At 55.2% G+C, this 115,343-nt stretch carries 101 protein-coding genes, 2 tRNA genes, 1 other RNA gene and 2 pseudogenes (2 of these 106 only partly in view); 34 read left to right on the plus strand and 72 right to left on the minus strand.

Annotated elements, in window-relative coordinates:
- The 7 genes from HBM95_12730 to yedF all read left to right on the plus strand — a co-directional run.
- On the plus strand, positions 1–59 hold the 3' end of the coding sequence (locus HBM95_12730; protein NIH43795.1) for an anthranilate synthase component 1. The gene continues 1,504 nt to the left of window position 1, outside the view; the window shows 59 of its 1,563 coding nt (coding positions 1,505–1,563); its start codon lies off the left edge, out of view; its stop codon occupies positions 57–59.
- Positions 59–1,654 (plus strand): bifunctional anthranilate synthase glutamate amidotransferase component TrpG/anthranilate phosphoribosyltransferase TrpD, encoded by a 1,596-nt coding sequence (trpD, locus tag HBM95_12735; GenBank protein ID NIH43796.1) that lies wholly within the window; start codon positions 59–61, stop codon positions 1,652–1,654. The genes HBM95_12730 and trpD overlap by 1 nt, the downstream gene beginning before the upstream one ends.
- A gap of 3 nt (positions 1,655–1,657) precedes the next feature.
- Entirely contained in the window at positions 1,658–3,016 is a 1,359-nt protein-coding gene (trpCF, locus tag HBM95_12740) for a bifunctional indole-3-glycerol-phosphate synthase TrpC/phosphoribosylanthranilate isomerase TrpF (GenBank protein ID NIH43797.1), read from the plus strand.
- Positions 3,017–3,026: 10 nt separating this feature from the next.
- Complete coding sequence (gene trpB, locus HBM95_12745; GenBank protein ID NIH43798.1) at positions 3,027–4,220, plus strand: tryptophan synthase subunit beta; 1,194 nt, start codon at positions 3,027–3,029, stop codon at positions 4,218–4,220.
- Positions 4,220–5,029 (plus strand): tryptophan synthase subunit alpha, encoded by an 810-nt coding sequence (gene trpA / locus HBM95_12750; protein NIH43799.1) that lies wholly within the window; start codon positions 4,220–4,222, stop codon positions 5,027–5,029. Before trpB ends, trpA begins: the two co-directional genes overlap by 1 nt.
- A gap of 181 nt (positions 5,030–5,210) precedes the next feature.
- Positions 5,211–6,422, plus strand: coding sequence for a selenium metabolism membrane protein YedE/FdhT (yedE, locus tag HBM95_12755; protein NIH43800.1), 1,212 nt, complete (start codon positions 5,211–5,213; stop codon positions 6,420–6,422).
- A complete protein-coding gene (gene yedF, locus HBM95_12760; GenBank protein ID NIH43801.1) occupies positions 6,419–6,652 on the plus strand; it encodes a sulfurtransferase-like selenium metabolism protein YedF in 234 nt (77 codons plus the stop codon). The genes yedE and yedF overlap by 4 nt, the downstream gene beginning before the upstream one ends.
- Before the next feature lie 43 nt (positions 6,653–6,695).
- On the opposite strand, the gene ompW is transcribed toward yedF, so the two are convergent.
- Entirely contained in the window at positions 6,696–7,328 is a 633-nt protein-coding gene (gene ompW, locus HBM95_12765) for an outer membrane protein OmpW (GenBank protein ID NIH43802.1), read from the minus strand.
- Positions 7,329–7,610: 282 nt separating this feature from the next.
- On the opposite strand from ompW, the gene HBM95_12770 reads away from it, so the two are divergent.
- The 4 genes from HBM95_12770 to yciA all read left to right on the plus strand — a co-directional run bounded on the left by HBM95_12770 (position 7,611) and on the right by yciA (position 9,880).
- On the plus strand, positions 7,611–8,015 hold the full coding sequence (locus HBM95_12770; GenBank protein ID NIH43803.1) for a YkgJ family cysteine cluster protein: 405 nt from the start codon (positions 7,611–7,613) through the stop codon (positions 8,013–8,015).
- Between the two features lie 25 nt (positions 8,016–8,040).
- Positions 8,041–8,784, plus strand: a complete 744-nt coding sequence (locus HBM95_12775; protein ID NIH43804.1) for a UPF0259 family protein — start codon at positions 8,041–8,043, stop codon at positions 8,782–8,784.
- A gap of 56 nt (positions 8,785–8,840) precedes the next feature.
- Positions 8,841–9,380, plus strand: a complete 540-nt coding sequence (locus HBM95_12780; GenBank protein NIH43805.1) for a septation protein A — start codon at positions 8,841–8,843, stop codon at positions 9,378–9,380.
- 104 nt (positions 9,381–9,484) lie between these two features.
- Positions 9,485–9,880 (plus strand): acyl-CoA thioester hydrolase YciA, encoded by a 396-nt coding sequence (gene yciA / locus HBM95_12785; GenBank protein ID NIH43806.1) that lies wholly within the window; start codon positions 9,485–9,487, stop codon positions 9,878–9,880.
- A 38-nt stretch (positions 9,881–9,918) separates the two neighbouring features.
- On the opposite strand, the gene tonB is transcribed toward yciA, so the two are convergent.
- On the minus strand, positions 9,919–10,641 hold the full coding sequence (gene tonB, locus HBM95_12790) for a TonB system transport protein TonB (protein ID NIH43807.1): 723 nt from the start codon (positions 10,639–10,641) through the stop codon (positions 9,919–9,921).
- 222 nt (positions 10,642–10,863) lie between these two features.
- Between tonB and HBM95_12795 the strand changes: the two genes are divergently transcribed.
- Complete coding sequence (locus tag HBM95_12795) at positions 10,864–11,160, plus strand: YciI family protein (GenBank protein ID NIH43808.1); 297 nt, start codon at positions 10,864–10,866, stop codon at positions 11,158–11,160.
- Between the two features lie 45 nt (positions 11,161–11,205).
- On the opposite strand, the gene HBM95_12800 is transcribed toward HBM95_12795, so the two are convergent.
- The 3 genes from HBM95_12800 to HBM95_12810 form a co-directional block, all read right to left on the minus strand.
- The gene (locus HBM95_12800) at positions 11,206–12,159 is read right to left on the minus strand and encodes a MarR family transcriptional regulator (protein ID NIH43809.1); all 954 of its coding nucleotides are present in this window, start codon (positions 12,157–12,159) and stop codon (positions 11,206–11,208) included.
- A gap of 92 nt (positions 12,160–12,251) precedes the next feature.
- Complete coding sequence (leuE, locus tag HBM95_12805; protein NIH43810.1) at positions 12,252–12,887, minus strand: leucine efflux protein LeuE; 636 nt, start codon at positions 12,885–12,887, stop codon at positions 12,252–12,254.
- 106 nt (positions 12,888–12,993) lie between these two features.
- Positions 12,994–13,167 carry a YciY family protein gene (locus HBM95_12810; protein NIH43811.1) on the minus strand — a complete coding sequence of 58 codons (174 nt, stop codon included), beginning with the start codon at positions 13,165–13,167 and terminating at the stop codon, positions 12,994–12,996.
- Between the two features lie 144 nt (positions 13,168–13,311).
- Between HBM95_12810 and cls the strand changes: the two genes are divergently transcribed.
- Positions 13,312–14,772 carry a cardiolipin synthase gene (gene cls, locus HBM95_12815; protein ID NIH43812.1) on the plus strand — a complete coding sequence of 487 codons (1,461 nt, stop codon included), beginning with the start codon at positions 13,312–13,314 and terminating at the stop codon, positions 14,770–14,772.
- A 33-nt stretch (positions 14,773–14,805) separates the two neighbouring features.
- Complete coding sequence (locus HBM95_12820) at positions 14,806–15,135, plus strand: YciU family protein (GenBank protein NIH43813.1); 330 nt, start codon at positions 14,806–14,808, stop codon at positions 15,133–15,135.
- A gap of 31 nt (positions 15,136–15,166) precedes the next feature.
- Here HBM95_12820 and HBM95_12825 read toward each other — a convergent pair whose 3' ends face one another.
- The 7 genes from HBM95_12825 to HBM95_12855 all read right to left on the minus strand — a co-directional run bounded on the left by HBM95_12825 (position 15,167) and on the right by HBM95_12855 (position 23,054).
- Positions 15,167–16,003, minus strand: a complete 837-nt coding sequence (locus tag HBM95_12825; protein NIH43814.1) for an ion transporter — start codon at positions 16,001–16,003, stop codon at positions 15,167–15,169.
- Positions 16,004–16,050: 47 nt separating this feature from the next.
- Positions 16,051–17,055 (minus strand): murein tripeptide/oligopeptide ABC transporter ATP binding protein OppF, encoded by a 1,005-nt coding sequence (gene oppF / locus HBM95_12830; protein NIH43815.1) that lies wholly within the window; start codon positions 17,053–17,055, stop codon positions 16,051–16,053.
- Positions 17,052–18,065: an ABC transporter ATP-binding protein gene (locus HBM95_12835; GenBank protein NIH43816.1), complete on the minus strand. Its 1,014-nt coding sequence runs from the start codon at positions 18,063–18,065 to the stop codon at positions 17,052–17,054. The genes oppF and HBM95_12835 overlap by 4 nt, the downstream gene beginning before the upstream one ends.
- 11 nt (positions 18,066–18,076) lie before the next feature.
- Positions 18,077–18,985, minus strand: a complete 909-nt coding sequence (oppC, locus tag HBM95_12840; protein NIH43817.1) for an oligopeptide ABC transporter permease OppC — start codon at positions 18,983–18,985, stop codon at positions 18,077–18,079.
- A 14-nt stretch (positions 18,986–18,999) separates the two neighbouring features.
- A complete protein-coding gene (oppB, locus tag HBM95_12845) occupies positions 19,000–19,920 on the minus strand; it encodes an oligopeptide ABC transporter permease OppB (GenBank protein ID NIH43818.1) in 921 nt (306 codons plus the stop codon).
- An 83-nt stretch (positions 19,921–20,003) separates the two neighbouring features.
- Complete coding sequence (gene oppA / locus HBM95_12850) at positions 20,004–21,635, minus strand: oligopeptide ABC transporter substrate-binding protein OppA (GenBank protein NIH43819.1); 1,632 nt, start codon at positions 21,633–21,635, stop codon at positions 20,004–20,006.
- Between the two features lie 771 nt (positions 21,636–22,406).
- Entirely contained in the window at positions 22,407–23,054 is a 648-nt protein-coding gene (locus HBM95_12855; protein NIH43820.1) for a YchE family NAAT transporter, read from the minus strand.
- A gap of 478 nt (positions 23,055–23,532) precedes the next feature.
- Here HBM95_12855 and adhE point away from each other — a divergent pair, with 478 nt between their 5' ends.
- Positions 23,533–26,211: a bifunctional acetaldehyde-CoA/alcohol dehydrogenase gene (gene adhE, locus HBM95_12860; protein NIH43821.1), complete on the plus strand. Its 2,679-nt coding sequence runs from the start codon at positions 23,533–23,535 to the stop codon at positions 26,209–26,211.
- 65 nt (positions 26,212–26,276) lie between these two features.
- On the opposite strand, the gene tdk is transcribed toward adhE, so the two are convergent.
- Positions 26,277–26,891: a thymidine kinase gene (gene tdk, locus HBM95_12865; GenBank protein ID NIH43822.1), complete on the minus strand. Its 615-nt coding sequence runs from the start codon at positions 26,889–26,891 to the stop codon at positions 26,277–26,279.
- A 547-nt stretch (positions 26,892–27,438) separates the two neighbouring features.
- On the opposite strand from tdk, the gene hns reads away from it, so the two are divergent.
- On the plus strand, positions 27,439–27,852 hold the full coding sequence (gene hns / locus HBM95_12870; GenBank protein ID NIH43823.1) for a DNA-binding transcriptional regulator H-NS: 414 nt from the start codon (positions 27,439–27,441) through the stop codon (positions 27,850–27,852).
- 198 nt (positions 27,853–28,050) lie between these two features.
- Here hns and galU read toward each other — a convergent pair whose 3' ends face one another.
- The 3 genes from galU to rssA form a co-directional block, all read right to left on the minus strand.
- Positions 28,051–28,959, minus strand: a complete 909-nt coding sequence (gene galU / locus HBM95_12875) for a UTP--glucose-1-phosphate uridylyltransferase GalU (protein ID NIH43824.1) — start codon at positions 28,957–28,959, stop codon at positions 28,051–28,053.
- 200 nt (positions 28,960–29,159) lie between these two features.
- Positions 29,160–30,173, minus strand: a complete 1,014-nt coding sequence (gene rssB, locus HBM95_12880; protein NIH43825.1) for a two-component system response regulator RssB — start codon at positions 30,171–30,173, stop codon at positions 29,160–29,162.
- A gap of 91 nt (positions 30,174–30,264) precedes the next feature.
- Positions 30,265–31,167 (minus strand): patatin-like phospholipase RssA, encoded by a 903-nt coding sequence (gene rssA, locus HBM95_12885; GenBank protein NIH43826.1) that lies wholly within the window; start codon positions 31,165–31,167, stop codon positions 30,265–30,267.
- A 112-nt stretch (positions 31,168–31,279) separates the two neighbouring features.
- On the opposite strand from rssA, the gene HBM95_12890 reads away from it, so the two are divergent.
- The 5 genes from HBM95_12890 (at position 31,280) to HBM95_12910 (ending at position 33,154) form a co-directional block, all read left to right on the plus strand.
- Complete coding sequence (locus tag HBM95_12890; protein ID NIH43827.1) at positions 31,280–31,738, plus strand: YchJ family protein; 459 nt, start codon at positions 31,280–31,282, stop codon at positions 31,736–31,738.
- A gap of 46 nt (positions 31,739–31,784) precedes the next feature.
- The gene (gene purU / locus HBM95_12895; protein ID NIH43828.1) at positions 31,785–32,627 is read left to right on the plus strand and encodes a formyltetrahydrofolate deformylase; all 843 of its coding nucleotides are present in this window, start codon (positions 31,785–31,787) and stop codon (positions 32,625–32,627) included.
- 157 nt (positions 32,628–32,784) lie between these two features.
- A tRNA-Tyr gene (locus HBM95_12900) sits at positions 32,785–32,869 on the plus strand.
- Between the two features lie 35 nt (positions 32,870–32,904).
- Positions 32,905–32,989, plus strand: a tRNA-Tyr gene (locus HBM95_12905).
- A gap of 45 nt (positions 32,990–33,034) precedes the next feature.
- Positions 33,035–33,154, plus strand: a non-coding RNA gene (locus HBM95_12910) — RtT sRNA.
- A gap of 94 nt (positions 33,155–33,248) precedes the next feature.
- Here the strand turns inward: HBM95_12910 and HBM95_12915 are convergent.
- On the minus strand, positions 33,249–33,692 hold the full coding sequence (locus tag HBM95_12915; GenBank protein NIH43829.1) for an Lrp/AsnC family transcriptional regulator: 444 nt from the start codon (positions 33,690–33,692) through the stop codon (positions 33,249–33,251).
- 108 nt (positions 33,693–33,800) lie between these two features.
- Here HBM95_12915 and HBM95_12920 point away from each other — a divergent pair, with 108 nt between their 5' ends.
- Positions 33,801–34,697 carry a DMT family transporter gene (locus HBM95_12920; protein ID NIH43830.1) on the plus strand — a complete coding sequence of 299 codons (897 nt, stop codon included), beginning with the start codon at positions 33,801–33,803 and terminating at the stop codon, positions 34,695–34,697.
- Here HBM95_12920 and narI read toward each other — a convergent pair.
- From narI to HBM95_12945, 5 genes are all read right to left on the minus strand, one after another.
- Positions 34,694–35,371 (minus strand): respiratory nitrate reductase subunit gamma, encoded by a 678-nt coding sequence (gene narI / locus HBM95_12925; protein ID NIH43831.1) that lies wholly within the window; start codon positions 35,369–35,371, stop codon positions 34,694–34,696. The two genes, HBM95_12920 and narI, sit on opposite strands and share 4 nt — an antisense overlap.
- Positions 35,371–36,081 carry a nitrate reductase molybdenum cofactor assembly chaperone gene (gene narJ / locus HBM95_12930; protein NIH43832.1) on the minus strand — a complete coding sequence of 237 codons (711 nt, stop codon included), beginning with the start codon at positions 36,079–36,081 and terminating at the stop codon, positions 35,371–35,373. The genes narI and narJ overlap by 1 nt, the downstream gene beginning before the upstream one ends.
- Positions 36,078–37,613 carry a nitrate reductase subunit beta gene (gene narH, locus HBM95_12935; protein NIH43833.1) on the minus strand — a complete coding sequence of 512 codons (1,536 nt, stop codon included), beginning with the start codon at positions 37,611–37,613 and terminating at the stop codon, positions 36,078–36,080. Before narH ends, narJ begins: the two co-directional genes overlap by 4 nt.
- On the minus strand, positions 37,610–41,353 hold the full coding sequence (locus tag HBM95_12940) for a nitrate reductase subunit alpha (protein ID NIH43834.1): 3,744 nt from the start codon (positions 41,351–41,353) through the stop codon (positions 37,610–37,612). The genes narH and HBM95_12940 overlap by 4 nt, the downstream gene beginning before the upstream one ends.
- A 381-nt stretch (positions 41,354–41,734) precedes the next feature.
- The gene (locus tag HBM95_12945; protein NIH43835.1) at positions 41,735–43,132 is read right to left on the minus strand and encodes a NarK family nitrate/nitrite MFS transporter; all 1,398 of its coding nucleotides are present in this window, start codon (positions 43,130–43,132) and stop codon (positions 41,735–41,737) included.
- A gap of 309 nt (positions 43,133–43,441) precedes the next feature.
- Between HBM95_12945 and narX the strand changes: the two genes are divergently transcribed.
- Positions 43,442–45,238 (plus strand): nitrate/nitrite two-component system sensor histidine kinase NarX, encoded by a 1,797-nt coding sequence (gene narX / locus HBM95_12950; protein NIH43836.1) that lies wholly within the window; start codon positions 43,442–43,444, stop codon positions 45,236–45,238.
- A complete protein-coding gene (narL, locus tag HBM95_12955; GenBank protein ID NIH43837.1) occupies positions 45,231–45,881 on the plus strand; it encodes a two-component system response regulator NarL in 651 nt (216 codons plus the stop codon). Before narX ends, narL begins: the two co-directional genes overlap by 8 nt.
- 3 nt (positions 45,882–45,884) lie before the next feature.
- Here the strand turns inward: narL and HBM95_12960 are convergent, their stop codons facing one another.
- The 7 genes from HBM95_12960 to HBM95_12990 all read right to left on the minus strand — a co-directional run bounded on the left by HBM95_12960 (position 45,885) and on the right by HBM95_12990 (position 58,200).
- Entirely contained in the window at positions 45,885–47,291 is a 1,407-nt protein-coding gene (locus HBM95_12960; protein ID NIH43838.1) for a YchO/YchP family invasin, read from the minus strand.
- Positions 47,292–47,366: 75 nt separating this feature from the next.
- Positions 47,367–49,865 carry a nitrate reductase gene (locus tag HBM95_12965; GenBank protein ID NIH43839.1) on the minus strand — a complete coding sequence of 833 codons (2,499 nt, stop codon included), beginning with the start codon at positions 49,863–49,865 and terminating at the stop codon, positions 47,367–47,369.
- Entirely contained in the window at positions 49,862–53,848 is a 3,987-nt protein-coding gene (gene nirD, locus HBM95_12970) for a nitrite reductase small subunit NirD (protein NIH43840.1), read from the minus strand. Before nirD ends, HBM95_12965 begins: the two co-directional genes overlap by 4 nt.
- Positions 53,849–53,861: 13 nt before the next feature.
- Positions 53,862–54,650, minus strand: a complete 789-nt coding sequence (locus HBM95_12975) for an ABC transporter ATP-binding protein (GenBank protein NIH43841.1) — start codon at positions 54,648–54,650, stop codon at positions 53,862–53,864.
- Positions 54,651–54,659: 9 nt separating this feature from the next.
- Positions 54,660–55,538 carry a nitrate ABC transporter permease gene (ntrB, locus tag HBM95_12980; GenBank protein ID NIH43842.1) on the minus strand — a complete coding sequence of 293 codons (879 nt, stop codon included), beginning with the start codon at positions 55,536–55,538 and terminating at the stop codon, positions 54,660–54,662.
- Positions 55,539–55,540: 2 nt separating this feature from the next.
- Positions 55,541–56,788 carry an ABC transporter substrate-binding protein gene (locus HBM95_12985; protein NIH43843.1) on the minus strand — a complete coding sequence of 416 codons (1,248 nt, stop codon included), beginning with the start codon at positions 56,786–56,788 and terminating at the stop codon, positions 55,541–55,543.
- A gap of 227 nt (positions 56,789–57,015) precedes the next feature.
- Positions 57,016–58,200, minus strand: a complete 1,185-nt coding sequence (locus HBM95_12990; protein NIH43844.1) for an ANTAR domain-containing protein — start codon at positions 58,198–58,200, stop codon at positions 57,016–57,018.
- A 72-nt stretch (positions 58,201–58,272) separates the two neighbouring features.
- Between HBM95_12990 and HBM95_12995 the strand changes: the two genes are divergently transcribed.
- The 3 genes from HBM95_12995 to HBM95_13005 all read left to right on the plus strand — a co-directional run bounded on the left by HBM95_12995 (position 58,273) and on the right by HBM95_13005 (position 60,952).
- Positions 58,273–58,626 (plus strand): hypothetical protein, encoded by a 354-nt coding sequence (locus tag HBM95_12995; GenBank protein NIH43845.1) that lies wholly within the window; start codon positions 58,273–58,275, stop codon positions 58,624–58,626.
- Between the two features lie 106 nt (positions 58,627–58,732).
- Positions 58,733–60,517, plus strand: a complete 1,785-nt coding sequence (locus tag HBM95_13000; protein ID NIH43846.1) for a HAMP domain-containing protein — start codon at positions 58,733–58,735, stop codon at positions 60,515–60,517.
- A 195-nt stretch (positions 60,518–60,712) separates the two neighbouring features.
- Positions 60,713–60,952, plus strand: a complete 240-nt coding sequence (locus tag HBM95_13005) for a DUF1883 domain-containing protein (GenBank protein ID NIH43847.1) — start codon at positions 60,713–60,715, stop codon at positions 60,950–60,952.
- Between the two features lie 29 nt (positions 60,953–60,981).
- On the opposite strand, the gene HBM95_13010 is transcribed toward HBM95_13005, so the two are convergent.
- Together HBM95_13010 and chaB are read right to left on the minus strand one after the other, a co-directional pair.
- Positions 60,982–61,677 carry a gamma-glutamylcyclotransferase gene (locus HBM95_13010; protein ID NIH43848.1) on the minus strand — a complete coding sequence of 232 codons (696 nt, stop codon included), beginning with the start codon at positions 61,675–61,677 and terminating at the stop codon, positions 60,982–60,984.
- A gap of 177 nt (positions 61,678–61,854) precedes the next feature.
- The gene (chaB, locus tag HBM95_13015) at positions 61,855–62,085 is read right to left on the minus strand and encodes a putative cation transport regulator ChaB (GenBank protein ID NIH43849.1); all 231 of its coding nucleotides are present in this window, start codon (positions 62,083–62,085) and stop codon (positions 61,855–61,857) included.
- 268 nt (positions 62,086–62,353) lie between these two features.
- Between chaB and chaA the strand changes: the two genes are divergently transcribed.
- The gene (gene chaA, locus HBM95_13020) at positions 62,354–63,454 is read left to right on the plus strand and encodes a sodium-potassium/proton antiporter ChaA (protein NIH43850.1); all 1,101 of its coding nucleotides are present in this window, start codon (positions 62,354–62,356) and stop codon (positions 63,452–63,454) included.
- Positions 63,455–63,568: 114 nt separating this feature from the next.
- Here chaA and kdsA read toward each other — a convergent pair whose 3' ends face one another.
- The 5 genes from kdsA to hemA all read right to left on the minus strand — a co-directional run bounded on the left by kdsA (position 63,569) and on the right by hemA (position 68,613).
- Positions 63,569–64,423 (minus strand): 3-deoxy-8-phosphooctulonate synthase, encoded by an 855-nt coding sequence (kdsA, locus tag HBM95_13025; GenBank protein NIH43851.1) that lies wholly within the window; start codon positions 64,421–64,423, stop codon positions 63,569–63,571.
- A 36-nt stretch (positions 64,424–64,459) separates the two neighbouring features.
- Complete coding sequence (locus tag HBM95_13030; GenBank protein NIH43852.1) at positions 64,460–65,269, minus strand: tetratricopeptide repeat-containing protein; 810 nt, start codon at positions 65,267–65,269, stop codon at positions 64,460–64,462.
- Between the two features lie 133 nt (positions 65,270–65,402).
- Positions 65,403–66,233 carry a peptide chain release factor N(5)-glutamine methyltransferase gene (gene prmC, locus HBM95_13035; protein ID NIH43853.1) on the minus strand — a complete coding sequence of 277 codons (831 nt, stop codon included), beginning with the start codon at positions 66,231–66,233 and terminating at the stop codon, positions 65,403–65,405.
- Positions 66,233–67,315 (minus strand): peptide chain release factor 1, encoded by a 1,083-nt coding sequence (gene prfA / locus HBM95_13040; GenBank protein NIH43854.1) that lies wholly within the window; start codon positions 67,313–67,315, stop codon positions 66,233–66,235. Before prfA ends, prmC begins: the two co-directional genes overlap by 1 nt.
- 41 nt (positions 67,316–67,356) lie before the next feature.
- On the minus strand, positions 67,357–68,613 hold the full coding sequence (gene hemA / locus HBM95_13045; protein ID NIH43855.1) for a glutamyl-tRNA reductase: 1,257 nt from the start codon (positions 68,611–68,613) through the stop codon (positions 67,357–67,359).
- A 201-nt stretch (positions 68,614–68,814) separates the two neighbouring features.
- Here hemA and lolB point away from each other — a divergent pair, with 201 nt between their 5' ends.
- From lolB to dauA, 4 genes are all read left to right on the plus strand, one after another.
- Positions 68,815–69,426, plus strand: coding sequence for a lipoprotein localization protein LolB (gene lolB, locus HBM95_13050; protein ID NIH43856.1), 612 nt, complete (start codon positions 68,815–68,817; stop codon positions 69,424–69,426).
- Positions 69,423–70,292 carry a 4-(cytidine 5'-diphospho)-2-C-methyl-D-erythritol kinase gene (gene ispE / locus HBM95_13055; protein ID NIH43857.1) on the plus strand — a complete coding sequence of 290 codons (870 nt, stop codon included), beginning with the start codon at positions 69,423–69,425 and terminating at the stop codon, positions 70,290–70,292. Before lolB ends, ispE begins: the two co-directional genes overlap by 4 nt.
- A gap of 125 nt (positions 70,293–70,417) precedes the next feature.
- Positions 70,418–71,365 (plus strand): ribose-phosphate diphosphokinase, encoded by a 948-nt coding sequence (prs, locus tag HBM95_13060; protein NIH43858.1) that lies wholly within the window; start codon positions 70,418–70,420, stop codon positions 71,363–71,365.
- A gap of 124 nt (positions 71,366–71,489) precedes the next feature.
- Positions 71,490–73,169: a C4-dicarboxylic acid transporter DauA gene (gene dauA, locus HBM95_13065; GenBank protein NIH43859.1), complete on the plus strand. Its 1,680-nt coding sequence runs from the start codon at positions 71,490–71,492 to the stop codon at positions 73,167–73,169.
- On the opposite strand, the gene HBM95_13070 is transcribed toward dauA, so the two are convergent.
- Together HBM95_13070 and ychH are read right to left on the minus strand one after the other, a co-directional pair.
- Complete coding sequence (locus tag HBM95_13070) at positions 73,155–74,213, minus strand: MerR family transcriptional regulator (protein NIH43860.1); 1,059 nt, start codon at positions 74,211–74,213, stop codon at positions 73,155–73,157. The two genes, dauA and HBM95_13070, sit on opposite strands and share 15 nt — an antisense overlap.
- 119 nt (positions 74,214–74,332) lie before the next feature.
- Positions 74,333–74,608: a stress-induced protein YchH gene (ychH, locus tag HBM95_13075; GenBank protein ID NIH43861.1), complete on the minus strand. Its 276-nt coding sequence runs from the start codon at positions 74,606–74,608 to the stop codon at positions 74,333–74,335.
- A gap of 274 nt (positions 74,609–74,882) precedes the next feature.
- Here ychH and pth point away from each other — a divergent pair, with 274 nt between their 5' ends.
- On the plus strand, positions 74,883–75,467 hold the full coding sequence (gene pth, locus HBM95_13080) for an aminoacyl-tRNA hydrolase (protein NIH43862.1): 585 nt from the start codon (positions 74,883–74,885) through the stop codon (positions 75,465–75,467).
- Between the two features lie 126 nt (positions 75,468–75,593).
- Entirely contained in the window at positions 75,594–76,688 is a 1,095-nt protein-coding gene (ychF, locus tag HBM95_13085; GenBank protein NIH43863.1) for a redox-regulated ATPase YchF, read from the plus strand.
- Between the two features lie 53 nt (positions 76,689–76,741).
- Here the strand turns inward: ychF and HBM95_13090 are convergent.
- The 34 genes and pseudogenes from HBM95_13090 to tssB form a co-directional block, all read right to left on the minus strand.
- Positions 76,742–77,034: pseudogene (locus HBM95_13090) on the minus strand (hypothetical protein).
- Between the two features lie 391 nt (positions 77,035–77,425).
- Positions 77,426–77,944 (minus strand): hypothetical protein, encoded by a 519-nt coding sequence (locus HBM95_13095; protein NIH43864.1) that lies wholly within the window; start codon positions 77,942–77,944, stop codon positions 77,426–77,428.
- Between the two features lie 410 nt (positions 77,945–78,354).
- Positions 78,355–78,846 (minus strand): annotated as a pseudogene (locus tag HBM95_13100) (type IV secretion protein Rhs).
- 993 nt (positions 78,847–79,839) lie between these two features.
- A complete protein-coding gene (locus tag HBM95_13105; GenBank protein NIH43865.1) occupies positions 79,840–80,310 on the minus strand; it encodes a hypothetical protein in 471 nt (156 codons plus the stop codon).
- A 358-nt stretch (positions 80,311–80,668) separates the two neighbouring features.
- A complete protein-coding gene (locus HBM95_13110) occupies positions 80,669–81,667 on the minus strand; it encodes a hypothetical protein (GenBank protein ID NIH43866.1) in 999 nt (332 codons plus the stop codon).
- Positions 81,667–86,055 (minus strand): type IV secretion protein Rhs, encoded by a 4,389-nt coding sequence (locus HBM95_13115; GenBank protein NIH43867.1) that lies wholly within the window; start codon positions 86,053–86,055, stop codon positions 81,667–81,669. Before HBM95_13115 ends, HBM95_13110 begins: the two co-directional genes overlap by 1 nt.
- Before the next feature lie 3 nt (positions 86,056–86,058).
- A complete protein-coding gene (locus HBM95_13120) occupies positions 86,059–86,499 on the minus strand; it encodes a DUF1795 domain-containing protein (GenBank protein ID NIH43868.1) in 441 nt (146 codons plus the stop codon).
- Between the two features lie 76 nt (positions 86,500–86,575).
- Positions 86,576–87,652: a hypothetical protein gene (locus HBM95_13125; protein NIH43869.1), complete on the minus strand. Its 1,077-nt coding sequence runs from the start codon at positions 87,650–87,652 to the stop codon at positions 86,576–86,578.
- A gap of 3 nt (positions 87,653–87,655) precedes the next feature.
- Positions 87,656–88,222: a hypothetical protein gene (locus HBM95_13130; protein NIH43870.1), complete on the minus strand. Its 567-nt coding sequence runs from the start codon at positions 88,220–88,222 to the stop codon at positions 87,656–87,658.
- 82 nt (positions 88,223–88,304) lie between these two features.
- On the minus strand, positions 88,305–88,823 hold the full coding sequence (locus HBM95_13135) for a hypothetical protein (protein ID NIH43871.1): 519 nt from the start codon (positions 88,821–88,823) through the stop codon (positions 88,305–88,307).
- Positions 88,813–91,398 (minus strand): type VI secretion system tip protein VgrG, encoded by a 2,586-nt coding sequence (locus tag HBM95_13140; GenBank protein ID NIH43872.1) that lies wholly within the window; start codon positions 91,396–91,398, stop codon positions 88,813–88,815. The genes HBM95_13135 and HBM95_13140 overlap by 11 nt, the downstream gene beginning before the upstream one ends.
- Positions 91,399–91,574: 176 nt before the next feature.
- Positions 91,575–92,648, minus strand: coding sequence for a hypothetical protein (locus HBM95_13145; protein ID NIH43873.1), 1,074 nt, complete (start codon positions 92,646–92,648; stop codon positions 91,575–91,577).
- A gap of 22 nt (positions 92,649–92,670) precedes the next feature.
- Complete coding sequence (locus HBM95_13150) at positions 92,671–93,120, minus strand: hypothetical protein (GenBank protein NIH43874.1); 450 nt, start codon at positions 93,118–93,120, stop codon at positions 92,671–92,673.
- Between the two features lie 9 nt (positions 93,121–93,129).
- Positions 93,130–94,185 (minus strand): flagellar biosynthesis protein FlgH, encoded by a 1,056-nt coding sequence (locus HBM95_13155; GenBank protein ID NIH43875.1) that lies wholly within the window; start codon positions 94,183–94,185, stop codon positions 93,130–93,132.
- A gap of 22 nt (positions 94,186–94,207) precedes the next feature.
- Positions 94,208–96,166, minus strand: a complete 1,959-nt coding sequence (tssI, locus tag HBM95_13160; GenBank protein NIH43876.1) for a type VI secretion system tip protein VgrG — start codon at positions 96,164–96,166, stop codon at positions 94,208–94,210.
- 71 nt (positions 96,167–96,237) lie between these two features.
- On the minus strand, positions 96,238–96,690 hold the full coding sequence (locus tag HBM95_13165; protein ID NIH43877.1) for a hypothetical protein: 453 nt from the start codon (positions 96,688–96,690) through the stop codon (positions 96,238–96,240).
- Complete coding sequence (locus HBM95_13170; protein ID NIH43878.1) at positions 96,674–97,477, minus strand: hypothetical protein; 804 nt, start codon at positions 97,475–97,477, stop codon at positions 96,674–96,676. Before HBM95_13170 ends, HBM95_13165 begins: the two co-directional genes overlap by 17 nt.
- A 20-nt stretch (positions 97,478–97,497) precedes the next feature.
- Positions 97,498–98,919 carry a protein kinase gene (locus tag HBM95_13175; protein NIH43879.1) on the minus strand — a complete coding sequence of 474 codons (1,422 nt, stop codon included), beginning with the start codon at positions 98,917–98,919 and terminating at the stop codon, positions 97,498–97,500.
- Positions 98,920–98,943: 24 nt separating this feature from the next.
- Complete coding sequence (gene tssH / locus HBM95_13180) at positions 98,944–101,559, minus strand: type VI secretion system ATPase TssH (GenBank protein NIH43880.1); 2,616 nt, start codon at positions 101,557–101,559, stop codon at positions 98,944–98,946.
- Positions 101,560–101,597: 38 nt separating this feature from the next.
- Positions 101,598–102,641, minus strand: a complete 1,044-nt coding sequence (gene tssG / locus HBM95_13185) for a type VI secretion system baseplate subunit TssG (protein NIH43881.1) — start codon at positions 102,639–102,641, stop codon at positions 101,598–101,600.
- Positions 102,638–104,509, minus strand: a complete 1,872-nt coding sequence (gene tssF / locus HBM95_13190) for a type VI secretion system baseplate subunit TssF (GenBank protein ID NIH43882.1) — start codon at positions 104,507–104,509, stop codon at positions 102,638–102,640. The genes tssG and tssF overlap by 4 nt, the downstream gene beginning before the upstream one ends.
- A gap of 2 nt (positions 104,510–104,511) precedes the next feature.
- A complete protein-coding gene (gene tssE / locus HBM95_13195) occupies positions 104,512–105,075 on the minus strand; it encodes a type VI secretion system baseplate subunit TssE (GenBank protein NIH43883.1) in 564 nt (187 codons plus the stop codon).
- Positions 105,068–105,880, minus strand: a complete 813-nt coding sequence (locus tag HBM95_13200; protein ID NIH43884.1) for a protein of avirulence locus ImpE — start codon at positions 105,878–105,880, stop codon at positions 105,068–105,070. Before HBM95_13200 ends, tssE begins: the two co-directional genes overlap by 8 nt.
- A gap of 9 nt (positions 105,881–105,889) precedes the next feature.
- A complete protein-coding gene (locus HBM95_13205) occupies positions 105,890–106,882 on the minus strand; it encodes a hypothetical protein (GenBank protein NIH43885.1) in 993 nt (330 codons plus the stop codon).
- Positions 106,883–106,898: 16 nt separating this feature from the next.
- Entirely contained in the window at positions 106,899–107,696 is a 798-nt protein-coding gene (locus HBM95_13210; GenBank protein NIH43886.1) for a serine/threonine-protein phosphatase, read from the minus strand.
- Positions 107,693–109,453: a type VI secretion system-associated FHA domain protein TagH gene (gene tagH / locus HBM95_13215; GenBank protein NIH43887.1), complete on the minus strand. Its 1,761-nt coding sequence runs from the start codon at positions 109,451–109,453 to the stop codon at positions 107,693–107,695. Before tagH ends, HBM95_13210 begins: the two co-directional genes overlap by 4 nt.
- 87 nt (positions 109,454–109,540) lie before the next feature.
- Entirely contained in the window at positions 109,541–109,957 is a 417-nt protein-coding gene (locus HBM95_13220; GenBank protein ID NIH43888.1) for a hypothetical protein, read from the minus strand.
- A complete protein-coding gene (locus HBM95_13225; GenBank protein NIH43889.1) occupies positions 109,951–110,940 on the minus strand; it encodes a hypothetical protein in 990 nt (329 codons plus the stop codon). The genes HBM95_13220 and HBM95_13225 overlap by 7 nt, the downstream gene beginning before the upstream one ends.
- A gap of 595 nt (positions 110,941–111,535) precedes the next feature.
- Positions 111,536–112,018, minus strand: coding sequence for a type VI secretion system tube protein Hcp (locus HBM95_13230; GenBank protein NIH43890.1), 483 nt, complete (start codon positions 112,016–112,018; stop codon positions 111,536–111,538).
- A 180-nt stretch (positions 112,019–112,198) separates the two neighbouring features.
- Positions 112,199–112,624 (minus strand): hypothetical protein, encoded by a 426-nt coding sequence (locus HBM95_13235; protein NIH43891.1) that lies wholly within the window; start codon positions 112,622–112,624, stop codon positions 112,199–112,201.
- 8 nt (positions 112,625–112,632) lie between these two features.
- Complete coding sequence (locus HBM95_13240; GenBank protein ID NIH43892.1) at positions 112,633–113,127, minus strand: hypothetical protein; 495 nt, start codon at positions 113,125–113,127, stop codon at positions 112,633–112,635.
- 3 nt (positions 113,128–113,130) lie between these two features.
- Positions 113,131–113,556 carry a hypothetical protein gene (locus HBM95_13245; protein NIH43893.1) on the minus strand — a complete coding sequence of 142 codons (426 nt, stop codon included), beginning with the start codon at positions 113,554–113,556 and terminating at the stop codon, positions 113,131–113,133.
- A gap of 79 nt (positions 113,557–113,635) precedes the next feature.
- Positions 113,636–115,135: a type VI secretion system contractile sheath large subunit gene (gene tssC / locus HBM95_13250; GenBank protein NIH43894.1), complete on the minus strand. Its 1,500-nt coding sequence runs from the start codon at positions 115,133–115,135 to the stop codon at positions 113,636–113,638.
- A 3-nt stretch (positions 115,136–115,138) separates the two neighbouring features.
- Positions 115,139–115,343, minus strand: the 3' portion of a protein-coding gene (gene tssB / locus HBM95_13255; protein NIH43895.1) for a type VI secretion system contractile sheath small subunit. 320 nt of this gene lie beyond the right edge of the window; the window shows 205 of its 525 coding nt (coding positions 321–525); the start codon falls outside the window, past its right edge — the gene reads right to left on this strand; it ends in the stop codon at positions 115,139–115,141.

The raw sequence follows: 115,343 nt of genomic DNA on the forward strand, positions 1-115,343 counted from the left end.
AAGCGCGCGCGGTATTGCGCGCCATCGCTACCGCACACCACGCACAGGAGATTTTCTGATGGCTGACATTCTGCTGCTCGATAATATCGACTCCTTTACCTATAACCTGGCAGATCAGCTGCGTGCAAATGGCCACAACGTCGTTATCTACCGTAACCACGTTCCGGCTCAGACCCTGATTGACCGTCTGGCGACCATGCAAAACCCGGTGCTGATGCTCTCCCCGGGGCCGGGCGCGCCGAGCGAAGCGGGCTGTATGCCCGAGCTGCTGACCCGCATGCGCGGCAAGCTGCCAATTATCGGTATCTGCCTGGGTCACCAGGCGATCGTGGAAGCCTACGGCGGCTACGTCGGCCAGGCGGGCGAGATCCTGCACGGTAAAGCCTCCAGCATTGAACATGACGGCCAGGCAATGTTTGCCGGGCTGCCGAATCCGCTCCCGGTCGCGCGCTACCATTCGCTGGTCGGCAGCAACATTCCGGCCGGGCTGACCATCAACGCCTCGTTCGAAGGGATGGTGATGGCGGTACGCCACGATGCGGATCGCGTCTGCGGCATGCAGTTCCACCCGGAATCTATTTTGACCTCCAATGGCGCACGCCTGCTGGAGCAGACCCTTGACTGGGCGTTACAGAAGCTGGAGCAGACCAACACCCTGCAGCCGATTCTGGAAAAACTATATCAGGCGCAGACCCTGAGCCAGCAGGAGAGCCACCAGCTCTTCTCCGCCGTGGTGCGCGGTGAGCTGAAGCCTGAACAACTGGCGGCAGCGCTGGTCAGCATGAAGGTGCGCGGCGAAAGCCCGCAGGAGATCGCCGGCGCGGCCACTGCCCTGCTGGAAAATGCCGCCCCGTTCCCGCGCCCTGACTATCAGTTTGCCGATATCGTCGGAACCGGTGGTGACGGCAGCAACAGTATTAACATCTCCACCGCCAGCGCGTTCGTGGCGGCGGCGTGTGGTTTGAAGGTAGCGAAACACGGTAACCGCAGCGTCTCCAGCCGTTCAGGCTCGTCCGATCTGCTGGCCGCTTTTGGCATCAACCTGGAGATGAATGCCGAGCGTTCACGCGAAGCGCTGGACGATCTGGGCGTTTGCTTCCTGTTTGCGCCGAAATATCACACCGGTTTCCGCCACGCCATGCCGGTTCGCCAGCAGCTTAAAACCCGCACGCTGTTTAACGTGCTCGGCCCGCTGATCAACCCAGCCCATCCGCCACTGGCACTAATTGGCGTTTACAGCCCTGAGCTGGTCCTGCCGATTGCCGAAACGCTGCGCGTGCTGGGTTACAAACGCGCCGCCGTGGTGCACAGCGGCGGAATGGATGAAGTTTCGCTGCATGCGCCGACGCTGGTGGCCGAGCTTAACGATGGCGAAGTGCTCAGCTATCAGCTTGAGGCGTCTGATTTCGGCTTAACGCCGTACCATCAGGAAGCGCTGGCAGGCGGTACGCCGGAAGAAAACCGTGACATTCTGACGCGCTTACTACAAGGTAAAGGTGAGGCCGCTCATGAGGCCGCCGTGGCTGCCAACGTCGCCATGCTGATGCGTTTGCACGGTGAGGAAGACCTGAAGGCCAATGCTCAAAAAGTTCTGGATGTACTGCGCTCCGGTGCAGCTTACGATCGCGTTACCGCACTTGCGGCAAGAGGGTAAAGAATGCAGACCGTTTTAGCGAAAATCGTTGCCGATAAGGCCATCTGGGTGGAAGCCCGCAAAGCAGAGCAGCCGCTTGCCAGTTTCCAGAATGACGTCGTCCCAAGCAGCCGTCGTTTCTATGACGCCCTGCAGGGGGCACGCACCGCCTTTATTCTGGAGTGCAAAAAGGCGTCTCCCTCAAAAGGCGTTATTCGTGACGATTTTGACCCGGCGCGTATCGCCGGTATTTATAAGCATCATGCGTCGGCTATCTCCGTGCTGACGGATGAGAAATATTTCCAGGGCAGCTTCGATTTTCTGCCGATCGTCAGCGGCATCGCGCCGCAGCCGATCCTGTGCAAAGACTTTATTATCGATCCGTATCAGATCTGGTTGGCGCGTTTCTACCAGGCCGATGCCTGCCTGCTGATGCTCTCGGTACTGGACGACGAACAGTATCGCCAGCTTGCTGCCGTGGCGCACAGCCTGAAAATGGGCGTGCTGACCGAAGTGAGTAACGAAGAAGAGCTCGAGCGTGCCATTGCGCTGGAAGCCAAAGTGGTCGGCATCAACAACCGCGATCTTCGCGACCTGTCGATTGACCTGAACCGCACGCGCCAGCTGGCTCCGCGTCTGGGTTCTGGCGTCACGGTGATCAGCGAATCCGGCATTAACAGCTACGCCCAAGTGCGCGAGCTGAGCCACTTCGCCAACGGTTTCCTGATTGGCTCCGCCATGATGGAGCATGACGATCTCAACGCGGCGGTGCGTCGCGTGCTGCTGGGTGAAAACAAAGTCTGCGGCTTAACCCGTGAACAGGATGCACTGGCCGCGTATGAGGCTGGGGCAATCTATGGCGGTTTGATCTTCGTTGATGCTTCTCCTCGCACAGTCAATGAGGAACAGGCCCGCAAGGTTATCGCAGCGGCCCCGCTGAGCTATGTTGGCGTATTCCGCAATGCGGATATCGCGGACGTTGTGGCAAAAGCCGCGACGTTATCCCTGAGTGCCGTTCAGCTCCATGGCGAAGAAGACCAGGCGTATATCAATGCCCTGCGCGATGCGCTGGCACCGCAGGTTCAGATTTGGAAAGCGCAAAGCGTGGGCAGCACCCTGCCCGCACGTAATCTTAACCACGTTGACAAATACGTGCTCGATAACGGCCAGGGCGGCACCGGACAGCGTTTTGACTGGTCGCTGCTGAACGGCGAAAAGCTGGACAACGTCCTGCTGGCGGGCGGATTAAGTCCGGATAACTGTGTGGAAGCCGCGAAAACCGGCTGTGCAGGCCTCGATTTCAATTCAGGCGTAGAGTCGCAACCGGGTATAAAAGATGCCAGCAAGCTGGCCTCAGTGTTTAAAACTCTGCGTGCATATTAAGGAAGAGAAGATGACGACATTACTTAACCCGTATTTTGGTGAGTTCGGCGGGATGTACGTTCCGCAAATCCTGATGCCCGCGCTGCGCCAGCTGGAAGAAGCGTTCGTGAGCGCGCAGAAAGATCCGGCGTTTCAGGCGGAGTTTACCGACCTGCTGAAAAACTATGCCGGCCGTCCAACCGCGCTGACCAAATGCCGCAACCTGACCGAAGGCACCAAAACCACGCTTTATCTTAAGCGTGAAGATCTGCTGCACGGCGGCGCGCATAAAACTAACCAGGTGCTGGGCCAGGCGCTGCTCGCAAAGCGTATGGGTAAAACCGAAATCATCGCCGAAACCGGCGCGGGACAGCACGGCGTGGCTTCTGCGCTCGCCAGCGCCCTGCTCGGCCTGAAGTGCCGCATCTACATGGGCGCGAAAGACGTTGAGCGTCAGTCGCCGAACGTGTTCCGTATGCGCCTGATGGGTGCGGAAGTGATCCCGGTGCACAGCGGCTCCGCGACGCTGAAAGATGCCTGTAACGAAGCGCTGCGCGACTGGTCAGGCAGCTACGAAACCGCGCACTATATGCTCGGTACCGCGGCGGGCCCGCACCCGTTCCCGACCATTGTGCGCGAATTCCAGCGCATGATCGGTGAAGAGACCAAAGCGCAAATCCTTGAAAAAGAGGGGCGTCTGCCGGATGCGGTGATTGCCTGCGTTGGCGGCGGATCTAACGCCATCGGCATGTTTGCCGATTTTATCGACGAAACCCGCGTAGGGTTGATTGGCGTCGAGCCTGCCGGTCACGGGATTGAAACCGGCGAGCACGGCGCGCCGCTGAAGCATGGCCGCGTGGGGATTTACTTCGGCATGAAAGCCCCGATGATGCAGACCGATGAAGGGCAGATTGAAGAGTCTTACTCGATTTCTGCCGGACTGGATTTCCCGTCCGTTGGGCCACAGCACGCGTTCCTGAACAGCACGGGGCGCGCGGATTATGTCTCCATTACCGATGATGAAGCGCTGGAAGCCTTCAAAACGCTGTGCCGCAGCGAAGGTATCATCCCGGCACTTGAGTCTTCACACGCGCTGGCGCACGCGCTGAAAATGATGAAAGAGAACCCGGAAAAAGAGCAGCTGCTGGTCGTTAACCTTTCCGGTCGCGGTGACAAAGATATCTTCACCGTTCACGATATTCTGAAAGCACGAGGGGAAATCTGATGGAACGCTACGATAATGCATTTGCTGAACTGAAATCCCGCCAGGAAGGCGCGTTCGTTCCCTTCGTTACCCTGGGCGACCCTGGCCCGGAGCAGTCTCTGAAGATTATCGACGCCCTGATCGAAGCCGGTGCCGACGCGCTGGAGCTGGGCATTCCATTCTCCGATCCGCTGGCGGATGGCCCGACCATCCAGAACGCCACCCTGCGCGCGTTTGCCGCAGGCGTAACCCCAACCCAGTGCTTTGAGATGCTGACGGCGATCCGCCAGAAGCACCCGACCATTCCGATTGGCCTGCTGATGTACGCCAACCTGGTGTTTAACCGTGGTGTTGACGAGTTCTACGCCGAGTGCGCGCGCGTGGGTGTTGACTCGGTGCTGGTAGCAGACGTGCCCGTTGAAGAGTCTGCGCCGTTCCGCCAGGCGGCAATGCGCCATAATGTCGCCCCGATTTTCATCTGCCCACCAAACGCTGATGACGAACTGCTGCGCCAGATTGCCTCTTACGGACGCGGATATACCTACCTGCTCTCCCGCGCAGGCGTGACCGGTGCCGAGAATAAAGCCGCACTGCCGCTGCATCATCTGGTGGAGAAGCTGGCCGAATACCATGCCGCGCCTCCGCTGCAGGGCTTCGGGATTTCCTCTCCGGATCAGGTCACTGCGGCAATTGAGGCGAAGGCGGCTGGCGCCATCTCCGGCTCCGCGATAGTGAAGATCATCGAGAAGAACGTGGACAAGCCCGAGCAGATGCTGAACGAATTGAAAGCGTTCGTGACCGCAATGAAAGCGGCGACGCGGAAAGCATAATCCCTCCACCGTCTGGCATCTCTGCCAGACGGTTACGCCTCCTTCACCATCCACTACAAAGGATCACGTCAAAATTGATCCCTTCGATATTTTCGGTGTGAATAGCTTCCCATTCTTGCCTGCAGGCGTATGATCTGGACTCTTTTTTATCTTTAATCCTTCTGAGTTCAGAGGCTTATTCATGTCATGGCAATACTTCAAGCAAACTTACCTGGTTAAGTTCTGGTCACCAGTTCCGGCCGTCATCGCGGCAGGCATTCTTTCTACTTATTATTTCGGCATTACCGGCACCTTCTGGGCCGTCACCGGCGAGTTCACCCGCTGGGGTGGTCAGCTGCTGCAACTTGCAGGCGTGCATACCGAAGAGTGGGGCTACTTCAAACTGATTCACCTGGAAGGCACACCGCTTACCCGCATCGACGGGATGATGATTGTCGGCATGTTTGGCGGCTGCTTCGCCGCGGCGCTGTGGGCAAACAACGTTAAGCTGCGCATGCCCAAAAGCCGTATTCGCATTCTGCAGGCGGTAGCAGGGGGTATAATTGCCGGGTTTGGTGCCCGCCTGGCGATGGGCTGCAACCTGGCCGCATTCTTTACGGGGATTCCGCAGTTCTCGCTTCATGCCTGGTTTTTTGCTGTCGCCACGGCAATCGGCTCTTACTTTGGGGCAAAATTCACCCTGCTGCCGCTGTTCCGCATCCCGGTGAAAATAACAAAAGTCAGCGCGGCGTCCCCGCTAACCCAGAAGCCGGACCAGGCAAAGCGTCGTTTCCGCCTGGGTATGCTGGTCTTTTTTGCCATGATCGCGTGGGCCATTTGCACAGCGATGAATCAGCCGAAGCTTGGCCTGGCGATGTTGTTCGGCGTCGGCTTTGGCCTGCTGATCGAACGCGCGCAGATCTGCTTTACCTCCGCGTTTCGCGATATGTGGATCACCGGACGGACGATGATGGCGAAGGCAATCATTGCCGGTATGGCGGTGAGCGCCATCGGCATCTTCAGCTACGTTCAGTTAGGCGTGGAACCGAAAATCATGTGGGCTGGCCCAAACGCGGTGATTGGCGGCCTGTTGTTTGGCTTCGGGATTGTGCTGGCGGGCGGGTGTGAAACCGGCTGGATGTATCGCGCGGTAGAGGGACAGGTGCACTACTGGTGGGTCGGGCTGGGTAACGTCATCGGCTCAACCATTCTGGCGTACTACTGGGACGACGTCTCTCCGGTACTTGCAACGAACTGGGACAAGGTCAACCTGCTGAGCACCTTCGGTCCCCTTGGCGGTCTGCTGGTCACCTATGCCCTGCTGCTGGTCGCTTTTTTACTGGTTGTTGCGCAGGAGAAACGTTTCTTCCGCCGCGCCACCGTTAAAACTGAAACGCAGGAGAACGCTGCATGAAAGAGATCGTCCCCAATTATCGACTGGATATGGTCGGTGAACCCTGCCCGTATCCGGCGGTTGCCACGCTTGAGGCGCTACCGCAGCTCAAAAAAGGTGAAATTCTGGAGGTGGTCAGCGATTGTCCGCAGTCCATCAACAACATTCCGCTGGATGCGAAAAACCACGGTTATACGGTGCTGGATATCCAGCAGGACGGGCCAACCATTCGCTATTTGATTCAGAAGTAATATACGAAATGCGCCCCTTCGGGGGCGCATCGAACAGCCTGAATTAGAAACGATAACCCGCAGAGAACATAAACACCCACGGATCCAGACGCGTATTGATGCTTTGCTGCTCACCGCCCGCCTTGAAGCGCACGTCCGTATCAATGTCCATGTACCAGACCGAGGCGTTGATCAGCCAGTCGCGGTTAATCAGATAGTCCAGACCAACCTGCCCCGCCATGCCCCACGAGTCTTTCAGGCTGAGATCGGAGAGACCTGCCTCTTTCCCGGTATCGTTGAATTTCTCATCGAAGAAGGTGGTGTAGTTGACACCTGCGCCAATATACGGACGCACCTTGCTGCTGGCATCGCCAAAGTACCATTGCGCCATCAGCGTTGGCGGCAAATGGTGAACCGTGGCGATATCACCGGTTGCCCCAAGACCGACCCGGTGACGGAACGGCGTTGCCGCCAGAAGCTCAACGCCAACGTTATCCGTCGCCATATAGGTGAACGTTAACCCCAACTGGGTGTTGTTACTGACGTTAAAACCGCCCATCCCCAGCACGTTATCCGAACCTTCAGTTGGGCGAACCGTGGCCGAACCGGCACGAATAAAGAACTCGCCTGCTTCATGCGCGTACGCGCCGCCAGAGAGACTGCTTAATACAAGGGCTGCCACCGCTAATTTTTTCATATCCGCTCCATCGTTGTGGTTTTAATCGCGGATGAGAATATACTCACAAAAGAGTAATAAGTGATCTGCCACAGATCACATTAAAACCAGTAAGTTAACATTCATTGATCTGGGTTAATTTTTTGTGGCGCCCTGAAAAGCAATAAGTTGTTTCTATGTCAATTTTTAGCATTTCACAGTTACAAAATTTTCTCTTTTCTCCCTCTTGCTCTTCCTCTGGCGGCTGGATAATTTATCGTTCTCACAAGTTGATTTGATGCGTTCTTCTTTTGCAGGTGTGCCATGAGTGAAGTTAACCCGTGCATGACGTGCGGAGCCTGTTGTGCGTATTTTCGAGTCTCTTTCTACTGGGCCGAAGCCAGCGATGGCGGCGGTACCGTTCCGGTTCATCTCACTGAGCCAGTCACTCCTTTTCTGCGGTGTATGCGCGGCACAAACCAAAAGCAGAGCCGCTGCGCGGCCTTACAGGGGGAGCCGGGCATCTCTACCCGGTGCGCTATCTATGAAGATCGCCCCAGCCCGTGCCGGGAATTTGCCATGTCCGGCGAAGATGGGCAGGTCAATGAAGCCTGTAATCGTGCCCGGGCACGCTTTGGATTACCGCCGTTTTACAAAGATATGCTTTTCCATACAAGCCTTGATGCTGCCACAGCAGGTGCATCCGGTGTACAATTGCCGGCTAATTAACACCTGCAATACTCAAGGAGAGTGCATGTCTATCACGGCGAAGTCTGTCTACCGTGACACGGGAAATTTTTTCCGCAATCAGTTCATTACCTTTTTACTGATCGCGTTGCTTTGCGCCTTTATCACTGTGGTGCTGGGTCATGCGTTCTCACCGAGTCAAGAACAGATTGCCAGCCTGAGCCAGGGCGACCATCTGGCAGGAAGCGTGGGGCTGTTTGAACTGGTGCAAAACATGACGCCGGAGCAGCAACAGATTCTGCTGCGGGCTTCTGCCGCATCCACTTTCTCCGGGCTCATTGGTAATGCGATTCTGGCAGGTGGCGTTCTGCTGATGATTCAGCTGGTGTCGGCGGGCCACCGGGTCAGCGCCTTACGGGCGATTGGAGCCAGCGCGCCGGTCTTACCTAAGCTGTTTATCCTGATCTTTTTAACCACCATGCTGGTGCAGATGGGGATTATGCTGGTCGTGGTGCCGGGTGTGTTACTCGCTATCGTGCTTGCTTTTGCTCCCGTGATGGTCGTGCAGGATAAAATGGGGATTTTTACCGCGATGCGCAGCAGCATCAGGCTGGCATGGGCGAACATGCGTCTGGTAGCGCCCGCCGTGATCGGCTGGCTGCTGGCAAAAACGCTCCTGCTCCTGTTTGCACCCAATTTTGCGGTATTAACCCCGAATGTTGGCGCGGTGGTCGCGAATACGCTGAGCAACCTGATTTCAGCGGTACTGCTGGTCTATCTGTTCCGCCTGTATATGTTAATTCGTCAGTAATCCTGATGCCGGGAGGATGATCTTTCCCGGCTCAACAGAGAAGATGGAATCACAGAATGAAGCAGTTTCTTGATTTTTTACCGCTGGTTGTCTTTTTCGCATTTTATAAGCTGTATGACATTTATGCTGCGACCACGGCGCTGATTATTGCGACTGCGGTTGTGCTGATCTACAGCTGGGTGCGCTACCGTAAAGTTGAAAAAATGGCGCTGGTGACGTTCGTCCTGGTCGCCGTATTCGGTGGACTAACCCTTTTCTTCCACAATGATGAATTCATTAAGTGGAAAGTTACGGTGATCTATGCGCTGTTTGCGGGTGCCTTACTGATCAGCCAGTGGGTGATGAAAAAACCTCTGATTCAGCGCATGCTCGGCAAAGAGCTGACGCTGCCTCAGGAGGTCTGGTCTCGCCTGAATATCGCCTGGGCGGTGTTCTTTATCCTTTGCGGTCTTGCCAATATCTATATTGCCTTCTGGCTGCCGCAAAACATTTGGGTCAACTTTAAGGTCTTCGGCCTGACGGCCCTGACGCTGATTTTCACCCTGCTAAGCGGCGTTTATATTTATCGCCACATGCCGCAGGACGATAAGCACTGATTGCTGACTGACCAGAACGTGTTCGACAGGCGTTCTGGTCTATTCTCTCCGCTGTGAAATCATAGTAGCATCCCGCCTGAAGTCTTCCGTTATGAGTTAAAACAATGACAACAAATAACGCCCCTCAGGGCGAACTGGTTTTACGCACACTGGCAATGCCCGCTGACACCAATGCCAATGGCGATATTTTTGGCGGCTGGCTGATGTCGCAGATGGATATGGGCGGCGCAATTCTGGCAAAAGAGATTGCTCATGGGCGCGTGGTGACCGTGCGGGTGGATGGAATGACCTTCCTGCGCCCGGTTGCGGTAGGTGATGTGGTTTGCTGTTACGCCCGTTGCGTAAAACGCGGCAATACCTCCATCTCCATCAACATTGAAGTCTGGGTGAAGAAAGTCTCTTCTGAACCGATTGGACAGCGCTATAAAGCAACTGAAGCGCTGTTTATTTATGTAGCTGTCGATAGCGAGGGTAAACCTCGTCAGCTTCCGCCAGCCTGAACGACAGGCAAAAAAAAGCCTCCTTCCGGAGGCTTTTCTTATTCCATCTGCGCCCCGCCATTAAGGCGGAAAACAATGTTCACGATCAGTCCACTACCCGGTTTACCGGGTTCGTAGCGCCATCTGCGCATCGCCGATTTCACTTCGCGCTCGAACATATTTGAAGGTTGAGCAGACAGGATTTCCACGTTATCAACGCGGCCATCCGCAGTGACGTCAAATTTCACCCGTACGCGGCCTTCAATGCGTAAGGCCTGAGCTCGCGCCGGGTACTGAGGCTGATTACGGCTCAACGCACGTGGGCCTGCCGGTGCGGCAACCGTCGGCTTCGCGGCCGGCGCGCTGTTATTCATAACCGGACGCGAAGGCGCCGTATTCTCGACCGGCTGGGTCGCGCGAGGTTCAACCGGGCGTTCTTCATGTTTTGGACGCTCTTCAATCTTCTTAACCGGCTTTGGCTTCGGCTTAGGTTTTGGCTTTGGTTCAGGTTTATGGATCACCACCGGTGCTTCCTTCGGTGGTTCCGGGACCGGCTCGGGTTCCGGCTCAGGCTCAGCAACAGGCTGTGGCGGGGGCGGCGCAACCTGCGGCGGTTCGAGATCCGCTGGCGAGACCATGGTCACCGAGATCGGCTGGGCGGGTGCGGGCATTTCAATAACCTGATGAACCGAAGTGTAGAGCAAACCCGCCACGACGGCACCGTGAATCACGACGGACAGCAGCGTCGGCCAGGGAAAGCGGCGAGGTAAATCAAGGGTCATCGAAGTCATAATCATCAACGTTAAAAAACCGAACTCCGATTTTAAATGCAAATAGCAATCATATTCAATAAGACACTTTGTTCTGGCGCAATTTAAGCGCTGGAGTGGTCAAAAAAGGGGCACTCAGATCGGGGGATTAACGTTGCTTTTATCTTTACATTGCAGTTAATTGCCCTTTCACATAACGTAACTGACACTTTATTACGCTTAAGGAGCTTCACCGTGCTTTACGTGATCTACTCTGAAGATGTCGCTGATTCCCTCGAAAAACGTCTCTCGGTTCGCCCTGCCCATCTGGCTCGCCTGCAGTTGCTCCAGGACGAAGGCCGTTTGTTGACCGCAGGTCCAATGCCTGCTGTTGACAGCAATGACCCTGGAGCCGCCGGTTTTTCTGGCTCCACGGTCATTGCGGAGTTTGAGTCTCAGGAAGCGGCGCAGGCCTGGGCTGACGCAGACCCATACGTTGCGGCGGGTGTGTATGCGAAAGTGACGGTGCGGCCATATAAGAAAGTGTTCTGATGTAAAAAGGCTCCGGGAGGAGCCTTTTATTGATCGCCAGTCAGTTCAGACATCTTTACGCCAGGTAAATTGCTGTTCTGTAATAAGGCTTCCCCATTGGTCACCTTCCCACTCTTTGGCTAACCTGAAACCAAGCGATTCATACAGACTTCTTGCGGCCGTCAGTTTATTGAATGTCCACAGATGTACGGCAGAAAAACCTGCGCTATCGCAAAAGCGCATCGCTTCGGTCAGAAGTTTTTTACCAACACCATATCCACGACAGCCGTCATCAAGAATAAACCAGCGAAGGTGAGCTTCCCCTGGCTTTAAATCTTCACCATCAATTGCCACCGAGCCGACAATTTTGTCGTTCAGTATTGCCAGCCAGACCTGGTTACAGGGCTTCTCCAGTCGCTCACTAAACTCGGCCAGCCCTGAGGCCACTTTCGCTTCGAAGAAGCGACCGAAATTATGCTCCCGGGAATAATAACTGCCATGCATCTCCACGATTCTACCAATCATTCCAGGCAGATAGCCCGACACAATTTTCAACGCGTCGGGTTGAACATTATCTGGCGTTTCACGGCCAGCCAGCAGCGCTCTGGCATAAAGTGAAAGACCCTGAGAGATCGTTTTCTGTTGCAACGGATCCAGTGTCTTTATGGCGTTCAACACGCGATCGCTGCTGTAGGTATTAATTTGTCTGACTGTTTCCTGACCTTTTGCCGTCAGTCGCAGGCGCTTCGTTCTGGCATCTTCGCTGGAAATGACTTCTTCAAGTTCACCTGCTGCAATCAGGCGCGCCAGCATCCGGCTGACGCTGGATTTTTCCAGACCTAACAATTGCACCAGTTGGCCAGCGGTCATTTCTTTCTGCAAATCAAGTTCGACAAGGGTATGAACAGCCGAGGGGGAATAATTCGTTGAGGCCAGCGTCGAGGCCATAAAGCCTAATTCGCGCACCATCAAACGTGAGGCGCTACGGATATCGCTGACAAGAGGGGTTTCGATGGGCATGTTATTATCTCCGCTATTTAGTTGTACTATACAACTAAATAGCGGAGAGTTGTCAAACATAAAAAAGGCTCCCTCAGGAGCCTATTGTCACATCAATGCAGCGACGCTAACCGCGCCGCAAATCCGACAAACAGCAGCCCTATCAGCCCGTTTCCCAACTTTGCCAGCTTCTTTTTGGTTTTCAGATAACGCGTGACAAACGCCCCGGAGAAGATCAGGAAGCTCATGTACATAAAGCTAATCAGCTCAAGCGTGGTGGCAAGGATCAGGAAAGAGGTCCCGGTATTTTGCGCATTCACGTCGATAAACTGCACAAAGAACGAAACGTAGAACAGAATCGCTTTTGGATTGGTCAGGCTCAGGACGAGGGAGCGTTTCATGATCGTGCTGGCCGGCTCGGTTCCGCTCTCTGGAGCGTTATTCTGACGGGTAATTACCGACCAGATCATTTTGCCCCCCAGCCACAGCAGATAGAAGGCCCCAAGATAGCGCACGATATTAAAGAGTACTGGGGTCGTCTGGATCAATGCCGCAACACCCGCCCAGGCCAGAAACATCAATACCGCATCACCGATAAACACACCGGTCGCGGCAAGATACCCTTTTTTCACTCCGTGACCAATCCCGGTTTTCAGCACAAACAGGGTGTTTGGCCCGGGAACCAGCACGATAAAAAATGCGCCAACGACATACGTCCAGAAATTCAGTACACCAAACTCCGCAAACACCTCTCCCTCCTTTTGCTAAAAATAACCGGAATATCGACGCAATAACGATATTCGCAAAATCAGACACTATAAAATCAGCGGGCACCTTGCGGTGCCCTCATGGGTTTCAGATATCCTGGACTGCGAACAGCAACGCATTGCGGTGCCGGGTCAATCCACATTTTCTGATGGCGTGGATACGCATATTGCGGCGGGATTGTGCTTCCAGCCAACGAGCCTTACGACGACTCACCTGTCGCAACATGCGCCAGCGCCCTACTTCTGTTCTACTGCGCTTCATGTCTACAACTCTTTCTCAAACAGAGTCGCCATTATAAACCCAACCCGGCAGCAAACCAGCGCTTTTACCTGGCGTTTTTATTTGCCAGATGAATCCTGATGCGTACACTCATAACAATACGCTTTCAAAAGGATTTTTTTAACTATGACAACCTTCTACACCGTGGTGAGTTGGCTGGTCATTCTGGGATACTGGCTGTTAATCGCGGGTGTGACGTTACGCATCCTGATGAAGCGCAGAGCCGTACCCTCTGCCATGGCCTGGCTTCTGATCATTTATATCCTCCCACTGGTGGGAATTATTGCCTATCTCTCTTTCGGTGAGCTTCATTTGGGTAAACGCCGGGCCGAGCGGGCGCGTGCCATGTGGCCTTCCACCGCGAAATGGCTTAACGATCTCAAAGCCTGCAAGCATATCTTTGCCGAGGAGAACAGTAGCGTCGCCTCCTCGCTGTTTAAGCTCTGCGAGCGCCGCCAGGGGATTGGCGGCGTGAAGGGCAATCAGCTCCAGCTACTGACGTCGTCCGATGATGTCATGCAGGCGTTGATTCGCGATATTCAACTGGCTCGCCATAATATTGAGATGGTGTTTTATATCTGGCAGCCCGGCGGCATGGCTGACCAGGTCGCTGAGTCGCTGATGGCGGCCGCACGCCGGGGGATCCACTGCCGTCTGATGCTGGACTCCGCGGGCAGCGTGGCATTTTTCCGTAGCCCCTGGGCGGGCATGATGCGTAACGCCGGTATCGAGGTGGTTGAGGCGCTGAAGGTTAATCTCCTGCGCGTGTTTCTGCGCCGGATGGACCTTCGCCAGCACCGTAAAATGGTCATGATCGATAACTATATTGCCTACACAGGCAGTATGAACATGGTTGACCCGCGCTTCTTTAAACAGGATTCCGGCGTCGGGCAATGGGTGGATCTGATGGCGCGAATGGAGGGGCCGATTGCCACCTCGATGGGCATCGTGTACTCCTGCGACTGGGAAATAGAGACCGGCAAGCGTATCCTGCCGCCGCCGCCGGATGGCAATATCATGCCGTTTGAAGAGGCCAGCGGCCATACAATTCATACCATCGCCTCCGGACCAGGCTTCCCGGAGGACTTGATTCATCAGGCGCTGCTGACGGCAACCTACTCCGCGCGTGAATATCTGATCATGACGACGCCCTACTTTGTCCCCAGCGATGACCTGCTGCACGCGATTTGTACCGCAGCGCAGCGCGGTGTCGATGTGAGTATCATTCTGCCGCGCAAAAATGACTCCCTTCTGGTGGGCTGGGCCAGCCGTGCCTTCTTTAGCGAACTGCTGGCTGCCGGGGTGAAAATTTATCAGTTTGAAGGCGGGCTATTGCACACCAAGAGCGTGCTGGTCGACGGCGAGTTAAGCCTGGTGGGCACGGTTAACCTTGATATGCGCAGCCTGTGGCTAAACTTTGAAATCACCCTGGTGATTGATGACGCTGGCTTTGGCGGTGACCTGGCGGCAGTTCAGGATGACTATATCTCCCGCTCGCGACTGCTGGATGCCAGGCTGTGGGTAAAACGTCCGCTATGGCAGCGAATAGCTGAACGACTGTTTTACTTCTTTAGTCCGTTGCTGTAAAACGTGCCCAACGATGTTAAACAGGTAGTCATCATGGAAATGGATCTGAACAATCGCCTGACCGAAGACGAAACGCTCGAGCAGGCCTATGACATTTTTCTCGAACTGGCGGTTGATAACCTCGATCCCGCAGACGTGATCCTCTTTAATCTGCAGTTCGAAGAGCGCGGCGGTGCCGAATTGTTCGACCCTTCAGAGGACTGGGCCGAACATGTGGATTTCGACCTGAATCCTGACTTCTTTGCCGAAGTGGTAATTGGGCTGGCTGACGAAGATGGAGGGGAAATTAACGACATCTTCGCCCGCGTCCTGCTGTGTCGCGAGAAAGACCACAAGCTGTGCCATATACTCTGGCGCGAATAATAAAAAAGGCTGCGATGGCAGCCTTTTTTATTTAATCCGGTAACGCACTTCCACAGCGGTTGCAAAACCGCGCGCTGTGTTCATGATCGGCCTGGTGGCAGTTCGGACATTTGCGCCGCTGTTTATGGTTCTGAAACGCGCTGCTCATGTGCGTGGTGATAAGCCCCGTCGGGATGGCAATAACCGAGTACCCAATCAGAATCAGCACGGATGCCACTATCCGCCCCAGCGGCGTATGGGGCGTGATATCGCCATACCCCACGGTCGTAACGGTCACTATCGCCCAGTAGACGGACGCATTGAGCGTCGCGAAGCCATATTTCGGCCCTTCTATCAAATACATCAGCGCGCCGAAAACAATCATGACGATGGCAATAAACGAATAGAAAAGAATAAGCTGGTGTCGTGCGCTGACGATCGCGCTCCAGAATACCCGCAGCGACGGCATAAAGCGCAGCAACTTCAGGATACGTAATACCCGAATAACGCGCATCGCTCGCCAGGCGAAAACATAGTTGAGGCTGATCTCCGGCCACAACCACATCACATAGAGCGGCAGGATAGTGGCTAAATCAATGAAGCCCCAGAAGCTGAAGACGTACTTTGCCGGGTTGGGCCAACAAACTACCCGCAAAATATACTCAGCGGTAAAGACCAGGGTGATAATCAATTCCAGCCAGACAAAGGCATGCCATTCCTCAAATGTCAGGTGATACTGCGTACCAACACCCGATTCAATAAATATGACCACTACGCTGAGTAGCGCAAAGAGCGCGCAGAGACCTTCAAAACGGCGTCCCGATACCGTTTCAGGATCGAATAAAAGATGATAGAGCCGACGACGGGCTGAGGTGAATAAACGCGACACAATAACCTCGCAAAAAATAAGGGCTGACATCATGTCAGCCCTTACGATTATAACGGGTCTACTTTCAGGCAGGAAACCGCATGTCGGAAACTGCCTTCCAGAACCGGTCGCGTTTTCGCACATTCCGGCCCCGCCATCGGGCATCGCGTGCGGAACACGCAGCCCGACGGCGGGTTAATTGGCGACGGCAATTCCCCTTCCAGAAGCTGAATCGTTTTATTCTTTTCCAGATCGGGGTCGGGGATCGGCACCGCCGACATCAGCGCTCTGGTGTAAGGGTGCAGCGGGTTGTGGTACACCTCATCGTAGGTACCTAACTCCACGGCATGGCCCAGATACATCACCAGCACGCGGTCTGAGATGTGTTTTACCACCGCCAGGTCGTGCGCGATAAAGATCAGCGACAGCCCCATTTCTCGTTGCAGCTTCTGAAGCAGGTTCACCACCTGCGCCTGAATAGACACGTCCAGCGCGGAAACCGGCTCATCACAGATTATCAGCTTAGGTTCGAGGATCAGCGCACGAGCAATACCAATACGCTGGCACTGGCCGCCGGAGAATTCGTGCGGATAACGGTTGATGAGGTTAGGCAACAGGCCGACTTTCAGCATCATCGCCTTCACGCGGTCGCGCACTTCCTGACGCGACATCTTAGGATGATAGGTGCGCAGCGGCTCGGCGATAATCTCACCGATGGTCATGCGCGGGTTTAATGACGCCAGCGGATCCTGGAAAATCATCTGGATATCGCTGCGCACGTCGCGCCACTCGTCGGGCTTCATGCCCAGCAGATCTTTACCCAGCCAGGCTACTTTGCCGCCGGTGGCTTTCACCAGTCCGATAATCGCACGCGCAAAGGTGGATTTACCGCAGCCAGACTCTCCCACCACACCCAGGGTCTCCCCTTCGTACAGGCGCAGCGTGACGCCATCCACCGCTTTCAGGGTCTTCGGCGGCTGCCAGAACCACTGTTTGCCGTCTTTGATGTCGAAATGCACCTTGAGGTCAGCGATTTCGAGAAGCACGTTGCGTTTTTCATCTACTGCGTTCATACCAGCTCCTCCTGCGGCTTAAAGCAGGCGCGCAGACGGCCTGGGGCAAATTCTTCCAGCGGCGGCGCGCTGTTGCAGATTTCCATTGCGTGCGGGCAGCGCGGCTGGAATGGACAGCCTTTCGGCAGACGCAGCAGGTTTGGCGGGTTGCCAGGAATGGTGAGCAGGGATTCCCCTTCCGCATCAAGACGCGGCACCGCGTTCAGCAGGCCAATGGAGTAAGGATGGGCAGGCTGATAGAACACGTCACGCGCTTTGCCGTATTCCATGGTGCGCCCGGCATACATCACCAGCACTTTGTCACAGATACCTGCCACGACACCAAGATCGTGGGTGATCATGATAATCGCCGTGTTGAACTCACGCTTAAGCTCGTTCAACAGGGTCATGATTTGCGCCTGAACGGTCACGTCCAGCGCGGTAGTCGGTTCATCGGCAATCAGCAGCTTCGGCCGACACAGCAGCGCCATCGCAATCATCACGCGCTGACGCATACCGCCGGAAAACTCGTGCGGGAACATGCGCATGCGCTTGCGCGCTTCCGGCATTTTCACCGCATCCAGCATTTTCACGGATTCCTCAAAGGCTTCCGCTTTGCCCAGGCCTTTGTGCAGCATCAGGACTTCCATAAGCTGCTCGCCGACGCGCATATACGGGTTCAGCGAAGTCATCGGATCCTGGAAAATCATTGAGATTTGTTCGGCGCGAAGCTTGTTCAGCTCGTGCTCCGGTAAGTTGAGGATTTCACGGCCGTTGAATTTTGCCGAACCGCCAATCACGCCGTTCGCGGCCAGCAGGCCCATCAGCGCAAAAGCGGTCTGGGATTTTCCGGAACCGGATTCCCCCACGATCCCCAGCGTTTCACCTTTGCTCAGGTTAAAGTTGAGATCGTTGACTGCGGTCACATCCCCGTCCGGCGTTTTAAAGGTCACGCGGAGGTCTTTCACATCCAGCAGAAGGTTGCTCTGCTGTTGCGCCTGAGGCGCGGTGGCCGTTTCAATTATTGTCATGACGGCGCTCCTTAACGGTCTTTCGGGTCGAGGGCATCACGCAGGCCATCGCCGATAAAGTTAAAACAAAACAGGGTGACGACCAGGAAACCCGCCGGATAAAGCAACAGCCACGGTGAAACTTCCATCGAGTTTGCGCCGTCGCTCAGCAGCGCGCCCCAGCTGCTCAGTGGCTCCTGCGTACCCAGCCCCAGGAAGCTGAGGAAGGATTCAAACAGGATCATGCTTGGCACCAGCAGTGATGCATAGACCACCACCACGCCCAGCACGTTAGGCACGATATGACGAACCACGATATTACTGGTTGATACGCCCCCTACCTGCGCCGCTTCGATAAACTCTTTGCGTTTGAGGCTCAGCGTCTGGCCGCGCACGATACGCGCCATATCCAGCCAGGAAACCATCCCGATAGCCACGAAGATCAACAGGATGTTCTGGCCAAAGAAGGTCACCAGCAAAATAACGAAGAACATAAACGGGAAGGAGTTCAGGATTTCCAGCAAACGCATCATCACTGAGTCTACTTTGCCGCCAAGGTAGCCGGAGAGCGCGCCGTAAAGCGTCCCCACAATCACCGCCACCAGCGCAGCGGCGATACCGACCATCAGGGAAATACGACCACCAATCGCCACGCGCACCAGCAAATCACGGCCGGATGAATCGGTACCGAAATAGTGGCCAGACTCCATATCCGGCGCGCTGGACATCATGCCCCAGTCCGTATCGAAATAGGTAAATTGCGACAGCATAGGTGCCAGGGTCACAAAAAGCGCGATGATCACCAGAACCACCAGGCTGGCGACCGCGGCACGGTTGTGCATAAAGCGACGGCGCGCGTCCTGCCAGAGGCTACGACCTTCTACTTCCAGTTTTTCACTGAAGTTTTCCAGCACCTCGCTGTTTTTCTTACTCAACATCATGGCGTGCTCCAGCGTTAGTAACGGATTTTCGGGTCGATAACGGCATACAGCACATCGACAACGGCGTTAAAGAGAATGGTCAGCGCGCCCACAAGGATCGTGAGGCTCAGAACGAGCGAGTAGTCACGGTTAAGCGCCCCGTTAACGAACAGCTGACCAATGCCCGGCAGGCCATAGATCGTTTCGATAACCATTGAACCCGTAATGATGCCGACGAATGCCGGTCCCATATAGGAAAGCACTGGCAGCAGCGCCGGCTTGAGCGCGTGGCGGAAGATGATCCGGCGCATCGGCAGCCCTTTCGCGCGTGCGGTACGGATGAAGTTTGAGTGCAGCACTTCGATCATAGAACCACGGGTGATACGCGCAATACTGGCGATGTATGCCAGCGATAATGCCACCATCGGTAAAATCATGAACTTCAAAGCCCCGCCGTTCCAGCCGCCCCCGGGCAGCCATTTCAGCGTGATGGCAAATATCATCACCAGCAATGGCGCGACAACGAAACTGGGTATCACTACCCCGGTCATTGCCACCCCCATTACGGCATAATCCCATTTGGTATTTTGTCTGAGCGCGGCGATAACGCCTGCGGTGACTCCGAGAACGACGGCCAGAATGAATGCTGCAGCACCCAGTTTTGCCGACACCGGGAAGCTGGAGGCCACCAGGTCGTTAACGGAATAGTCTTTATATTTAAATGACGGTCCAAAATCACCGTGCGCCAGCTGCTTCAGATAGTTGAAGTATTGGGTGGTGATGGGATCGTTTAAGTGATACTTCGCCTCGATGTTCGCCATAACTTCCGGCGGCAGCGTGCGTTCACCGGTAAATGGACTTCCCGGCGCGAGACGCATCATAAAGAAGGAAATCGTAATTAGAATAAATAGCGTTGGTATCGCTTCTAAGCAGCGACGCAGGATAAATTTCAACATTGCCCGTACCTTCTGGCGTGTGCCTGATGAATGTTACAAAGTAGACACAGTGGGGCAAGCCAGGCTCGCCCCACGTATTGCCATTAATGCTTGATAATATAGAGATTCTTAACGGAAATATTATCCAACGGGTCTTTACCGGTATAACCCCCTACCCACGGTTTCACCAGACGGGCGTTAACGTAGTAGTAAACCGGTACAATTGCAGAGTCTTTATCGAGCTGCTCTTCTGATTTCGCGTACAGCTCTGCGCGCTGCGCATCGTCAGACACTTTCAGCGTTTCGGCGATGATCTTGTCGAACGCCGGGCTCTTATAGTGCGCCGTGTTGTTGGAACTGTCGCTGAGCATGGTGTTCAGGAATGAGGTTGGTTCGTTATAGTCCGCACACCAGCCCGCACGCGCCACGTCGAAGGTCCCCTGATGACGCGTATCGAGGAAGGTTTTCCACTCCTGGTTTTCCAGCTTAACGTTCACGCCCAGGTTTTTCTTCCAGATAGACGCCACCGCAATCGCCAGTTTCTTATGCAGATCTGATGTGTTGTACAGCAGGTTAAACGTCAGCGGTTTATCTGCGGTGTATCCTGCTTCAGCCAGCAGTTTTTTCGCCTCTTCGTTTCGTTTTTCCTGTGACCACTTGAACCACTCAGGCTCAACCAGCTTCATCCCATCGGTATACGGAGGTGTGTAGCTGTACGCTGGCAGATCGCCCTGGTTTTTCACTTTGTTCACGATAATATCGCGATCCAGTGCCAGCTTCAGCGCAGTACGAACGCGCACGTCGGTGAACGGTGCTTTCTGGTTGTTGATTTCGTAGTAATAGGTGCACAGATACGGATCGACGTGAACTTCTTTCGGGATCTCTTTCTTCAGCTTCTGGAACAGTTCAATCGGCATGTTGTTATAGGTCATGTCGATTTCGCCGCTGCGGTAGCGGTTAACGTCGGTCACTTCGGAAGAGATTGGCAGGTAGGTGACCTGATTAATAACGGTCTTAGCGTTATCCCAGTACTGCGGGTTACGCTCCAGCACCATACGTTCGTTGACCACCCAGTCTTTGAGCTTATAGGCACCGTTGGTCACGATATTGGCAGGCTGTGTCCATTTTTCACCAAATTTTTCGACAGCGGATTTTGGTACAGGCGATACGGACGGGTGAACCAGCAGCTTATAGAAGTACGGAACAGGTTCGCTCAACGTCACTTCAAAGGTATTAGCATCAATCGCCTTCACGCCCAGGTCGGTGACCGGCTTTTTACCAGCGATGATGTCATCGATATTGGCGATGTGGCCATACTGCAGATAGCTCGCATACGGAGAAGCGGTGTTTGGATTCGCCAGACGCTGCCAGCTATACACGAAATCTTCGGCGGTAACCGGTGTACCGTCGGACCATTTGGCATCTTTACGCAGATGGAAGGTCCAGACTTTGAAATCTTTGTTTTCCCACTTTTCTGCCACACCCGGTGCCGGGTGGCCGTCTACGTCAGTCACCAGCAAGCCTTCGAAAAGGTCGCGGTTAACGTTCGACTCAGGAACGCCTTCAATTTTGTGCGGGTCGAGAGACTGCACTTCCGCACCGTTGTTACGAACCAGCGTCTGTTTCTCCGCCAGTTGAACACCTGCAGGAACGTCCGCAGCCATTGCAGCGTTGCCCGCGATTAGCGCAGTTAAAATCCCCGCCGCTACCAGATTTTTTTTTGTGATGATGGACATTGTGTTGGTACTCCACTCATTATAATTACTGGCTTTCGCCAGCTGTTTAATCCCCTGTTGGGGCCTGTACAGCGCAGGAGTTTTTTTTGCTGCTGTCAGGTTCTTTTTTTACTTCTTGCTATCACCGACTTTTTTATTACTGACCGCTCGTATGGCCGTCTTGCGTCGATTCTTGCCAGGCCTCCCCTGTTTGAGACCTGTGCCGGATATCTGAGAAGAGGACTATATGAAAATAATTCTCATCTGGTTGTTTTATGCTGCAAAATATTAGGCCGGAAAGTATCAAATGGCGTAAACACGCGCCAATACATTTTGCAAATTTGTTAAGCAATTCTCTTTTACAGTGAGTGCCGTATCTTTGGTGGCGGCCCTGCCAGACGTTGAACATTAAGAAAAACCAATAATATTCAAAATGATAGAGAAAGTTTTCTCTACAAGCGCGTCGCTGCGCTATCGTCGCGTGATTTTGTACAAAAATTTAACAACTGGTTATTATTTAGCACATTCATCTACATGAATGTTGAAATTACTAATATCATTTCGGTTATCACTCAGCAAGCCCCAGACTATCGTGTGAGTAAAATAACAGAGCGTTCGAAGATTTTCTGCGCAGGTGGACTGGAGGGGAATTCATAACTCTATGAAATACAAGCAATGAACATTATTAGTAGAATTTATTATGATATGTGAGCATTTCAACTTTATTTATATGATTTGCTGATAATTACATAAAAAAATCGGCGCCGCAGCGCCGTTCTTTCATATGAAATATCAATGCAACAAGCCGGGGAAAATGCTTTTAATACCCGTTACAATGAACTCGATCCCGAGTGCCATCAACAGCAGCCCCATGATACGCGTAATAACGTTAATGCCCGTCTGCCCCAGCAAGCGCACCAGCCACGGCGCCATGCGGAATACACCCCAGCAACAGAGCGCGAAAACGGCAATTGCGACGGAAAAGCCAATCAGGTGCATGAGACTATGGTAACGCGTGCCCCAGACAATCGTCGAACTGATGGCACCCGGCCCGGCCATCAGGGGTAACGCCAGCGGAACCACGCCGATACTTTCGCGAATGGCGGTTTCTGACTTTTCCTGCTTGTTCTGCTTATCCTCACCCAGCTTACCGCTGATCATGGACATGGCAATGGTCACCACCAGGATCCCGCCCGCAATGCGGAAGGAGTCAATCGAGATGCCAAAGATCTGGAGAATGGCATCTCCCAGGAAAAGCGAGGTGAGCAAAATGATCGCCACAGACAGGTTAGCGGTGAGATTGGTTTTGTTCCGGGCCGCCGCCGTCTGGTAACTGGTCATACTAATGAAGACAGGAATGATCCCCACCGGGTTGACCAGGGCAAACAAACCAATAAAAAATTTGAAATACGTAGGAAAATCAAAGAGCGTTTGGATCACGTTTTGCTCCGCTTTTGCGCATGCCCGGGACTGGTACGTTGTCATGAAAAATCGCGCTGAAGATACGCTTTTTATTAGCATACTTCACCAGAAATCTGTGCCAAAACGTTAGCATTTCAGAATGTTAAACATATGTTGAGACAATGATAGCGCCACTTCCAATAGTTACTTAATTAATTAACAGTGGAAATATATCCATTAAATAACCCTGCTGAAAGGTATCAGCTTAGTGGAAAATTGACGCAGATCATGATTTCTGTACTCAGAAGTGAGTAATCTTGATTACGCCCCCAGGGAGGTCACCTGACAAAAAGGGATGATGCTAAGGTAAGGCTCTTTTAGTAAATTAGTGTACTGGAGCATAAAGTAACCCTTTGTTTTACTTTATGTAACGCAAGTCGTATTGGCACTGTCTATACTGTCTGACGTATCGAGCGCTGGTTTACTAAAAGAGTTTAAACATTATCAGGAGAGCATTATGGCTGTTACTAATATCGCTGAACTGAACGCCCTCGTCGAGCGCGTTAAAAAAGCCCAGCGTGAATATGCCAATTTCACCCAAGAACAGGTTGATAAAATCTTCCGCGCGGCCGCTCTGGCTGCTGCAGATGCTCGAATCCCTCTCGCTAAAATGGCCGTTGCCGAATCTGGCATGGGTATCGTTGAAGATAAAGTGATCAAAAACCACTTTGCTTCTGAGTATATCTACAACGCCTATAAAGATGAGAAAACCTGTGGCGTTCTGTCTGAAGACGACACCTTCGGGACGATCACAATCGCCGAACCTATCGGTATCATTTGCGGTATTGTTCCAACCACTAACCCAACTTCAACGGCTATCTTCAAATCACTGATCAGCCTGAAGACCCGTAACGCAATCATCTTCTCTCCACATCCACGTGCGAAAGACGCGACAAATAAAGCAGCAGACATCGTTCTGCAGGCTGCAATTGCCGCTGGCGCACCAAAAGATCTGATTGGCTGGATCGACCAACCTTCTGTTGAGCTGTCCAACGCGCTGATGCATCACCCGGACATTAACCTGATTCTGGCGACCGGTGGTCCTGGCATGGTTAAAGCGGCATATAGCTCCGGTAAACCAGCTATCGGTGTGGGTGCAGGTAACACCCCAGTTGTTATCGATGAAACCGCTGACATCAAACGTGCTGTGGCGTCTGTTCTGATGTCTAAAACCTTCGATAACGGCGTTATCTGTGCATCTGAACAGTCTGTTGTTGTTGTCGATTCCGTGTACGACGCAGTACGCGAACGTTTCGCCAGCCACGGTGGCTACCTGCTGCAGGGTAAAGAGCTGAAAGCGGTTCAGGACATTATCCTGAAAAATGGCGCGCTCAACGCCGCTATCGTGGGTCAGCCAGCCTATAAGATCGCTGAACTCGCAGGCTTTACCGTTCCGGCAACCACCAAAATCCTGATCGGTGAAGTTAAAGTTGTCGACGAAAGCGAGCCGTTTGCTCACGAAAAACTGTCTCCAACGCTTGCTATGTACCGTGCGAAAGATTTCGAAGACGCGGTAGAGAAAGCCGAGAAGCTGGTTGCCATGGGCGGTATCGGTCATACCTCATGTCTGTACACCGACCAGGATAACCAGCCAGAGCGTGTTGCCCACTTCGGTCAGATGATGAAAACAGCCCGTATCCTGATTAACACCCCTGCTTCTCAGGGTGGTATTGGCGACCTGTATAACTTTAAACTCGCACCTTCCCTGACTCTGGGTTGTGGTTCCTGGGGTGGTAACTCCATCTCTGAAAACGTTGGTCCAAAACACCTGATCAACAAGAAAACCGTTGCTAAGCGAGCTGAAAACATGTTGTGGCACAAACTTCCGAAATCTATCTACTTCCGCCGTGGCTCTCTGCCAATCGCGCTGGATGAAGTGATTACTGATGGCCACAAACGTGCGCTCATCGTGACTGACCGTTTCCTGTTCAACAACGGCTACGCTGACCAGATCACCTCTGTACTGAAAGCGGCTGGCGTCGAAACTGAAGTGTTCTTCGAAGTTGAAGCTGACCCGACCCTGAGCGTTGTACGCAAAGGTGCTGAGCTGGCGAATTCATTCAAACCAGATGTGATTATCGCACTGGGTGGTGGTTCCCCAATGGACGCCGCGAAAATCATGTGGGTTATGTACGAGCATCCGGAAACCCACTTCGAAGAACTGGCGCTGCGCTTTATGGACATCCGTAAACGTATCTACAAGTTCCCGAAAATGGGCGTGAAAGCGAAAATGATCGCCGTCACTACCACTTCCGGTACCGGTTCAGAAGTGACACCATTTGCGGTGGTAACGGATGACGCAACAGGTCAGAAATATCCACTGGCTGACTACGCGCTGACCCCAGATATGGCTATCGTTGATGCCAACCTGGTTATGGAGATGCCGAAATCTCTGTGTGCATTCGGTGGTCTGGATGCGGTCACTCACGCCCTGGAAGCCTACGTTTCTGTACTGGCGTCTGAGTTCTCTGACGGTCAGGCTCTGCAGGCTCTGAAACTGCTGAAAGAAAACCTGCCTGCGTCCTACAACGAAGGTTCTAAAAACCCAGTAGCACGTGAACGTGTCCACAGTGCAGCAACCATCGCCGGTATCGCGTTTGCGAACGCCTTCCTGGGTGTTTGCCACTCTATGGCGCACAAGCTGGGTTCACAGTTCCACATTCCTCACGGTCTGGCGAACGCCCTGTTGATAAGCAACGTTATCCGTTATAACGCTAACGACAACCCAACCAAGCAGACTGCTTTCAGCCAGTACGACCGTCCGCAAGCGCGTCGTCGTTATGCTGAAATCGCTGACCACCTTGGTCTGAGCGCACCGGGCGACCGTACTGCTGCGAAGATTGAGAAACTGCTGGCATGGCTGGAAAGCCTGAAAGCTGAACTGGGTATTCCTAAATCTATCCGTGAAGCAGGCGTTCAGGAAGCTGACTTCCTCGCTCACGTAGACAAGCTGTCTGAAGATGCCTTCGATGACCAGTGTACTGGTGCTAACCCGCGCTACCCCCTGATCTCCGAGCTGAAACAGATCCTGCTGGATACCTACTATGGTCGTGAGTTCAAGGAAGGTGACGTTGCTGCTGTGAAAACAGAAGCTCCTGTCATTAAAGCTGACAAGAAAGCGAAGAAAAGTGCTTAACTGACAGCCTGATGAAAAAACCCGCCTTCGTGGCGGGTTTTTTTATGTCTGAACAACAGCAGATATTATTTTCTGTTGTCGTGCTGGATCGCCGTGAGCGAGCCTACGGACAATGCTTCCTTATAATGCTTACGACAGACCGACACATAGCGTTCATTGCCGCCAATCACCACCTGCTCACCGTCCGCATAAGGTTTTCCGGCATGGTCGAGACGAAGCACCATGCTGGCCTTGCGTCCGCAGAAGCAGATAGTTTTCAGTTCAACCAGCTTATCTGACCAGGCAAGCAGATACTGGCTTCCGGCAAACAGTTCCCCGCGGAAGTCTGTACGCAGCCCGTAGCACAGGACGGGGATATCGAGCTCATCAACCACTTCAGAGAGCGCGTGCACCTGTTCACGCGTCAGGAACTGGCTTTCATCAACCAGAACGCAGTGAATAGGCTCTGACGCATGCGCAGCGCGGATATCCTCCAGCAGGTCAGTTTGCGGGTTAAAAAGCCTGGCTGGCGAAGAGAGGCCTATTCTGGAACTCACCTTCCCTGCACCGAAGCGATCGTCGATTTCAGCAGTATAAACAACGGTACGCATTCCTCGTTCCTGGTAATTGTATGAGGATTGGAGCAGCGCGGTGGATTTACCGGCATTCATTGCCGAATAGTAGAAATAAAGTTGTGCCATTGGCCGTCAAACCCTAATCAATGTGTAATATTCCCGATGATTCATTGTACCATATTTTGTCTGGTCATCAGCGACACGCCGCACAAACGATGCCGTGCTGAAAGGTGTAAAACACCTTCTTTTCGCAAAAATAATACGTTAAAACAGAGAGTAATGGAGCTCATGCTGATGAATAGGTTATATGGTTAGCCAAACATAACACTTCTTTTTATAGTGGAATCCGCGTTCATTAAAATTCACTATTTATTAACTATTCCTGCCTTAGCGCCGTAGCCTGGAACTAATACAAAAGGCTGATATTTATCCGCCGAAACTATAATTCCTGCGGTAAATGTCACAAAAAAAGATGCAAGCGGCGGGGTTAAGCAGGTTATCGTGATAACAAGCGAGACTGTCGAAGAGGAAATTTAAGTTAGCGTAATTAATAATAGCGGCTTTATTTAGTATTTTTTGAATTCCTTACATTCCTGGCTATTGCACATCTGAATTTATGGCTCTATTATTAGGTCAACAAACCACCCCCCATTATAAGTTTGAGATTACTACAATGAGCGAAGCACTTAAAATTCTGAACAACATCCGTACTCTTCGTGCGCAGGCAAGAGAATGTACCCTTGAAACGCTCGAAGAAATGCTGGAAAAATTAGAAGTTGTAGTTAATGAACGTCGCGAAGAAGAAAGCGCTGCTGCTGCTGAAATCGAAGAACGTACGCGTAAACTGCAGCAATATCGTGAAATGCTGATTGCTGATGGTATCGATCCAAATGAATTGCTGAACAGCATGGCTGCTGCAAAAACCGGTACCAAAGCAAAACGCGCTGCCCGTCCTGCTAAATATAGCTATGTTGATGAGAACGGCGAAACTAAAACCTGGACCGGCCAGGGCCGTACTCCTGCTGTAATCAAGAAAGCCATGGATGAGCAAGGTAAACAGCTGGATGACTTCCTGATCAAGGATTAATCACGCCGAATTCAGAAAAATCCCGCCTCTGGCGGGATTTTTTTTGCCCGCAATTTATCACAAACATCCTCTTACACTCCGTCATAAAGCGTTATTCGGCTATTTAGTTTTGCTTACAAACAGGCTCGTGATGGCGTTTTATGGGCATAAAAAAACCGGTGGGCAGCGCCACACCGGTTTCAGAGATTTACGCCCGGGTTATTTCTTAATACCCATACTCTCTTTGAGCCAGCCTTTAAATTCTTCACCCAGCGTATTATGGCGAATGCCATATTCAACGAACGCCTGCATATAACCGAGCTTATTACCGCAGTCATGGCTCTTACCTTTCATGTGGTAAGCCTCAACGGTCTCTTTCTCGATCAGCATATCAATGGCATCCGTCAGCTGGATTTCATCCCCTGCTCCTGGAGGCGTTTTCGCCAGCAGAGGCCAGATTTCAGCGCTCAGGACATAGCGACCCACCACCGCCAGATTAGACGGCGCTACGTCGGCTTTAGGCTTCTCTACGACACCAACCATTGGCACGCTTTCGCCTGGCTCAAGGTTCACACCCTTGCAGTCAACCACACCGTAAGCGGTCACATCTTCAACAGGCTCAACCATGATCTGGCTGCAGCCCGTTTCGTCGAAGCGATGGATCATCTCAGCCAGGTTATCCTGGGAAAGATCGGATTCGTATTCATCCAGAATAACGTCTGGCAGAATGACCGCGACAGGCTCATCACCCACAACCGGGTGTGCACACATAACCGCGTGGCCCAGACCTTTAGCCAGCCCCTGACGGACCTGCATGATGGTAACGTGCGGAGGGCAAATAGACTGAACTTCTTCTAACAGCTGACGCTTAACGCGTTTTTCCAGCATGGCTTCGAGTTCAAAACTTGTATCGAAGTGGTTTTCGATAGAGTTTTTAGATGAATGCGTAACCAGCACAATTTCAGTGATGCCGGCCGCGATACACTCATTAACGACATACTGGATTAATGGCTTATCAACCAGAGGCAGCATCTCTTTAGGAATCGCCTTAGTTGCTGGTAACATCCTGGTCCCCAATCCCGCTACCGGGATGACGGCCTTTCTGACTTTCGAATTTAGGGCAGCCATTCAAATTCTCCTGAGCTGTTCAAGTTTTGAACTTTTATGCAATAAATAACGCGTTGAGTATATCAGCCTCGCCCCGCAGTCCGGGTCTGAAAAGAACGCGTTGCCGATCAATTAGGACAAATACGCATGAATCTGGGCAGCGATAGTAGCACTCTCGAGAAAACACAGGTAAAGCAATCTTAAAATTAAGATCCAATTGCTTATTCCGTGGACAACATTAAGCGTAGCCTTCCCCCGGCACCCCAAATTTGGCACTGCCAGGAAGAACAGCGATGGCTAATTTGATTGAGATACGCCGTTCCCAGTGTTCCAAGCGGCACACCGTTACTCACCTGAATATGGTGCTCCCCGGTATTCAATGACGCGTTGAGACCTGCTGAAACGAGGATAAGATTCTTTAAACCGCTATGGTAATAACCAACCAGCAGCGGGAACTGTCCGGGTAAATTAGCCTGACGAAAAAGCTGGTTTACCTGTTTGAGTAAACTGCCTAACTCAGGGAGCCGTTGTCCCTGATGTGATAACTGTTCCTGCAATAATCCATTAAAGAGCGCACGAAGTAACAACGCAGCTAATACGCCATTATCCCCTGCCCGGGTTACGTCCAGAGAATAAAATGCGAGGTCGGAATCAGACAGAGGTGCAATATCCAGCACCAGCCCAGGCTGATCGGCCGCCACCAGCTGGCGATAATTTACGCGGCAGTGGGAAATAGTTTGCTGAACGGGAGGCTGAAGCTCTTGCAGCAATTTCGCCGCCGCTGGCGGATTACTCACCAGCGCGTCCCAGTCCTGAAAAAGGCGTTCCTCTTCCTCAACACGGGAATTAAACATATTCGGATAAAGGCACGCTAATACCGTTTCACGTAGCCGGCTCAGATCTTTGACGGGTTTAAGCAGAATATCCTGAACGCCAAGACGTAATGCTTTGGCAATATCCGCCATATTCTCAGTCGCGGAGATCACCAGAATGGGCATCTGGTCACCCTCGTTGCGCAAATGTTCAACCAGTTTCAATCCATTCATTCGCGGCATCGCGATGTCGCAAATCATCAGATCGGGCGTAATACCGGTCATTTTTTCCAGCGCGTCGACACCATCTTCGGCCAGTAAAGTGTTTGCTCCCAGCGAGGATAACCACGAATCCAGTAGCGATCGGAAAACGGGCTCGTCTTCAACAATCAAAATGTGTTTTCCGGCCAATGGCTGCGTCATGGTTCCTCCCCTGGCTGACAGTTACTAAATAGTGGCATGCTATCGGCACTATCGCCTGTCAGATTTTGCTGAAGTAGTCAAAAAAAGGTGCTTAACGTGCTGTTCGCACAAACGGCAGCAACTCGTCTATTTTCTTTTCGACGGCTAGCGAGCCCGCTGCGATGGCGGCCTCAGCCCGATGGAAATCAAGGGTAGAGATTTGCGGACAGTAAGGCTGAATAAGAATATCCGGTGGATCGCCGGCCATACGGTTACGTTTGAGGCGATTTTCAAGAACCTGAATTGAGGTGGTCATGATTTCCATGGCTGTCGGCGCGGCAACCGATCGCCGTGCGGCCATACGCCCGATTCTTCCGCGCAGGCGCTCATGCCAGGCAAGCTTTTCGACGTCGGCACTTTCGCCCTGGAGATTGACCGGCATAAGGTCTTGCTGCATCAGATGAGCATCGTGCTGCAAATCCACGGCGATGACGATGTCGGCCCCCATGGCACGCGTCAGAGAGATGGGAACCGGGTTCACGACGCCACCATCGACAAGCCAGTAGCCATTATGGGGCACAGGCGCCATAAGCCCTGGAATACTGCATGAAGCACGCACCGCAAGGTGAATATCCCCTTCGGTCAGCCAGAGTTCACGGCCTGTGCTGAGATTCGTCGCGACGGCGCCAAAAGGCATCCGGCAGTCAGTAAAATCTTCGAGAGGCATCACCCGGCGGAACTGGTTAAAGACGCGTTCACCGCGCAGCAGCCCACCGCGCTGCCAGGAGAGATCCATCAGACGCAGCACGTCCCAGTAACTGAAGGAGCGTACCCAGGTTTCGAGTTCAGGGAGTTTGCCGCACGCGTAAGCGGAGCCGACCAGCGATCCTATTGAACATCCTGCAACGATATCAACGTCAACACCCATTTTGTTTAAGGCATTAATCACGCCGATATGAGACCATCCGCGGGCTGCACCTGAGCCCAGCGCCAGTCCAATTTTAACCTTTCTCATTAGCCCTGTTTTACTTCCCCTGGATTCCTGACATAGCGTCAACGCAACTGCTCAGTTAACATAGTGCTACCCGAAGCGTTTTACGCCCTTATTTTTTTCCAGGAAGAGAATCGTGTCTCAACTCTGCCCTTGTGGTAGCGCTCTGGAGTATAGCCTATGTTGCCAGCGATATCTTTCTGGCAATCAGGTTGCACCGGACCCATCACACCTCATGCGTTCACGGTATACTGCTTTTGTGATCAAAGACGCAGACTACCTGATAAAAACCTGGCACCCGTCCTGCCACGCCGCCGATTTCAGACAGGAGATCGAAACCGGGTTCGCCAACACCCACTGGCTTGGGCTTACCGTGTTTGAATCGTCACCAGGCAGCCACGACGACGAAGGCTTTGTCAGCTTTGTTGCCCGTTTTACCGAGAACGCCAGGCCTGGCGCCATTATCGAGCGTTCCCGGTTCTTAAAGGAAAGCGGGCAATGGTATTATATTGACGGTACGCGCCCACAGTTTGGTCGTAACGATCCCTGCCCTTGTGGTTCAGGAAAAAAATTCAAAAAGTGTTGCGGGCAGTAACGCCTGACAACCCAGACTTCGCAAATACAAACAGGATTTCCCGGCGATGCAATCATTACAACGTAAAGTTCTGCGCACTATCTGTCCCGATCAAAAAGGGCTGATCGCACGAATTACCAACATTTGCTACAAGCATGAACTGAATATCGTGCAGAACAACGAGTTCGTTGACCACCGTACCGGTCGCTTCTTCATGCGCACCGAGCTGGAAGGCATTTTCAACGACACCACCCTGCTGGCCGATCTGGACAGCGCGCTGCCGGAAGGTTCCGTGCGTGAGCTGAATCCAGCGGGCCGTCGTCGCATTGTGATTCTGGTGACAAAAGAGGCTCACTGCCTGGGCGATCTATTGATGAAGGCCAATTACGGTGGTCTGGACGTGGAAATCGCCGCTGTTATCGGTAACCACGAAACCCTGCGCACGCTGGTTGAGCGTTTTGATATTCCGTTTGAGCTGGTGAGCCATGAAGGCCATACCCGTGAAGAACACGACAACCTGATGGCTGCTGCCATTGAAGCGCATAACCCAGACTACGTGGTGCTGGCGAAATATATGCGCGTGCTGACGCCTTCCTTCGTGGCGCGTTTCCCGAACAAGATTATCAACATCCACCACTCGTTCCTGCCGGCCTTCATTGGCGCCCGCCCATACCATCAGGCGTACGAGCGAGGCGTGAAGATCATCGGCGCCACCGCGCACTACGTGAATGACAACCTGGACGAAGGCCCAATCATCATGCAGGACGTGATTCACGTGGATCACACCTATACCGCGGAAGATATGATGCGTGCCGGACGTGACGTTGAGAAGAACGTGTTGAGTCGTGCCCTGTATCAGGTGCTGGCGCAGCGTGTCTTTGTCTACGGTAACAGAACCATCATTCTTTAATCTTTCGGAAAATGAATTGATTAGCTTTGCGCCTTTACGGATAAAAAGCAGGCAAACAACTTCATTTCCCTAAAGGAATGCTTTACAGGGGCGTCTCATTTGATATGATGCGCCCCGCTTCCAGCAGGAAGCAGGCCAGTTAAAAGCATTACCCCGTGGTGGGGTTCCCGAGCGGCCAAAGGGAGCAGACTGTAAATCTGCCGTCATCGACTTCGAAGGTTCGAATCCTTCCCCCACCACCATCTCTCAGCACGACCTCAAAATTTGAATTACCCCTGGTGGGGTTCCCGAGCGGCCAAAGGGAGCAGACTGTAAATCTGCCGTCATCGACTTCGAAGGTTCGAATCCTTCCCCCACCACCATCACTTCCAAATGACCTTAAATTTTCTATTCGCACTGCGCATCATGTATTCCCATAACGGGGAAGGATGAGAAGCTTCGATTCGAGCGTAGCGAGAAAGCGTTGCCGCAGGCAACGACCCGAAGGGCAAGGCGCAACGCGCCGAGTAATCCTTCCCCTACCACCATCGCTTTCAATAAAATCCAAACGTCATAACAAAACCGAACCGAATCAACCTTCGCAGGCCGGGTAAGGCGCAGCCGCCACCCGGCAACAGAAATCTACATCGGCGGCAACCGGCGCTTCACCGGCGAACTCTTCACAATCGACGTATTACACTGGGCATGCTCCGCCAGCCCGTCCAGCAGCGCATCCAGTTGCTCTATCGATCGCACCACCAGCCTAATCACAAAGCAGTCTTCCCCGGTCACCTTGTCGCTCTCAATACACTCCGGCATCGCCTGAATGTATTTATCCACCTTATGCAACAGCCCCGGCAGAGGCCGCACGCGCACCAGCGCCTGCAGCGTATACCCCAGCGCGGCCAGATTCACCCGCGCACCATATCCCTGAATCACGCCCCGCTCTTCCAGCCGCTTCAAACGCTCTGCCGTGCTGGGTGAGGTCAGACCGATGCGGCCACTGAGCACCTTCAAAGACATCCGCGCATCTTCAACCAGGCAGGATAAAATTTGCCGGTCGATATCATCAATAAGGTATTCCACTCGTTTCACCTAATTTTAAAAAGCAGTTAACACTTTCAACCTTATATCACCCCTGTAAAACCCGACAGCATTTTTCGACAATAGCGGCATTCAATCAGGAGGTGGATGATGCGCGATTTCCATAAAGGCGTCTGGCAAATGAGCCTGGCGATGTTAATTTCCGGCTCTATCGGGGCGTTTGTTTTGCTCAGCGGTCTGCCGGTAACGGAAGTGGTGTTCTGGCGCTGCCTTATTGGGGCAATGGCGCTTTTTATTTTTATCCGGGTAAGTCGAAAGCCCTTTAGTCCCCTTACCTGCACCACGCTGCTGCTGGCGATTCTCGGCGGTGTGGCTTTAGTAGTGAACTGGCTGCTGCTCTTCGCAGCCTATGAACGCATCTCTATTGGCCTCTCTACCGTGGTCTATAACACACAGCCGTTTATGCTGGTCCTGATGGGGATGTTTTTAGGCGAGCGCGTCAGCCTGGTGAAATGGGGCTGGTTGTTCCTCGCCTTTGGCGGTGTGGTGATACTGCTCTCCAGCGAGCTGACCGGCGCGCATGGCAGTGAATGGCTCACCGGTATCGGTCTGGCCATGGCCGCGGCCTTCTTCTACGCGCTGACGGCAATCATTGCGCGCAAACTGAAAACCATCGCACCGCAGCATATTGCCTTTATTCAGGTGCTGACGGGCGTCGTGATGCTTCTGCCGTTTGCCAGCCTGCCGACTTTTTCCGGTGATTTCCCCTGGCCGATCCTGCTTACGCTCGGCATCGTCCATACCGGCATAATGTACCAGCTGCTGTATAGCGCGATTCAGAAGCTGCCTACCCCCATAACCGGTTCCCTGTCGTTTATCTATCCGGTGGTGGCGATTGTTGTCGATAATCTGGTGTTCGGACACTCGCTGAACCTGACGCAGCTGGCGGGCGGCGCGTTGATCCTGTTTGCTGCGGCGGGCAACAACCTGGGCTGGGGCGAAAAAAAACCCCGCGAATGCGGGGTGAGTATCAAAACGCTGAATTAGCGGCGGGCACGCACAATCTGGTATTTGCGCGTCAGGTACTCCACCGGCGCGCTCCAGATGTGCACCAGGCGGGAGAACGGGAACAGCACAAACAGCGTCATCCCCAGCACCAGGTGAACGCGGAAGATAAACGCCACGCCGTCCAGGTGCTCAGACGCTCCGCCGTGGAAGGTCACCACGGACTGCGCCCAGCCCACCAGCTTCATCATCTCGCTGCCGTCCATATGCTGCGCCGAGAACGGAATGGTCAGCAGGCCCAGCGCGCACTGCACCATCAGCAGGGAGAGGATCAGGATGTCCGCTGCGGTAGTGGTCGCACGCACGCGCGGGCTGAACAGACGACGCTTCAGCAGCAGCAGGCCACCTACCAGGGTCATCACGCCGCAGGCACCGCCGGCGATCATCGCCATCTTCTGCTTCACCTCAATCGGCAGCCACGCTTCGTACATCCAGTGCGGCGTAAGCATCCCCAGGAAGTGACCGGCAAAAATCCCCAGGATCCCGATGTGGAACAGGTTAGACGCGACGTGCATCCCCTTACGATCCAGCATCTGGCTGGAGGCAGCACGCCAGGTGTACTGGCCGTAGTCATAACGCAGCCAGCTTCCCACCAGGAACACGGTGCCCGCGATATACGGGTAAATGTCAAAGAAGAACATATTCAGGAAGTGCATTAGTGCCGTCCTCCGTTAGAGATATTCAAATATTGCGGGGCAACCGCGCCGGCAAAACGACGCTGGTGAGCCGAGATTTCAGACTCCCCGCAGTTCTGGTCAGCAAAGAATTTCACCTGCTCTTCTTCCCAGACCGCATCCAGCGCCTGCGGGGTATCGTCGCGGGCTTCATCCGCGATTTTCTCCGCCACTTTTTCACTGTCTACAGAGGCGTTAGCCAGCTTCACCAGCAGGTCGAACAGTACCGCATAGCGGCTCTCGCGCTGCTGAAGACGCGCGCCGAGCAGCGCCAGAATCGGCGCGATGTCCTGCAGACCGCCCAGCGCCTCTTCTTTCGGCAGCTGTGCCAGATACTCAAGGTACAGCGGCAGATGATCCGGCAGCTCGCGGCTGTCGAGCTGCAGGCCGTGCTGCTCGTACTGGGCCATCAGGTCCACCATCGCCTGACCGCGGTCGCGGGATTCCCCGTGAACATGTTCAAACAGCAGCAGCGACGTCGCGCGCCCGCGGTCAAACAGCTGGCTATAGTCCGCCTGGGCATCCAGAAGGTCGCGCGCCAGCAGATCGCGGAGGAAAACGCCAAGCCGCTGGGCGTCCTCTTTGTCCAGGTTTTCAGATGACGCGAGTGCATCAAAGAGTTCCTGCTGATGCTGCGCAAGCGCAGCATCCGGGTACTCGAGCAGACGCGAAACAATGACGAGTTCAATCATTGGTGCGGCTCCGTTTTGCTGGTCACATCCATAGCGTCGATGCGGCGGCTGTTGAACAGGTTGAATTTGCTGTCAGACCCGTGGCAACCGTCACCGAAGGTAAAGCCACAGCCATTTTTCTCCGGGAAGGCCTCGCGGGCCAGCTCGCGGTGGCTGCTCGGCACCACGAAACGGTCTTCGTAGTTGGCAATTGCGAGGTAGCGGTACATCTCCTGCGCCTGCGCTTCAGTCAGGCCCACCTCTTCCAGCGCGCGAGTATCGTTAACGCCGTCAACGGTTTCCGCACGTTTGAAGTGACGCATCGCCAGCATACGTTTCAGCGCCAGCAGTACCGGCTGGGTATCCCCCGCGGTCAGCAGGTTAGCCAGGTACTGAACCGGGATACGCAGGCTTTCCACGTCCGGCAGAATGCCGTTGCTGCCCAGTTCGCCCGCGTCAGCGGCAGACTGAATCGGTGACAGCGGCGGCACATACCAGACCATCGGCAGGGTGCGGTATTCCGGGTGCAGCGGCAGGGCCAGCTTCCAGTCCATCGCCATTTTGTACACCGGAGACTGCTGCGCCGCATCAATCACGCTCTGCGGAATGCCGTCTTTCAGCGCCTGCTCAATCACCTTCGGATCGTTCGGATCGAGGAACACGTCCAGCTGACGCTGGTACAGATCTTTCTCGTTCTCGGTGCTCGCGGCATTTTCAATCGCGTCCGCGTCGTACAGCAGCACGCCGAGGTAGCGAATACGGCCCACGCAGCTCTCAGAGCAAACGGTCGGCATACCGGCTTCGATACGCGGGTAGCAGAAGATGCACTTCTCTGATTTACCACTCTTCCAGTTGAAGTAGATTTTTTTGTACGGGCAGCCGGTGATGCACATGCGCCAGCCGCGGCACTTGTCCTGGTCGATCAGCACGATGCCGTCTTCTTCACGCTTGTAGATGGCGCCGCTTGGGCAGGTCGCCACGCACGCCGGGTTGAGGCAGTGCTCGCACAGGCGCGGCAGATACATCATGAAGGTATTTTCGAACTGGCCGTACATCGCCTTCTGCATGTTCTCGAAGTTCTGGTCTTTGGCGCGTTTTTCGAACTCGCCGCCCAGAATTTCTTCCCAGTTAGGACCGCTGGTGATTTTGTCCAACCGCTTCCCGGTGATCAGCGAACGGGGACGGGCGATCGGCTGGTGTTTACTTTCCGGCGCGTTGTGCAGGTTCTGGTAGTCGTAATCAAACGGCTCGTAGTAATCCTCGATGCCCGGCAGGTGCGGGTTAGCGAAGATTTTACCCAGCAGCATCGCGCGGTTGCCCATGCGCGGCTGCAGCTTGCCGTTGATTTTACGGATCCAGCCGCCCTTCCACTTCTCCTGGTTTTCCCAGTCGGTCGGGAAGCCGGTGCCCGGCTTGCTTTCCACGTTGTTGAACCAGGCGTACTCCATACCTTCACGGCTGGTCCAGACGTTTTTACAGGTGACCGAGCAGGTGTGGCAGCCGATGCATTTATCCAGATTCAGCACCATGCCGACTTGTGAACGAATTTTCATTTTACGCTCTCCTGTACCTGGTCATTACCTTCGCCGTCTAACCAGTTAATATTCTTCATCTTACGTACCACCACGAACTCATCGCGGTTCGATCCTACGGTGCCGTAGTAGTTAAAGCCGTAGGCCAGCTGCGCATAGCCACCGATCATGTGGGTCGGCTTCGGCGTAATACGCGTCACGGAGTTGTGAATACCGCCGCGCTGCTCGGTGATCTCGGACCCCGGCAGGTTAACGATACGCTCCTGCGCGTGGTACATCATGGTCATCCCGGCCGGTACGCGCTGGCTCACCACCGCTCGCGCCGTCAGGGCGCCGTTGCTGTTGAACACTTCGATCCAGTCGTTATCTTCGATACCCAGATCTTTGGCGTCCGTTTCGCTCATCCAGACAATCGGACCGCCGCGAGAAAGGGTCAGCATCAGCAGGTTGTCGCTGTAGGTGGAGTGGATACCCCACTTCTGGTGCGGCGTCAGGAAGTTCAGCGCTTTCTCCGGGTTACCGTTGGATTTCGCGCCCATCACCGCTTTCACGGAGCGGGTGTCGATTGGCGGACGATACACCAGCAGGCTTTCGCCGAAGTCGCGCATCCACTGGTGATCCTGATACAGCGACTGACGGCCGGACAGGGTGCGCCACGGGATAAGCTCGTGAACGTTGGTGTAGCCCGCGTTATAGGACACATGCTCATCTTCCAGACCTGACCAGGTCGGGCTGGAGATAATCTTGCGCGGCTGCGCCTGAATATCGCGGAAGCGGATTTTCTCTTCCTCTTTATTCGTCGCCAGATGCGTATGGTCGCGGCCGGTGAACTCGCTCAGTGCCGCCCAGGCTTTCACCGCCACGTGGCCGTTGGTTTCCGGGGCCAGGGTCAGGATCATCTCTGCCGCATCAATCGCCGTGTTCAGCATTGGCTGGCCTTTCGCCGGGCCGTCCGCTTTGGTGTAATTGAGCTTGCGCAGCAGGTCCATTTCGCTCTGGGTGTTCCAGGCGATCCCTTTCCCGCCGTTGCCGATTTTCTCCATCAGCGGGCCGATAGAGGTAAAGCGCTCGTAGGTTGCCGGGTAGTCGCGTTCAACCGGAATAATGTGCGGCGCGGTTACGCCCGGGATCAGGTCGCACTCGCCTTTTTTCCAGTCCTTCACGTCCAGCGGCTGCGCCAGCTCGGCGGCGGAGTCGTGCTGGATTGGCAGCGTCACCACGTCGGTCTCTTTGCCCAGGTGCCCCACGCAGACTTCGGAGAATTTCTTCGCGATGTCTTTGTAGATATCCCAGTCGCTTTTCGATTCCCAAGCCGGGTCAACGGCGGCAGACAGCGGATGAATAAACGGATGCATATCCGAGGTATTCATATCGTCTTTTTCGTACCAGGTCGCAGTTGGCAGCACAATGTCGGAGTACAGGCAGGTGCTGGACAGACGGAAGTCGAGGGTCACCACCAGATCCAGCTTGCCGTCGAGACCGTTATCTTTCCACTCCACCTCTTCCGGCTTCACGCCGCCCTGCTTGCCGAGATCTTTACCCTGAATACCGTTTTCGGTACCGAGCAGGTATTTCAGCATGTACTCGTGGCCTTTACCGGACGAGCCCAGCAGGTTGGAGCGCCAGATGAACAGGTTACGCGGATGGTTTTTACCGTTTTCAGGCTGTTCTGCCGCGAAGCGGATTGAGCCATCCTTCAATGATTTCACGGTGTAGTCCACCGGCGACATCCCCGCCTGCTTCGCCTCTTGTGCAATGCGCAGCGGGTTAGTGCCCAGCTGCGGCGCAGAAGGCAGCCAGCCCATACGCTCAGCGCGCACGTTGAAGTCAATCAGGTGGCCGCTGTAGCGGGATTTATCCGCCATCGGCGACAGCAGTTCCTGCGCGGTGACCGTTTCGTAGCGCCACTGGCTGGAGTGGTTATAGAAGTAGGAGGTGCTGTTCATGTGGCGTGCCGGACGCTGCCAGTCGAGGGCAAACGCCAGCGGCTGCCAGCCGGTCTGCGGGCGCAGTTTTTCCTGGCCCACGTAGTGCGCCCAGCCGCCGCCGCTCTGACCAACGCAGCCGCAGAAGATCAGCATGTTGATCAGACCGCGATAGTTCATATCGAGGTGATACCAGTGGTTCAGACCGGCGCCGACGATGATCATAGAGCGACCGTGGGTCTTGTCGGCGTTTTCCGCAAACTCGCGGGCAATACGAACGATCTGCGCGCGCGGTACGCCGGTGATCTGCTCCGCCCAGGCCGGGGTGTACGCCTTCACGTCGTCATAGCCGGTTGCGCAGTTTTCATCGTTCAGACCGCGCTCCAGGCCGTAGTTCGCCATGGTCAGGTCATAAACGGTGGTGACGAGTGCAGTAGAGCCGTCGGCCAGCTGCAGGCGCTTAACCGGCAGCTTGTGCATCAGAACGTTTTTCAGTTCGACCTTGTTAAAGTGCTCGGAACCTTCACCGCCAAAGTACGGGAAGCCGACCTCGGCAATCTCGTCCTGGCTGCCCAGCATGCTCAGACGCAGCTCCGTCTCTTCGCCGGTGGTGCCGTTGCGTTGCTCAAGATTCCACTTGCCCTTCTCTCCCCAGCGGAAGCCAATAGAGCCGTTTGGCACTACCAGCTCGCCGTTGCTGTTGTACGCAACGGTTTTCCACTCAGGGTTGTTTTCCTGACCCAGCGAATCCACCAGATCGGCAGCGCGCAGCGTGCGGCCCGCGGCATAGTAGCCCTCACGCTCTTCCAGCATAACCAGCATCGGCATGTCGGTGTAGCGACGCACGTAGTCGGTAAAGTACTGGCTTGGCTTGTCGAGATGGAATTCACGCAGCATGACGTGGCCCATCGCCATCGCCATCGCGGCGTCGGTACCCTGTTTCGGCGCCAGCCACAGGTCGCACAGCTTGGCGATTTCGGCGTAGTCCGGGGTGACCGCAACGGTTTTGGTCCCTTTGTAACGAACTTCGGTAAAGAAGTGCGCGTCCGGGGTACGGGTCTGCGGTACGTTAGAGCCCCAGGCAATGATGTAGCTTGAGTTGTACCAGTCCGCGGATTCCGGCACATCGGTCTGCTCGCCCCAGGTTTGCGGAGACGCAGGCGGCAGGTCACAGTACCAGTCGTAGAAGCTCAGGCAGGTACCGCCGATAAGTGACAGATAGCGAGCCCCGGAGGCGTAAGAGACCATCGACATCGCCGGGATTGGCGAGAAGCCCGCCACGCGGTCAGGACCGTAGGTTTTGACGGTGTAGACGTTGGAGGCGGCAATCAGCTCGTTCACCTCTTTCCAGGAAGAGCGAACGAAGCCACCGCGACCGCGAGCCTGCTTGAAGCTTTTCGCTTTGTCGGCGTCCTCAATGATGGACGCCCAGGCATCCACCGGATCGCTGTGCTGCACTTTCGCTTCACGCCACATTTTCATCAGGCGCTTACGCATCAGCGGGTATTTCAGACGGTTAGCGCTGTAGAGATACCAGGAGTAGCTGGCTCCACGCGGGCAGCCGCGCGGTTCGTGGTTTGGCATATCCGGGCGGGTACGCGGATAGTCGGTCTGCTGCATTTCCCAGGTCACCAGACCGTTTTTAACGAAAATCTTCCAGCTACATGAGCCAGTGCAGTTTACGCCGTGGGTAGAACGGACGACTTTGTCATGCTGCCAGCGCTGGCGGTAACCGTCTTCCCAGTCCCGGTTGGTATCCAGAACCTGGCCGTGCCCATCGGCAAACGTTTCACCCTTCTGTTTGAAGTAGCGAAACCGGTCCAAAAATTTGCTCATCGGGTATCTCCTGTATGGAGCCTGTGGCTCTCTAAATCGACATTGCTGATTTGCAGCGAAGGTAACGCCCTGAAAGAGGAGGAGAATTGATAACGATCAAGACGAAGAGGGACTTTAAAAGGAGGGGTTAGACTAAATACCACCAAAGCAGTATATTTTTAAAATGAATAAATAAATGATTTATAAAGACATTTTTCATTCATCGTACAATAACTCGGGCAAAATTTAACATCTCAGGTATTAAGGGGTAGACCTGCCTGCAACGCGATGGCGATCACAATGTTACCCGCAGGTGACTGCTGTAAAAGCTTTCAGTATGTTGTAACTATTATTCGACCAAAAAAAACGCGGCCCGAAGGCCGCGCAAACGGATAATCACACTTACTTATTTTTCTTGGTATTACGGCCATATACCAGCCACGTAATCACAACGCAGGCGATATAGAAGACGAGGAAGACTTTCATGGCGCCTGCCGGAGAGCCGGTCAGGTCCAGCGAGATACCGAACGCTTTCGGGATAAAGAAGCCGCCAATGGCGCCAATCGCAGAGATAAAGCCCAGCGCCGCAGCCGTATCTGTCGCCGCTTCACGCATGGCCTGCTCTTCGCTTCCACCCTGCGCTTTCACGCGATCCATCGTCAACTTGCGGAAGATCACGGAGATCATCTGGAAGGTGGAAGCACTCCCCAGTCCGGCGGTCAGGAACAGCACCATAAACACGGCGAAGAAGGCGATGAAGCTACCGCCCTGCCCGTCAGCAGGCAGCGTCAGGAACAGCAGCGCACAGAAGACCGCCATCACAATAAAGTTCACCAGCGTCACGCGGGTACCGCCCAGACGGTCAGAGATCATACCGCCCAGCGAGCGCGCCAGTGCGCCAATGAACGGGCCGAAGAAAGCGAACTGCAGGATCTGCACGTCCGGGAACTGGGTTTTCGACAGCATCGCAAAGCCCGCTGAGAAGCCGATAAACGAACCGAAGGTAGCCAGATACAGCAGCGCCATCACCCAGAGGTGTCCACGCTTCAGCACCGGCAGCTGCTCGCTCAAAGAGGCCTTTGACGCGCTCAGATCGTTCATAAAGAACCAGGCTGCCAGGGTGAAGACCACCAGGAACGGGACCCAAATCCAGGCCGCGTTCTGCAGGTAGAGGGAAGAACCGTCCGCCTGCTCCACGCCACCGCCGCCGAAGGCGGCAAAAATAGACACAGAGATCGCCAGCGGCGCAATCAGCTGCATCACGCTCACGCCCATGTTGCCCAGACCGCCGTTAATGCCCAGCGCGCCGCCCTGCTTCGCTTTCGGGAAGAAGAAGCTGATGTTCGCCATGCTGGAGGCAAAGTTAGCCCCCGCAAAACCGCACAGCAGGGAGATAATCACGAACACGCTGAACGGGGTGGAGGTATCCTGCACCGCGAAGCCAAGCCACACGCAAGGGACGATCATGATGCCCGTACTGAACGCCGTCCAGCGGCGGCCGCCGAAGACCGGCACCATAAACGCGTATGGAACACGCAGCAGCGCGCCAGACAGCGACGGCAATGCGGTCAACATAAACAGCTGATCGGTCGTAAACGTAAACCCAACTTTCGGCAGGTTTACCGCGACCGCGCTAAACAACATCCATACGCAAAACGCTAAAAGCAGACACGGAACGGAAATCCACAGATTCCGGCTTGCTACACGATGGCCGCGCTGTTGCCAGAACGCCGGATCCTCTGGACGCCAGTCTGTAATAACGGCACCATTTTCCCTTTCGGGAGCGGATGAGTGACTCATAGACACCTCTGATTCTCGAATGATGCTGCAAACATTAGGGTTTTAGGGCGGCGGTAAGTTGATATAAATCAAAGGAAAAGTTCGGGGATTTGCGGCGCAAAAAAAGGGCTTATCCTTAGTGAGTAGAATAATTCGGTAAAAAAGACGTGGTTTTTCACTGTACTGACGGTTCCTTGCTACCACCGCTTCTTCGCCTATACTCCGTTGGCAATTTAGGGGTAATCCTTTATTGGTATGGGTATACTCCAGGGTATGCACCAGAATAACGCCATTCCTGCAAGCAGGCCACGTCAGGAGCCCGGCAACTCTATGTTAAAAAGATGTTTATCACCGCTGACTCTCGTGAATCAGCTAGCCCTGATTGTTTTGCTGTCTACCGCCCTTGGCGTGACCGGCATGGCGATTTCCGGCTGGCTGGTACAGGGAGTACAGGGTAATGCACATGCCATCAACGAGGCAGGCTCGCTACGCATGCAGAGTTATCGTCTGCTGGCGTCGGTTCCTCTGACGCAGGGCGATCGGCCCTTGATTGATGAAATGGAGCGCACGGCCTTCAGCCCTGAACTGGAAAACGCTGCCATCCGCGCCGGCCAGCAATCCCAGCTTAAAGCCCTGCAGGGCTACTGGCACACCCAGCTGGAACCCGGCCTGAAACAGGCGCGCAGCGCCGAAACCGTTGCTCAGGACGTAGCGGGTTTCGTATCCCGCATTGACGCGCTGGTCTCCTCTTTCGACCAAACCACCGAATTACGCATCGACCGGGTGGTGATGGTACACCGTGCCATGGCGCTGTTTATGGGCCTGCTGCTGATCTTCACCATTATCTGGCTCCGGGCGCGGCTGCTGAATCCGTGGAAACAGCTGCTGGCGATGGCGCGCGCCGTGACGAACAGAGATTTTACCCAGCGTACGCACATCAGCGGTCGCAACGAGATGGCCATGCTCGGCCAGGCACTGAACACCATGTCGGCGGAGCTCTCTGAAAGCTATGCGGTGCTGGAGCAGCGCGTGCAGGAAAAAACGGCCGGGCTGGAGCAGAAAAACGAAATCCTCTCCTTCCTTTGGCAGGCCAACCGTCGGCTGCACATGCAGGTGCCGTTATGTGAACGCCTTTCGCCGGTGCTGAACGGCTTGCAAAATCTGACCCTGCTGCATGATCTGGAGCTGCGGGTTTACGATGTGGAAGATGAAGATAATCATCAGGAGTTTACCTGTCAGTCCGACATGTCCTGCGATGATAAAGGCTGTCACCTGTGCCCGCGCGGCCTGCCGCTGCAGACTACTGGCGGCACTACCCTGAAGTGGCGGCTGACGGACAGCCATACCCAGTACGGTATTCTGCTGGCAACGCTGCCAGCCGGGCGTCATCTGAGCCACGACCAGCAGCAGCTGGTTGATACGTTGGTTGAACAGCTAACGGCCACGCTGGCGCTAGACCGACATCAGGAAAAGCAGCAGCAGCTGATCGTCATGGAAGAGCGCGCGACCATTGCCCGCGAGCTCCACGATTCTATCGCCCAGTCGCTCTCCTGTATGAAAATGCAGGTGAGCTGCCTGCAGATGCAGGACGCGGAGATGCCGGAAAGCAATAAACAGCTGCTGAGCCAGATCCGCAACGAGCTGAACACCTCCTGGGTACAGCTGCGCGAGCTGCTGACCACCTTCCGCCTGCAGCTGACCGAGCCGGGCCTGCGCCCGGCGCTGGAATCCAGTTGTCAGGAATTTAGCGCCCGGCTGGGCTTCCCGGTGAAGCTGGATTACCAGCTCCCCCCGCGGTTTGTACCTTCCCATCAGGCGATTCATCTGCTGCAGATCGCCCGCGAAGCGCTGAGCAACGTGCTTAAACACGCTGAAGCGACGGCGGTTACGGTCACCGTCAGCCAGCACGCTAACCAGGTCAGGTTGACGGTTTACGACAACGGCCGCGGCGTGCCGGAAAACGCCGAACGCACTAACCACTACGGTTTAATCATTATGCGAGACCGCGCCCAAAGCCTGCGCGGTGATTGCCAGGTTCGCCGGAGAGAGACGGGGGGCACGGAAGTCGTGGTCACCTTCATTCCCGAAAAACCGCTTACAACTGCTCAAGGAGAAACCCATGACTAATCAGGAACCGGCATCCATCCTGTTGATCGACGACCATCCGATGCTGCGTACTGGCGTAAAACAGCTGGTCAGCATGGCACCCGATATTACCGTGGTTGGCGAAGCCAGCAACGGTGAACAGGGCATTGAGCTTGCCGAATCCCTCGATCCCGATCTGATCCTGCTCGATCTCAACATGCCCGGCATGAACGGTCTGGAAACGCTCGACAAGCTGCGCGAGAAATCCCTTTCCGGTCGCGTGGTGGTCTTTAGCGTCTCCAACCACGAAGAGGATGTGGTCACGGCGCTGAAGCGCGGCGCGGATGGCTATCTGCTGAAGGATATGGAGCCGGAAGACCTGCTGAAGGCGCTGCAGCAGGCGGCCGCAGGCGAGATGGTGCTGAGCGAGGCCCTGACGCCGGTGCTGGCCGCCAGCCTGCGGGCGAACCGCGCCACGTCTGACCGTGACGTCAGCCAGTTAACGCCGCGCGAACGCGATATTCTTAAACTGATCGCTCAGGGCCTGCCGAACAAAATGATCGCCCGCCGTCTGGATATCACCGAAAGCACGGTCAAAGTGCACGTGAAGCATATGCTGAAGAAAATGAAGCTAAAATCCCGCGTTGAAGCCGCGGTGTGGGTCCATCAGGAACGCATTTTTTAAGCATTACTCATCCGGCAGCAGCTTCCAGCGCGGGTCGTCGTCAGGTAATGCGGCCAGCGGCTGCACCACAACAAGCGTGATCTCATTGGACGAGACGCGCTGGCCCTTCTCATCTTCCACCACCGCCGAAAGATGCCAGCGGTTTGTCGCCCCCTCGCCGTCATTCCAGGCCGGCATAATCACGCTCCAGCCGTCGGTGCTGTTACTTTTCCCCGGGGACGTCAGGCTTAAGGCCTGGGTATCACCCTGCCAGTGGATCTGGCGGATGCCGTGGGTGCTGCGCACCTGTAGCTTCAGCATAACGGTTTCGCCCCCCTTCAGGTCCCACGGCGGGGTTGCCAGCCAGACGGAGAGCGTTTTTCGCTGGCGGAACTCCATCACCGGCAGGCTGTTACGCTCCGGCGAGTCATAGCGGCTTCCGCGCAGGGATCGCGTGGCGGCGACTTCCCCGGACGAGAGTTGCTTCACCAGCGGCACGCCGAAGCGATAGTTGAGCTTCAGCCCGAGGTTATTCTGGTTCTCTCCGCTTTCGCCCTGCTTATGCGCGGCGGTCAGTGTCACCAGCGGTACGGGGGTATAGTTAAGCCCGAGATTGACCGCTACCGGGTTGTGATAGCCAGTTCCGCTGTTGAAGAGGTCGACGTTGTCGCCAAAATACTGCTCGACGCTGACGCTGGTGTTCAGGTGATGAAACCACGGTAGCCAGGCTTTGGCGGTAACGTCATATCCCCGCGCCATGCGCTGCTCCTGGACGTCAGAGCTGTCGCGCCAGCTGGCAAAAGGCTGATAGTAGTTAGCCGACAGCCGCAGATTTTCTCCCCACACCTCCGCACCCAGCCCGGCACGCTGCAGGTTCTCATCCAGCAGGTTGTCGTAAAAGGTGTTGTAGCCCAGCAGCCATTTCCCGGCCACCCAGCGCTGGCCGATTCCGGCGTTACTGACCAGGCCATCCGTCTGCTGCGTCAGGCCGAGCTGGCTCCAGCTCAGATAACGGTTGTTATCGTTCCAGGGGATAAACCAGCTCCCGCTACTGCCGTTGAATTTGCCCTCATTATCCACGAGCAAATTGACGCTGGCATTCCCCCACGGTGACAGCCAGGATTCAATCTGCTGGTTCACCTCGCCGCTCACCGCGTCGCGCACCTGACCAAAAGCAAACTGCCGCGCCTGCTCGCCCGTTGTCAGGCCGTTGTCGGTCATACTGGCTTCACCAAAGGCTTTCGCCATTTCGGCGAGATGCTTTTCCCCTTCCCCGGTTGGGGCCGCCATGCCGAGATCGGGCAGACTGTCCCCGTTATTATCAAACGGATTTTGTGCCTGCTGGATAAAGGAATTCGGAGCACCATGAACGGCTCCGGCAGTAACAAGGGAGAGTAAAACAAGCGTTCGGAAAGGGGGAGAAACAGTCATCAATGTCGTAAGAATTACCCGGTGCTTACGTAAGAACACCAGTTACCTTAACGCGATTTCTCCCCATTTGCAGCTTTAAGGGGAATTTTCCGGAATTTCCTGAAACATTGTTTTGAGCTCAGGCACGCACGAACCGCAGTTCGTTCCGCAGCGTAACCGCGCGCCCAGCATGGTTACGGAATCACACCCTCCGGCAATCGCTTCCCGTATCGCGTTTTCTCCAACACTGAAACAGCTGCAGATGATGCGCCCCGGACCGGCACTCTTCCCCGCGCCCTGCCCGTTCAGCAGCGCATGCCGCGCTGCGGGCGTCGAGGGTGGCGACTGAAATGCGGCGTCAATCACCGGGTGCGCCAGCTCGGGCAACGCGGTGCCTTCCCAGAAGCCGAGCATCAGATGGCCTTCGTGCCAGGCCAGCACGCTGCTGCGTTCCCCGGTTTGCGCAACCTGCAGCTGCCAGCCGCGCCCGCTGGCATAATCCATGACCCACGGGAGCAGCGGCTTATCACCTGCTATCGTCATTCGCGAGGGTTTACGCCACCAGTGAACCGAAGAGGGTATTTCCGGCCATTCCCGGGCATAGAGCTCCCCCTGCCAGCCGGGCTGCCAGGGCATGATTCTGACGGCGGTTTGTTTACTCTCCGGCTGGCCCGACGCCGGATCGCAACGCCCTTCCACCAGCGCGTTCACCTTACCCTGGCGGGCAAACTCAGCGTTCCAGTGCATCGGGGCAAATGCTTCGCCTTCCCGTATTCCATCGTTGATTCGCACTCTGGCAACCATGACGCCGCGCGGGGAATTGATGCGCGCCAGCTGGCCGTCACACAGGGCAAATCGGATCGCGTCTGCGGCGCAGACCTCAACAAACGGCTCCGCGATATGCTGCATCAGCCGGGGTACGTATCCTGTCCGGGTCATGGTGTGCCACTGGTCGCGGATGCGCCCGGAGTTAAGGATCAGAGGGTAGAGCGCGGTGGTCGTTGCGCCGTGCGGCAGCGGCTCGACCGGCACCAGGTTTCGGCGCGGGAAATCCCCCGTTCGCCATTGATAAGGTTCAAGTCGCTCCCACGCTTCACGGGTTAGCCCGGCCAGCTCATGCAGGTTGAATGCCCGCGCGCCGTCGTTTTCAAAGGCAGTAAGCGCCGCATGCTCGCAAAAAATGTCGTGCGGATGATCCCAGGCAAAGGCCTCGCCGTAGCCCAGCCGTTTTGCAATCTGAGCCACGATCCACCAGTCAGGCTTCGCCTCGCCCGGCGCGGGCAGAAACGCACGCTGGCGCGAAATACGCCGCTCGGAATTGGTCACCGTGCCGTCCTTCTCCCCCCAGCCCAGCGCCGGAAAACGGATATGGGCAAACCGGCTGGTGTCGGTATCTTTCATCACTTCAGAAACCATCACCAGCGGGCACACTGCCAGCGCCTGACACACCGCGTGGCTGTCCGGCAGCGACACGGCAGGGTTGGTGCCCATGATCCACACCGCCTTCACCTCGCCGCGGGCGATGGCGTCAAACAGCTCCACCGCCATCAGGCCCGGCGTCTGCGCCAGCCGTTCCGTTCCCCAGAAACGCGCCACCCGAGAGAGATCGTCCGGCTCGAAGTTCATATGCGCCGCCAGCTGGTTCGCCAGCCCGCCCACTTCACGACCGCCCATGGCGTTTGGCTGTCCGGTCAGCGAAAACGGGCCGCAGCCCGGACGGTTAAATTTCCCGCTGGCAAGATGAACGTTAATGATGGCGCTGCACTTGTCGCTGCCGCTGGTGGACTGGTTGATCCCCATAGTGTAGAGCGTTATCGCCCGCGGCGCGGTGACAAACCAGTCATAAAAAGTCCCCACTTTCTCTGAAGGAAGGTCGCAAAACGCCGCCACGCGGGCAACCGGCCACTCATCGGTGCCCTGAATCAGATTGAGCAACCCCACAAACAGCCCGGCGTCGCTGCCGGGTTTAAGCGCCAGATGCAGGTCGGCAATATCGCAGGTAGCGGTTTTACGCGGGTCAATCACCACCACCTTCATCTGCGGGTTGTTATGCTTTGCCTGCACCAGGCGCTGATAGAGCACCGGATGCGTCCAGGCCGCGTTCGAGCCAGCCAGCACCACCAGATCGCTGTTTTCCACATCCTCATAGCTGCACGGCACCACGTCTTCGCCGAAGGCACGCTTGTAGCCCACCACCGCCGAGGACATGCAGAGCCGGGAGTTGGTATCAATGTTCGCCGCGCCGATAAACCCTTTCATCAGCTTGTTGGCGGCATAGTAATCCTCGGTTAACAGCTGGCCGGAGGCGTAAAACGCCACCGCCTGCGGCCCCCATGTGTCGACGATCTCCCGCAGCCGCTCACCCGCCGCGTTCAGCGCCTGCGCCCAGTCAACCTCAATTCCGTCGACAACGGGGCGCAAAAGCCGCCCCTGCAAACCCGTTGTCTCCCCCAGGGCTGATCCTTTCACGCACAGGCGGCCAAAGTTCGCAGGATGGGTTTCATCCCCACGAACGCTGACCGCGCCATCCTCCACGCTGGCGACCACGCCGCAGCCTACCCCGCAGTAGGGGCACGTTGTCCGGGTATCCGTCATGAGGCCTCCGCACGCATTACCAGCTCTTCGTTTCCGACCCACACCTTGCCGTTTTCAATTTTTACCGGCCAGGCGCGCACCGCGGGTTCACCGTTCTCCACCTGACAGCCGTCGCGCAGACGAATGCGCTGCTTGTAGAGCGGGGAAATTACCACCGGCTCGCCCGCCGCATCGCCAAGGATGCCGCGCGAAAGCACGTTCGCGCTGCTGCCCGGCTCCAGATCGTCCAGGGCATAAACGGACGTTCCAAAGCGGAACAGCGCAATCGGTTTTCGGCCAAGCCGCGCGCCGATGCCCGCCTGCTCCGGGATATCGTCAATGCCGCAGATTTCCTGCCAGCGCTTGCTATCGTCCGACGGTGCGTGGTTCACCGCGGTGCGGAACAGCGCCAGGCGATCAGGATCGTTGAGCGTGGTTTGCCACTCGCACTGGTACGTCTCTACTACCCGGGCCATCTCCTGCTCCAGCTCGTGGGCGATGCCGAGGCTGTCGTTGAGGATCACCTCCCGCAAATAGTCGAGGCCGCCCTCCAGGTTGTCCATCCAGGTGCTGGTGCGCTGCAGGCGATCCGCAGTGCGGATATAAAACATCAGGAAACGATCGACGGTGCGGATCAGTGTTTCGTCGTCCAGATCGCTGGCGAAGAGATCCCCATGCCGCGGCTTCATGCCGCCGTTGCCGCACAGATAGAGGTTCCAGCCTTTGTCTGTGGCAATCACCCCCACGTCTTTGCTCTGCGCCTCCGCGCACTCGCGGGTGCAGCCGGAAACCGCCATTTTGATTTTGTGCGGCGCGCGCAGGCCCTTGTAGCGGTGTTCCAGCCGTACCGCCAGGCCGGTGGAGTCCTGCACGCCGTAGCGGCACCAGGTCGACCCAACGCAGGATTTCACCGTGCGCAGGGATTTCCCGTAGGCGTGCCCGGTTTCAAACCCGGCCTCCACCAGCGCCTGCCAGATTTCCGGCAGCTGTTCCAGAGTGGCGCCAAACAGGTCGATACGCTGCCCGCCGGTGATTTTGCTGTACAGGCCGTAGCGTTTGGCAATCTGACCGATAGCGATCAGCCCGTCTGCCGTCACTTCCCCTGCGGGCATGCGCGGCACGATGGAATACGTTCCGTCTTTCTGGATGTTGGCGAAGTAGCGGTCGTTAGTGTCCTGCAGCGGCAGATGCGCCGGCTTCAGCAGGTACTCGTTCCAGCAGGAGGCCAGCACCGATCCCACCAGCGGCTTACAGATTTCGCACCCGTGGCCCTGACCGTAGCGGCTGATGAGCTGGTCGAAGGTGTGGATATGGTTGACGCGCACGAGGTGGTAAATCTCCTGACGCGAGTACGGGAAGTGTTCGCAGATATCCTTTTTTACCTCCACGCCCTGCTCGGCAAGCTGGAACTCCATCACCTGCTTCACCAGCGCGCTGCATCCGCCACAGCCGGTTGCCGCTTTGGTGCACTGCTTAACGGCGCCGATATCCGCTGCGCCCGCACTCACCGCCCGGCAGATATCGCCTTTACTGACGTTATGACACGAACAGATCTGCGCGCTTTCCGGCAGCGCCGCCACGCCCAGCGCTTTCGGCGCGCTGCCTGACAACGCGGGTAAAATCAGTGTTTCCGGCTCTTTCGGCAGGCTGATGCCGTTAAGCATCATCTGCACCAGCGTGGCGTATTCGCTGGCATCACCCACCAGCACGCCGCCCAGCAGCGTTTTGCCGTCGTGGCTGACCACAATTTTCTTGTAGATTTGCTGCGGGCCGTGCGTCCACTGGTAGCTTAGCGCTCCCGGCGTGCGCCCGTGGGCATCGCCAAAGGACGCCACGTCCACGCCGAGCAGCTTGAGCTTAGTGCTCATATCTGCCCCGGTGAAGGTTTTATTTTCGCCCGCGAGCGCGGCGGCGGCCACGCGCGCCATCTGGTAGCCCGGTGCCACCAGGCCGAAGATTTTCCCTTCCCACAGCGCGCATTCACCGATGGCCAGCACGTCCGGATCGGAGGTCCGGCAGCCGTCATCAATGCAGATCCCGCCGCGCTCGCCGACAGCCAGCCCGCCGCTGCGTGCCAGTGCGTCCTGCGGACGAATGCCGGCAGAAAAGACCACCATGTCCGTTTCCAGCTGTTCACCATCGGCAAAGCGCAGCGTCAGCCCGTCGACCGTCGAGACAATTTCCGTGGTGGCTTTACTGGTGTGAACGCCGACGCCCAGCGCCTCGATTTTCCTGCGCAGCATCGCCGCGCCGTCATTATCAAGCTGCACCGCCATCAGGTTGGGCGCAAACTCCACCACATGGGTTTCCAGCCCGAGCTGCCTGAGGGCATTCGCCGCCTCCAGCCCGAGCAGGCCGCCGCCAATCACCACGCCGCGGCGCGAGCCCGCGGCGTGGGCCGCAATGTTGTCCAGGTCGTCAAGGGTGCGGTAGACAAAGCAGCCCGGCAGATCGTTGCCCGGCACGGGCGGGACGAACGGGTATGAGCCGGTCGCCAGCACCAGTTTATCCCAGTGCGTTTCATGCCCGCTGGCGGTACGTACCACGCGCGCGTCGCGGTCGACAGCGACGATCTGCTGCGACAGGCGCAGCTCAATGCCGTTGTTGGCAAAGAAATCCCCTTCCACCAGCGAGAGCGACGCCGCGCTGCGTCCGCCAAAATATTCCGAGAGGTGCACGCGATCGTAGGCGGCATAGCGCTCCTCGCCAAAGACAACGATCTGATACTGCTGATGCAGATTGCGGTTAACGCAGTCTTCGAGGAAATGATGGCCGACCATACCGTGCCCAACCACCACCAGAGTAGGTTTTGTCATAGCGTTCTGTCCTGCAACCTGCGGTTGCGTAGTGAAACGATCGAACAGCCAGTCCGCGTGGGCGGGCTCAGCCGTTGCCAGTAAATCGGTAAATGTTGCCGCGCTGCGGCAGTCGCCCATCAGCAGCACGCCAGCCAGCGCCCCCTGATGAATAAGTAAACGCCGATAGTGGCGGGTCAGCGGATCCCATGAACTCCAGACCACATCGCTCTCCAGCGCTTCCGCACGCCCGAGGCTGAACAGCTCCACGCCGGTCACCTTGAGGCGCATGCCGTTGTCGGTCAGGGCAAACGGCGCGGTAACGTCCCCGGCCAGCCGCGCGGCGAGAATATCCGCCTGCGCCAGGCAGGGGGCGACCAGGCCAAACGTCTGGCCGTCAATCTCACAGCACTCGCCAATGGCGTAGACGTTCGGCCTGGAAGTCCGCATCTGGTGATCCACCACGATGCCGCGCGCGCAGCAAATGCCGCTGGCCTGCGCCAGCGCGACGTTGGGCTGCACACCGGTCGCCAGCACCACACGCGCGGCGGTGACTCGGCGTCCGTTCAGCAGCGTCACGCTATTCCCGTCAATTGCCGCGATACCGGAGGCGAGTTCACAGCTAACGCCCCGCGCCGCCAGCGCCTCTTCCAGCAGCATTCCCGCCTGCTGGTCCAGCTGCTGCTCCATCAGCCACGGACCGCGATGAACGAGCGTGACGTTGTCACCTGAACGCGCCAACGCTGCCGCCGTCTCTACGCCGAGCACGCCGCCCCCCAGCACCACCGCCGGACCGGCGATCGCCTGAATGGCCCGGGTATCCTCCAGGGTACGGAACGTGAAGACATGCGGCGCATCACCGCCAGGGATCGGCGGCACAAAGGGCGTTGACCCGGTAGCAAATACCAGCGCATCCCAGCCCAGCGTGTGGGCGGTGGTTTGCATTTCCCGCATGTCCATGTCCACAGCGAGCGCCTTTTCACCCCGCAGCACCGTTACGCCCCGCTCCTGGTACCAGCGGTCATCCTGAAGGCAGATGCCCGCAGCCGTTTTTTCACCGCCCAGCACCGGCGAAAGCTGGATGCGGTTATAGGCATGCTCCGGCTCATCACCGATGACGGTGATAGCGAACCGACCGGAAGCACGCCCGGTGAGCGAAGCAATCAGCCGGGTTGCCGCCATGCCATTCCCGATAATGACCAGTCGCATCAAAGCCCCCTCGCTACGCCGCTTTCGGCTGTTTTTCGTAGAGGAAATGAAGGATCTGCTGACGCATGTGGTGATAGCGGCTATCGTCCGCCAGCTGAACCCGGTTGCGCGGACGCGGCAGGTCTACGCGTAGGATCTCCCCGACGGTTGCCGCCGGGCCGTTGGTCATCATCAGCACGCGATCGGAAAGCAGCACCGCCTCGTCCACGTCGTGGGTAATGAGCACGATGGTGGTGTTCAGCGCCTGCTGGATCTGCATCACCGAGTCCTGCAGGTGGGCGCGCGTCAGCGCATCCAGCGCGCCGAACGGCTCATCCATCAGCAGCACTTTCGGCTTCATCGCCAGCGCGCGGGCAATGCCGACGCGCTGCTTCATGCCGCCGGAGATCTCCCCCGGACGCTTGTGCAGCGCGTGGCCCATCTGCACGCGGTCAAGGTTGTGCTCTATCCACGCTTTGCGCTCGGCCTTGCTCATGGTGTCACGGAACACCTGATCCACCGCCAGCGCCACGTTGTCGAAGCAGGTCAGCCACGGCAGCAGCGAATGGTTCTGGAACACCACCGCGCGCTCGGGCCCCGGCCCGGCGATTTCGCGGTTGTCGCAAATCAGCCCGCCTTCCGTCGGCAGCGTAATGCCGGCGATGAGATTCAGCAGCGTTGATTTGCCGCAGCCGGAGTGGCCGATCAGGCTAACGGTTTCGCCCTCGTGGATATCAAAAGAGACGTTTTGCAGCGCCAGAAACTCGCCGCTGGCGGTGGAAAAACGCTGGCTCACGGCCTGGACCTGAATTAATGGTTTCATGTTCGCTCCTTATTTTTCCTGCCAGCTAAAGCGACGGGCGATCAGCATCAGCCCCTGCTCCAGCAGCAGCCCGACCACGCCAATGATGACGATGGCGATGAGAATGTTTTCGACGTTGAGGTTGTTCCACTCGTTCCAGATCCAGAAGCCGATGCCGAGGCCTCCGGTGAGCATCTCGGCGGCGACAATCACCAGCCAGGCGATGCCGATGGAGAGGCGCACCCCGGTCAGTACAGCGGGCAGCACCGCCGGAAAAAGAATGCGGCGCATAATGGTCCACTCGGAAAGCTGCAATACGCGGGCGACGTTGAGGTAATCCTGCGGAATGCGGCGCACGCCTTCGGCGGTGTTGATGACCATCGGCCAGATGGAGCAGATAAAAATGGTCCAGCTCGACGCGGGCTCCGCCTTCTGGAACAGCAGCAGGCCGATGGGCAGCCAGGCCAGCGGGCTGACCGGGCGCAGAAGCGCAATCAGCGGGTTAAACATGCGCGCGAAAAAGGTGAAGCGGCCAATCAAAAAACCCAGCGGTATGCCCACCAGCGCCGCCAGGCCAAAGCCGATGGCAACGCGCTGCAGTGAAGCAAGCACGTTCCAGCCAATGCCCATATCGTTAGGCCCGTCGCGATAAAACGGATCGGCGAAAAGGGTAATAGCGGAATCAAGCGTGCTGAGCGGCGTCGGGAAACCTTTGCTGTTTATCGCTGCCAGCTGCCAGAGCACCACCAGCAGCCCGAGACCGAGCAGCGCCGGAATCACGCGCTGTAAAAAATCGTTCATCCGGCGCGCAAATGCGGGCGGGCGGCGGCGAACCTGTACCGGAGGCAGGACAATCACTTCCCCGCTCTCTGACGTCTGTTGTGGTTTCGTATTTTGCAGATGCGGCATAATCAGGCCCCTTTACGGTGAATAGCGAAACGGCTGGCGTACCCTTCCGGATCGGTGCCGTTCCAGACGGTGCCGTCCATCAGCGTGCTGCTGCGGTACGGTGATGACGGTGCGGACATGCCGCCGACCGCGGCAGCGGCATCCTGCCAGACCGCAGTCTGGTTAATGCGCTGCGCGATGCCCGCATAGTCCGGCGCGGCTTTGAGCAAGCCCCAGCGGCGGAACTGGGTTAAGAACCACATACCGTCGGAGTGGTACGGGTAGCTGACGGCCCCCTCGTTGAAGAAGCGGATCGGGTGCGCGTCCTGCCAGCGCTGGCCCAGGCCGTTGTCGTACTCGCCGAGCATGCGCCCGGTAAGATACTGTTCTTTGCAGTTGAGCCACGCCCGGCGGGAGAGGATCTGCGCGGTTTCGCGTTTGTTTTCCGGGGATGCCTCGATCCAGCGCGCGGCCTCCAGCACCGCGCTCACCAGCGCCCGCGCGGTGTGCGGATTTTTCTCCACCCAGTCACGGCGCGTACCGAGGATTTTTTCCGGATGATCGGCCCAGATAGACTGCGACGTGGCGGCGGTAAAACCGATGCGGTCGTTAATCGCCCGCGCGTTCCACGGCTCGCCGACGCAGAAGCCCACCATGTTGCCAATGCGCATGTTCATCACCATCTGCGGCGGCGGCACGACGACCGTGCGCACGTCCTCAAACGGATTAATACCCGCGCTGGCCAGCCAGTAGTAGAGCCACATGGCGTGCGTCCCGGTCGGGAAGGTGTGCGCGAAGGTATAGGTTCCCGGCGCTTGCTGCCCGATCAGCGTTTTCAGCCCATCGAGGTCGCGAACGCCCTTCTCTGCCAGATCGCTGGAGAGCGTAATGGCCTGACCGTTCTGGTTGAGGGTCATCAGGTTCGCCATCTGCTGCGGTTTGCCGGCGATGCCCAGTTCCAGGCCGTACAGCAGGCCGTAAAGAATGTGTGCGGCATCAAGTTCCCCCGCCACCAGCTTGTCGCGCACCGCCGCCCAGCTCGCCTCTTTGGTGGGAACAAGGGTGATACCGTATTTTTTATCAAAGCCTTTCAGGGCTGCGATAACCACCGGCGCGCAGTCGGTCAGCGGGATAAACCCGACGCGCACCGTCTCCTGTTCCGGTTTATCCGAGCCTGCCGCCCAGGCGGCCTGCATTACACCTGGTAATAGCACTGCGCCACTCGCCAGCATGCTGGCCTGCAAAAATCGCCGTCTCGACAAATCCGCCATAACCGCTCCCGAAAAAAAGCCAAAAAAAAGCGCCCGCCGTGCCGAAGCACCGCTGGACGCCTTTATCCCGAAGACTGATGCACCGCCGTTGGCGCACCGTCAAAAATGGTTAATTGAATAATGCAAAGCTAATGCCAGGTCTGAAGACTCTGTTTCAGGGCCTGAAGCCGGGTTTTGCCCGCGTTCACGCACCTCAATCAGGCATAAAATGCCCGCTGATTGTGCAGCTACTCCTTAGGTGTTACCTGCCACACGCTCTTCACCGTAAGCAGCGCGCGGGCGATATCCACCATGCGCTGGTTCTTGTCCATCGCCATTTTGCGCAGCGTCGTCCAGGCCTGCTCTTCACTCATATGCTGATGGGTCATAAGCACGCTTTTGGCTTTATCAATGGTTTTGCGCTCCTCAAGCGTATCGCGCAGCGACGCGAGCTGGCGGGACAGCTGCTCTATTTCACGCGCCTGCTGGCGAACCAGGGTCAGCAGCGGTTTATCCGGGTAGTGAGCAAGCGGATCGTCCTCTTCATCCCCAGGAAGCGGGTACGCCTCGTCGCGCTGAATACGCTCATCCACCGCGACCATCAGATCGGCGATGATCGTCTCTTCCAGCGCGCGCAGATGCTCCAGCCGCGCCGTTTGCAGCGCAAACCAGGCGAGCGCGGTATGGCCATTGTCTGCGGCAGGCTGGCGGGTACAGGCCACGCGCCGGAGTTGCTCCGTCTCACGATCGGGCTGGCAGTTGAGTGAGAATATAGTCTGCACGTCAGCCTGGCTGTGGGAGAGAAAGATCTCAAAGCAGGCCTGCTGCCCGTCAATGCGGTCAACCAGCCGCTGGCGCGTCACATCGTCGAAAAAGCCCTGCGTAAAGCCAATCGCCCCCAGGGCCCGCTCCTGTCCTGCCAGCTCTTTCCCCTGCATCAGGCTATAAAGCGCGACGAAACGGCCCGCGATTTGCGGGTCGTCAATGCTGTCATTAAGCTGAGGCACGATACTGAGCAGGTGGCGCAGCATACGGGAGTAGTGCTCCATTGCCTGCGGAGCCGTTAGCGTTTGCCGACTTACACCGTCGCGCAGCGCGGGAAGCGTCTCAAGCGTGAGCAGCGCATTGCCGATACGTTCGCAAACGGCGCTTCCCGGGAAGGCGGACTGTTTTCCAAGAATGTCATTCAGTGCAGCAAGGTTTTCGTCCACCAGCGCCCGGCTGGCTTTGCATTCAGGCGCGTAGAGCTTACCCTGTGAGCAGAGCCAGACGTTGGACGCCCCGCGCTCGCACTGGAGCATATGCACCAGCTGGCTAATGCCGTGCACCAGCACGTTCAGCTGCGCCAGCCTGCTGAGCTGCTCCCGGCGCATACGCCTTGCGCGCTGGAGCCATTCGGTTGCACCTGGCGAAATGCCGGCCATTAATGTCATGCTTACTCTCCCGGACAGCGAAACTCCGGGTAATTAAGCAATATTCGTGCCTTTTAAAGAACAGGAGTCAACATGCAGAAGATTGTGATCGTCGCCAACGGTGCGGCCTACGGCAGCGAATCCCTTTTCAACAGCCTGCGCCTGGCGATCGCGCTACGCGAAAAAGAGAGCGACCTGGCGTTACGGCTTTTTTTAATGTCGGACGCCGTCACTGCCGGGCTGAAGGGGCAGAAACCGGCAGAGGGCTATAACATTCAGCAGATGCTGGAGATCCTGACCGCGCAAAATGTACCGGTGAAACTGTGCAAGACCTGCACCGACGGGCGAGGTATTACCGGGCTGCCGCTGATCGATGGCGTGGAAATCGGTACGCTGGTGGAACTGGCCGAATGGACGCTGACCGCGGATAAAGTATTAACTTTTTAATAATAAACCCGTAAAAATATTATTTTCTTATGGACGCGGTTTCAGCATCAAGTTTACCTGCGGGGTTGCCGATAGGCATGGAAACAACACAGCAGGTATTTCACTTATGTTCAGATCCATTCGCGCACGCATTATCGCCGCGACGACAGGCTGCCTTGTCGTCGCCCTTCTTCTCAATACCGTTATTAACTTCCAGGTGACGCGCCAGGATAACCAGCAGTCCCAGCGCGATATTCTGACCAGCACCAGCGCCAGCCACAACATGGCGATTGCCGACTGGGTCAAAAGCAAAATGACGGTGATTGCCTCCGCGCAGAGCATCGCACTGGCTGACGATCCCGTTCCGGTATTTAAGCAGCTTGCCCAGGCTGGCGGCTTCACCAACGTCTACGTGGGCTACGCCAGCAAGACGGCGAAATTCTCCGACCCGGCGGGCGTCCCGGCGGATTATGACCCGACCATACGCCCCTGGTACCAGCAGGTGGTGAGCACGGACGGCCCGGTTGTGACGGCGCCCTACGTTGATGCCGGGACCGGGAAGCTGGTGGTGACATTTGCCGTGCCAGTGAAGGAGAATGGCACTCTGAAAGCGGTGGTGGCGGGCGATGTCGCCATGGATAGCGTGGTGGCGAACGTGCGCGGTATCCACCCCACGCCTGCCAGCAGCGGGTTACTCCTGAACACCGACGGCACGGTGATTGCCGCCAACGAGCCGGCCCTGACGCTGAAGCCGTTTGCCGAGACGATCAAAGGCATCGACCTTGCAGCGCTGAAAAGTGGTAACCCGGTCGACGGAACGCTGAATGACGAGGAAAAAACCTTTATCGCCTCAGCCGTGCCGGGCACGAACTGGCTGCTGGTCGTCGCCCTCGATAGCAGCGACGCCACCTCCGGCATGCGTTCCCTGCTGAAAGCGTCGGCGATTTCGCTGGTGATCCTGGCATTCCTGAGCGGCGCTATTGTTCACGTCCTGATTGCACGCCTGCTGAAGCGTCTGTCCGACATTCGCGACGCGATGCACAGCATTGCCAACGGCACCAACGATCTTTCCCAGCGCCTGCCGGACAGCGGCGATGACGAAGTGGCGCAAATTGCACAGGCGTTTAACGCCTTCAGCGATAAGCTCTCGGTGGTGATGGCCCAGCTTCGCGACGCCAGCGCCTCGGTGAAAAACGCCGCGCAGGAGATTGCGGCAGGCAACCAGGATCTTTCCGGACGTACCGAGCAGGCCGCGTCCAGCCTTCGCGAAACCGCCAGCGCCGTGGAAGAGATAACCGCCTCCGTCACCCAGTCGAATGAATCGGCAGCAGAAGCCAACGACCAGGCAAGCCGGGCCTCTGCGGCCGCAGCGCGCGGCGGTGAAGTGGTCTCGCAGGCCATCAGCACCATGCAGTCCATCGAAGTGGCTTCTGCAAAAATTGGCGATATCACCAGTGTGATCGACGGCATCGCCTTCCAGACCAACATTCTGGCGCTGAACGCCTCCGTCGAGGCGGCACGTGCCGGTGAGCAGGGCCGCGGGTTCGCTGTGGTGGCCGGCGAAGTGCGGAACCTCGCCAGCCGCAGCGCCCAGGCGGCGAAAGAGATCAAATCGCTTATCGACTCTACCACAGACAGCGTGGCCACCGGCTCGCGCTACGTGCATCTGGCCGGGGAAAGCATGGATGAGATCCGATCCAGCATCGGCAGCGTCTCCGGCATCATGCGCGAAATATCTATTGCGACCAGCGAACAGATGAAAGGCATTCACGAGATCAACCACGCGGTAACCCACCTCGACCGGATGGTGCAGCAGAACGCCGAGCTGGTGGTGCAGTCCGCCGCGGCCGCCAGCGCATTGCAAAGCCAGGCGGGCGACCTTGCTGAAACCGCCGGTCATTTCCGCATTTAATTTTATTTCCGCGCGGGTTTACCGGGTAAAACCCGCGCCAGCTGAATGCTTTCAGGCATTTTGTCATTTTTGTTTAAACGTTATGCCATTTTTTGATCAAAATCAGCATCCCTCGCCTCCCTCTTTGGTGTTATGCAATGAGTATTTTGTGAACAATATCACGCTCGGGATGGGCAAAATCGACGGGGTAAATAAATGGCACTGGTGAAAACAAGTTTGAAACTGTTTGGCGGGGATACGGTGGTGGTGCGTTGCTCAGAGCGCTGTCGTATTCATCTGATGAGTGCGAAAGCACAGAAGCAGTCCCAGGCGGATATTCTGACCGTTCAGGATGATAAGGCCTGGCTAACCGTGCCGTATACCGGCACGTGGGATGTTCTGATCGACAGCCACAGCCAGTCGCTGGAACATTCGGTCAGTTACGTGGCAGCGTAATTTAAACGCCCGGCGAGCCGGGCGTATTCTCAGGCAAAACCCGGTCGCAGCGTGCTGTTGAGCGGGTTCCCTTCCAGCAACGCCTTCACCTTTACCACCAGCTCATTCAGACAATCGTCCTGCATGCCGAGGCGGGTCAGCTCCTGATCGAGGGAGAAGAGATACTGCGCGTTGGTGCCGAGCGGCCCGCTGGCGGCGGCAATTAACGGGGCAATCACCTGCGTGCGGGTGTCCGCCTCATACAGCGGATGGCGCGGATCCATAATAAACACCAGCGCGTTTACGGTGCGTCCGTCGTCAAGCTCCAGCTTGCACCAGCTCGGCATATAGCAGCCGGTGATCATCTCGCGCTTCCAGAGCAGCGTCAGCTCCTCTTCGAGCGTGGCATCCGGCAGGCGATACGCCACGCCCGTGGTGCGTCCGCCCTCTTTCAGTGCAAGCATGCGCCCTGGCTGACAGGCGCTGCCGCGTCCGGCCGTCAGGCGCAGGCAAAATGCGCGGTGCCAGCCGGGCAACGTACCCGTTGCCGATTCAACAAATTCGAGAGCCGGGTTCCACATCAGTGAACCGTAGCCAAAAATCCATACCGGGCCATCATCCGGGCGGCAGGCAAGCGTGGCAGCGAGCGACGCCGCACGTTGTTCAGCTGACCAGAGAAGCGATTCCTCAATAGCACCAAATGCCGTCTTACAATCTGCCTTCATTAAGAAATCACGCGTTAACACTTTACACCTCCGCCACTGCATGCTTCCTTGCGACATCTGTAATTCGCCTTCCCGACATTCTGTGCTGGTCATTTTGCCAGCAGTCAAATAACGATAAGCAATTAGCGGACCAGTTGCAATACAACGGAAGTTCAACCGCCTGAAAAGTCAAAATGAAGGCAGCGAATAATTTCACGGCTATTTCTTTTTATGCCATTTATCATCGTCTCCTTTCTCATAGTCATGTTTTACTGCGGCCCAGGCGACTTTGTGTGCCGTCTCTTCCCGGCTGGCATCATCCCGCCGATCGTCCTTATCTTTGTACTGATCCCATGCGCTGTTAAATGCTTCTTTATAGATATCCTGGGCGTGTTCGGGCAGGACGTTTTTCACGTTATCGGGTAATTCGCGTTTCGTTTTATATGGCATCACTAACCTCTCTTTTGGCTAAAGAGTAAGTGTGGACGACGATACGCCATGGTGCCACCCGGCAATAGATACTGATTAAACTAAATTCATAATCTATTGTTATTTAATTACTATTTAAATTAAATATCTTATTACAGGCATCAAACATGAAAACCATGACAAAGGGTAAAATTAAGTAAAAAATAAAGGGTATTTAACAGATTTCTGTTAGTTTAATGCCCTCAAAATCTATCTATAATTACAAGCACCTGCATTGATGGAGAAGCACATGACAGCAACACACGAGGCGGTAAAGACCCGCCACAAGGAGACGTCACTCATTTTCCCGGTTCTGGCACTGGCTGTGCTGCTCTTCTGGGGAAGCAGTCAGTCACTGCCAGTGGTGGTTGGTATCAATATTCTTGCTCTGGTCGGCATCTTAACCAGCGCATTTAGCGTCGTTCGCCATGCGGACGTATTGGCCCACCGTCTGGGCGAGCCGTACGGCTCGTTAATTCTCAGCCTTTCTGTCGTTATTCTCGAAGTCAGCCTGATTTCCGCGCTCATGGCGACCGGCGATGCCGCCCCAACGCTGATGCGCGACACGCTCTACTCCATCATTATGATTGTGACGGGCGGCCTGGTGGGCTTCTCCCTTCTGCTGGGCGGACGCAAATTTGCGACCCAGTATATGAACCTGTTCGGTATTAAACAGTATCTGATTGCCCTCTTCCCGCTGGCCATTATCGTGCTGGTCTTTCCGATGGCGCTGCCGGGCGCGAATTTTTCTACCGGTCAGGCACTGCTGGTCGCGCTGATTTCCGCCGCCATGTACGGCGTGTTTCTGTTGATTCAAACCAAAACGCACCAGAGCCTGTTTGTGTACGAGCATGAAGATGACGGCGACGATGATGACCCGCACCACGGTAAGCCGTCGGCCCACAGCAGCGCGTGGCATACGGTTTGGCTGATCGTGCATCTGATCGCGGTTATCGCGGTCACCAAGATGAACGCCAACCCGCTGGAGACGCTGTTAACCGAGCTGAACGCCCCGGTGGCCTTTACCGGTTTCCTGGTGGCGCTGCTGATCCTGTCCCCTGAGGGTCTGGGCGCGCTCAAGGCGGTGCTGAACAATCAGGTGCAGCGCGCAATGAACCTGTTCTTCGGCTCCGTGCTGGCGACCATTTCCCTCACCGTACCGGTGGTGACGCTGATTGCCTTTATGACGGGTAACGATCTGCAGTTTGCGCTGGGCGCGCCGGAGATGATTGTGATGGTGGCCTCGCTGCTGCTGTGCCAGATTTCATTCTCCACTGGCCGCACCAATGTGCTGAACGGCGCAGCGCATATGGCGCTGTTTGTAGCGTATTTGATGACGATTTTTGCGTAGCCTTTTTGCCCAGCGGCGCTTCGCTTGCAGGGCCTACGGGTTTTGTAGGCCGGGTAAGCGCAGCGCCACCAGGCAATATGCCCCATAAAAAAACCCGCCGAAGCGGGTTTTTTATTAGTTGCTGGTATCCAGCTCGTCGAAGCTCTTCACCAGATCGTCAATCGCTTTGATCTGCTTCAGGAACGGCTCCAGCTTATCCAGCGGCAGCGCGGAAGGACCATCGCATTTCGCGTTAGCCGGATCCGGGTGCGCTTCAATGAACAGACCCGCCAGACCGGTCGCCATACCGGCACGCGCCAGCTCGGTCACCTGGGCACGACGACCGCCGGACGCGGCGCCAAACGGGTCGCGGCACTGCAGCGCGTGGGTCACGTCGAAGATCACAGGGGACTGGTTAGAGACGTTTTTCATCACGCTGAAGCCCAGCATGTCCACAACCAGGTTGTCGTAACCGAAGTTAGCGCCACGATCGCACAGAATAATTTTGTCGTTACCGCCTTCGATAAACTTATCAACGATATTGCCCATCTGGCCTGGGCTCACAAACTGCGGTTTTTTCACGTTGATCACGGCACCGGTTTTCGCCATTGCGGCAACCAGGTCGGTCTGGCGAGCCAGGAACGCCGGAAGCTGAATCACGTCTACCACGTCTGCCACAGGCTGCGCCTGCCAGGACTCATGCACGTCGGTGATCACTTTCACGCCAAACGTCTGCTTCAGCTCCTGGAAAATTTTCATCCCCTCTTCCAGGCCCGGGCCGCGGTAAGAGTTGATGGAGGAGCGGTTGGCTTTGTCAAAAGAGGCTTTAAACACGTACGGAATGCCCAGCTTCTGGGTCACGGTCACGTAGTGCTCGCAGATACGCATGGCGAGATCGCGGGATTCCAGCACGTTCATACCGCCAAACAGCACGAACGGCAGGTCGTTTGCCACGTTGATATCACCAATGCTAACCACTTTTTGTTTCATAGGATCGCCTTATTCAGGTGTGAATCGGAATTAAGATTAATGCAGTGTAATTTGTTTGTGCGAGATCGCGTTGATCTGCGCGCGAATCATTTCGCTAATCGGATCTTCCGGGCACTGTTCGACGAAATAGCTCAGATCGTTCAGCGCCACGTGCTCGCAGTCGAGCTGGGCATAGATAAGCCCGCGGTCGCGTATTTCGTACGGATCTTCCGGATTAAACTGCAGCAGCACTTCGCTGGCACGCAAGGCCAGCTCCATCTGACGCTCTTCCATCAGCGCTGACTTCAGCGTATCCAGCAGCTTGCGGATGACTTCGGCGTTGTCGGCTTCGTCGAGATCTTCGTTAAAGAGCTCGGCCACCGGGCTGATGTTGCCCTTCAGCCAGACGTCCAGCGTATGCTCATCAAGCGTGTCGCCATTAAACGGATTAATGAGCCACATCTCACCGTCCAGCCACTCCGCACGCAGGATCATCTGCGTCGGAAAAATGACCGGCACCAGCGGAATATCCAGCCGGTGCGCAACCCACAGCAAAATAGAGCCCAGCGCAACAGCGCTGCCCTGACGATTTTTTAAGACCTGGTCCAGCCATAATGCGTCAGACAGGCGATACACGCCACGCGTGTCGCAGAAACCCCATTCGCCGTAGAAAAGTTCCAGAAGCTTCTCTAATTGCCAGTCCTGCGGGCGCGCCTGATTGATCTCTTCACGCGCCAGGCTGACCAGATTCTCCAGCTCATCGTAGACGTACTGCGACGTAAAATCGTCGCGTATCATCTCCGAAATCAGGATCATGCCATCGCAAAGCGGCACTTTATTAAATTCGAAATCGGCTAAGGACTTCATGACTTACCCCAGTAACGACTGAGCGAACAAGGACGCTCAGGCGCGATAAAACTCAAAACGATGTAGATGATAACGCCAAACTGCCTTTCAGTCAGCCTTACGCCTTTATCAGTAAATGGCAGATACCCGGCACTCAAGCCCACTGCCCCAGCGTCAGGCGTTCGTTGCCGCCGTAGTCGCGACAGGTTTCGACTGCGACGTAGCCTGCTTGCGTAAACAGTGACCGCACGGCTTCTCCCTGCGTCCAGCCATGCTCCACGAGCAGCCAGCCGCCAGGAAGTAAATGTTTCCGTGACATTGTCACAATGTGATCAAGATCGGCTAATCCCGCGTTGGCGGCAACGAGCGCCGTCAGCGGTTCGAAGCGAACATCGCCCTGCGCAAGGTGTGGGTCATGTTCGTCGATGTAAGGAGGATTGCTGACAATCATCGCAAATGAGCGATTCTCCAGCGCGGCAAACCAGCTGCTTTGCAGCACCGTCACGTTGCGGAGAGCGAGACGTTCCACGTTACGCTGCGCCAGCGCCACCGCGTCGGGCATCACATCTACCGCCGTCACATCGCAATCGGGGCGCTCGCTGGCGAGCGCCAGCGCGATAGCACCTGTTCCCGTCCCGAGATCGAGAATGCTGCAGGGAGCTGTTGGTAAACGCGCCAGCGCCTGCTCCACCAGACATTCAGTGTCCGGACGCGGGATCAGCGTTGCCGCCGAGACGTACAGCGGTAGCGACCAGAACTCGCGCTCACCGACCAGGTGCGCCACCGGCTCGCCCGTTTTACGGCGGGCAAGCAGCGCGGCGAGCCGTACTTCCTGCTCAGCGGTCAGCAGCGTCTCACCGAATGCCAGCAGGTACGTGCGGGCTTTACCCGTCACATGCTCAAGCAAAATTTCGGCATCACGCTTCGGGCTTTCGCTTTCTGAAAGCTCACCGGTCGCCTCGCGTAACCAGCGCTGAAAATCCATTATTCCTGCTCGGACAGCGCCGCCAACTGGTCGGCCTGGTATTCCTGCACGATAGGCTCAATCAGCATGTCCAGCTTCCCTTCCATCACCTCGTCCAGACGGTACAGGGTCAGGTTGATACGGTGGTCGGTCACGCGGCCCTGCGGGAAGTTGTAGGTGCGGTTACGGTCGCTGCGATCGCCGCTGCCCAGCAGGTTACGACGCGTAGAGGCTTCCGCCTGCTGACGCTTCGCCATTTCAGCCGCGTGGATGCGCGCACCCAGCACGGACAACGCTTTGGCTTTGTTTTTGTGCTGCGAACGTTCGTCCTGGCACTCCACCACGATGCCGGTCGGCAGGTGGGTAATACGGATGGCGGAATCGGTGGTGTTAACGTGTTGTCCACCCGCGCCGGAGGAACGGAAGGTGTCGATGCGCAGATCCGCCGGGTTGATGTCCGGCAGTTCCGCTTCCGGCAGCTCCGGCATCACCGCCACCGTACAGGCGGAGGTGTGAATGCGGCCCTGAGATTCCGTGGCCGGCACGCGCTGCACGCGGTGACCGCCGGATTCAAACTTCAGACGGCCGTACACGCCGTCGCCGCTGATCTTGGCGATAACCTCTTTGTAGCCACCGTGTTCGCCTTCGTTGGCGCTCATGATCTCGACGCGCCAGCGGCGCGATTCGGCGTAGCGGCTGTACATGCGGAACAGATCCCCGGCAAACAGCGCCGCTTCGTCACCGCCGGTACCGGCGCGCACTTCCACAAACGCGTTACGCTCGTCGTCCGGATCTTTCGGCAGCAGCAGCACCTGAAGCTGCTGCTCCATCTCTTCAGAACGCGCTTTTGCATCCTGCAGCTCTTCCTGCGCCATCTCGCGCATCTCAGGATCGTCGAGCATCATCTGCGCGGTTTCAATATCTTCCTGAACCTGTCGCCAGTCGGTAAAGCATTTAGACACATCACTCAACTGCGCATATTCACGCGAAAGCGCGCGAAAACGTTCCTGGTCCGCGATGGTCCCGGCATCGCCGAGCAGCGCCTGTACTTCTTCATGGCGCTCGTGCAGAGCTTCCAGTTTAGCGACGATAGAAGGCTTCATAGGCGTAAGTGCACCTTGTCTTAGAAAATGGGTATAGGGCGCTATTCCAGCCCGAGGCTGTTGCGCAGAATAGTCAGGCGTTCATCATCCCCGTCACGGGCAGCCTGTTGAAGAGATTTGGTTGGGGCATGGATCAGGCGGTTGGTCAGCTTCCACGCCAGATCCTGCATAATCGCCTGCGCGTCGCCGCCCTGTTCCAGGGCCGCTAACGCTTTGGCAGTCAGGTCATCACGCACCTGCTCCGCCTGCCCGCGGTACTCGCGGATGGTCTCGCTGACGCTTTGCGCGCGCAGCCAGGCCATAAACTCGCTGGTTTCCTGCTCAACGATAGTTTCCGCCTGCACCGCCGCCGCTTTACGCTGGGCGAGGTTGTGCGAAATGATGCTTTGCAGATCATCCACGCTGTAGAGGTAGGCGTTCGCCAGCTTGCCGACTTCTGGCTCAACATCGCGCGGAACGGCGATATCCACCAGCAGCATAGGCTGATTACGACGCGACTTCAGCGCGCGCTCCACCATCCCTTTACCGATGATTGGCAGCGGGCTGGCGGTAGAGCTGATAATAATGTCCGCCTCTTTCAGGCGTTCATCGATGTCGCTCAGCGCAACCACCTCTGCACCCACTTCATCCGCCAGCACCTGCGCACGTTCGCGGGTTCGGTTCGCGATAATCATCTTTTTCACCTTATGCTCGCGCAGATGGCGCGCCACAAGCTCGATGGTTTCGCCCGCGCCTACCAGCATCACGGTGACGGTGGAAAGGGATTCGAAGATTTGGCGTGCAAGGGTACAGGCCGCGAAAGCAACAGAAACCGCACTGGCACCAATGTCGGTTTCGGTTCGCACACGCTTCGCCACGGAGAAGGACTTCTGGAACATGCGCTCCAGCTCGCTGGCCTTCAGATGCCCTTTTTGCGAATCCGCAAACGCTTTTTTCACCTGCCCCAGAATCTGCGGCTCACCGAGCACCAGCGAATCCAGCCCGCTGGCGACGCGCATCAGATGGCTGACCGCATCATTATCCTGATGCCAGTACAGGCTGTTACGCAGTTCGTCTTCGTTAAGATTGTGGTAGTCGCATAGCCAGCGGATCAGCGCGTCGTGCAGGTTATCCTGCTCTTCCACGCTTAAATACAGCTCGGTACGGTTGCACGTCGAGAGCACCACGCCACCCTGCACCATCGGCTGTGCAAGCAGGCTGTCCAGCGCCAGGTCAAGCGTATCCGGCGAAAACGTAACGCGTTCTCGCAGCGAAACCGGGGCCGTTTTGTGGTTGATGCCGAGTGCTAATAGGGTCATGTTGAGCGGGAGTAGTACCAGCGTTAATAAGGTTAGCAGGACGCATCATACAGGATGCGCGAGATCAATAAAAGAGACCGCCTCCTTTCGGAGTAATAGGTTACTCAACGCTTTGAGATAATTTGAACGTAGACGGTAGCACTGCGGGGCGCTAGCATTAACAGTTATAACTGCAACGTATCTCAAGGATTTGTCCTCATTATGACCCGACTGATTCGCCTGCTGCCGCTGGCGGCACTGGTTCTGACCGCCTGTACTGTCACCCAACCAAAAGGCCCGGGCAAAAGCCCTGATTCACCGCAGTGGCGTCAGCACCAGCAGGACGTCCTTAATTTGAAGCAGTACCAGACGCGGGGCGCCTTCGCCTATCTCTCTGACGAACAAAAGGTTTATGCCCGCTTCTTCTGGCAGCAAACGGGGCAGGACAACTATCGCCTGCTGCTGCTGAACCCACTGGGCAGCACCGAGCTGGAGCTTATCGCCAAACCGGGCGAAGCGCAGATCACCGATAACAAAGGCCAGCACTATACCGCGACCGATGCCGAAGAGATGATTGGCAAGCTGACCGGGATGCCAATTCCGCTGAACAGCCTGCGCCAGTGGATCCTCGGCCTGCCGGGAGAAGCAACCGACTATACGCTGGACGACCAGTACCGTCTGAGCCAGGTCAACTACACCCAGAACGGCAAAACCTGGAAAGTGGTGTACAGCGCCTATGACAGCAAGAGTAAACCGTCGCTGCCATCGAACATGGAGCTGACCCAGGGCAGCCAGCGCATCAAGCTGAAGATGGACAACTGGATCGTTAAATGATGACCCACTGGCCTTCTCCGGCGAAGCTGAACCTGTTTTTATACATCACCGGCCAGCGTGCTGACGGGTATCACACCCTGCAGACACTGTTTCAGTTTATTGACTATGGCGACACGATCTCCATTGAACTGCGCCAGGACGGGCAGATTTGCCTGCTGACACCGGTCGACGGCGTGGCGCATGAAGACAACCTGATCGTGCGCGCCGCGCGTCTGCTGATGAACGCCGCCGCGGAATCAGGGCGTCTGCCGGCGGGAAGCGGTGCGGATATCCGTATCAAGAAGCGTCTGCCGATGGGTGGTGGTCTCGGCGGGGGCTCATCCAACGCCGCCACCGTGCTGGTTGCGCTGAATCACCTCTGGGGCTGCGGGCTGGCGAAGGACGAACTGGCTGCTTTGGGCCTAACGCTGGGCGCAGATGTCCCGGTGTTTGTTCGCGGTCACGCGGCCTTTGCCGAGGGCGTGGGCGAGCTCCTCTCCCCGGTCAACCCGCCGGAAAAATGGTATCTCGTTGCCCACCCCGGCGTGAGCATTCCGACCCCGGTCATCTTTAAAGATCCTGACCTGACAAGAAATACCCCGGTACGGTCAATAGAAACGTTATTAAATTGTGAATTCAGCAACGATTGCGAGGATATCGCAAGAAAACGTTTTCGCGAGGTTGATGCGGTGCTTTCCTGGCTGTTAGAATACGCGCCGTCGCGCCTGACTGGTACAGGGGCCTGTGTCTTTGCTGAATTTGACACCGAATCCGCCGCTCGTCAGGTGCTTGAGCAAGCGCCGGATTGGCTGCATGGTTTCGTAGCGCGCGGGATGAACACTTCCCCGCTACAGCAGGCAATTCTGGCGCAGACTGAGTTTCGGTGACAACGTCACCCTGTTCCAGACGTTGCATCGCGCTCTTTAATACACCGCCTGGATAGCCTTTGCCTGGCCCGCACAGTTTACGGCGAACGCTATCCACCACTGGACGCATGCCTGAGGTTCTTCTCGTGCCTGATATGAAGCTTTTTGCTGGTAACGCCACCCCGGAACTAGCACAACGTATTGCCAACCGCCTGTACACTTCCCTCGGCGACGCCGCTGTAGGTCGCTTTAGCGACGGCGAAGTCAGCGTACAAATTAACGAAAATGTACGCGGTGGTGATATTTTCATCATCCAGTCCACCTGTGCTCCAACGAACGACAACCTGATGGAACTGGTTGTTATGGTCGACGCCCTGCGTCGCGCTTCCGCAGGCCGTATCACTGCTGTAATCCCTTACTTCGGCTATGCTCGTCAGGACCGTCGCGTCCGTTCCGCGCGTGTGCCAATTACCGCTAAAGTTGTCGCTGACTTCCTGTCCAGCGTCGGCGTTGACCGCGTACTGACCGTTGACCTGCACGCAGAGCAGATCCAGGGCTTCTTCGACGTCCCGGTTGATAACGTATTCGGCAGCCCAATCCTGCTGGAAGACATGCTGCAGCTGAACCTGGACAACCCAATCGTGGTTTCTCCGGACATCGGCGGCGTGGTACGTGCCCGTGCTATCGCTAAGCTGCTGAACGATACCGACATGGCGATCATCGACAAACGCCGTCCGCGCGCTAACGTTTCTCAGGTGATGCACATCATCGGTGACGTTGCTGGCCGCGACTGCGTGCTGGTTGACGACATGATCGATACCGGCGGCACGCTCTGTAAAGCCGCCGAAGCGCTGAAAGAGCGTGGTGCCAAGCGCGTATTTGCTTACGCGACTCACCCGATCTTCTCCGGTAACGCGGTGAACAACCTGCGCAACTCCGTCATTGACGAAGTTGTGGTATGCGATACCATCCCACTGAGCGACGAGATCAAGGCACTGCCAAACGTGCGTACCCTGACCCTGTCCGGGATGCTGGCCGAAGCGATTCGTCGTATCAGCAACGAAGAATCCATCTCTGCAATGTTCGAACACTAATCGAACACGGCCCAAAAACCCGCTGCGGCGGGTTTTTTTGTCTCTGGGTTTTATTTGTATGATTAATGCCTCCTTCACCTGCCATTCACATGACAGATGATGCGCATACGGATGATAGATAATTGTGAAAAACGTAGCCTCCTCACATGTTCTGCCCTTTCGCGCCCTCATCGACGCCTGCTGGAAAGAAAAGTACACCTCGTCACGTTTTGTCCGTGACCTGATTGCCGGGATCACCGTCGGCATTATTGCTATCCCGCTGGCGATGGCGCTGGCGATTGGCAGCGGCGTTGCGCCGCAGTACGGTCTGTACACCTCGGCCGTTGCCGGGATCGTTATTGCTCTGACGGGCGGCTCGCGCTTCAGCGTCTCCGGCCCGACCGCCGCCTTCGTGGTGATCCTCTACCCGGTTTCGCAACAGTTTGGTCTGGCGGGCCTGCTGGTTGCCACCCTGATGTCCGGCCTTTTTTTAATTCTGTTTGGCCTGGCCCGCTTTGGTCGGTTGATTGAGTACATCCCCCTTTCCGTCACGCTCGGGTTCACCTCGGGGATTGGGATCACCATCGGAACCATGCAGATCAAGGATTTCCTCGGCCTGCAGATGCCCCACGTACCGGAGCACTACCTGCAAAAAGTGGGGGCGCTGTTTATGGCGTTGCCGACCGCCAACCTGGGCGACGCCGCCATCGGGATTGTGACGCTCGGGACGCTGATCGTCTGGCCTCGCCTCGGTATTCGCCTGCCGGGCCATCTGCCCGCGCTGCTGCTGGGCTGCGCGGTGATGGCCATCGTCAATATGTTCGGTGGTCATGTCGCGACTATCGGCTCGCAGTTTCACTATGTCCTGGCGGACGGCTCGCAGGGTAGCGGCATTCCGCAACTGTTACCTCAGCTGGTGTTGCCGTGGGACATGCCGGGCTCCACTTTCACACTGAGCTGGGATTCTCTGCGCGCATTGCTACCCGCCGCGTTCTCCATGGCGATGCTGGGGGCGATTGAATCTCTGCTCTGCGCCGTCGTCCTCGACGGTATGACCGGTACCAAACACAAAGCCAACAGCGAACTGGTCGGTCAGGGGTTAGGCAACCTCATCGCACCGTTCTTTGGCGGTATTACCGCAACGGCAGCCATCGCCCGTTCTGCGGCAAACGTGCGCGCGGGGGCGACCTCCCCCGTTTCGGCGGTTATCCACTCCGTGCTGGTGATCCTCGCCCTGCTGATCCTCGCCCCGCTGCTCTCCTGGCTGCCGCTTTCCGCCATGGCCGCCCTGCTGCTGATGGTGGCCTGGAATATGAGTGAGGCGCATAAGGTGGTTAACCTGCTGCGTCGCGCGCCGAAAGACGACATCATCGTGATGCTGATCTGCATGTCGCTGACCGTGCTGTTTGATATGGTTATCGCCATCAGCGTCGGGATCGTACTCGCTTCCCTGCTGTTTATGCGCCGCATCGCGCAGATGACGCGCCTTTCCCCGGTTAACGTAGAGGTACCTGACGATGTGCTGGTGCTGCGCGTGATTGGTCCGCTGTTCTTCGCCGCGGCGGAAGGTCTGTTCAGCGATCTGGAGTCCCGCATCATGGGCAAACGGGTTGTGGTGCTGAAATGGGATGCCGTACCGGTGCTGGATGCCGGCGGCCTGGATGCCTTCCAGCGCTTTGTGAAACGTCTGCCGGAAGGCTGCGAGCTGCGGGTGAGTAACCTCGAATTCCAGCCCCTGCGCACCATGGCGCGCGCGGGCGTGCAGCCAATCCCTGGCCGCTTATCCTTCTACCCTAACCGGGAAGCCGCGTTAGCGGATCTGTGAGTTACCCGATGCAGAGAAACGTCTCTGCATCATCACCCCGATCGCCTGCTGGAGCCATGCAAGCACGGCAGGCGTCATCCACGTCCCTTTCATCAGATGCTGTTCCTGCTGCATGGCAGCGCGAAACTTTTGCTGGGTCTCCGGGTTCGTCCCTGCGTACGACTGGAATAACGTCAGCCAGTTTTCCGCCAGCTTTTGCGCCTCCTCCGCAGCAGGATCGAGATTTTCCCGCTGTGCATGATGCAGCTTCGCCACCAGTGGTGGCCACTCCATCATGCGGTCAAAGTAGTGCGCCCGGGTAAAGGCCATCTCTTCGGCAGTAAGGTATTTCTCCCATATACTGAGCTTAGATTCCGCAAACGCGCGCGTGATGTAATCGGTCATCTCCGGCGTGATGCCGGTCTGCTCGCGCATTTGAGGCTCCACGCTGTGCATCTCGTTCAGGCGGGTGAGAAACTCCGGCCTGCCCGCCGTGTCCTGCTCCAGGCGTTCCATCCAGCGCGTCGCCAGATCCATCGCCCGCGTGTCAGCAACGGGTATATCCTGTTCCAGCAACGCGTTGGCCTCTGCCACCAGCCCTGACCAGATAGCCGACAGCGCGTCCTTCTGCACCGCAAACGGCAGCTGCTGTAACTCTTCTTTGCTAAACCAGCGATCGTACATATTCATCAACTCCAGAGTCTGTAGCCAGGATTCCAGATCCGGCGTCGCATCATCGGTAAGCCCGGTACGCAGCTCCACCAGCCGGTCGCGCAGCGTGTGTATGCTGCGCAGCTGTTTATCCAGTAGCGTGATTTGCGCATCGAGTAGCTCGGTTAACGACAGCGACTCCTTTTCCAGAAAGTCCCTGATTTCAGCAAGTTCCAGCCCCGCTTTTGCCAGCGCCTGGATCATGTGCAGTCGCTGCACATCCGCCAGGTTGTAAAGCCGGTAACCTGCCGCGCTTCTGGCAGAAGGCAGCAGCAGCCCTGTTTGCTCGTAGTGATGCAATGTCCGCACGGTAATACCGGCTCGTTTCGCCAGTTCGCCCACCTGAATCAACATAACTGCTCCTTTTCTTTGCCAGTGCCGCCACTCTGGAGCCTCACGTTACGTGAGGGTCAATATGCTATGCAAAAAAAAACGACTCCAGATGGAGTCGTTTCGGTATTCTGTATCGGGCACTAGCTGTGCTTATGCTGGTCACGGCGGCAGCGTTTATCGTAATGGCGCACCCACCAGTATTTATCGCAGACTTCCTCATGTCCGCTCACACGCGCCCCGGCAAGCCACAACACCGCACCGAGGAAGATGCTCAGTACCGCGCCATGCGCGAAGTATTGCGGGAGATCAAGCTGCGGCAGCTGGTTTAAAATGGAATAACCCACGCCGACTACCATCACGAAGAGCCCCAACCCCATCAGCACGTTACCGAGTAACGAAGCGTTTTTGCGTTTCATTTGTCACCTCCGGAACTTTGGGTTGTCAGGGGAAAAGCCCCTAATCCTTGTGTGTAAAGTATAGACAACGCCCCTTTTATGAGTTGCGTGAATGATCACAATTACAGATAACTCCCAGACAAAAATTTACAAATAACATGTTGAACAGCTTGAAATTCTAATTGTTCAGATAAGTAATTATTTGTATTTCGCTGTTACGATCGCAGAATTTTGTCAACCGGCGCGCCAGACAGTAAACTACGCGCCAGATTTGGAACCCATTAGGAATTGAATCGTGACGATTAAACTGATTGTCGGCCTCGCCAACCCGGGCGCAGAGTATGCAGCCACCCGCCACAATGCCGGGGCATGGTACGTCGATCTGCTGGCCGAACGGTTACGTGCTCCCCTGCGTGAAGAACCAAAATTCTTCGGCTATACCTCACGTATCAACCTTGCTGGCGCGGATGTTCGCCTGCTGGTGCCCACCACCTTTATGAACCTGAGCGGCAAAGCCGTGGCGGCCATGGCAACGTTTTATCGCATCAGTCCGGATGAAATTCTGGTCGCCCACGATGAGCTGGATCTCCCCCCAGGCGTGGCGAAATTCAAGCTGGGCGGCGGGCACGGCGGCCACAACGGTCTTAAAGACATCATCAGCAAGCTGGGCAATAACCCGAATTTCCACCGTTTGCGCGTGGGAATCGGCCATCCGGGCGATAAAAACAAAGTTGTCGGTTTCGTACTCGGTAAGCCCCCGGTTTCTGAACAGAAACTGATTGACGAAGCGGTAGACGAAGCGGCGCGCTGCACCGAAATCTGGCTGAAAGACGGGTTAACGAAAGCGACAAACCGCTTACACGCTTTCAAAGCGCAATAATCCGCCCGATACGGCTTTTTTACCGCGCGTCATGCGGGTTACGTGTATAATAGGCGTAGTTATTTACTTTTCATCAATCGGTTATCGTTAACGGATTGATTATCAAGATATTAAGGTGATTTAGAAATGGGATTCAAATGCGGTATCGTCGGTCTGCCAAACGTGGGCAAATCCACCCTGTTTAATGCGCTTACCAAAGCGGGTATCGAAGCGGCGAACTTCCCGTTCTGTACCATCGAACCGAACACCGGCGTGGTGCCAATGCCGGACCCGCGTCTGGACCAGCTTGCGGAAATCGTGAAACCGCAGCGCATTCTGCCAACCACCATGGAGTTCGTGGACATCGCGGGCCTGGTAAAAGGTGCCTCCAAAGGCGAAGGTCTGGGTAACCAGTTCCTGACCAACATTCGTGAAACCGAAGCGATCGGCCACGTAGTGCGCTGCTTCGAGAACGACAACATCATTCACGTTAACAACAAAGTGGATCCGGCGGACGACATCGACGTTATCAACACCGAGCTGGCGCTCTCTGACCTCGACACCTGCGAACGCGCGATTCACCGCGTGCAGAAGAAAGCCAAAGGCGGCGACAAGGACGCGAAAGCGGAACTGGCTGCGCTGGAAAAATGTCTGCCACAGCTGGAAAACGCGGGCATGCTGCGCGCGCTGAAAAACCTGACTGACGAAGACAAAGCGGCGATCAAATACCTGAGCTTCCTGACCCTGAAGCCAACCATGTACATCGCCAACGTTAACGAAGACGGTTTTGAGAACAACCCGTACCTGGACAAAGTGCGTGAAATCGCAGCGGCGGAAGGTTCTGTGGTTGTGGCGGTTTGCGCTGCCGTTGAATCCGACATCGCCGAGCTGGACGACTCCGACCGTGAAGAGTTCATGGCGGAGCTGGGTCTCGAAGAGCCGGGCCTGAACCGCGTGATCCGCGCGGGCTACGAGCTGCTGAACCTGCAGACCTACTTCACCGCTGGCGTGAAAGAAGTGCGTGCGTGGACGATTCCTGTGGGTGCGACTGCGCCTCAGGCGGCCGGCAAGATCCACACCGACTTCGAGAAAGGCTTTATTCGCGCGCAGACTATCGCGTTTGAAGACTTTATCACCTACAAGGGTGAGCAAGGTGCGAAAGAGGCAGGCAAGATGCGTGCGGAAGGGAAAGATTACATCGTTAAAGATGGCGATGTGATGAACTTCCTGTTTAACGTTTGATTGGTTTTGAATGAAAAAAATCCACGCTTTGGCGTGGATTTTTTATTGCGGGGTTAAAACACATTTTCCAATAGTTCTGTTTTCATGCTGGGTTCAAAAGAAATGATCTCAACAGTCGCAAGCTTTAACCTCTGAAAAGGATCCTCGCGTAAGCGCTCCTCAAGAGAGGCAAGACTCTCACACTTAGCGAGAATGACACCGCCGTTTCTTGGGATCCGTCTACCGGACGCCAGGAAAATCCCCTCTGCATACCCTTTTTTAGCCACTCAACATGAGCAGGTATCGCTGCATCGATTTCTTCGAATGGTTTTATATAGGTCATAATGACAATGTAAACCGTGCTCATCTTTTGCCTATCAGTTTTTTTAGTCGTTTGTTGGAACCGCTTATGCAGCTCCTCTTTTGCCCCCCGGTATTGTTATAACGTTTATGTGTATTTTAATCTTAATACGCGGGTCAGGATTGGGACAACACGTTATGCATCGTAGGAAAAAACCAATCATGCCAGCCGTTTTTTACCGCATAGCTACAAACAATGACGACTTCCCTTGGAAGAGTGAGTTTTAAGCAATAAAAAAAGTCCCTTGGGGAGGTGCAGACAAATATACTTTTTCACAGAGTTCATTGAAGTTTGTCAAAACGGCTGGTAACGGCTTTTGTTCATTTAATACAAGGACTAATTAACGTGTTGAATCTAACATTACATAGTCTAAAATTGACATGCCGAAAGTATATTTTTACGCTTTGGCGATCACGACGCTCCTATAATCTGTTTCATTTTTTATCCAGAACATTTCATCTTGAGGTAACGATCCATCACTGCAGAAATCAACAAGTTCGCCGAACCAACCATCAGGAACATATTTGTGATAATGCATACTCTCAACATATTCAGAATATAGTCGCTTACTTTCAAAGTCTATAAATAAATCCGGCATTAGATCATATATATCCCACCAGGTTGTTTTTTCTGAAAGCCTATTGTAAAACGCCTCAGCTATATCATCCTTATCGTATAAATAACCATCTTTAATTAAGTTATCAATGAATATCTGCGCGTTTTTTTCATTTACTACTGGTATGTCATATCTTTCCTTATGGATATCCTGTAGGTTTATTTCTACCCCGTTTTTCACAAAATCGTCTACCCATTTAACTCTGTCCAAAACCCACATTTCTTTAAAGGCAACGAACCAATAAAATCTTCCTTCGTTCTTTACTATTACAAGGAGTTCATCATCTTTATTAACATTCATATAGTAACCTATTTTACATTCCCCGAGTCTGGAATCGCTACTTCTTCAAGCCATTCTGCCCATATTGATGGTAATTCATACGATCTACTTGGCGTTGTCGGATCGACACGCTTAGGAGCTAACCCACCTTGATTTAACGGATTAGTACGATAACCGGCCTGAGGTATTGCACTTTCTTCTATGAAATCCGCCATCCACTTAGGAACTTTAAAGGAGACAATTTCTGCATTACCACCTCTAATATCAAGGAAATGTTGAGCATGCGAGCTATCTCCAATACTGATATTTAAGGTTCCACGCTGAATTTTTGGGTTATTAGCAGAATCTAATTTGATTCTGACCCGACTTGCATTTGGTGGCGTTCCCCCTTGAACCCTAAATATAGACTCAGTTGCATTGGGATCCCCTCTCTTACATAGACCCAGCGGATCTATCCAACCTAATGGATTAGGAGCATAGCTGTAAAGATTTAACCCACCATATAGCCCTATCGGGTCCTGCTGCGTAAACCTTCCGCAGTCCGGGTCATAATACCGGAACAGATTGTAGTGCAGCCCTGTCTCACGGTCCAGGTATTGCCCCTGCATACGCAGGTTCTGAGAATATCCTGATACCTGCGTCTCGCTTTCCCGCAGCAGCTTGCCCCAGGCGCTGTTCACCCCTTCCCAGCGCACCTCCCCTTCGATATCCGTCATCCGCTCCGGCGTGCCGTTCGGCTGGCAGTGGAACCAGAAAATCTCCGGGGCATCTACGCCGTCAATACGCGCCAGCGGATCATAGCTGTCCTGATCGCTGTAGACGTAGGTGAGCGGCACATCTCCGTGCACCTCCTGCAGCAGGCGAAATCCTTCCCAGACAAACCGGGTGGTGACCGGCTTGCCGGTCGGCTGTCCGCCCAGCATCTGGCGGCGCGTTTTGCTGATGCGGCGACCGAGCGGATCGTAGCGGAAGCTGACCTGCGTCTGCGGCTTGTTGCGATCCCGCGACTGGCTGATGACTTCCGTCAGGCGATGTTCGCCATCGTAGCGGTAGTGCCAGCGGTACCAACTGAACGGGTTATCGTCCCGCTCTTCCCTCACCAGATTATTGCGGTAGTCGTAATCCCAGCTGCGGGACCCGCGGCGTGGCTACGGGCGCTGGGCATTGCGGGTAAAGACGTCCCGGCGATGCAGTCGGCCGAGGCGGTCGTACTCGCTGCGGATGGTCAGCAGCCACCGGGGGATATTCTCAGGTTGGAGTTGTTCGTCGCGAGTATATTGAAAGTTTATGGAGGGAAAAGGTAAGCAAGGCGCGAAAAAGCAAGCAAGCTGCGTGCATAAGGGAAAAAGTATATTGTTAAAAATGGCTACATAATGAACTAATTGTTTAACATTTGTTTTTTGATGAAAAACCCACTTCAAGGCGAGGATTTCATCAGAGATAAACCCCCTCTTCTAATGAGTTTTCAATACACGTTGCTTTTGCAAAGGAAATTAGAACATCTGAATCTTGCTTTTTATATTTAACTTCGTAACTACCAGGTTCTAAAGTAATAAACTCACCTGAAATAGCATCTGAGTCATCAGGCTCAAGATCTCCGCCGGTGACATCTTCTCCCGCCCCAATGAAAACCTTTCCAGAAGGTACATTTAAAAATAGCGACCCGGTATATTCATCAACATCACTTTTAATATGGACTTTATAGGCACCATCATTTCCAAGATTGATAAATAATACATTCCCATTATTTCTTCAAGTTCATCTTCTGGAAGACTCCACCAATCTACATCATCATTAATTCTATGCTTTAATGACATCAAATCATAAATAACTAATGTGGCAGTATCTGTTTGTATGCTTATGATTTTTCTCATTGCGTAAGCAAAAGGCCGGAAAAATCTCCCCGGCCTAGTCCATTAGTTAACAAAGCTTTCTAAAGATTTTATAACGCTTTTATAGAATTGAATCGACTCTTCACCGATTGGTATATTCTCAGTCGGTGAGTCAATTGCCACTCCATGCTGATTATATATTTTATTTCTGACAGGGTTTTTAAAATAATGTTGTGGTAAAATATCCACTTCGCTCGTTTCGATAGTTTTAAACGTTACGAAATAACCGTTTTTCCAACATGAATTATTAGTAATAATTGGTGGCAATAGCAAATTATCTTTTGCCAATACAGCATCTTCTTGAAGTGAAGATGTAAAATAGTCATATATATATATAACTATAGCATTTTTGAATGGACCGATATCTATTTTACCCAGGGAGACCATACCATAGCCTAATCGACCATCATTTAACTGAAAGTAAAAAACATCGCCTTCTTTAGGCCACTTTTTTTGTTTTTCATTTCCTGACACTACTGTAAGTTTGTCGGCCATTTTACATTAATCCAATTTTTTTCAAGCCAATCTTTGCCCCACAAAATAGCATTTGAGCTTAAGTTACCTGTCAGACTCGTCAGCAAATGCCATCACACTCGTCAGCGGCTTATTAGGCAGAACGTAGAATATCAAATACTAATAAAAGATCATATAATGCTTTTGGTTAAGCAAATAATCCGTACTATTAATAGACACATCCACTAAGGCACGATATGAGGTATATGTAGTTTTCAATTGACAACGAACAAACCGTAAAATTCTCAACCACTCATACCTTGGCCTTCGAGTATCGAGGGCCAGCGTCGGTTTGAATATTCAAAACCTAAAGCCCCCGATTGTGTTTAAACATTACGTCTTAAATCGAATATATTAAATTAAATAGCATTCGACCTTCATTTTCAAGGCTAATTTTGTATTCATGAGAAAATAACTTAAATATTTCTTCTTCATCCACAAAAAAACCTCTGTACGCTATAGAGGAAATTATTTGCCTAAACATATCTGAAGAAACATGCCTTCTTAGGTTTTTGAGATCTGATAAATTATTTCTGACAATATAATACGAATAATTCATTAGAATGAAATTTGATATTAGTAAGTTCTTTGTTGATTGATACTTGTCAAAACACTGTTCCAAAGCTCTATATATTATTTTTTTGGATTTTTTATATGTTTTGATAAAGTTATCAGGTTCGATAAGATAGCAATTTTTATCATTAAAAAACAGGCGATCATTACCGTCATCCGCAACAAACAAGAAATTCAACACCGATGTTTGATAGAGTTTTATATATTTAAGATCTTTAAAGTTTTTCTGTTTTTCAAATTGCGCATAAAATTGCTCAAGCAAAGACAATACTGATACTTTACCATGCCGAAGAGTATTTATACAGAGTCCATCATTAGTAATGCATAGCAAATTATAAGACTCATCATCCATGCCCATTTCAAAACACAAAAATCTTAAAAAAAAGCTTTTTGCTTTTATTACATAATCTTCTTTATTATTTTTTAAAGAAAAGAGTTGATACATATAAAACAAGATAAAGATATCTTTGTCTATACGCTGTCGGTTATCTATTTGAAATAGATAACCTAATCGGGAAAGGAAAACTTCAAAGGTATACTTTTCATCTTCACTTAAGTCTAACTTCTTTAAAGTACGCTGTAACATAACTTTAGGAAAGCAAGTTTGCCAACGACTCAACTCTGCATGCTTCCCATTTTCTTTTTTAAAACAAATGGGAAACAGATCCGGTTCATCCTGAACATAGACATAATTTCCAAAATTTTCAATCTCTGCTCTCGCATTAGTAAAGTGTTCAATTTTATGTAGATACATTTCAAAAATCATTAAGTAATCCTCTTACCACATTTCTTCCAATTACCTTTAGCATCTTTCTTTTCAATCTGGAATGAAGTGATTTTATCATTAAAACGAGAAAGGATATTTTTACCGATGCCCTTTGCTCCAGGTTCATTTCTCTTTGATAGAACGCCATCTTTCAGCCCAGTCTCTTTGTAATCAACTTTTGATATATCACTATGTTGATTAAGAAGCTCAACCCCAGAGTCATTGACGGTCATAACTGCACGATACTTTTCATTTCCAGGGTTAAATCCTGGTCGACTATCATGATTAACCCATATGGCTTTATCACCACGATTGTTAGGGACCAATCCGCCTTTACCACCGCGTTCAGAAGCTGATGCAATCGCTTCATCTTTACTCATATAGCGTATAACTTCCTCTTGTTTTAATCCCAGAGGGTCTATTCGCGTTAGACTATTTGCACCATACTGGTAAAGGTTTATCCCCCCCGCCAGCCCTATCGGGTCCTGCTGCGTAAACCTTCCGCAGTCCGGGTCATAATAACGGAACAGATTGTAGTGCAGCCCTGTCTCACGGTCCAGGTATTGCCCCTGCATGCGCAGGTTCTGAGAATATCCTGATACCTGCGTCTCGCTTTCCCGCAGCAGCTTGCCCCAGGCGCTGTTCACCCCTTCCCAGCGCACCTGCCCTTCGATATCCGTCATCCGCTCCGGCGTGCCGTTCGGCTGGCAGTGGAACCAGAAAATCTCCGGGGCATCAACGCCGTCAATACGCGCCAGCGGGTCATAGCTGTCCTGATCGCTGTAGACGTAGGTGAGCGGCACATCTCCGTGCACCTCCTGCAGCAGGCGAAATCCTTCCCAGACAAACCGGGTGGTGACTGGCTTGCCGGTTGGCTGTCCGCCCAGCATCTGGCGTCGCGTTTTGCTGATGCGTCGCCCGAGCGGATCGTAGCGGAAGCTGACCTGCGTCTGCGGCCTGTTGCGGTCCCTTGGCTGGCTGATGACCTCCGTCAGGCGATGCTCGCCGTCATAGCGGTAGTGCCAGCGGGTCTGGCCGTTATCCTTCTCCACGGTACGGCCGTGGATGTCATAGCGCCAGCGAATGCCGTTCAGTTGCGTCAGGCGGTTGTGCGTGACCTTCTCAGCAGAGCCTTCAAGCGGGTTACCGGCAGCATCCCAGCGCCACTGCTCCTGTCCGGGCAGCGTGCCGTCCTGAACAAGCAGACGCCCGGCGCTGTCGTACTGCCAGCGGTACCAGCTGAACGGGTTATCGTCCCGCTCTTCCCGCACCAGGTTATTGCGGTAGTCATAATCCCAGCGGCGGGACCAGCGGCGCGGCGACGGGCGCTGGGCGTTGCCGGTAAAGACGTCCCGCCGATGCAGTCGGCCCAGGCGGTCGTATTCGCGGCGGGTGGTCAGCAGCCCCTGGGTGCGGCTGGTCTCGCGGTGAAGCTCGTCGCGCGTAAAATCGGAAACCGAGAGCTTATCAAGAGCAATGCTGAGCAGATGCCCGCTGCCGTAGTAGAACTGCTTCAGCTCGCGACCATCGGGCAGCGTGACGGAGGTGCGGTTGCCCAGCGCGTCATACTCCCACGCCAGCTCGCCGTGCTCGCCCGCCTCGCGCGTCACGCGACCAAGCGCGTCATAGTCAAAGGCGAGCTCCTGCTCAGCCTCGGTGGTCCACGCGTCGGCTGCAAGCGCAGGGTGCAGCCCAATCCGGCTTAACAGCCCGGACGGAGTGTAGTGATAGCGGGTCTGCCCTTCCGGCGTGGTGCGGGCGACCAGCTGGCCGCTCGCGCTCCAGGCGAAGGCGTGGGTGATGGCCTCCGGATGACCGGCGGCAAACGTGCGTGCTATTGTGCGCCCGCAGGCGTCATAGCGATACTGCGAGGCTACGCCATCCAGCCCCACCTCTTCCAGCAGCAGCGAGTCCGCGCCCCAGTGGAACTGATACGCTTCGCCGTTTTCGTTTTCAAGGGCAATCAGACGTCCGCGGCTGTCCCAGCGGCGACGGACCTCTTCACCCTGGGTATTACGGGTGGCAGTTAAGCGCCCGGCCTCATCGTATCTGAACTCACTTTCTTTCCCGTCGGCGCCCGCATGTTTCACCGGCAGGCCACGTTCGTTCCATTTGAGCGACTCCGTCCAGCCTTCCGGGCGGTCGAGCTGCACCGGACGCCCTGCGGCGTCGTAGCGGTAACGCGTCTCTTCACCGTCGGCGCTAATCTCAGCCACCAGCCAGCCCAGCGGGTGATAGCGATAGCGGGTAATACGCCCGGAACAGTCCGTCGTACGTACGATCTGCCCGGCCTCGTTGTACTCCTGATAGCGGCTGTTGCCTGCGGCATCGACCTCTTCTACAACCTGGCCAAACTCATCCCGTCGCAGCAGCGTCGTCTGCCCCATCGGATCCACCACGCGCTTCAGCCCGTGGTGTTCGTCGTACCAGAACCGGGTGGCGCTGCCGTCGGCCTCAATAATGGCCGCAGGAAGCGCGCGGTGTTCCAGCCAGGTGGTGGTGCGGGTGTTGCCGTCGGCGTCGATCTCCTGAACCCGGTTGCCCATTTCGTCGTAGACGAAGGTGACGGCATTTCCGAGCGGATCGATGCGACGCGTCAGAAGTTCGTTCTCATCCCACTCGTAGCACCAGTTTTCACCACGCTCGTCAACGTAGCGGACAATCAGATTTTGCGCGTTCCAGTAGTGGCGGCGCGTCTGACCGTCGTAGTGTTCGACGGTCGTCAGCCCGGCTGCTAAATCATAGCTAAAGCGGCAACCGTCACCGGTGCTGGTGCGGTTTTCCACCACGCGCCAGTGATCGAATTTTTTCCAGCGGTATTCGCTCTCCAGACCGCCCGGCATCCGGTGCCAGACCATCAGGCCGTGGTCGTTATAGCGGTATTCACGCGTCACCACGCCGGAGGCATCCGTCGCGCTCGCCAGCTGGCCGCGCGCGTCGTAGCCCCAGTGCATCAGCGGCCAGGTCTGGTTGCCGTCGAAATGGCTGGCAGCGGTAACGCGCTGCGGGAATCGTTCATCTTCATAGCGCAGGGTGACGTCGATTGCCCGCGGCTCGTCGTGCAGGCCGACCAGCCTGCCGTGCTCGTCCCACTCCGTCAGCAGCGCGTTGCCGTATTCATCGCTGAGGGAGGCCAGACGCAGGATGGAGGGATTCACCCGGGTTGGTTTATACAGACGCCACACCGCGCCGTCATCGTCGGCAATCGCCACGTCGCCACTCTCATTGCGGCGGATAATGATGCCTTCGCTGATGCTGTAAAACGCGCGGTCGACAGGTGGCAGCCCGAAGCTCAGCTCGCGCCCGGTTTCGTCGAACCAGGTGGCGTTGTCTTCTTCCAGCGCCAGATAGCTGTCAAAGGTGGTTGCCCAGCCCAGACCGAACAGCCCTTCGCGAGTGGTCAGGCTGTTGTAGCTGCGCTGCCAGCGAAGCGGGAAGCGCCCCGGCAAGGAAAAATCGAGTTCGTCGTCGTCATTCAGCACCTTCACGCCGGTGGCGGCGTGAACCGGGTGCGAGGATCCGAACACGGCATTCACCGCCATATCGGCCAGCATCCCACCGCCGGCCGCTGCCAGCGCGCAGGGCATGTTTTTGAGGATCTTGCCCGGGCGCCCGCGCAGCAGGGAGAGCGCAATCATCCCCAGCGCCAGGCCCGGCGTTTTACCGCTTTTGATATCGCGGACCGTGAGCGTGTCCCCGCCGATGATCACGTTCGGGGAGACATCGTCGGAAACGGTGCCTTCGCAGGTGGTGCGATCTTTCGCACGCACCGCGGGCTGCCCGTTGATAAAGACGCTTTTAGAGCCTTCCGCCAGGTACTGCGGCCCGGAGTGTTTTTCACACGCCACCTTATCTTCTTCCAGCGGCGAGGTTCCCGCGGCGGCAGAAGCCACGCTCGGCTGCCACATTTCGCTGCCAAACTGTCCGGCGGCGGAAAGCAGCATGCCCGCGTAATCGGCAAAGCTGCCCGGCGACTGCGGCTCAGGGGAAGGGGTATCGGCGGGCGTCAGCGTGCCTGCCGCGCGCGCGGCGGGGATAGCATTGGTGAGAACGTTATTTGAACCGGTGGTGATTTTACCCGCAGGTGACGGTGGGAAAAGCGCATTGCCTAATCCTTCCGCGGCGTTGCTGATATCGTCGGTAATACCCGCCACGTTCGCCAGCACGCCACCGATAATCCCGCTTAACAAACAGCTGGATCCAATTGCCGCCACGCCTGCGGCAGCAGCACCCGCACCGAGTAGAGGCGCGGCAGCCGTTGCCGCCAGCCCTACCGCCGCGCCAATCACCGCATAGGCGGCACCTTCCGCCACAATGCTGGTGATGTCAGCAAAAATGCTGGAGTGAATAATCTCGTCGCCCTTACGAGCCGCGTTGTTATCGCTCATGCCTTACACATTCCGGTTGTCGTTTAGCGTCAGACTCTGCTTAAGCGCGCTCCAGCGCACCTCGTCCTCTTCGGTGAATGTTCTTAATGCCGAGAGGATAAAAATCATCAATACCGGTTTGCCCGGCGTCTGAACGGCAAGCTGTTTTTGCCACAGGCGCTGTCCGTTACGGTCAAAGGTGGTCTCGACTTCCAGTCCGCTGATTTTTCCATCAGGACCGGCTTTTACGTTCCGGAATTCGCTCTGGGCTATCTCACCCATCTGAGGACGCAGCACGTCCCACTGGCGATGAAACTCTTGTTCGTAGTCGCTGCCGTCCGGGATAACGCCGCGGCTGACCACCACGGATAGCCCGCTTTCGTCATCGCGAATAATGTTCATGCTGTTATCCTGCCAGGCAGCAGGAAATAGGGAAAACGAACCTTCCTGGAGGGTGTATTTCATAAGTGAACTCGGGATGATTAATATGATGAGAAACAAAAGAGGCCAATACATGCTGGCCCTTTGGCTGGCTGTATAGTTATTTAAGCCACTGGCCTGACTGTTCAACTAAAACATGGTTGCCTTTGCTGACAACCAATTTCACGGGTGCGTACGTCACGGTGTAAGCGACTTCGCCATTTTTGTATGTTGAACCAATTATTTTACCTGCTGGATCGTGCAGCGTTTTTCCCTTTAATGAGATGGTACTGTTATCGCTTTTGCGCACGCCGAGATAAACCATCTCGTCACATTCGCTATCAAAATGACCGCACGTGTTTATAAGAGAAATAGCGAATTTTTCGGTGTCCAGTTTTCTGGTTTCAGCGCTATAAACCGATGCGGCTTTACGTAACGTATAACGCAGCGGTGCATAATAATTTCCTTTTTGAGGAGGAGTGACTAAACGCCATTCCATTGCACTCCCTTTTATTTCCAGAACAGCTCGTCCGCCTACGCCGCCAAACGATGAGTTGAACTCAACGCTGGCACGATTGCCAACGATCGCACCGCTAAGATTTTGCTCATCATCTTCCGGGCAATCTATGCGGTTTCCTCTCTGGGAGATATAGCAATAGGAGCCTGTGATACGGTTACCTGATTCAGCTAAACGCAGGGTTAACGTTGAGTCGTTCTCGAATTCGCCGGCCCAAGTTCCGTCAAACGCGAGGCCTGATTGGCTGTTCGTTGCAAAATGCTTCGCATTGAATCTGGCGGCCCACTGCAGAATATCGGCATGAATAACCGGGCTATTATCAGAAGACTGGTAATGAATAACGTCCGACTCCGGAATCACCCAGGCCGCAAAGATTTTGCCGTCAGGATTAATGACCAGCGCGGACGCGTTCTCCTGATAGAGATCCTTTAGCCAGCCTTCAACAAACAATCCGCCACTTGGGGTGGTATGCGGTTCCCCGAAGACATCAAAGTTATCAATAAAGGTCTGGTAATGATTTCCCAGCGTCTTCCTGAGATTGTCTGTCACTTCGCTATCATTAACGATGCGACTAACCGTATTGAGCTTAGTGTATTGCGATAATTCAAGCGCCGATGACGTTTCAACGACGCCTGCCAATAAAGCGGTGAACAAGACGACTGCCAAATATTTCTTGGTCATAAATTACTCTGAACAGCCATTGTTGTAATTCATGCTTATTTTCAAAACGTTGCCGTCTTTCATCTCAAACGAGAGCGCTTTTTTACCCAACTCGTAGGTAATCCACTGTTCCCCCGAATCATTGTCGACCTGACCGGTACCGTATGCGCTGTTCAGTTCCTCTCTCGTTGAACCCACATGGATACCACGCGGCGTTGCGAAGCCTTGGTCAGTCAGCGTAATTTGAGACACGATATAATCATCAACGCTTCTTTCCGCTTTATCCCACCAGAGATTGGAACTGAATATTTCTAACCCAGCCCTTTGATGCTGGAAGAATTTATAGTTCATTCCGTCAAAAGGAACCTCACCGGTAAAACTGCCTTCCACTGGCATTTCAATTTTACAGGCAATATCAGGAGTCCATCTGTCGCCCAGGGCGATGGGCTGGTCTTTGACCTTCACGGAAAAATCCTGTTTTGTCAGAACGGGCGGCATAGCCTCTGCCAAAACCACATTGCTACTCAGACAACTTAACATCAGGGAAAAACAAAGAAATATGGGCGTGTGTTTTTTCACGTTAAACGTCACTGACTTGATGTAAATTACGCTCTTCACGGATGCTGCAAACCGGCAGCGAAATACCCGTGCCGGCATGAAAACACAACACTTATTAACGATCGTAACGCGACATAACGACTCTATTTAGGCATTCCTGGTTCATCACCGGAAAACTAAATGCCCATGCAAGTCCTCTCTCATCAGTAACGGTTCGGTATCCAACAGATTGTCCTGCGGTATTCCCACGAGGAATGTTAGAAATTTTAACATCAGGGAAATGAGTTTTGACTTGTTCGAGCGTAATGCAAGGCTGTTCGATTACAAACGAGACAAGTGAAACGCTATTATCTCCGTTTCCCCATAAACGAACATCTAAATCGCTGATACGCGTTCCATCAGATAATGTGAATGGAACTGACGTATAACGGTCTTTCACTTCTGGATTTTTTTGGACCAGTGGTTGATGGAAAAGTTTACTGACATCCTCGGTCTGTTTTCCCCAGACTGTTTTGAGTTCTTTAACAATATGCCATAACGAATCTTGGTTCATGTTTGTTTGTCCTGCGTAAGAAAAAGTTGAAAATAGTGGGAGCAAAAAGAGGATGGTATTTTTTGTCATTCTACTTACCATAGAAACCCCCGTAATAATCGCTGTAATTGAGATCGGTACCCGAAGCTATTTCGCCTTTACCGTAGACTTTACCTATAGCTTTTGCAGCGTCAACCCGCGACAGCTCTCCACTTACCATTTTATCATAGGCTGCATTGTAAGCTTTGAGATTTTCCGGGCTTCCTGCTATATCAATATCAATACCGCCATTCCCCAGAATTTCACGCTGTATTTTGATATTATTCAAGGTTGCACCACCTTCATCCATTAGCTGGCTGTTAATGAAGTTTTCTTTACTCGAATAATCTGCAGCAACAGGATATGTGGCATGTCCTGCTTCATGAGCTAAAGTTTGTACCGTCGTGGCCGTGTCTTCCATGTGTTCAGGATCCATAACGATCAATTTATTATCCGCCTCAGCATAACTTCCCCCACCAGCCGCTCCTGGTTGAATCGCCCATCCCTTGTCTTTCAAATCTTTTAGCTGAGTTTGAAGGGTCGGTGACTTGTTGATTTGTTTAACAACATCATCATTGAAAGGCATAACGTCTGAGCTATTCGGATTATTTTTATAAACATAATTCCCTTTCAAAGGCGGGGCTGTTGTTGACGCCGAAGCTGGAGCAGTTTTCGATTGGCCTGCTGCTGGAGCCGCAGCGGGGGCAGGACGACTGGCGCTCTCTTGCGGCGAAAACTTCGCCTGCACCGCCGCATCAATATCCCCTTTATGCCCTGACCCCGGCGCCGTTGTGCCCGGTTTGGTGCCAGAGGTATTCAGATGCAGCTTACCGCCCGTGGTGATATAACCATCCCCTTCCACGAAGAAGTTAAACTCTTTGCCGATCAGGTTAATCTTGCCGTTAGCGTTCAGCTCAATAGCGCTCTCACCTGAGACCAGCCGCAGCTTCGTCCCGGAAGCAATAACATACTGCTCGACCGCCGCATCCAGCTTGCCTTTCCCCGTCAGGATCTCGGTTCCGCCTTTCACCGCCTGAGTTTGGTTCGCTTCCACACGATGCAGCTCATTTTTCTTCACATAATGGCTGCGCGCCCCGCCGACGCTGTGCGTTTCATCATTTTTAACGCTTGTGTCCATGTTGCGCTCGGCCTGGATCCACACCTGCTCTGCGCCCGCTTTATCCTCAAAGCGCAGGGCGTTGGCGTTGTCCACGGAGCCACCCTTAGAGCGGCTCATAAAACCCATCTGCGTCGCCGCAGCCGGCAGCGCCCACGGCGGCATGCTCGCGTCGTTATACACGCGCCCGGTAATAATCGGACGGTCCGGGTCGCCGTTGATAAAGTCCACCACCACCTCGTCGCCGACGCGCGGGATCTGCACCCCGCCGTAGCCCTGACCTGCCCACGCGCTCGACACGCGCACCCAGCAGGAACTGGTGTCATCCCCCTTCGCCAGACGGTCCCAGTGGAACTTCACCTTCACCCGGCCGTATTTGTCCGTCCAGATACTCTCGCCCTTCGGCCCGACCACTTTCGCCGTCTGCGGACCGTAGGTGCGCGGCCACGCCGTGGATTGTGCCGGACGGTAGGCCACCGACGCAGGAATAACCGTGAAATCGGTGCGGTGAATGGTCTCCCCTTCGCCGCTGGCATAGCGGTTCTCTTCGAGGTGGTAGCCCGCCGCCGTCACCAGATACTCCCCGTTGTCGCTGAAGAACGGCGCGTTGGTTAACGTGAAGGTGTGCCCCGGCGCAATCCCCGCCGCCGTCGCGGTGGCCTGAATCTGCTGGTGCTCAACCTGCCAGCGCTCCTGACGAATACGGGCATAGAACTCCCCGTGCCCTTTGTCGACAAAGCGACCCGGCCAGTCGTACACGTCGATGCTCCCCGGCTTCGGCGACGCCGGGTTCTGCTGGGCCTGGAACAGCCACGCGTTCGGCTTGCGGAAGTCATAGTCGTCGAGGCTGTAAATCCCCGGCGTCACGCTGTCCTCCAGCGCCCACTGGCTGATGCCCTCTTCGTCCGTACTGCCGCCGGACGGCGTCTGGTGGTAAGGAATGACCTCATAGCCGCTGAACGGCTGATGCTGCGTGGCGGCGTCGGTGAGCACCAGCGTGTGCTTGTCCGCCTCATGGCGGAAGTGATAGGCAATCCCCTCCAGCTCCATCAGGCGACTGATGAAGTCCAGGCTCGACTCCTGATACTGCACGCAGTAGTCCCACACCCGGTAGCTGCCGGTGAGTTTATCCTCAACGTTAACCTGATGCTCACCGAGCAGGGTTTTCACAATCTGCGGCACCGTCTGGCCCTGGAAAATACGCAGGTTGCGGTCGCGCTTCATCGGCCACAGGTCAGGCTCCACCGTCAGCTGGTATACCGCATAGCGCGTGCCCGTCAGTTCAACGGCGCTGACCGCCACGCGGGTAATCTTGCCGTTAACGTAGCGGGACGTCAGCAGGCTCTGGGTCGGGATGGTCACCGTGACCGGCTGGCCCAGCAGCTTGCTGCGGTCGATGCGCGCGTCCGTGCCGAGCACGGTCAGCGTCAGCGCGAACGACTCGGACATCGCCTCGCGGCCCGTCAGTTTCCAGAACAGAAGCCCCTCCACCGGGAGCTGAACGGTAATTCGGTTGAGCATAATCTTTATTCCACTATGGACTAATCTCAGTGCCAGAAGTTAACTCATCTTCAATACGCTGGCGGCTATGCTGTTGATATGACAATGCGTAGCGGTAAGATATTCTTCCTGTGCAACAAAACAAAGCCACATTTTATGTGGCTTTGTTTGGAAGGCATTAAATTAATATTGTGAAGTCACAATTTTTCTATATGAAATGTAGAAAGAATGATTTCCATGCATCGTTTATTGGCTTCGTAAGAATAATTCCGATGATTACGATGAGGCCCAACCATCTCAACGTAACACCATAAACCATTAATTTTAAAAATACGCATGTCGTAATAAGCCCTGATATTCTCAGCAGCACTGACTACCTCTCCCGTACAGCTATAAAGATCGCCTGTAAACGTGGGATTGATATCATTTGGGATGCTGGCAATGTTCGATGTCGTAAGAGAGACCGCACTATCGTGGCGGTTAAAGCGCGCGGTTGCTTCATCGAAAATAGCCTGCGCAGAGGGATAATCAGCCTGACGGAAAAGACAGAAATTAATCACTCCATGGTTGACGTTACCTATTGTGTGTTCAATTACCAGACGATTATCATCCAGCGTACGCACCTGCCATGAATCCGGAATTTTAAAACCACTGTCATTTTTGTTGCTCAGGCTGACTGTTTTCAACAGTTCTGAAAGCATCAAATTGCTGCGATGCATCAAATCCCAGTTGATAGCAATCAGGAAAATAGTATCGGCAGTCGTATTGTAATCCTTAGAAGCACAAGTCGTTTTCAAAAGGAAGTAATTCCCACCCCCACTTACTGGGTTATAATCCTTCTGCACCGTATACCGTGAAACGACCTCATCACCCGAGGGCATCGTTTTAATGGACAGGATATCCGCAAACTTCCCACTTCCTGAAGGATGCGTGATTATCCTCTGGTTCAATATTTTCTCACCCATTAAATCGAGCTTGTTGATTAGCCAATCTGACGCATTCATCTCCCACTGGCAGTGTTCGTATGCCGCCCAGACTTCAATATAGGGGCCGGTGTCATCGGTGATATATCTGCCGATGTTCGTCAGTCCAACCTCCTGAAACGTGACTGGCTTTATTTCTGCTGGCTTAACATTCTTTGGTAACAGCAGCCAGTAGTGAAGCATCTCTTTTTCTGCAGAGGTATAGAGACATTTCCAGAAATTTTCCCGAATCTCTTTTTCCTGGTCTTTCATCTCAAGAGGAAAAAGATACGTTTTTTCAGTAACCATTATGCAACCTCACTCGTCACGCTTACTTAAGCCATAACCCTGAAAACATAAGGAAGCTTCCGAAGCTAATTAAGCTTTTAGCAAAGATAAGTAAGCCAGGCGCCACGGCACGTGTCATAGACGATAATTTTTCATAATTGTCCGCATTGTATCTTTTGTGCCCCCCCATAATCCCGGAAAATAGCGTACAGAGCAGCACTACGGTGACCTTTAATCCCCAGACGCACAGGAAAGACATAGAGAGAATGATAGAATACTGTTTGGCCGTTGCGACGGAAAACAATGACATTGACTGAGCAAGCCATTTCAACGTAAAGCCAATGACGACCGTAGCCACTAACACCAGAACGAACATCAACCCCGCCAGGAGCCACTGTTTTTTGTTAAATAAATCTTTTCCATTCCAGATTAGCACTAGTGTCCAAATCATAAAGAGAAGAAAGAAAAACCAATGCATCACAACGTTCCCCATTTACACATTTTAATCTCCTATCAGGACTGTAACACAGCCCGTCTTAATCACACCATCGCCACTGCCCGCCGCTGGAGACGGCTTACTTTCATCATCGTCATAAATCCAGTCAAGGATCGGTTTTAGCGCAAATTTGATACTGGCATCCCCTCCCAGACCGAGCGCCACTGCAAGCTCACCTGACACCTTAAGGTTAAATGAATAATCCGTGCTATCAATCCAGGTTCCCACGCCAGCAGAAGCGCCAGCGCTCCCTGCACTCCCTGAAAGTTTGCCATCGGCAACGACTACGCCATAAAAATCGGCTTTAGCCGTCGCCTCTCCTTTGACCGCCGCAGCTTCTGCGCCAAGTTCAACATTAAAACCATAACGCCCTTTATTACCGCCGTACATTTCACTGACGGCCTTCGCTTCAGCGGTTGCCAGGTAAACATCCCCGCCAACGCCGCCATATTGCTCCCCTTCTTTTCCGATGCTTCCCGAGGCGCCATATTGTATCGCGGTGGCGTTGGCATTGAGGTTAATAGCCCCGTAATCGGCCCGGTCGGTCACTAACGTGCCGCTGGCATTCGCCACCCCTACTTTTGTACGCACCTCGCCTTTATATTTATCCTGGCTTTTTGTATTGCCGACCGTAATATCGGCAAGCGCGAATCCGGCTGATGCCGTATCGGGTTTTCCAAAGCCGGATTTATCTTCCAGACTTGCATAGGCGCCGAGCACCCGGGCGTCGTAAACATCACCATGTATAGCACCATCTTTACCCGCATCCTTCGCCGCCGTCCCTCCCCAATATTGCGGAGGTGCGGGTTGAGTGGTTGCGACCGCAGGCGTCGCTGAGGTATTGCAAACCGTCTTGTCACCTTCCCTGGCGAGAGGTAAGCCGTTCACAAATACCGTTGTTGAACCGCTGAGAATACTTCCCTGACCATGTTGAGAGCATGAAAGCGGATCGCCTTTTCGTGCCGCCGGAAAGCCGCCAATAATGACGTTGGGACTTCCGCTTTGAATTGAGCCAGTATGTGCGCTGGAATCAATGCGCGCTCTGGCGGCTGGTTTTCCCATAATAGCGTTCTCTGTACGCAGATTAACTGTTAATTTTTACAATCGCGCCCTTAATATCGGTCAGGTTGGTACCCGTTATACTCACCGTATCATTTGCCTTGAGCTCGGTATTAATACCATCACCCAGTTTCGTAAGTTCATTACCTTTGAAGATGGCCTGTTCCACAGCCTCTGCTTTGAGGTTGCCTTCGCCTACGTGAATCTCAATGGTATCCGGGGCGATCAGAATATAGTTGTCTTTAACTTTAAGTTTAATCGTGGTCACAGATTCCAGCAGCGCGTTACCTTCTTTATCCATGGTCAAAACGGTTTGATCTTTCCCAACGTTTATAACGTACTTGTTACCAATATTATGCGCTTCATTATTTCCTACCTCTGATTTCAGGTTCCGCTTGATCGTAATATTTTCATCTTGTCCGACGTTTTTTCTACGATCGACACCAACATCAAGGGTTTCAGAATTTTCAATATCCGTATCCATATTTTTCTCTGCATGGATCCAGATCTGTTCGTGACCGGCTTTATCTTCAAAACGGAGAATATTGGCATTGTCTTTATGGCCATCTTTGCTGCGGCTATAAAAACCCATCTGCGTCGCCGCAGCCGGCAGCGCCCACGGCGGCATGCTTGCGTCGTTATACACGCGCCCGGTAATAATCGGACGGTCCGGGTCGCCGTTGATAAAGTCCACCACCACCTCGTCGCCGACGCGCGGGATCTGCACCCCGCCGTAGCCCTGGCCTGCCCACGCGCTCGACACGCGCACCCAGCAGGAGCTGGTGTCATCGCCTTTCGCCAGACGGTCCCAGTGGAACTTCACCTTCACGCGACCGTATTTGTCCGTCCAGATACTCTCGCCCTTCGGCCCGACCACTTTCGCCGTCTGCGGGCCGTAGGTGCGCGGCCACGCCGTGGACTGCGCCGGGCGGTACACCACCGCCGACGGAATGACTGTGAAATCGGTGCGGTGAATGGTCTCCCCCTCGCCGCTGGCATAGCGGTTCTCTTCAAAGTGGTAGCCCGCCGCCGTCACCAGATACTCCCCGTTGTCGCTGAAGAACGGCGCGTTGGTTAACGTGAAGGTGTGCCCCGGCGCTATCCCCGCCGCCGTGGCGGTGGCCTGAATCTGCTGATGCTCAACCTGCCAGCGCTCCTGACGAATACGGGCATAGAACTCCCCGTGCCCTTTGTCGACAAAGCGACCCGGCCAGTCGTACACGTCGATGCTGCCCGGCTTCGGCGACGCCGGGTTCTGCTGGGCCTGGAACAGCCACGCGTTCGGCTTGCGGAAGTCATAGTCGTCGAGGCTGTAAATCCCCGGCGTCACGCTGTCCTCCAGCGCCCACTGGCTGATGCCCTCTTCGTCCGTACTGCCGCCGGACGGCGTCTGGTGGTAAGGAATAACCTCGTAGCCGCTGAACGGCTGATGCTGCGTGGCGGCGTCGGTAAGCACCAGCGTGTGCTTGTCCGCCTCATGGCGGAAGTGATAGGCAATCCCCTCCAGCTCCATCAGGCGGCTGATGAAGTCCAGGCTCGACTCCTGATACTGCACGCAGTAGTCCCACACCCGGTAGCTGCCGGTGAGTTTATCCTCAACGTTGACCTGATGCTCACCCAGCAGGGTTTTCACAATCTGCGGCACCGTCTGCCCCTGGAAAATACGCAGGTTACGGTCGCGCTTCATTGGCCACAGGTCCGGCTCCACCGTCAGCTGGTACACCGCATAGCGGGTGCCCGTCAGCTCAACGGCGCTGACCGCCACGCGGGTAATCTTGCCGTTAATATAGCGGGAGGTCAGCAGGTTTTGCGTCGGGATGGTCACCGTGACCGGCTGGCCCAGCAGCTTACTGCGGTCGATGCGTGCGTCCGTGCCTAGCACGGTCAGCGCCAGCGCGAACGATTCGGACATCGCCTCGCGGCCCGTCAGTTTCCAGAACAGCAGCCCCTCCACCGGGAGCTGAACGGTAATTCGGTTGAGCATAATCTTTATTCCATATTGCTTATGCGATTCAGAAAAGAGGTTCGCATCTATGCATGAGCGTCATTTATATATCAAAGTGAATGAGTTTTTTCTCTTTTGCCCATTACGTAAATGAGAGAATATATCTTCAGAAACTCCGAGATAACAAACAACCCTAAATTCACCCACACATTTGAAATACCAAACACACTTATCAGAAGTGGGAAAAGAGAAACCGAACATCTGAATGAAATGAGACGAAAGACTTCCTGAATAAGGGCAAACTTAATCGCAACATTTTTTCTCTTAAAAAACAGCCAGGCCGAAGCAAAAAGAGAAAGCAACAAAAGCAAATCAAATATAAAAAAGAGGGTTACGATAAAGCTGTAACCGCCTCCTGAAATGACATCTGAGTTCCCTGTGAACGCGATTATATCTGAAATGAAGGGGATCCTGTTCTGGCGAAGTGAATTTATCGAGTAAAGCAAAAGAGCCAGTACATCCATGCATCCCCAGAAATACCATAATTTATTTTTTAAATTCATAATCCTCTTCTCTGACTCCAGGTATCCATTGCCATGATTTACCACTTACTGCCCAGGCATCATCGCTCTCAAGGTATTTCTGATAAATGGATCGTTGTTCTCCGAATCGTCTAATTACAGATTTTTCAGATATCAACGCGCGTGATACTCCGTCCAGGTCTGCGGGTAGTGCTGTCCAGCGCTGGATTTTGTCGCGCGACGTATTCATGTAATCTTTACCGTCCGATCCAAATACTCTTCCCTCATCCCCCATGCTCGTCAGACGATTAATCGCCATGATCACAACATTTTTTGTGCCATGATAATCATCTTCCACAGTTTTCCAGTAACCTGGCCCATAGTGAGCAGTCAAGGGAATAAAAGCATCACGCGTTGGGGCTGGTTTTCCAAATAGAGCGACATTGTTTCGGTAACGTTCGAGGATGTAACTCACGAAAGCTGAGCTGTACATCTTCTCATCTACACAAAACAACTCTCCTGACTCAGAGATGAAAAAGGGATATATGGCTTTTGTCCGTTGACGGTGGTCTGTTAAAACGACTTCTCCTGAGTCAATTAACCGTTCAATTTTACTAAGATTTTGTGCGTAGAGAGGATCAAACACGGCATTAGGATTAAATTCGAAGCGACGTCGCAACGTTAAACCATCAATGCTGTGAAATGGATTTAAAGCACCGCGCACCACAACAAATTCACGCCCTACGTCGCTCCGTGCATAAACAGGAGAGACAATCTTTTCGAATTCCTTTGGATGAAGCCTTTGGCTTCGAAGATCGTACACTTCCATAGTTTCTCCTGTTTATATTTCTACGGATTCACCAGCCAGGTGCCCGGCTTGCTGATATCCAGCGTCTGGCTGCGCGTTCTCCCGTTGCCCTGCAGTTCAATCTTCGACTCACCGGCTGGCAGCTTGAGCGAGGCATAGCCGTTCGCCGCCGGACGCAGCGCTTTTGGTTCGCCGTTCACTTTCAGCGTTTCACCGTCCTGGATACGGATATAAACCAGCGCGACCGGGCTGGCGTCGGCAGGTGGTGGCGTCTGTTGCGCCGTCGCTGGCTCGCTCACCGTCGCCGTTTCTGGCTTCACCTCTGGCGCGTTCGCGGCAGTTTCTGTCGGACGCGTCTCTAACGGAGCCTGGGCAGCCTGCTCAGGCGCATCATTCCCACCGCTAAACAGCATCGCCCCGGCGACAACGCCCACCAGCACGCCCGCGGCAACCATGCCCGGGATCTTATAGCGACGCCAGTCAAGCACCGAAGCTGGCTTCTCTTCCTCAACCGGAACCAGCATGGTGCCGGTCTTTTTGGCGGTGAGCACGTCGTTGATCCCGGCGACCGGCATCTCAATCAGCGCCGCGAATTCGTCGATAGACTGCGGACGGTCCTCCATGTGCAGCGCCAGCGCGCGGTCGATGGCCTGCAGCAGCGGAATGGAGTAGCCCTGCGGCATGATTTCCACCAGCGGCTTACAGGTGTCCTGGATGGAGCGCACCACGCTGACCGGCGGCGGAGAACCCACAATCAGGGTACGCAGCACCGCGCCGAGGGCGTAAATATCCGTCCACGGCCCCTGCTCGCTCTCGTTGTCGTCGGTGTACTGCTCAATCGGCGCAAAGCCGGGGCGCAGCATGGTTTCCGTTTCGTCGGAAAGGTTACCGATGGTGCGGCGCGCGGAGCCGAAATCGAGCAGCACCGGCAGGCCGTTATCCTGGATCTGAATATTATCCAGCGAGATGTCGCGGTGCAGATAGCCTTCGTCGTGGATGGTCTTGATCGCGCCGAACAGCATCGGCAGCGTGCGGCGGATCCAGGCCTCGTTGATCAGCTCCGGTTTTTCTTCGCGCAGGCGTGATAGCGTGGTGCCGCTATAAAACAGCGTCCCCATGTAAGCCGTGTCGTTTTGCACCCAGAAACGCAGCACGTGCAGCAGGTTCGGGTGGTTAAAACGCGCCAGCAGACGCGCTTCCTGAATAAAGCTGTTCAGGCCCGCGGAAAATGCTTTGCCAAAGCGCTCGCTGCGCAGCACCAGGGTCATGTCGTCGCCGCGCACGGCGAGCGAGGAAGGCATAAATTCTTTGATAGCGATAGTGCGTTCGAGCTGGTGATCCCACGCGCGATAGACAATGCCAAAACCGCCGCCGCCGATCACCTCTTTGATTTCAAACTCGTTGAAGCGGTACCCGACCGGGAGCGCGTTTGGGACAGTCCGATTGTTATCATTATCCGTCATCTTTTACAGTTCTCTTGATGATTATTACGCGGCAAACTGACAGTGAAACTCGCCCTGCTCGCAGGTGACGTGCAGACGTCGGTACTGCTCGTCGCTGCGGCTGGCGGTAAGTAAGATCTGGCTCATCTGAGGCAGCAGGGTGTTAGTCAGAATAGCATCCACCATGCGGCCGCCGGACTCCACCTCGGTGCAGCGCTGAACAATCTGTTCCACCACGCTGTCGTCAAACTCAGAAATAATGCTGTGATTCTCTTCCAGACGACGCTGAATGCGCTTGAGCTGCAGGCGAACTATCTGCCCGAGCATCTCGTCGCTGAGCGGGTAGTACGGCACCACCAGCAGACGGCCCAGCAGCGCCGGCGGAAATACCTCCAGCAGCGGCTGGCGCAGCGCGCCGCTCAAGGCGTCCGGCTCAGGCATCAGCTCCGGATCGGCGCACATGGCGCTAATCAGCTCGGTGCCCACGTTGGACGTCAGAATAATGATGGTGTTGCGGAAATCAATGTGGCGCCCCTCGCCGTCTTCCATCCAGCCTTTGTCGAAGACCTGGAAGAAAATCTCATGGACGTCCGGGTGCGCTTTTTCAATTTCATCCAGCAGCACCACGCTGTAAGGGCGGCGGCGCACGGCCTCGGTTAACACGCCGCCTTCACCATACCCTACGTACCCCGGAGGCGCACCTTTTAAGGTGGAAACGGTGTGCGCTTCCTGGAACTCGCTCATGTTGATGGTGATAACGTTCTGCTCGCCGCCGTACAGGGATTCCGCCAGCGCCAGCGCGGTTTCGGTTTTCCCGACGCCGGACGGGCCGCACAGCATAAATACGCCCACCGGTTTGTTCGGATCGTCCAGTTTCGCCCGCGAGGTTTTCACGCGGCGGGCAATGAGATCCAGCCCGTGACGCTGGCCGATAACGCGCTGGTTCAGCGTGTCGGCAAGGTTGAGTACCGCGTCGATCTCGTTTTTCACCATCCGGCCCAGCGGGATCCCGGTCCAGTCAGAGACCACCGCGGCGACCACGTTTTCATCTACCGCCGCAAACAGCAGTGGCTCGTCTCCCTGTAAGGTGTTCAGCGCCTGCTGCTGCTCCGCCAGCTGGCTGTGCAGCTCAGCGGTGTCTTCCTCACCCGCTGCGAACAGCGCGGCGCGCAGGCGAATAATCTCCTGCACCAGGCTGCGCTCTTCTTCCCAGCGCTGGGCCAGGGCTTCGCGTTTTGTTTCGTACGCGTCGCGTTCTGCGCGTAACGCCGTGACGCGCTCGGCCTCACCGGCCCCCACGCGCGCTTCGCGTTCTGCGATCTCAATTTCCACGTCAAGCGCAGCAAGGTGGCGCAAGCAGTCTTCCAGCTGCGCAGGCGGCGCGCTCTGGCTGACCGCCACGCGGGCACAGGCGGTGTCGAGCAGCGCAACGGCTTTATCCGGCAACTGGCGCGCCGGGATGTAACGATGGGACAGCTTCACCGCCGCGCTGACCGCTTCGTCGAGCAGCAGGACCTGGTGGTGCGTCTCCAGCGGCGACACGGTGCTGCGCAGCATCAGAATGGCTTTCGCTTCGTCCGGCTCGTGAACCTGAACCGTCTGGAAACGACGGGTCAGCGCCGGGTCTTTCTCGATGTACTTTTTGTATTCCGCCCAGGTGGTGGCGCCGATGGTGCGCAGCTGACCGCGCGCCAGGGCTGGCTTCAGCAGGTTCGCCGCATCGCCGGTTCCCTGCTGGCCGCCTGCGCCAATCAGGGTGTGGATCTCATCGATAAACAGAATGATCGGCGTGGCGCTGGACTGGACTTCGTTAATGAGCGCCTGCAGACGGGCTTCAAACTCACCTTTCATGCCCGCGCCGGCCTGCAACATGCCGATATCCAGCAGCCACAGCTGAATATTTTGCAGCGGCTCCGGGACGTCGCCGTCGGCGATACGCAACGCCAGCCCTTCCACCACCGCCGTTTTCCCAACCCCGGCTTCCCCGGTCAGCAGCGGGTTGTTCTGGCGGCGACGCATCAGGATATCGACCATCTGGCGGATCTCCTCGTCGCGCCCGACAACCGGGTCAATCTTCCCGTCGCGTGCGCGGGCGGTCAGGTCCTGGCCGTACTGGGCCAGCGTACCCTGAGCCGCCGGGACCGCACCCGCGGGCGCGTCGACGGCGGCAGCGGCCTGCTGCGTCTCTTTGCTGTTGGCGCAGATGGCGTCGAACTGCTCAATCAGCACCTCAACGTTAAGGCGGGTGAACTGCGCCGAAATGCTTTTCAGCACGTTGGCCAGATTCCAGGTTTTGAGGATGCCGATCAGCAAATGGCCGCCGCGAATGCGGCTGACGCCGAACTTCAGCGAGCCGAAGACCCAGGCGCGCTCCACGGCGCTGTCAATATGTTCAGAGAGATCGGAAACGGAACTTGCGCCGCGCGGCAGAGCGTCCAGCGCTGCAACGATATCGCGCGCCAGCTGCTGTTCATCAAGGGCAAAATGGCGGATGACCTGCTGCAGATCGCCATCCTGCTGCTGCATCAGCTGATGCAGCCAGTGCACCAGCTCAACGTAGGGGTTGCCGCGCAGCTTGCAGAAGGCAGTCGCGCTTTCCAGAGAGGTAAATAACAGCGTATCCAGTTTGCCGAAAAGCACGGCACGGCTAATTTCTGACATGTTAGTTTCCATTAACAATGATTCGGTATACGGAAGGATTACCGCTCTGCGCGATACACCAGATCGCCACGCGGGACAGGCTGCGGCTGCAGGCCCAGCCAGGTGTTATAGCCTAATCGCCCATTGCTGCCGAGCGTGGTGCCCTGCACCGCGTCTTCACGCAGGATCACCCGCGTTTCCCATTCAAATTCAATCCCGGCGTACTGGCGCACCCAGTCGCGCAGCTCGGTGACCCACGCTTCACCCGGCAGAAAGCGGTTGTACTCCTCCGCGCTCAGCGGGCCAATCTCAATGCGAAACTTATGCTGCACGTCGCGGACGGCCACGCCAAGAAAGGCGGATTCACCCATACGCGGCATGCGGCGACCTTCCCCCAGCTGCGCCTGCTCGCGCGTGGAAAGCGGCATCCACTGCGGCACGTTGCTGACCAGTTTGACTGGCGCTTTAAAGTAGCTGCGCAGGATCTTCTCCAGCCCCTCCGGATCCCGCCCGTGACGGGTCAGGTGTCCGGCGTGGGTAAAGCGGGCATGAGAGCTCAGGCTGCCTTTGTTCATCTGCCCCGCCTGCCCCATGCCAATCAGCGACGCCAGGTAGCCCTCAAAGCGCCTGTTATCGGCGCGATCCAGAGAGACAGCCGGTTGCGCATCCGCCCACGCGCGGTAAAACAGCAGCGCCAGACGATGATGAAACAGATCGGCAAACGCGCTGAGGCTGGTGTCCTGATGATGATGAATACGCTCGCGGGCGTATTCGGTCATATGGACCGGCAGCGGACCGTTCGGGCCAAACAGGCCGAAGCTTAAAATTGATACTTCATGAATCCCGCTTTCCTCACGCAGGCCGACCTGAGCCAGCGTCGACGGCGCAAAGCTCATCGACGGTTGCTGGCCAATGCGCAGCGGCTCAAACTTCGGCAGCGGCGCGCGTCCCAGCGGGTAGCGCTCGCCGCCCTGGGCATCAATGCGCCTTAACAGCTGAAACAGATCGTAGCGCCAGGGCGCCTCACGGACCCCGTGCCAGAACGCATCCGGCAGCTTCGTCAGGCGATGTACGCGCAGCGGTGCAGTAGCGGCGTCACTCATACCAGCGCCCTTTTACCCATGCGAGGCGCCCAGTAGCCAATCTCGCCGCGCTGCTGGCTCTTCAGGGTGAATTCGGTGAAGCTGTTGATAGAGACCAGACGGGCAAAGAGGCGCTCCATCACGCTGCCGAAAAGCCACGGGCTGGCGCCGGAAAACGCCCGCTCGTCTACGGTCAGGCTGATGCCAATTCCACGGGCGAAAACGACCGGGCCGGGTTCAGGCACGCGGCGGTGAACCGGCTCCAGCACGCAGTGGCGAACGCCCTCTACCTGACGCGCCACCGGCGTCTCGGCCAGGTTGGCGTACAGCCCTAACAGCTGGCGCAGTGCGGCTGCTCCCTCTTCATTCTCGCTGTCCATCAGGCTGAGGTAGTTCATCTGCAGCTGGCTGATGAGCCGCCAGGTGCTGAACCCTTCAGCCAGCGCCGGACGCGGTGGCGTCGGCCCTTTACGCAGAGTGAGTGATTTCACCGGCATGGAGTCGGCCATAATGAACTGCCCGAGCTCCTGCTGCAGCATCAGCGGCAGGTCGCGGCTGGTGCAGAGCACCTCGGCAGAGATATAGCGCAGGTTTTCCTGCCACGGCGCATGCTGCTCGTCCACCAGCGAAACAAACACCTCTGAACCGATATAGCCGGTACGGGTGCCGTAGCGCAGGGCATGCTCAGAAAGCACGCGCTGTTCCCGGCGCAGGGAAAAATAGGCCCCGTAGTTGCCCGCGTCGCCGCTCCAGGTGCTCCAGAATGGACGAAACGTCTGGTCGTCGCGCTGACCATCGGCGCTGCCAAAAATTTTATTTACGGCGTAAATTTCATAATCCAGCGGCCGGATGTTATCGACCACCAGATGGTATTCATGCTGCCCTTCATTCAGCTTCTGCCGGGCCGCCACTTTCGGGAACAGGTTGATGACCGGCGTACAGTGCAGCGCCAGATGGCTGGCGTCCACCACGCGCTCCAGTTGCTCATCCGACTTATCCAGCAGAATAAAAATGTCGAAGGCTTTTTCGCCCTCACAGCGCTGGATCAGCGTGCTCAGACCGCTCAGGCTGATGAAGCGGAAGCGGGCCGGAAACGCAAAATACTCCTGCAGCAGGCGGTAGCCGTCAAAGTTGCGCAGATCGTCCGGAAGGAGCGCCTGGTCAGACTCAAAGCCCTCCTGGCGAAGCGCGTCCGACGACAGCAGCTGTCGCTGCGGCTGCGGGCTGACCGTCTGGCAGACGATCCCGGCGTGATGCTCCATGACCAGCTCCAGCAGCTTCAGCGCCTCAATGTCCGGGCCGCTCAGGAAAAACTCCAGCCGGTCGAAATCCAGGTGCCCGAGGTTTTGCGGGCCATCGCAGGCGATGCGGATCCGCAGGGCGCTGTTGATCCCCCGCTGGCTCAACCCCAGCTGCGCGAGCGGCAGATCGGCGGGCACGCCGCCCAGCTCGACCTTGTCGATTTTCAGCGGCAGCAGGTTGACCTCGTGCGCCGTGGTATAGCTGCAGGTCACGCCTGTTTTTTTCAGCGCCAGGCTGTCCATCATGGTACCGCGCGGCACAATGAAGCCCTTGCTCAGGTCGCCCCGGCTGCTGTCGGGCTCAATCTCCGCGATCGCCATCGACGGCGTGGGTGCGAGGTAGTTCGGCGCGATCATCTCCAGCAGACGCTGGGAGAAGCGCGGAAACTCCGCGTCCATTTTCATCTGCACGCGGGAGGTCAGGAAGGCGAAGCCCTCCATCAGACGCTCGGTATACGGATCCGCCACGTCGATGCCGCGCATGCCCAGCCGTCCGGCGACTTTTGGGTAACGTTCGGCAAACTCGGCCCCCATTTCGCGCAGGTAGGCCAGTTCGCGGTTGTAGTATTCGAGCAGTTTACTTTCCATGATTACCCCGCGTCTTTCAGTTCAAAATGGCCGTTTTCCAGATCGACATCGGTGCGAAACAGAAACTCCAGCGGGTACGGCACGCACCATAAACGCCCTTTGATCTCGATGGAGAGCACGTTGTGCAGATCCAGCGAGGAGGTATCCGACACGCAGCGGACCTGCAGCCCCTGCGGCAAAATGCGCGGTTCAAAATTGATGATGGCCTCGGTAAGCTTGCGCTGAATATCGTGCCATTCGATATCCGACATTCTTTTCCCGGCGAGCGGTGCGACGCCAAAGTTAATCACCGAGCGGCTCACGTGCGGCAAGGCGCTCAAATCGCCGGAAGCATCGTGGTTGATGGTGTTAAACAACCACTGCAGATCCCGCAGCACGTTGCGGCGCAGGGCGGCGTGGGTGATCAGATTGCTGTTGGCCGGTTCGCGTTTTTTTTCCGGGTCGTTATCGGTGAGACGATCCAGCAGCGAGGGCTGCATTTTGTCGCGCGCCCCCACCTTCTCCTGCCTGCTGCGGGCTTGCCAGCCGCTGCGCAGCAGATCGCCTTCGCCAGCAGGATTACTCATCGGCTCCATCCGTCGCAAACGTCACGAGGCTTAACGACAGCAGCGGGCTTTCGCTTTGCTCGCTGAGCCAGGCTTTCTGGCCCATCCCTTCGTAGAGGGTGCCGTCTTCGTCGAGAGGCCGCCATTCAGTAGTACGGCCCAGTTTGACCGCATCAGTGGCATCGGCAGCAAAAGGATAACGCGCCGGGATCTGACACACCTGCTCCGTACCGTCGGTCAGGCGCACCAGCGCATGACGCCAGACAAGATCGGTCACGCTGGCAGGCGCCTGGAAACGGATCTCCGCGATAGCGCTAAACGGCAGCCAGAAATAACGGCCGTTCACGATGGTTTCGCAGACCGGGCCGAGGCGGGCGTCGCCATCCATCAGCCACTCGAACGCCTGCGTCTCCTCGTTTTCGAGGATAATCTGGCCGGCGGCAGCCTCAGCCCGATCGAGGGCCTCCAGACGCAGCGCCCGGGCGCGCTCGCCCTCCTCGCTAAGCGCCATAGCCAGGGTGGTCAGCCAAGTCCACTGGGTTTCAGGCATGGCCGGACGCGCCTGCCCCGCCATCACCTGCGCGCGCTGCAGCTCGCCCTGAATGGATTGCTCCAGCAGCGTGACGGTCGGCTTCGCCTGCGGCTTCAGCGCCAGCCAGCTTTTCAGCTGGGTCAGCGCACGCGTCCAGTTGCCGCTGAGGGTTAAAAACTGCACGAACGCGGCGCGGAGGTCGGCATCTGCCGGACGGGCTTTGATCTCTGCTTCGAGGCGCGCCAGCGCGTCGTTGAGCGTTTCACCCGCCAGGTGTTGATAGAGCGTATTCATAGCCATTCCTTAATTCGCCGCGCGCCAGGCGCCGACGGCCGGATCGCGCAGCTGAGGGCGCAGGGTATCAATCAGAACGATATTCAGCGGCGTGCCCGGTGCGACCCAGGCGCTCCAGGTTTTCTTCACCGCCGCAATACGCGCCTGCAGCTTTGCATCGTCGCTGGCAATCTCACGGGAAATCTCCACCGCTACCGTGCCGTTGCTCTTCCAGCTGTTCAGGGCGTTATCGTAAGGCAGGATCATCCAGCTCTGGTCGCTGTTTGGCGTGCTGAAAACCATGCGCTCTTTGTTAACGGAGGTGATCAGCGCGTTTTCCGGATCGGCGCTCTGATTCAGCCCCATCACCGGGAAGCCGTGAATGTACGTCACCGCCATCTCTTTCTGTCCGCCGTTGCGGGACTGAGAGACAACGGTGTGACCACTCAGCCAGCTGCCGTTACCGCAGCGGGTGGTGTCAGAATCCGGGATAAAGAGCGCCGGTGCGGACGCGCCCCCTTCCCAGAAGGTGCGCAGGTGGCAGCCGTCCTGCAGGGTAAATTCCTGCCACGGCGTGCGGTCCGCGGCAACCGTATGGGCAGCAACGTTCTGATCCGGTGGCAGTAACGCGCCGCTGGACGTGGCCGTGGTGACGGCAGGCGCAGCCTGCTGCTGTTTCACCACCAGCGCCCACTCCTGCGCTTTGGCGGCCGTACCCTGCGCCAGCGTCGTCCCCTCCGGATCGTTGAGCGTCCAGCTCAGCTTATTCACTTTGCTGCACTGGTGCTCCAGCAGCGAGCCAAGGCGCGGCACAAAGTTTTCCAGCACCGAGACGTCTTTCTTGCCGTTCGCCACGATACGCAGCGCCACCTCAGGCTTACACCAGCTCTGCGGGGTGTTGTCTTTGATGTTGTCGATCCAGATATCCAGCTTCTGCGCAGGAGACTGCACGATGCGGAAATTCTCAGCCTGCACGGTGGAGGTCACCGCCAGAAGTGCCAAACCCGATAGCCAAAGTTTCATATCGTTCCTTGTGTGTCTAATCAGTTCCGCAGGGAAGAAATTGTGCTGCGTCAGAGAGGGTGTGCAGCAAAGTAGTGTCCTGAGGGTTGCCCATCCATACCGCCAGGGCAGTATAGTTATCCTGAGCATTCCCTTCCTGTTCGCCATTCTTTTGAATGATTTGGTTCATTAAGGTCAGCCACTCCTGCGGCGTATTGACCATGTGCAGCGACTGCTTCATTTGCTCTTCACTGACGCCGTGCCAGAACCCGTCGGTGCAGAGTAAAAAGGCATCGCCGTCTTCCACCTGCACCACGTCACTGTAGCTCGCCTCCGGCCCGCCGTTTTCAATCCCCAGCGCCAGATAAAGCAGGTTGCTGTTGAGATCGTCCGTCTGATGCCCGGCATCCTTCATCTGCTGCACCAGGCTGTGGTCGGTGGTCACGTGCCATAGCCATCCCCGGCGAAACAGGTACAGGCGGCTATCGCCGGCATGCGCCCAGTACGCCAGCCCGTAGTCCCGGTCAATGAACAGGCTGACCAGCGTTGTGCCCATCCGGCGATAGTCCTGAACGGCCTGCTGTTCGCTCAGAATGGTGCGGTTCGCCGTCTGTACGTAATCTCGGATATGCTGCGCGTTCAGGTGCTTGTCGCCATCGAAGCGGGAGATAATGCTGTTGCGGGCCAGTTCCGCGGCGACCTCACCGCCCGGCAGCCCCGCGATGCCGTCACAGACGACAAAGCAGGCCGAGCGTTCCCCTATGGTTTCTCCCGTCTGATCCTGGTTGCTGGCGCGCGTCCCCTGGCGGGATAGAGAAGCGGTTGCGATATTCATTTGTCTTCCGATCCGCTCTGTGAGTCTTTGTACTGATTCACCTCCATGTCATACGCATGAAGGAAGGCTTCGCCGAACAGGGTGTGGAAGTCATCCTCGATCTCGCCCGCCGTCTCGCCATAGCTGCGAACAAAATAGTCCCACAGGGCGGCTTTGCGGCTGCCCGGCAGCGCCAGACGAGAGGTCATGCCGTTCTGCTTCGCCTGCTCCTCCAGCTGTTCCGGGTTAAAGGACTGCAGCATCGCGGCGATGATGGCCCGAATACCGGAGATCATCCCCAGCTGGTGCGCCTGAAGGTCGATCAGCGCGTCGCGCACGGATTTGGTCGGCGGCATAAAGCCCGGCATCGGCGTACCAAACATCTGGATCAGTACGGTTTTGCCGGTCGGCAACAGCTTGAACGGGTTGTTGGCATCGTCCAGCACCATGGTCATATCGGCTTTCACGCCGCGCTTGAGGATAGAGCGCGACGAGAGCAGCGCCACGGTGCCTTGCGAGAACATGCCCAGAATCTGCCCCAGCTGACGCATATTTTCACGGTCAAACTGCGGAACGGGCTGCATTTCGCTCAGGCCCATGCCTTCGAGCAGCGCCTGCAGCAGTTCGCCCTGCAGCACTTCGCCCTTCTCGCCGTTATTCGCGGTGGCGGTTGGGGTTGCCGCGTTGTTGACCGGGTCGATGCGCAGACGCCCCTTCGGTGCCTGAGCACTGCTACGCGCAACGGCCTGCGGCGTTGGCATGGTGAAGCCCGCGTAATCCGGTCGCGCCGGCTCTTCTTCACGCGCCGTTTCCTGCGGCTCAGGAGCGAACAGCGGAGAATCGGCCAGCACATCCTCTTCCTGCTCTGATTCAGGCGCTGGTGCTGGCTTGTCGTCAGCAATGTCATCCGGATGGGTTAACGGTGCCCCGCCCATCAGCCCGAGCGGGTCATCATTGCGCGCGGCTGGCGCGCTGGCCTTTCCACCAAACAGCGCCAGCGGGTCGAGCTCGTCCGACGCTTCTTCTTTAGCGGTGGGTTGCCCCTCAACCGGCGGCACCAGCGTGGAAGGCGTCACGTCGTCAAAAATGCTCTCTTTTTTGAACAGCGCTTCGTCGCTGAACAGCGTGTCCGGGTCGACATTCTTACGCTCAAGCGATGGATCGCTGTCGTTGAACATCGCGAGCGGATCTTCGGCATTACGCTCCGGGGCCGCAGGCTGGGAGAACGGATCGTGCGATGTCGCAGGCTGAGGTTTTGCGCGGTTGCTGGAGATGCTGTCGGAGATGGAGAACTCCTGCATCAGGCTGTCCCAGATTTCCGACGGCACGGCGGTCGGTTCCGATTTACCGCGTGGCGCAGTGTTAGCAGGCTTCGCTTGCGCTGCGGGTGCAGTTGGCGCGGCTGTCGGACGTGGCGGCTGCTGCATGCTTGCCGCCATACGGCTTACCGGCTGCGTATCGTGGATAAGCTCAGTAACTTCAATGCGGTAGTCATCAATACCGAGAATGTCGCCATCCTGGAGTTCAACCTGACGTCCGCGCTCCAGCGGAATATCATTTAATACCACGCGGGTGACGCTGCCACGGTTGGTGACGCGGCATTCGCCCTGGGCGTCAACGTGAACAATGGCCTGCAGACGCGATATGGTGCGGTCATTGTCCGGCAATACCAGATTGTTATCCGTACCGCGCCCAATGGTGCCGCCCGGGGCGTAAAAATCACAGCTGCTCTGCGGCGGCTGATGACCGGGTTTCGTAGAAATAATCGTGAATCGCATGGCGTATTCCTGCTGGTATGATTAGCGCTCAAACGCTGCCGCTCTCGGGGCGAGAACGGCGGCGTTTGAAAAAGTGAATATCAAAAACTATTTAGTGAAGGTTATAAAATATAATCCAACAATGAGCCATAGAGTGAATATTAACGCCTGTAATTTATAACGACGATGTAACTTTAGTATCCAGCCAATTCTTTCTTCCGGTAACGACTGTACGTATTTATAAGCTTCTTCCTGAACAAGCCTTTCACGAGTGAACTTCATTTTTACGCCTTTATAAAGGCGAACAAACCAGATTATTTTTTGATAATTTGCCAACGAACCAAAAAAAGAAGCGTAGTCGGTAACAAGATCCAGGTCATATCCCTTTCGCCGGTAGTCAGAAAGTAACTGATTATAATCAGCCTCGTGTTTTTTGAAGTAACGAGAACTGAATAGATCCATAACTATCACAATCAGCAATAAAACCACGATAAGGAATAATAGTAAATTTTCAATATTCACCATATTTTATCCATCATATACTCAGTCGCTCCGCCCGCTATCTCGCCACCAACGTATCCACCTGCTGCCGCCCCGACAATGGAACAGGCGAGCAAACCTACACCACCCGTCGCGACACCAAGCGCAACGCATACACCGGCACCTGCCATGGCTCCGTATTTGCCACCGTAAATCCCTCCTGCAAGACTTGCACCAAAGCTGCTGTATTTTTTCACAGCGACTTTAGTACAACTTTGCTCTCGTCCCGTGGTGCATGCATTGTAAACTTCATTGGTTGTATTTGCACCGGCAAAACCTATTGCAAGCCATCCCCCCGCTTTAAGAAAACGAGCGGCTTTAGAGGCATTATCGACATAAGTTGAATAACCACGAATAGAAGCGACACCCGCTGTGCTCCATTCATGTACAATTGATCTGCTTGACAACCCTAATGCATGCTTCAGTTCGTTATAGGGTTTCATCTTTAACGTCAGCCTGGACAATTTATTTAATAAACCATCCAACTCAGAAAAGAGGCGCTGACGCTCAACAAAAAACTGCTGGCTTATCAATGTCCCTTGTGCCCTGTACTGATTCTGGTATGCCAACTCAATGGATTTAAGTTTTTTTTCTATTTCACTGAAATATTTTTCACCTGCGTCAGCAACAACTCCAAGGGACTTATCCATAAAATTAGTGACTGCGGCTATGGTACTAAAATGGTGATTAAAAAAATTCGCTTCTCCAGAGTTAAGATCGGCCAGAGCACCATTGACTTTATTTTTTGCAAGCTGTAACTGCTTAAGTTGCACAGCATTATTACTTCCCGGCGCATCAAGAATCAACATCTGTCCAGGTTTTGACCACTGCATATCACTATTAACCTTCATGAAATAACGTGCAGCATCACTATTTGGATTGTTGAATAAGAGCCTTGCCTGGAAATCCAGAGTTCCGGGTTGCTGAACAATGCAATATCCCGAATTAACTAATGATTGACCAGCCATATTCATTCCCTCTGATTTTCACCGAAACGCTTACAAATAAGCACAAACATTTAAATAAAAATGAAGTTAAGCAGCACCCAAATGTTGACGCTTTTCTAAAAAAAGAGTCAATATTTGGAAACTCTTCTATTCTATTTTAGTCAGCGATAGTTCACCTTTAGCATTCGCACTGAGCACAAAGCGAGTCGCGTACCGAAGAGCGGCATTATGATTTCTCAACTTTAATACCACATCATACTTTCCTGGCTGCCAGTCAACTTTATCCCAGCGAAGACAATCCTCAGACTTTAGAATGCGGCCGGAATGAAAAATTTGTGGGGAATATATAGCTTCCCATTCATTACCTACCTGTCGAGATATTGAAGGTTCGTAAACTAAAACAGTTTCACCTGGCCTGGTGTCATCCAAAAATCCAAAACAGGGGACATTTTTTTCCAGCTTAACAGTTAAACTTTGAAACTGAGCAGGATGGGATATGCATGCGCAACATGATAATACAATGGATATAACAGTTAACGCTCTTTCCATCGCTATTATACACCGAGTAGTGAACCAATCGTAATGACCGGGGAAAAAACCCCGGCCACATACGCAATTATGCTTCTTTGTTTTCTTTGATATTCCAGCCAGCGCTGCTTTCAGCACCTTTACCACCAGACGTGGTCTGCTCCCAGTACTGCTGTTTCACTTTCGCAGCCTGGAATGCGTAGGTCACACCAACGGTATCGCCGTTGTCTGCACCAGTGTACTGAACGGAAGTGACCAGCACATCTTCCAGCGTAATGCGGGAATATTCCACCTGCTGGCCACCCGCTTTACATACGGACAGCTCAACTTTGGTCAGGTGTTTACCGCTGGCGCAGTGTTTCAGGATAGCGGTGGTGGATTTGTCGATCAGCGCGTTAACGTGCAGGTCGTTAAAGTTGACTTTACCGGCACCGCCGCCACCGCCAACGCTCATATTACCAGGCTGGGAAGCGCCCCAGGAGAAGGAGGTAATATCAGTCCAGCCGGTGTGGTTAGAATCTTTAGATTCGCCCGTAACACCCTCGACCTTCAGAAACATATCAATAGCCATAATATCTACTCTTCGTGGATGAACAATATTGCTTTCGAAAAAGCACTTATATGGCAAACAGGAAAGCATGGGGCTGAATAAAACCGTCCATATTTTACCTCTGCCTCACATCAAATGACCCGTGTCATTTGACAGTCTTACATTCCCTCTGAATGAACGGAAAGAATGTGAAGTCTTTTACTATTGTGGATTATCCTGAATCCAGGTGCGGTCAGGATTTCCGATGATTAATTGAGGAACAAGTTTATTAAGTTCGTCACTATGATAAAGACGTAGACAGTTTAAGGTTACGCCTTTTACATCGGGTTTTCGCTCCGAATGAAAACCATTAATTTGATTTTTATATTTTCCAATGAGGGCATCCACTTTATCAGTGCCATTTTCGGCATCAAAAGGTATCCACTCAATAAATGCACTCGCACTGCGGGCCGCATCAGCAGAAAACAGGCTGCCTTTATCTGCTACCTGCGCAAGACAGCGCGCCAGAACTAAATCTTTTAAAACCTGCCGGTATGTTTGATGCTGGTAAAAATCAAATTGAGTGTTATCGCCAAGAGCCGAAAACGTTAAAAATGCGAGCAGAATAAATGCTCTCTTCAAATTCATTAGTGATATTACTTTAATTCCCAAAACCAGATTTCCTTACAGTAAGGAAAACAATCGGAGTTACATATAAACGAATTATTACTTAGGGGCTCGATGAGGTCGATATGACCTCCACCGTAACCATCGATTTTATTAAAGAAAACTACACCTTTTCTGCCGAGCATTGACCGTGCACCAGCCTGACGATCGGTATAGATTTCTGCTTTCCCAAAAACGTGAGATTTAAAGAGCTGATCGGCGAGCAATTTTGCACCCGGCTCAATTGTTTTTCCCTTATAGGGCCCTGACTTGATGGGGAGACGCCCAGTAAATTCAACATTACATTTCAACAAAGCCAAACTCATCCTGACCGCACACGTATTTTCGTATGCAGGTTGCTGTTTGATAATCGTTGAATAGTCGTAGCCAATTTCTGCGAAAAGCTGTTCGCCAGAGGTAAAGCCCGCACGAGCTTGATTTGAAGAGTAATGTTGACGTTTCAGCTGTTCGTATAATGGTCTCATTTATTACTCTCCTTTTTTGCAAGGGCGTAATTCTTTCATGCCATCGGTGATAATTTTCGACGCGCGCTCTTCTTTTTGCTCTGCAGTCAATTTAGCGAAACGCGGGTAAAGAAACTCATGAAGGGTATTGGGTAAAAAAGGCTTTCCTTTGCACCAGACGGTTCCCTCGGAGGCATCCACAACCCCCAGAAGATACATATTTGCCTTAATGCGTTCACGTTCATTGGTTTTTGAAAGCCAGGCATTAGCAAACCGCTCTGCGGTAAGGTTTAAATCATACCCGGTTAATAGAGCCGGATCGCGCAGCATGTTTGATGTGTCATCCTGCGGCAATGCTTCCGCTTGAGGATAAGTATATTTTTCTGTTTGCGCACTTGCCAGTACTGAAACTGCCAGCAAACTGGTAGCGATTAATAGATTTTTTATCACCGGATATCCTTATTCACTGACAGTTATTAACTGAAATATGGCTTTTGGCTAACCGGCCCCATCGGGCCGGTAACCATCATCACGCGTCTTTCGTCTTCAGCGACGGCAGCTTAGATACCAGACGCAGAGAAACGGTCAGACCTTCCAGCTGGTAGTGCGGACGCAGGAAGAACTTCGCGGCGTAGTAGCCCGGGTTGTCTTCAATCTCCTGCACCTGCACTTCCGCAGCCGCCAGCGGTTTGCGGGACTTGGTTTCCTGGGAGGAGTTAGCCGGGTCACCGTCCACGTAGTTCATCACCCAGTCGTTCAGCCAGCGCTCCATCTCTTCGCGCTCGCGGAAGGAGCCGATTTTGTCGCGCACGATGCACTTCAGGTAGTGGGCAAAGCGGCAGCAGGCGAACAGGTACGGCAGACGAGAGGCCAGACGCGCGTTGGCGGTGGCATCCGGGTCGTGGTACTCGGCCGGTTTCTGCAGAGACTGCGCGCCGATGAAGGCGGCAAAGTCGGAGTTTTTACGGTGAACCAGCGGCATAAAGCCGTTTTTCGCCAGCTCGGCTTCACGACGATCGCTGATGGCGATCTCGGTCGGGCACTTCATGTCCACGCCGCCGTCATCACTCGGGAAGGTGTGGCACGGCAGGTTTTCCACCGCCCCGCCGGACTCCACGCCACGAATCGAGGTGCACCAGCCGTACTCTTTGAAGGAGCGGTTGATGTTAGCCGCCATCGCATAGGCGGCGTTCGCCCAGGAGTAGCTGTTGTGGTTCGCGCCGTCGGTTTGCTCTTCAAAGTCAAAGCTGTCGACCGGGTTGGTGCGAATGCCGTACGGCAGGCGCGACAGGAAGCGCGGCATCACCAGGCCCAGATAGCGGGCATCTTCGGATTCACGCAGTGAACGCCAGGCCGCGTATTCGGTGTTCTGGAAGATCTTGGTCAGGTCGCGCGGGTTAGCCAGCTCCTGCCAGGACTCCATCTGCATCACGCCCGGTGCAGTACCGGTGATAAACGGACAGTGCGCCGCAGAGCCGATGCGCGCCATTTCGCCCAGCAGCTCCACGTCCTGCGGGCTGTGGTCGAAGTAGTAGTCGCCCACGATGCAGCCAAACGGCTCACCGCCGAACTGACCGTACTCCTGCTCGTAGATTTTCTTGAAGATCGGGCTCTGGTCCCAGCCCACGCCCTTGAAGCGCTTCAGGGTGCGGCCCAGCTCCTGCTTGGAGATGCTCATAAAGCGGATCTTCAGCATCTCGTCAGTTTCAGTGTTGTTCACCAGATAGCTCAGGCCGCGCCAGGCGCTCTCCAGCTTCTGAAACTCTTCGTGGTGAATGATCTGGTTCACCTGCTGCGACAGCTGCTCGTCGATACCGGCAATCAGGTTCTGAATGGTGCGATAGGTGTCGTTCGAGAAGGTAACGGTATTTTCCAGCGCCTGCTGCGCCAGGGTTTTGACCGCGCTTTCTACGGCGGAACGGGCCTGATCGGTTTTCGGGCGGAACTCTTTGTTCAGCAGCGCGCTGAACTCATCCTGGCTGAACGCCTGCCCCGCCTGCTGCTCGTGTTGTTGAGTCTGGTTGCTCATCGATTATTCCTCGCTACCTTTCGCGCTTTCGTCATTTTTCGGCAACTGGCTCAGGGATTTGAGCAGCGTCGGATCCTGCAGAATTTTAGCGATCAGCTCTTCCGCACCGTTTTTGCCGTCCATGTAGGTCAGCAGGTTAGAGAGCTGGGTACGCGCTTCCAGCAGCTTGTTCAGCGGCTCTACCTTGCGGGCCACCGCATCCGGCAGG

The organism is Enterobacter asburiae (assembly GCA_011754535.1).
Lineage (GTDB): Bacteria > Pseudomonadota > Gammaproteobacteria > Enterobacterales > Enterobacteriaceae > Enterobacter > Enterobacter cloacae_N.

Coding starts and splice junctions, on each gene's coding strand:
- tssF (NIH43882.1), bottom strand. CDS start 104,509: ATGGAAAGTAAACTGCTCGAATACTACAACCGCGAACTGGCCTACCTG.
- tssE (NIH43883.1), bottom strand. CDS start 105,075: ATGAGTAATCCTGCTGGCGAAGGCGATCTGCTGCGCAGCGGCTGGCAA.
- purU (NIH43828.1), top strand. CDS start 31,785: ATGCAATCATTACAACGTAAAGTTCTGCGCACTATCTGTCCCGATCAA.
- cls (NIH43812.1), top strand. CDS start 13,312: ATGACAACCTTCTACACCGTGGTGAGTTGGCTGGTCATTCTGGGATAC.
- HBM95_12945 (NIH43835.1), bottom strand. CDS start 43,132: ATGAGTCACTCATCCGCTCCCGAAAGGGAAAATGGTGCCGTTATTACA.
- kdsA (NIH43851.1), bottom strand. CDS start 64,423: ATGAAACAAAAAGTGGTTAGCATTGGTGATATCAACGTGGCAAACGAC.
- oppC (NIH43817.1), bottom strand. CDS start 18,985: ATGATGTTGAGTAAGAAAAACAGCGAGGTGCTGGAAAACTTCAGTGAA.
- HBM95_12920 (NIH43830.1), top strand. CDS start 33,801: ATGCGCGATTTCCATAAAGGCGTCTGGCAAATGAGCCTGGCGATGTTA.
- tssC (NIH43894.1), bottom strand. CDS start 115,135: ATGAGCAACCAGACTCAACAACACGAGCAGCAGGCGGGGCAGGCGTTC.
- HBM95_13230 (NIH43890.1), bottom strand. CDS start 112,018: ATGGCTATTGATATGTTTCTGAAGGTCGAGGGTGTTACGGGCGAATCT.
- trpB (NIH43798.1), top strand. CDS start 3,027: ATGACGACATTACTTAACCCGTATTTTGGTGAGTTCGGCGGGATGTAC.
- oppF (NIH43815.1), bottom strand. CDS start 17,055: ATGAACGCAGTAGATGAAAAACGCAACGTGCTTCTCGAAATCGCTGAC.
- prfA (NIH43854.1), bottom strand. CDS start 67,315: ATGAAGCCTTCTATCGTCGCTAAACTGGAAGCTCTGCACGAGCGCCAT.
- narL (NIH43837.1), top strand. CDS start 45,231: ATGACTAATCAGGAACCGGCATCCATCCTGTTGATCGACGACCATCCG.
- HBM95_13200 (NIH43884.1), bottom strand. CDS start 105,880: ATGAATACGCTCTATCAACACCTGGCGGGTGAAACGCTCAACGACGCG.
- rssA (NIH43826.1), bottom strand. CDS start 31,167: ATGAGAAAGGTTAAAATTGGACTGGCGCTGGGCTCAGGTGCAGCCCGC.
- chaA (NIH43850.1), top strand. CDS start 62,354: ATGACAGCAACACACGAGGCGGTAAAGACCCGCCACAAGGAGACGTCA.
- tssH (NIH43880.1), bottom strand. CDS start 101,559: ATGTCAGAAATTAGCCGTGCCGTGCTTTTCGGCAAACTGGATACGCTG.
- HBM95_13115 (NIH43867.1), bottom strand. CDS start 86,055: ATGAGCGATAACAACGCGGCTCGTAAGGGCGACGAGATTATTCACTCC.
- lolB (NIH43856.1), top strand. CDS start 68,815: ATGACCCGACTGATTCGCCTGCTGCCGCTGGCGGCACTGGTTCTGACC.
- tdk (NIH43822.1), bottom strand. CDS start 26,891: ATGGCACAACTTTATTTCTACTATTCGGCAATGAATGCCGGTAAATCC.
- yciA (NIH43806.1), top strand. CDS start 9,485: ATGACAACAAATAACGCCCCTCAGGGCGAACTGGTTTTACGCACACTG.
- narH (NIH43833.1), bottom strand. CDS start 37,613: ATGAAAATTCGTTCACAAGTCGGCATGGTGCTGAATCTGGATAAATGC.
- HBM95_12800 (NIH43809.1), bottom strand. CDS start 12,159: ATGCCCATCGAAACCCCTCTTGTCAGCGATATCCGTAGCGCCTCACGT.
- yedE (NIH43800.1), top strand. CDS start 5,211: ATGTCATGGCAATACTTCAAGCAAACTTACCTGGTTAAGTTCTGGTCA.
- tssG (NIH43881.1), bottom strand. CDS start 102,641: ATGAGTGACGCCGCTACTGCACCGCTGCGCGTACATCGCCTGACGAAG.
- HBM95_13155 (NIH43875.1), bottom strand. CDS start 94,185: ATGGGAAAACCAGCCGCCAGAGCGCGCATTGATTCCAGCGCACATACT.
- HBM95_13240 (NIH43892.1), bottom strand. CDS start 113,127: ATGAGACCATTATACGAACAGCTGAAACGTCAACATTACTCTTCAAAT.
- HBM95_13220 (NIH43888.1), bottom strand. CDS start 109,957: ATGGTGAATATTGAAAATTTACTATTATTCCTTATCGTGGTTTTATTG.
- ychH (NIH43861.1), bottom strand. CDS start 74,608: ATGAAACGCAAAAACGCTTCGTTACTCGGTAACGTGCTGATGGGGTTG.
- tssI (NIH43876.1), bottom strand. CDS start 96,166: ATGCTCAACCGAATTACCGTTCAGCTCCCGGTGGAGGGGCTGCTGTTC.
- prmC (NIH43853.1), bottom strand. CDS start 66,233: ATGGATTTTCAGCGCTGGTTACGCGAGGCGACCGGTGAGCTTTCAGAA.
- HBM95_12835 (NIH43816.1), bottom strand. CDS start 18,065: ATGACAATAATTGAAACGGCCACCGCGCCTCAGGCGCAACAGCAGAGC.
- ompW (NIH43802.1), bottom strand. CDS start 7,328: ATGAAAAAATTAGCGGTGGCAGCCCTTGTATTAAGCAGTCTCTCTGGC.
- adhE (NIH43821.1), top strand. CDS start 23,533: ATGGCTGTTACTAATATCGCTGAACTGAACGCCCTCGTCGAGCGCGTT.
- HBM95_12995 (NIH43845.1), top strand. CDS start 58,273: ATGCAGAAGATTGTGATCGTCGCCAACGGTGCGGCCTACGGCAGCGAA.
- ispE (NIH43857.1), top strand. CDS start 69,423: ATGATGACCCACTGGCCTTCTCCGGCGAAGCTGAACCTGTTTTTATAC.
- oppA (NIH43819.1), bottom strand. CDS start 21,635: ATGTCCATCATCACAAAAAAAAATCTGGTAGCGGCGGGGATTTTAACT.
- HBM95_12985 (NIH43843.1), bottom strand. CDS start 56,788: ATGGCGGATTTGTCGAGACGGCGATTTTTGCAGGCCAGCATGCTGGCG.
- HBM95_13125 (NIH43869.1), bottom strand. CDS start 87,652: ATGACCAAGAAATATTTGGCAGTCGTCTTGTTCACCGCTTTATTGGCA.
- HBM95_13135 (NIH43871.1), bottom strand. CDS start 88,823: ATGGTAAGTAGAATGACAAAAAATACCATCCTCTTTTTGCTCCCACTA.
- HBM95_12775 (NIH43804.1), top strand. CDS start 8,041: ATGTCTATCACGGCGAAGTCTGTCTACCGTGACACGGGAAATTTTTTC.
- ntrB (NIH43842.1), bottom strand. CDS start 55,538: ATGCCGCATCTGCAAAATACGAAACCACAACAGACGTCAGAGAGCGGG.
- HBM95_12780 (NIH43805.1), top strand. CDS start 8,841: ATGAAGCAGTTTCTTGATTTTTTACCGCTGGTTGTCTTTTTCGCATTT.
- narX (NIH43836.1), top strand. CDS start 43,442: ATGTTAAAAAGATGTTTATCACCGCTGACTCTCGTGAATCAGCTAGCC.
- HBM95_13150 (NIH43874.1), bottom strand. CDS start 93,120: ATGGGGAACGTTGTGATGCATTGGTTTTTCTTTCTTCTCTTTATGATT.
- HBM95_13225 (NIH43889.1), bottom strand. CDS start 110,940: ATGGCTGGTCAATCATTAGTTAATTCGGGATATTGCATTGTTCAGCAA.
- galU (NIH43824.1), bottom strand. CDS start 28,959: ATGGCTGCCCTAAATTCGAAAGTCAGAAAGGCCGTCATCCCGGTAGCG.
- yedF (NIH43801.1), top strand. CDS start 6,419: ATGAAAGAGATCGTCCCCAATTATCGACTGGATATGGTCGGTGAACCC.
- HBM95_12770 (NIH43803.1), top strand. CDS start 7,611: ATGAGTGAAGTTAACCCGTGCATGACGTGCGGAGCCTGTTGTGCGTAT.
- HBM95_13165 (NIH43877.1), bottom strand. CDS start 96,690: ATGAATTTAAAAAATAAATTATGGTATTTCTGGGGATGCATGGATGTA.
- trpCF (NIH43797.1), top strand. CDS start 1,658: ATGCAGACCGTTTTAGCGAAAATCGTTGCCGATAAGGCCATCTGGGTG.
- hns (NIH43823.1), top strand. CDS start 27,439: ATGAGCGAAGCACTTAAAATTCTGAACAACATCCGTACTCTTCGTGCG.
- trpD (NIH43796.1), top strand. CDS start 59: ATGGCTGACATTCTGCTGCTCGATAATATCGACTCCTTTACCTATAAC.
- HBM95_12965 (NIH43839.1), bottom strand. CDS start 49,865: ATGACGGATACCCGGACAACGTGCCCCTACTGCGGGGTAGGCTGCGGC.
- tagH (NIH43887.1), bottom strand. CDS start 109,453: ATGCGATTCACGATTATTTCTACGAAACCCGGTCATCAGCCGCCGCAG.
- narJ (NIH43832.1), bottom strand. CDS start 36,081: ATGATTGAACTCGTCATTGTTTCGCGTCTGCTCGAGTACCCGGATGCT.
- oppB (NIH43818.1), bottom strand. CDS start 19,920: ATGTTGAAATTTATCCTGCGTCGCTGCTTAGAAGCGATACCAACGCTA.
- tonB (NIH43807.1), bottom strand. CDS start 10,641: ATGACCCTTGATTTACCTCGCCGCTTTCCCTGGCCGACGCTGCTGTCC.
- HBM95_12940 (NIH43834.1), bottom strand. CDS start 41,353: ATGAGCAAATTTTTGGACCGGTTTCGCTACTTCAAACAGAAGGGTGAA.
- HBM95_13140 (NIH43872.1), bottom strand. CDS start 91,398: ATGCTCAACCGAATTACCGTTCAGCTCCCGGTGGAGGGGCTTCTGTTC.
- chaB (NIH43849.1), bottom strand. CDS start 62,085: ATGCCATATAAAACGAAACGCGAATTACCCGATAACGTGAAAAACGTC.
- nirD (NIH43840.1), bottom strand. CDS start 53,848: ATGCGACTGGTCATTATCGGGAATGGCATGGCGGCAACCCGGCTGATT.
- HBM95_12810 (NIH43811.1), bottom strand. CDS start 13,167: ATGAAGCGCAGTAGAACAGAAGTAGGGCGCTGGCGCATGTTGCGACAG.
- hemA (NIH43855.1), bottom strand. CDS start 68,613: ATGACCCTATTAGCACTCGGCATCAACCACAAAACGGCCCCGGTTTCG.
- ychF (NIH43863.1), top strand. CDS start 75,594: ATGGGATTCAAATGCGGTATCGTCGGTCTGCCAAACGTGGGCAAATCC.
- HBM95_13005 (NIH43847.1), top strand. CDS start 60,713: ATGGCACTGGTGAAAACAAGTTTGAAACTGTTTGGCGGGGATACGGTG.
- HBM95_13105 (NIH43865.1), bottom strand. CDS start 80,310: ATGGCCGACAAACTTACAGTAGTGTCAGGAAATGAAAAACAAAAAAAG.
- rssB (NIH43825.1), bottom strand. CDS start 30,173: ATGACGCAGCCATTGGCCGGAAAACACATTTTGATTGTTGAAGACGAG.
- HBM95_13030 (NIH43852.1), bottom strand. CDS start 65,269: ATGAAGTCCTTAGCCGATTTCGAATTTAATAAAGTGCCGCTTTGCGAT.
- HBM95_12990 (NIH43844.1), bottom strand. CDS start 58,200: ATGACATTAATGGCCGGCATTTCGCCAGGTGCAACCGAATGGCTCCAG.
- HBM95_13170 (NIH43878.1), bottom strand. CDS start 97,477: ATGGAAGTGTACGATCTTCGAAGCCAAAGGCTTCATCCAAAGGAATTC.
- HBM95_13205 (NIH43885.1), bottom strand. CDS start 106,882: ATGAAACTTTGGCTATCGGGTTTGGCACTTCTGGCGGTGACCTCCACC.
- HBM95_13110 (NIH43866.1), bottom strand. CDS start 81,667: ATGATTTTTGAAATGTATCTACATAAAATTGAACACTTTACTAATGCG.
- HBM95_13000 (NIH43846.1), top strand. CDS start 58,733: ATGTTCAGATCCATTCGCGCACGCATTATCGCCGCGACGACAGGCTGC.
- narI (NIH43831.1), bottom strand. CDS start 35,371: ATGCACTTCCTGAATATGTTCTTCTTTGACATTTACCCGTATATCGCG.
- HBM95_13145 (NIH43873.1), bottom strand. CDS start 92,648: ATGGTTACTGAAAAAACGTATCTTTTTCCTCTTGAGATGAAAGACCAG.
- HBM95_12960 (NIH43838.1), bottom strand. CDS start 47,291: ATGACTGTTTCTCCCCCTTTCCGAACGCTTGTTTTACTCTCCCTTGTT.
- trpA (NIH43799.1), top strand. CDS start 4,220: ATGGAACGCTACGATAATGCATTTGCTGAACTGAAATCCCGCCAGGAA.
- HBM95_13120 (NIH43868.1), bottom strand. CDS start 86,499: ATGAAATACACCCTCCAGGAAGGTTCGTTTTCCCTATTTCCTGCTGCC.
- HBM95_13235 (NIH43891.1), bottom strand. CDS start 112,624: ATGAATTTGAAGAGAGCATTTATTCTGCTCGCATTTTTAACGTTTTCG.
- HBM95_12975 (NIH43841.1), bottom strand. CDS start 54,650: ATGAAACCATTAATTCAGGTCCAGGCCGTGAGCCAGCGTTTTTCCACC.
- HBM95_13175 (NIH43879.1), bottom strand. CDS start 98,919: ATGACGGATAATGATAACAATCGGACTGTCCCAAACGCGCTCCCGGTC.
- HBM95_13095 (NIH43864.1), bottom strand. CDS start 77,944: ATGAATGTTAATAAAGATGATGAACTCCTTGTAATAGTAAAGAACGAA.
- HBM95_13070 (NIH43860.1), bottom strand. CDS start 74,213: ATGTTGATTCAGGTGGGCGAACTGGCGAAACGAGCCGGTATTACCGTG.
- HBM95_13210 (NIH43886.1), bottom strand. CDS start 107,696: ATGAATATCGCAACCGCTTCTCTATCCCGCCAGGGGACGCGCGCCAGC.
- HBM95_12820 (NIH43813.1), top strand. CDS start 14,806: ATGGAAATGGATCTGAACAATCGCCTGACCGAAGACGAAACGCTCGAG.